This window comes from Oceanobacillus sp. FSL K6-0118 (assembly GCF_038006665.1).
Lineage (GTDB): Bacteria > Bacillota > Bacilli > Bacillales > Amphibacillaceae > Oceanobacillus > Oceanobacillus caeni.
Genome location: NZ_JBBOVR010000001.1, coordinates 2,158,256 through 2,273,598, shown reverse-complemented (window position 1 = coordinate 2,273,598; position 115,343 = coordinate 2,158,256). Strand labels below are relative to the sequence as shown.

128 protein-coding genes and 1 other RNA gene (2 of these 129 running past the window's edge) are annotated in these 115,343 nt (G+C 34.3%); 102 read left to right on the top strand and 27 right to left on the bottom strand.

Translation table 11 applies throughout. The annotated features are described in order from the left end of the window. From xerD to MHI02_RS11625, 13 genes are all read left to right on the top strand, one after another. A protein-coding gene (gene xerD, locus MHI02_RS11685) for a site-specific tyrosine recombinase XerD (protein ID WP_047183893.1) crosses the window boundary here: on the top strand, window positions 1-645 show its 3' portion. Its footprint begins 246 nt before the window's first position; the window shows 645 of its 891 coding nt (coding positions 247-891); its start codon lies off the left edge, out of view; the stop codon is at window positions 643-645. Window positions 646-740: 95 nt separating this feature from the next. After that, window positions 741-1,922, top strand: a complete 1,182-nt coding sequence (deoB, locus tag MHI02_RS11680) for a phosphopentomutase (protein ID WP_216883507.1) — start codon at window positions 741-743, stop codon at window positions 1,920-1,922. 98 nt (window positions 1,923-2,020) lie between these two features. After that, window positions 2,021-3,199: a D-alanyl-D-alanine carboxypeptidase family protein gene (locus MHI02_RS11675; RefSeq protein ID WP_047183895.1), complete on the top strand. Its 1,179-nt coding sequence runs from the start codon at window positions 2,021-2,023 to the stop codon at window positions 3,197-3,199. Window positions 3,200-3,310: 111 nt separating this feature from the next. Next, window positions 3,311-3,664, top strand: coding sequence for an anti-sigma F factor antagonist (spoIIAA, locus tag MHI02_RS11670; protein WP_047183896.1), 354 nt, complete (start codon window positions 3,311-3,313; stop codon window positions 3,662-3,664). Further along, a complete protein-coding gene (gene spoIIAB / locus MHI02_RS11665) occupies window positions 3,661-4,101 on the top strand; it encodes an anti-sigma F factor (RefSeq protein ID WP_047183897.1) in 441 nt (146 codons plus the stop codon). The genes spoIIAA and spoIIAB overlap by 4 nt, the downstream gene beginning before the upstream one ends. 11 nt (window positions 4,102-4,112) lie before the next feature. Then, window positions 4,113-4,868, top strand: a complete 756-nt coding sequence (sigF, locus tag MHI02_RS11660; RefSeq protein WP_047183898.1) for an RNA polymerase sporulation sigma factor SigF — start codon at window positions 4,113-4,115, stop codon at window positions 4,866-4,868. A 121-nt stretch (window positions 4,869-4,989) separates the two neighbouring features. Continuing rightward, window positions 4,990-5,610, top strand: coding sequence for a stage V sporulation protein AA (locus MHI02_RS11655; RefSeq protein WP_165589205.1), 621 nt, complete (start codon window positions 4,990-4,992; stop codon window positions 5,608-5,610). Beyond that, window positions 5,588-6,019 (top strand): stage V sporulation protein AB, encoded by a 432-nt coding sequence (locus MHI02_RS11650; RefSeq protein WP_047183900.1) that lies wholly within the window; start codon window positions 5,588-5,590, stop codon window positions 6,017-6,019. Before MHI02_RS11655 ends, MHI02_RS11650 begins: the two co-directional genes overlap by 23 nt. Before the next feature lie 21 nt (window positions 6,020-6,040). Continuing rightward, window positions 6,041-7,522 (top strand): spore germination protein, encoded by a 1,482-nt coding sequence (locus MHI02_RS11645; protein ID WP_204798097.1) that lies wholly within the window; start codon window positions 6,041-6,043, stop codon window positions 7,520-7,522. Between the two features lie 83 nt (window positions 7,523-7,605). Then, window positions 7,606-8,913: a diaminopimelate decarboxylase gene (gene lysA / locus MHI02_RS11640; protein WP_204798098.1), complete on the top strand. Its 1,308-nt coding sequence runs from the start codon at window positions 7,606-7,608 to the stop codon at window positions 8,911-8,913. Window positions 8,914-8,980: 67 nt separating this feature from the next. Then, window positions 8,981-9,418, top strand: a complete 438-nt coding sequence (locus MHI02_RS11635; RefSeq protein WP_047184979.1) for a peptidylprolyl isomerase — start codon at window positions 8,981-8,983, stop codon at window positions 9,416-9,418. A gap of 9 nt (window positions 9,419-9,427) precedes the next feature. Continuing rightward, window positions 9,428-9,886, top strand: a complete 459-nt coding sequence (locus MHI02_RS11630) for a M50 family metallopeptidase (protein WP_047184980.1) — start codon at window positions 9,428-9,430, stop codon at window positions 9,884-9,886. 325 nt (window positions 9,887-10,211) lie between these two features. Then, window positions 10,212-10,586, top strand: coding sequence for a GNAT family N-acetyltransferase (locus MHI02_RS11625; RefSeq protein WP_047184981.1), 375 nt, complete (start codon window positions 10,212-10,214; stop codon window positions 10,584-10,586). A 152-nt stretch (window positions 10,587-10,738) separates the two neighbouring features. Here MHI02_RS11625 and MHI02_RS11620 read toward each other — a convergent pair whose 3' ends face one another. Beyond that, a complete protein-coding gene (locus MHI02_RS11620; RefSeq protein WP_060668722.1) occupies window positions 10,739-10,822 on the bottom strand; it encodes a YjcZ family sporulation protein in 84 nt (27 codons plus the stop codon). A 144-nt stretch (window positions 10,823-10,966) separates the two neighbouring features. Between MHI02_RS11620 and MHI02_RS11615 the strand changes: the two genes are divergently transcribed. The 12 genes from MHI02_RS11615 (at window position 10,967) to MHI02_RS11560 (ending at window position 22,365) form a co-directional block, all read left to right on the top strand. Continuing rightward, window positions 10,967-11,704 (top strand): segregation/condensation protein A, encoded by a 738-nt coding sequence (locus MHI02_RS11615; protein WP_047185118.1) that lies wholly within the window; start codon window positions 10,967-10,969, stop codon window positions 11,702-11,704. 2 nt (window positions 11,705-11,706) lie between these two features. Continuing rightward, on the top strand, window positions 11,707-12,300 hold the full coding sequence (gene scpB, locus MHI02_RS11610; protein ID WP_047184982.1) for an SMC-Scp complex subunit ScpB: 594 nt from the start codon (window positions 11,707-11,709) through the stop codon (window positions 12,298-12,300). A 143-nt stretch (window positions 12,301-12,443) separates the two neighbouring features. Continuing rightward, complete coding sequence (locus tag MHI02_RS11605; protein ID WP_047184983.1) at window positions 12,444-13,571, top strand: D-alanyl-D-alanine carboxypeptidase family protein; 1,128 nt, start codon at window positions 12,444-12,446, stop codon at window positions 13,569-13,571. 6 nt (window positions 13,572-13,577) lie between these two features. Then, window positions 13,578-14,165, top strand: a complete 588-nt coding sequence (locus MHI02_RS11600; RefSeq protein WP_047184984.1) for a nucleoside recognition domain-containing protein — start codon at window positions 13,578-13,580, stop codon at window positions 14,163-14,165. After that, complete coding sequence (locus tag MHI02_RS11595; protein ID WP_047184985.1) at window positions 14,165-14,695, top strand: spore maturation protein; 531 nt, start codon at window positions 14,165-14,167, stop codon at window positions 14,693-14,695. The genes MHI02_RS11600 and MHI02_RS11595 overlap by 1 nt, the downstream gene beginning before the upstream one ends. Before the next feature lie 73 nt (window positions 14,696-14,768). Continuing rightward, window positions 14,769-15,506, top strand: a complete 738-nt coding sequence (locus MHI02_RS11590) for a pseudouridine synthase (protein ID WP_047184986.1) — start codon at window positions 14,769-14,771, stop codon at window positions 15,504-15,506. Between the two features lie 67 nt (window positions 15,507-15,573). After that, window positions 15,574-16,146 carry a thiol-disulfide oxidoreductase ResA gene (gene resA / locus MHI02_RS11585; protein ID WP_047184987.1) on the top strand — a complete coding sequence of 191 codons (573 nt, stop codon included), beginning with the start codon at window positions 15,574-15,576 and terminating at the stop codon, window positions 16,144-16,146. Between the two features lie 164 nt (window positions 16,147-16,310). Beyond that, the gene (gene resB / locus MHI02_RS11580; protein ID WP_341165927.1) at window positions 16,311-17,960 is read left to right on the top strand and encodes a cytochrome c biogenesis protein ResB; all 1,650 of its coding nucleotides are present in this window, start codon (window positions 16,311-16,313) and stop codon (window positions 17,958-17,960) included. Window positions 17,961-17,992: 32 nt separating this feature from the next. After that, complete coding sequence (gene ccsB, locus MHI02_RS11575; RefSeq protein WP_047184989.1) at window positions 17,993-19,183, top strand: c-type cytochrome biogenesis protein CcsB; 1,191 nt, start codon at window positions 17,993-17,995, stop codon at window positions 19,181-19,183. 149 nt (window positions 19,184-19,332) lie between these two features. Further along, window positions 19,333-20,049, top strand: coding sequence for a response regulator transcription factor (locus tag MHI02_RS11570; RefSeq protein WP_047184990.1), 717 nt, complete (start codon window positions 19,333-19,335; stop codon window positions 20,047-20,049). Next, window positions 20,049-21,821 (top strand): ATP-binding protein, encoded by a 1,773-nt coding sequence (locus MHI02_RS11565; protein WP_047184991.1) that lies wholly within the window; start codon window positions 20,049-20,051, stop codon window positions 21,819-21,821. Before MHI02_RS11570 ends, MHI02_RS11565 begins: the two co-directional genes overlap by 1 nt. 130 nt (window positions 21,822-21,951) lie before the next feature. Further along, the gene (locus tag MHI02_RS11560; protein WP_052771695.1) at window positions 21,952-22,365 is read left to right on the top strand and encodes a DUF4430 domain-containing protein; all 414 of its coding nucleotides are present in this window, start codon (window positions 21,952-21,954) and stop codon (window positions 22,363-22,365) included. 143 nt (window positions 22,366-22,508) lie between these two features. Here MHI02_RS11560 and MHI02_RS11555 read toward each other — a convergent pair whose 3' ends face one another. Then, complete coding sequence (locus MHI02_RS11555; RefSeq protein ID WP_047184992.1) at window positions 22,509-22,760, bottom strand: ferredoxin; 252 nt, start codon at window positions 22,758-22,760, stop codon at window positions 22,509-22,511. 226 nt (window positions 22,761-22,986) lie between these two features. Here MHI02_RS11555 and MHI02_RS11550 point away from each other — a divergent pair, with 226 nt between their 5' ends. The 43 genes from MHI02_RS11550 to MHI02_RS11340 all read left to right on the top strand — a co-directional run bounded on the left by MHI02_RS11550 (window position 22,987) and on the right by MHI02_RS11340 (window position 61,162). Continuing rightward, window positions 22,987-24,048 carry a helix-turn-helix domain-containing protein gene (locus MHI02_RS11550; RefSeq protein WP_341165926.1) on the top strand — a complete coding sequence of 354 codons (1,062 nt, stop codon included), beginning with the start codon at window positions 22,987-22,989 and terminating at the stop codon, window positions 24,046-24,048. Then, a complete protein-coding gene (locus tag MHI02_RS11545; protein ID WP_047184994.1) occupies window positions 24,049-25,578 on the top strand; it encodes a RecQ family ATP-dependent DNA helicase in 1,530 nt (509 codons plus the stop codon). It begins immediately after the preceding gene. Window positions 25,579-25,635: 57 nt separating this feature from the next. Then, window positions 25,636-25,890, top strand: a complete 255-nt coding sequence (locus MHI02_RS11540) for a hypothetical protein (RefSeq protein WP_047184995.1) — start codon at window positions 25,636-25,638, stop codon at window positions 25,888-25,890. A 288-nt stretch (window positions 25,891-26,178) separates the two neighbouring features. Then, window positions 26,179-26,757 carry a genetic competence negative regulator gene (locus tag MHI02_RS11535; RefSeq protein ID WP_047184996.1) on the top strand — a complete coding sequence of 193 codons (579 nt, stop codon included), beginning with the start codon at window positions 26,179-26,181 and terminating at the stop codon, window positions 26,755-26,757. Between the two features lie 38 nt (window positions 26,758-26,795). Further along, complete coding sequence (locus tag MHI02_RS11530) at window positions 26,796-27,719, top strand: D-alanine--D-alanine ligase (protein WP_047184997.1); 924 nt, start codon at window positions 26,796-26,798, stop codon at window positions 27,717-27,719. A gap of 273 nt (window positions 27,720-27,992) precedes the next feature. Next, window positions 27,993-29,270, top strand: a complete 1,278-nt coding sequence (locus MHI02_RS11525; RefSeq protein ID WP_047184998.1) for a Glu/Leu/Phe/Val family dehydrogenase — start codon at window positions 27,993-27,995, stop codon at window positions 29,268-29,270. A gap of 80 nt (window positions 29,271-29,350) precedes the next feature. Further along, window positions 29,351-30,331: a YpdA family putative bacillithiol disulfide reductase gene (locus MHI02_RS11520; protein ID WP_084824059.1), complete on the top strand. Its 981-nt coding sequence runs from the start codon at window positions 29,351-29,353 to the stop codon at window positions 30,329-30,331. A 137-nt stretch (window positions 30,332-30,468) separates the two neighbouring features. Continuing rightward, window positions 30,469-31,116, top strand: coding sequence for a glutamic-type intramembrane protease PrsW (gene prsW, locus MHI02_RS11515; RefSeq protein ID WP_047185000.1), 648 nt, complete (start codon window positions 30,469-30,471; stop codon window positions 31,114-31,116). A 150-nt stretch (window positions 31,117-31,266) separates the two neighbouring features. Next, the gene (gene sleB, locus MHI02_RS11510) at window positions 31,267-32,133 is read left to right on the top strand and encodes a spore cortex-lytic enzyme (RefSeq protein WP_047185001.1); all 867 of its coding nucleotides are present in this window, start codon (window positions 31,267-31,269) and stop codon (window positions 32,131-32,133) included. A gap of 14 nt (window positions 32,134-32,147) precedes the next feature. Continuing rightward, the gene (ypeB, locus tag MHI02_RS11505) at window positions 32,148-33,491 is read left to right on the top strand and encodes a germination protein YpeB (RefSeq protein WP_047185002.1); all 1,344 of its coding nucleotides are present in this window, start codon (window positions 32,148-32,150) and stop codon (window positions 33,489-33,491) included. A gap of 355 nt (window positions 33,492-33,846) precedes the next feature. Then, window positions 33,847-34,527: a (d)CMP kinase gene (gene cmk, locus MHI02_RS11500; protein WP_047185120.1), complete on the top strand. Its 681-nt coding sequence runs from the start codon at window positions 33,847-33,849 to the stop codon at window positions 34,525-34,527. A 21-nt stretch (window positions 34,528-34,548) separates the two neighbouring features. Beyond that, window positions 34,549-35,151: a lysophospholipid acyltransferase family protein gene (locus MHI02_RS11495; protein ID WP_047185003.1), complete on the top strand. Its 603-nt coding sequence runs from the start codon at window positions 34,549-34,551 to the stop codon at window positions 35,149-35,151. 144 nt (window positions 35,152-35,295) lie between these two features. Next, entirely contained in the window at window positions 35,296-36,429 is a 1,134-nt protein-coding gene (gene rpsA / locus MHI02_RS11490) for a 30S ribosomal protein S1 (RefSeq protein WP_047185004.1), read from the top strand. A gap of 139 nt (window positions 36,430-36,568) precedes the next feature. Beyond that, window positions 36,569-37,171 (top strand): YphA family membrane protein, encoded by a 603-nt coding sequence (locus MHI02_RS11485; protein WP_047185005.1) that lies wholly within the window; start codon window positions 36,569-36,571, stop codon window positions 37,169-37,171. Continuing rightward, entirely contained in the window at window positions 37,168-38,070 is a 903-nt protein-coding gene (locus MHI02_RS11480) for a YIEGIA family protein (protein WP_341165925.1), read from the top strand. Before MHI02_RS11485 ends, MHI02_RS11480 begins: the two co-directional genes overlap by 4 nt. Further along, window positions 38,060-38,245, top strand: a complete 186-nt coding sequence (locus tag MHI02_RS11475; protein ID WP_047185007.1) for a capping complex subunit for YIEGIA — start codon at window positions 38,060-38,062, stop codon at window positions 38,243-38,245. The genes MHI02_RS11480 and MHI02_RS11475 overlap by 11 nt, the downstream gene beginning before the upstream one ends. A gap of 120 nt (window positions 38,246-38,365) precedes the next feature. Beyond that, complete coding sequence (gene der, locus MHI02_RS11470; protein ID WP_047185008.1) at window positions 38,366-39,676, top strand: ribosome biogenesis GTPase Der; 1,311 nt, start codon at window positions 38,366-38,368, stop codon at window positions 39,674-39,676. A gap of 11 nt (window positions 39,677-39,687) precedes the next feature. Then, a complete protein-coding gene (locus MHI02_RS11465; protein WP_047185009.1) occupies window positions 39,688-40,725 on the top strand; it encodes an NAD(P)H-dependent glycerol-3-phosphate dehydrogenase in 1,038 nt (345 codons plus the stop codon). 60 nt (window positions 40,726-40,785) lie between these two features. Further along, a complete protein-coding gene (locus tag MHI02_RS11460) occupies window positions 40,786-41,046 on the top strand; it encodes a stage VI sporulation protein F (RefSeq protein WP_047185010.1) in 261 nt (86 codons plus the stop codon). Between the two features lie 294 nt (window positions 41,047-41,340). Continuing rightward, a complete protein-coding gene (locus MHI02_RS11455) occupies window positions 41,341-41,538 on the top strand; it encodes a DUF2768 domain-containing protein (RefSeq protein ID WP_047185011.1) in 198 nt (65 codons plus the stop codon). 23 nt (window positions 41,539-41,561) lie between these two features. After that, window positions 41,562-42,284, top strand: a complete 723-nt coding sequence (locus tag MHI02_RS11450; RefSeq protein WP_244986889.1) for a hypothetical protein — start codon at window positions 41,562-41,564, stop codon at window positions 42,282-42,284. A 184-nt stretch (window positions 42,285-42,468) separates the two neighbouring features. Beyond that, a complete protein-coding gene (gene spoIVA / locus MHI02_RS11445) occupies window positions 42,469-43,947 on the top strand; it encodes a stage IV sporulation protein A (protein WP_047185012.1) in 1,479 nt (492 codons plus the stop codon). A gap of 362 nt (window positions 43,948-44,309) precedes the next feature. Further along, window positions 44,310-44,582: an HU family DNA-binding protein gene (locus MHI02_RS11440; RefSeq protein WP_047185013.1), complete on the top strand. Its 273-nt coding sequence runs from the start codon at window positions 44,310-44,312 to the stop codon at window positions 44,580-44,582. Between the two features lie 202 nt (window positions 44,583-44,784). Continuing rightward, window positions 44,785-45,012, top strand: a complete 228-nt coding sequence (mtrB, locus tag MHI02_RS11435) for a trp RNA-binding attenuation protein MtrB (protein ID WP_047185014.1) — start codon at window positions 44,785-44,787, stop codon at window positions 45,010-45,012. 107 nt (window positions 45,013-45,119) lie between these two features. Next, on the top strand, window positions 45,120-45,917 hold the full coding sequence (locus MHI02_RS11430) for a heptaprenyl diphosphate synthase component 1 (protein ID WP_052771696.1): 798 nt from the start codon (window positions 45,120-45,122) through the stop codon (window positions 45,915-45,917). Window positions 45,918-45,919: 2 nt separating this feature from the next. Next, window positions 45,920-46,627 (top strand): demethylmenaquinone methyltransferase, encoded by a 708-nt coding sequence (gene menG, locus MHI02_RS11425; protein WP_047185015.1) that lies wholly within the window; start codon window positions 45,920-45,922, stop codon window positions 46,625-46,627. A 45-nt stretch (window positions 46,628-46,672) separates the two neighbouring features. Then, window positions 46,673-47,644 carry a heptaprenyl diphosphate synthase component II gene (hepT, locus tag MHI02_RS11420; protein ID WP_047185016.1) on the top strand — a complete coding sequence of 324 codons (972 nt, stop codon included), beginning with the start codon at window positions 46,673-46,675 and terminating at the stop codon, window positions 47,642-47,644. A gap of 310 nt (window positions 47,645-47,954) precedes the next feature. Further along, on the top strand, window positions 47,955-48,401 hold the full coding sequence (ndk, locus tag MHI02_RS11415) for a nucleoside-diphosphate kinase (protein WP_047185017.1): 447 nt from the start codon (window positions 47,955-47,957) through the stop codon (window positions 48,399-48,401). Window positions 48,402-48,467: 66 nt separating this feature from the next. Further along, window positions 48,468-49,244 carry a CheR family methyltransferase gene (locus tag MHI02_RS11410; RefSeq protein WP_047185018.1) on the top strand — a complete coding sequence of 259 codons (777 nt, stop codon included), beginning with the start codon at window positions 48,468-48,470 and terminating at the stop codon, window positions 49,242-49,244. Between the two features lie 137 nt (window positions 49,245-49,381). After that, entirely contained in the window at window positions 49,382-50,551 is a 1,170-nt protein-coding gene (aroC, locus tag MHI02_RS11405) for a chorismate synthase (RefSeq protein ID WP_047185019.1), read from the top strand. After that, window positions 50,551-51,621, top strand: a complete 1,071-nt coding sequence (gene aroB, locus MHI02_RS11400) for a 3-dehydroquinate synthase (protein ID WP_047185020.1) — start codon at window positions 50,551-50,553, stop codon at window positions 51,619-51,621. The genes aroC and aroB overlap by 1 nt, the downstream gene beginning before the upstream one ends. Further along, a complete protein-coding gene (gene aroH / locus MHI02_RS11395; RefSeq protein ID WP_047185021.1) occupies window positions 51,618-51,986 on the top strand; it encodes a chorismate mutase in 369 nt (122 codons plus the stop codon). The genes aroB and aroH overlap by 4 nt, the downstream gene beginning before the upstream one ends. A gap of 2 nt (window positions 51,987-51,988) precedes the next feature. After that, the gene (locus MHI02_RS11390; protein ID WP_047185022.1) at window positions 51,989-53,089 is read left to right on the top strand and encodes a prephenate dehydrogenase; all 1,101 of its coding nucleotides are present in this window, start codon (window positions 51,989-51,991) and stop codon (window positions 53,087-53,089) included. Window positions 53,090-53,110: 21 nt separating this feature from the next. Continuing rightward, entirely contained in the window at window positions 53,111-54,397 is a 1,287-nt protein-coding gene (gene aroA, locus MHI02_RS11385; protein ID WP_341165924.1) for a 3-phosphoshikimate 1-carboxyvinyltransferase, read from the top strand. A 165-nt stretch (window positions 54,398-54,562) separates the two neighbouring features. Then, on the top strand, window positions 54,563-55,825 hold the full coding sequence (locus MHI02_RS11380) for a tetratricopeptide repeat protein (RefSeq protein ID WP_145523804.1): 1,263 nt from the start codon (window positions 54,563-54,565) through the stop codon (window positions 55,823-55,825). 21 nt (window positions 55,826-55,846) lie between these two features. Then, window positions 55,847-56,419 carry a ReoY family proteolytic degradation factor gene (locus tag MHI02_RS11375; protein ID WP_047185025.1) on the top strand — a complete coding sequence of 191 codons (573 nt, stop codon included), beginning with the start codon at window positions 55,847-55,849 and terminating at the stop codon, window positions 56,417-56,419. A 78-nt stretch (window positions 56,420-56,497) separates the two neighbouring features. Next, complete coding sequence (locus MHI02_RS11370; RefSeq protein WP_145523805.1) at window positions 56,498-56,956, top strand: DUF2487 family protein; 459 nt, start codon at window positions 56,498-56,500, stop codon at window positions 56,954-56,956. 323 nt (window positions 56,957-57,279) lie between these two features. Continuing rightward, on the top strand, window positions 57,280-57,792 hold the full coding sequence (locus MHI02_RS11365) for a QcrA and Rieske domain-containing protein (protein WP_047185027.1): 513 nt from the start codon (window positions 57,280-57,282) through the stop codon (window positions 57,790-57,792). Window positions 57,793-57,798: 6 nt separating this feature from the next. After that, on the top strand, window positions 57,799-58,473 hold the full coding sequence (gene qcrB / locus MHI02_RS11360) for a menaquinol-cytochrome c reductase cytochrome b subunit (RefSeq protein ID WP_047185028.1): 675 nt from the start codon (window positions 57,799-57,801) through the stop codon (window positions 58,471-58,473). 16 nt (window positions 58,474-58,489) lie between these two features. After that, window positions 58,490-59,266, top strand: coding sequence for a menaquinol-cytochrome c reductase cytochrome b/c subunit (locus MHI02_RS11355; protein WP_047185029.1), 777 nt, complete (start codon window positions 58,490-58,492; stop codon window positions 59,264-59,266). 172 nt (window positions 59,267-59,438) lie between these two features. Then, window positions 59,439-60,005 carry a DUF1405 domain-containing protein gene (locus tag MHI02_RS11350; protein ID WP_047185030.1) on the top strand — a complete coding sequence of 189 codons (567 nt, stop codon included), beginning with the start codon at window positions 59,439-59,441 and terminating at the stop codon, window positions 60,003-60,005. A 155-nt stretch (window positions 60,006-60,160) separates the two neighbouring features. Continuing rightward, complete coding sequence (locus MHI02_RS11345; RefSeq protein WP_341165923.1) at window positions 60,161-60,418, top strand: sporulation protein YpjB; 258 nt, start codon at window positions 60,161-60,163, stop codon at window positions 60,416-60,418. A gap of 66 nt (window positions 60,419-60,484) precedes the next feature. After that, on the top strand, window positions 60,485-61,162 hold the full coding sequence (locus tag MHI02_RS11340; RefSeq protein ID WP_379566110.1) for a zinc metallopeptidase: 678 nt from the start codon (window positions 60,485-60,487) through the stop codon (window positions 61,160-61,162). Between the two features lie 32 nt (window positions 61,163-61,194). On the opposite strand, the gene MHI02_RS11335 is transcribed toward MHI02_RS11340, so the two are convergent. Continuing rightward, entirely contained in the window at window positions 61,195-62,070 is an 876-nt protein-coding gene (locus MHI02_RS11335; RefSeq protein ID WP_341165922.1) for a YitT family protein, read from the bottom strand. A 451-nt stretch (window positions 62,071-62,521) separates the two neighbouring features. On the opposite strand from MHI02_RS11335, the gene dapB reads away from it, so the two are divergent. The 10 genes from dapB to nth all read left to right on the top strand — a co-directional run bounded on the left by dapB (window position 62,522) and on the right by nth (window position 73,127). Then, window positions 62,522-63,313 carry a 4-hydroxy-tetrahydrodipicolinate reductase gene (gene dapB, locus MHI02_RS11330; protein ID WP_047185033.1) on the top strand — a complete coding sequence of 264 codons (792 nt, stop codon included), beginning with the start codon at window positions 62,522-62,524 and terminating at the stop codon, window positions 63,311-63,313. Next, window positions 63,291-64,466 (top strand): N-acetyl-alpha-D-glucosaminyl L-malate synthase BshA, encoded by a 1,176-nt coding sequence (gene bshA / locus MHI02_RS11325; RefSeq protein WP_341165921.1) that lies wholly within the window; start codon window positions 63,291-63,293, stop codon window positions 64,464-64,466. The genes dapB and bshA overlap by 23 nt, the downstream gene beginning before the upstream one ends. Window positions 64,467-64,481: 15 nt before the next feature. Further along, window positions 64,482-65,681 (top strand): CCA tRNA nucleotidyltransferase, encoded by a 1,200-nt coding sequence (locus MHI02_RS11320; RefSeq protein WP_341165920.1) that lies wholly within the window; start codon window positions 64,482-64,484, stop codon window positions 65,679-65,681. Next, window positions 65,657-66,640: a biotin--[acetyl-CoA-carboxylase] ligase gene (locus MHI02_RS11315; RefSeq protein ID WP_047185036.1), complete on the top strand. Its 984-nt coding sequence runs from the start codon at window positions 65,657-65,659 to the stop codon at window positions 66,638-66,640. The genes MHI02_RS11320 and MHI02_RS11315 overlap by 25 nt, the downstream gene beginning before the upstream one ends. A 60-nt stretch (window positions 66,641-66,700) precedes the next feature. Then, on the top strand, window positions 66,701-69,502 hold the full coding sequence (gene dinG, locus MHI02_RS11310; protein ID WP_216883499.1) for an ATP-dependent DNA helicase DinG: 2,802 nt from the start codon (window positions 66,701-66,703) through the stop codon (window positions 69,500-69,502). A gap of 291 nt (window positions 69,503-69,793) precedes the next feature. After that, window positions 69,794-69,967, top strand: coding sequence for a YpmA family protein (locus tag MHI02_RS11305; protein ID WP_083452534.1), 174 nt, complete (start codon window positions 69,794-69,796; stop codon window positions 69,965-69,967). Further along, window positions 69,930-70,463 (top strand): cell wall elongation regulator TseB-like domain-containing protein, encoded by a 534-nt coding sequence (locus tag MHI02_RS11300; protein WP_145542865.1) that lies wholly within the window; start codon window positions 69,930-69,932, stop codon window positions 70,461-70,463. Before MHI02_RS11305 ends, MHI02_RS11300 begins: the two co-directional genes overlap by 38 nt. 17 nt (window positions 70,464-70,480) lie before the next feature. Further along, window positions 70,481-71,668, top strand: coding sequence for a pyridoxal phosphate-dependent aminotransferase (locus MHI02_RS11295; RefSeq protein ID WP_216883498.1), 1,188 nt, complete (start codon window positions 70,481-70,483; stop codon window positions 71,666-71,668). 121 nt (window positions 71,669-71,789) lie between these two features. Beyond that, on the top strand, window positions 71,790-72,470 hold the full coding sequence (locus MHI02_RS11290) for a DnaD domain-containing protein (protein WP_341165919.1): 681 nt from the start codon (window positions 71,790-71,792) through the stop codon (window positions 72,468-72,470). A gap of 6 nt (window positions 72,471-72,476) precedes the next feature. Further along, window positions 72,477-73,127, top strand: coding sequence for an endonuclease III (gene nth / locus MHI02_RS11285; RefSeq protein WP_216883497.1), 651 nt, complete (start codon window positions 72,477-72,479; stop codon window positions 73,125-73,127). Window positions 73,128-73,153: 26 nt separating this feature from the next. Here the strand turns inward: nth and MHI02_RS11280 are convergent, their stop codons facing one another. The 3 genes from MHI02_RS11280 to MHI02_RS11270 all read right to left on the bottom strand — a co-directional run bounded on the left by MHI02_RS11280 (window position 73,154) and on the right by MHI02_RS11270 (window position 77,342). Beyond that, a complete protein-coding gene (locus MHI02_RS11280; protein ID WP_047185042.1) occupies window positions 73,154-75,991 on the bottom strand; it encodes a PBP1A family penicillin-binding protein in 2,838 nt (945 codons plus the stop codon). 128 nt (window positions 75,992-76,119) lie between these two features. Then, window positions 76,120-76,710, bottom strand: a complete 591-nt coding sequence (gene recU / locus MHI02_RS11275; RefSeq protein ID WP_047185043.1) for a Holliday junction resolvase RecU — start codon at window positions 76,708-76,710, stop codon at window positions 76,120-76,122. Window positions 76,711-77,234: 524 nt separating this feature from the next. Further along, entirely contained in the window at window positions 77,235-77,342 is a 108-nt protein-coding gene (locus MHI02_RS11270) for a spore protein (RefSeq protein WP_191963090.1), read from the bottom strand. A gap of 162 nt (window positions 77,343-77,504) precedes the next feature. Here MHI02_RS11270 and MHI02_RS11265 point away from each other — a divergent pair, with 162 nt between their 5' ends. From MHI02_RS11265 to MHI02_RS11225, 9 genes are all read left to right on the top strand, one after another. Beyond that, entirely contained in the window at window positions 77,505-77,711 is a 207-nt protein-coding gene (locus MHI02_RS11265) for a hypothetical protein (protein ID WP_047185044.1), read from the top strand. A gap of 62 nt (window positions 77,712-77,773) precedes the next feature. Then, window positions 77,774-78,124, top strand: coding sequence for a DUF1798 family protein (locus MHI02_RS11260; RefSeq protein ID WP_047185045.1), 351 nt, complete (start codon window positions 77,774-77,776; stop codon window positions 78,122-78,124). 15 nt (window positions 78,125-78,139) lie between these two features. Further along, a complete protein-coding gene (locus tag MHI02_RS11255; RefSeq protein ID WP_047185046.1) occupies window positions 78,140-78,538 on the top strand; it encodes a cytidine deaminase in 399 nt (132 codons plus the stop codon). A 182-nt stretch (window positions 78,539-78,720) separates the two neighbouring features. Next, on the top strand, window positions 78,721-79,038 hold the full coding sequence (gene gpsB / locus MHI02_RS11250) for a cell division regulator GpsB (protein WP_204798110.1): 318 nt from the start codon (window positions 78,721-78,723) through the stop codon (window positions 79,036-79,038). A gap of 70 nt (window positions 79,039-79,108) precedes the next feature. After that, window positions 79,109-79,491, top strand: an RNA gene (gene rnpB / locus MHI02_RS11245) — RNase P RNA component class B. A gap of 122 nt (window positions 79,492-79,613) precedes the next feature. After that, window positions 79,614-80,744 carry a THUMP domain-containing protein gene (locus MHI02_RS11240; RefSeq protein WP_204798111.1) on the top strand — a complete coding sequence of 377 codons (1,131 nt, stop codon included), beginning with the start codon at window positions 79,614-79,616 and terminating at the stop codon, window positions 80,742-80,744. Window positions 80,745-81,320: 576 nt separating this feature from the next. Continuing rightward, window positions 81,321-82,409 (top strand): type III polyketide synthase, encoded by a 1,089-nt coding sequence (locus MHI02_RS11235; RefSeq protein WP_047185049.1) that lies wholly within the window; start codon window positions 81,321-81,323, stop codon window positions 82,407-82,409. Further along, window positions 82,406-82,930: an isoprenylcysteine carboxyl methyltransferase family protein gene (locus MHI02_RS11230; RefSeq protein WP_338113654.1), complete on the top strand. Its 525-nt coding sequence runs from the start codon at window positions 82,406-82,408 to the stop codon at window positions 82,928-82,930. Before MHI02_RS11235 ends, MHI02_RS11230 begins: the two co-directional genes overlap by 4 nt. Window positions 82,931-83,127: 197 nt before the next feature. After that, window positions 83,128-83,535 (top strand): hypothetical protein, encoded by a 408-nt coding sequence (locus MHI02_RS11225; RefSeq protein WP_204798125.1) that lies wholly within the window; start codon window positions 83,128-83,130, stop codon window positions 83,533-83,535. 174 nt (window positions 83,536-83,709) lie between these two features. Here the strand turns inward: MHI02_RS11225 and MHI02_RS11220 are convergent, their stop codons facing one another. The 4 genes from MHI02_RS11220 to MHI02_RS11205 all read right to left on the bottom strand — a co-directional run bounded on the left by MHI02_RS11220 (window position 83,710) and on the right by MHI02_RS11205 (window position 86,584). After that, window positions 83,710-85,401: a b(o/a)3-type cytochrome-c oxidase subunit 1 gene (locus tag MHI02_RS11220; RefSeq protein ID WP_047185053.1), complete on the bottom strand. Its 1,692-nt coding sequence runs from the start codon at window positions 85,399-85,401 to the stop codon at window positions 83,710-83,712. Continuing rightward, window positions 85,401-85,904, bottom strand: a complete 504-nt coding sequence (locus MHI02_RS11215; protein WP_047185054.1) for a cytochrome b5 — start codon at window positions 85,902-85,904, stop codon at window positions 85,401-85,403. The genes MHI02_RS11220 and MHI02_RS11215 overlap by 1 nt, the downstream gene beginning before the upstream one ends. Window positions 85,905-85,931: 27 nt before the next feature. Beyond that, the gene (locus tag MHI02_RS11210) at window positions 85,932-86,066 is read right to left on the bottom strand and encodes a hypothetical protein (protein WP_060668263.1); all 135 of its coding nucleotides are present in this window, start codon (window positions 86,064-86,066) and stop codon (window positions 85,932-85,934) included. A gap of 317 nt (window positions 86,067-86,383) precedes the next feature. Beyond that, the gene (locus MHI02_RS11205) at window positions 86,384-86,584 is read right to left on the bottom strand and encodes a cold-shock protein (protein ID WP_047185055.1); all 201 of its coding nucleotides are present in this window, start codon (window positions 86,582-86,584) and stop codon (window positions 86,384-86,386) included. A 576-nt stretch (window positions 86,585-87,160) separates the two neighbouring features. Between MHI02_RS11205 and MHI02_RS11200 the strand changes: the two genes are divergently transcribed. From MHI02_RS11200 to MHI02_RS11150, 11 genes are all read left to right on the top strand, one after another. After that, entirely contained in the window at window positions 87,161-87,748 is a 588-nt protein-coding gene (locus MHI02_RS11200) for an HD domain-containing protein (RefSeq protein WP_047185056.1), read from the top strand. Window positions 87,749-87,812: 64 nt separating this feature from the next. After that, complete coding sequence (locus MHI02_RS11195; protein WP_047185057.1) at window positions 87,813-88,769, top strand: thymidylate synthase; 957 nt, start codon at window positions 87,813-87,815, stop codon at window positions 88,767-88,769. Window positions 88,770-88,795: 26 nt separating this feature from the next. Beyond that, window positions 88,796-89,287 carry a dihydrofolate reductase gene (locus MHI02_RS11190; RefSeq protein WP_047185058.1) on the top strand — a complete coding sequence of 164 codons (492 nt, stop codon included), beginning with the start codon at window positions 88,796-88,798 and terminating at the stop codon, window positions 89,285-89,287. Window positions 89,288-89,379: 92 nt separating this feature from the next. Then, complete coding sequence (gene tatA, locus MHI02_RS11185; protein WP_047185059.1) at window positions 89,380-89,589, top strand: twin-arginine translocase TatA/TatE family subunit; 210 nt, start codon at window positions 89,380-89,382, stop codon at window positions 89,587-89,589. Window positions 89,590-89,607: 18 nt separating this feature from the next. Next, a complete protein-coding gene (locus tag MHI02_RS11180; RefSeq protein ID WP_060668510.1) occupies window positions 89,608-89,763 on the top strand; it encodes a twin-arginine translocase TatA/TatE family subunit in 156 nt (51 codons plus the stop codon). 75 nt (window positions 89,764-89,838) lie between these two features. Beyond that, complete coding sequence (tatC, locus tag MHI02_RS11175) at window positions 89,839-90,603, top strand: twin-arginine translocase subunit TatC (RefSeq protein ID WP_047185060.1); 765 nt, start codon at window positions 89,839-89,841, stop codon at window positions 90,601-90,603. Between the two features lie 14 nt (window positions 90,604-90,617). Beyond that, window positions 90,618-90,830, top strand: a complete 213-nt coding sequence (locus MHI02_RS11170; protein ID WP_047185061.1) for a YozE family protein — start codon at window positions 90,618-90,620, stop codon at window positions 90,828-90,830. A 306-nt stretch (window positions 90,831-91,136) separates the two neighbouring features. Further along, window positions 91,137-91,676 carry a YqfQ family protein gene (locus tag MHI02_RS11165; RefSeq protein ID WP_216883492.1) on the top strand — a complete coding sequence of 180 codons (540 nt, stop codon included), beginning with the start codon at window positions 91,137-91,139 and terminating at the stop codon, window positions 91,674-91,676. Between the two features lie 71 nt (window positions 91,677-91,747). Beyond that, window positions 91,748-92,707, top strand: a complete 960-nt coding sequence (gene msrA / locus MHI02_RS11160; RefSeq protein WP_047185063.1) for a peptide-methionine (S)-S-oxide reductase MsrA — start codon at window positions 91,748-91,750, stop codon at window positions 92,705-92,707. Between the two features lie 54 nt (window positions 92,708-92,761). Beyond that, window positions 92,762-92,968, top strand: a complete 207-nt coding sequence (locus tag MHI02_RS11155; RefSeq protein WP_341165918.1) for a DUF6501 family protein — start codon at window positions 92,762-92,764, stop codon at window positions 92,966-92,968. A gap of 173 nt (window positions 92,969-93,141) precedes the next feature. Beyond that, the gene (locus MHI02_RS11150; RefSeq protein WP_047185065.1) at window positions 93,142-93,381 is read left to right on the top strand and encodes an indolepyruvate ferredoxin oxidoreductase subunit alpha; all 240 of its coding nucleotides are present in this window, start codon (window positions 93,142-93,144) and stop codon (window positions 93,379-93,381) included. 871 nt (window positions 93,382-94,252) lie between these two features. Here the strand turns inward: MHI02_RS11150 and MHI02_RS11145 are convergent. The 5 genes from MHI02_RS11145 to MHI02_RS11125 all read right to left on the bottom strand — a co-directional run bounded on the left by MHI02_RS11145 (window position 94,253) and on the right by MHI02_RS11125 (window position 100,091). Then, window positions 94,253-95,089 (bottom strand): MFS transporter, encoded by an 837-nt coding sequence (locus tag MHI02_RS11145; protein ID WP_341165917.1) that lies wholly within the window; start codon window positions 95,087-95,089, stop codon window positions 94,253-94,255. Beyond that, window positions 95,064-95,480: an MFS transporter gene (locus tag MHI02_RS11140; protein WP_204798119.1), complete on the bottom strand. Its 417-nt coding sequence runs from the start codon at window positions 95,478-95,480 to the stop codon at window positions 95,064-95,066. The genes MHI02_RS11145 and MHI02_RS11140 overlap by 26 nt, the downstream gene beginning before the upstream one ends. A gap of 59 nt (window positions 95,481-95,539) precedes the next feature. Further along, window positions 95,540-96,112 carry a DUF2087 domain-containing protein gene (locus MHI02_RS11135; RefSeq protein ID WP_204798120.1) on the bottom strand — a complete coding sequence of 191 codons (573 nt, stop codon included), beginning with the start codon at window positions 96,110-96,112 and terminating at the stop codon, window positions 95,540-95,542. A 349-nt stretch (window positions 96,113-96,461) separates the two neighbouring features. Beyond that, window positions 96,462-99,059: a flavin-containing monooxygenase gene (locus MHI02_RS11130; RefSeq protein WP_341165916.1), complete on the bottom strand. Its 2,598-nt coding sequence runs from the start codon at window positions 99,057-99,059 to the stop codon at window positions 96,462-96,464. A 264-nt stretch (window positions 99,060-99,323) separates the two neighbouring features. Beyond that, a complete protein-coding gene (locus MHI02_RS11125) occupies window positions 99,324-100,091 on the bottom strand; it encodes a class I SAM-dependent methyltransferase (RefSeq protein WP_047185066.1) in 768 nt (255 codons plus the stop codon). A 389-nt stretch (window positions 100,092-100,480) separates the two neighbouring features. Between MHI02_RS11125 and MHI02_RS11120 the strand changes: the two genes are divergently transcribed. Together MHI02_RS11120 and MHI02_RS11115 are read left to right on the top strand one after the other, a co-directional pair. After that, on the top strand, window positions 100,481-101,257 hold the full coding sequence (locus MHI02_RS11120) for a hypothetical protein (protein ID WP_047185067.1): 777 nt from the start codon (window positions 100,481-100,483) through the stop codon (window positions 101,255-101,257). Further along, window positions 101,254-102,126: a DUF3307 domain-containing protein gene (locus tag MHI02_RS11115; protein ID WP_047185068.1), complete on the top strand. Its 873-nt coding sequence runs from the start codon at window positions 101,254-101,256 to the stop codon at window positions 102,124-102,126. Before MHI02_RS11120 ends, MHI02_RS11115 begins: the two co-directional genes overlap by 4 nt. Window positions 102,127-102,195: 69 nt before the next feature. On the opposite strand, the gene MHI02_RS11110 is transcribed toward MHI02_RS11115, so the two are convergent. From MHI02_RS11110 to MHI02_RS11085, 6 genes are all read right to left on the bottom strand, one after another. Then, window positions 102,196-102,828: a histidine phosphatase family protein gene (locus MHI02_RS11110; RefSeq protein WP_052771698.1), complete on the bottom strand. Its 633-nt coding sequence runs from the start codon at window positions 102,826-102,828 to the stop codon at window positions 102,196-102,198. Between the two features lie 213 nt (window positions 102,829-103,041). Then, on the bottom strand, window positions 103,042-104,976 hold the full coding sequence (locus tag MHI02_RS11105) for a fructose-bisphosphatase class III (RefSeq protein WP_047185069.1): 1,935 nt from the start codon (window positions 104,974-104,976) through the stop codon (window positions 103,042-103,044). A 495-nt stretch (window positions 104,977-105,471) separates the two neighbouring features. Then, the gene (locus MHI02_RS11100; RefSeq protein ID WP_052771699.1) at window positions 105,472-105,753 is read right to left on the bottom strand and encodes a hypothetical protein; all 282 of its coding nucleotides are present in this window, start codon (window positions 105,751-105,753) and stop codon (window positions 105,472-105,474) included. A 61-nt stretch (window positions 105,754-105,814) separates the two neighbouring features. Continuing rightward, the gene (locus MHI02_RS11095; protein WP_052771700.1) at window positions 105,815-106,144 is read right to left on the bottom strand and encodes a hypothetical protein; all 330 of its coding nucleotides are present in this window, start codon (window positions 106,142-106,144) and stop codon (window positions 105,815-105,817) included. Between the two features lie 283 nt (window positions 106,145-106,427). Beyond that, entirely contained in the window at window positions 106,428-107,687 is a 1,260-nt protein-coding gene (locus MHI02_RS11090) for a cytochrome P450 (protein WP_047185070.1), read from the bottom strand. Window positions 107,688-107,852: 165 nt separating this feature from the next. Next, the gene (locus tag MHI02_RS11085) at window positions 107,853-108,620 is read right to left on the bottom strand and encodes a FixH family protein (protein ID WP_047185071.1); all 768 of its coding nucleotides are present in this window, start codon (window positions 108,618-108,620) and stop codon (window positions 107,853-107,855) included. Between the two features lie 234 nt (window positions 108,621-108,854). On the opposite strand from MHI02_RS11085, the gene MHI02_RS11080 reads away from it, so the two are divergent. After that, window positions 108,855-109,019 carry a hypothetical protein gene (locus MHI02_RS11080; RefSeq protein ID WP_157851576.1) on the top strand — a complete coding sequence of 55 codons (165 nt, stop codon included), beginning with the start codon at window positions 108,855-108,857 and terminating at the stop codon, window positions 109,017-109,019. A 211-nt stretch (window positions 109,020-109,230) separates the two neighbouring features. Here MHI02_RS11080 and MHI02_RS11075 read toward each other — a convergent pair whose 3' ends face one another. Continuing rightward, the gene (locus MHI02_RS11075; RefSeq protein ID WP_047185072.1) at window positions 109,231-110,508 is read right to left on the bottom strand and encodes an MFS transporter; all 1,278 of its coding nucleotides are present in this window, start codon (window positions 110,506-110,508) and stop codon (window positions 109,231-109,233) included. A gap of 553 nt (window positions 110,509-111,061) precedes the next feature. Further along, window positions 111,062-111,631, bottom strand: a complete 570-nt coding sequence (locus MHI02_RS11070; RefSeq protein ID WP_047185073.1) for a DUF4256 domain-containing protein — start codon at window positions 111,629-111,631, stop codon at window positions 111,062-111,064. Between the two features lie 309 nt (window positions 111,632-111,940). Between MHI02_RS11070 and MHI02_RS11065 the strand changes: the two genes are divergently transcribed. Further along, complete coding sequence (locus tag MHI02_RS11065) at window positions 111,941-112,585, top strand: FMN-dependent NADH-azoreductase (protein WP_047185074.1); 645 nt, start codon at window positions 111,941-111,943, stop codon at window positions 112,583-112,585. A gap of 407 nt (window positions 112,586-112,992) precedes the next feature. Here MHI02_RS11065 and MHI02_RS11060 read toward each other — a convergent pair whose 3' ends face one another. From MHI02_RS11060 to MHI02_RS11045, 4 genes are all read right to left on the bottom strand, one after another. Then, the gene (locus tag MHI02_RS11060; RefSeq protein ID WP_341165915.1) at window positions 112,993-113,946 is read right to left on the bottom strand and encodes a glycine betaine ABC transporter substrate-binding protein; all 954 of its coding nucleotides are present in this window, start codon (window positions 113,944-113,946) and stop codon (window positions 112,993-112,995) included. A 257-nt stretch (window positions 113,947-114,203) separates the two neighbouring features. Further along, window positions 114,204-114,608: a nucleotidyltransferase substrate binding protein gene (locus tag MHI02_RS11055; protein ID WP_047185076.1), complete on the bottom strand. Its 405-nt coding sequence runs from the start codon at window positions 114,606-114,608 to the stop codon at window positions 114,204-114,206. Next, on the bottom strand, window positions 114,577-114,915 hold the full coding sequence (locus tag MHI02_RS11050) for a nucleotidyltransferase domain-containing protein (RefSeq protein WP_047185077.1): 339 nt from the start codon (window positions 114,913-114,915) through the stop codon (window positions 114,577-114,579). The genes MHI02_RS11055 and MHI02_RS11050 overlap by 32 nt, the downstream gene beginning before the upstream one ends. A 385-nt stretch (window positions 114,916-115,300) precedes the next feature. Then, window positions 115,301-115,343: the end of an LrgB family protein gene (locus MHI02_RS11045; protein ID WP_047185078.1), read on the bottom strand. Its footprint extends 629 nt past the window's final position; 43 of the gene's 672 nt are visible here — the last part of the coding sequence; its start codon lies off the right edge, out of view — the gene reads right to left on this strand; the stop codon is at window positions 115,301-115,303.

The window sequence follows — 115,343 nt, the reverse complement described above, 5'->3', positions numbered from 1 at the left end:
CATCAATTTTTAGTAAGAGAAAAGGTAGTTAACCAGGATGTGAGCTTACATATTGAAACACCGAAAAAAGAAAGAAAACTTCCAGACGTTCTATCCCAAACAGAGGTAGAACAACTTCTTTCCATTGAAACGAAATCTCCTTTGGCATATCGTAATAAAGCAATGTTGGAACTAATGTATGCAACCGGACTTAGGGTAACTGAATTGGTTACTTTAAAAGTAAGTGATTTACACTTAACAATGGGTTTTGTTCAATGCTTTGGAAAAGGCTCAAAAGAAAGAATTGTACCTATCGGAGAGGTTGCCATACATGCAATAGAGCAATATTTACAACATGGAAGAGGGAAATTGCTAAAACATAATACTAATCCAACACTGTTTTTAAACCAGCATGGGAGGCCGTTAACGAGACAGGGATTCTGGAAAATTTTAAAAAAGATTGCTTTAGAAGTTGGTATAAATAAAGAAATAACTCCACATACATTAAGACATTCCTTTGCTACTCATTTATTAGAAAATGGGGCGGACTTACGTATCGTTCAAGAGATGTTGGGGCATGAAGATATTTCAACAACACAAATCTATACACATGTATCAAAAACTAGATTAAAAGATATGTATAAAACCTACCATCCAAGAGCGTAATTAACATGTAACGGAAGTATAAGGTAAAGAAAATTTACGCATGCATTTACATATATATGTTAGAAATCGGGAATATAGTATTGGGAGGTTTTTTAATGACTAATTTCAAACGAATTTTTCTTATTGTTTTGGATTCAGTAGGTATTGGTGAAGCCCCTGATGCGGAAAAATATAATGACAAAGGTGCGGATACTTTAGGTCATATTGCAGATGAAATGAATGGACTTCATATGCCGAACATGGGTGAATTGGGATTAAGTAATATTTGTGAGATAAAAGGAATAGAAAAAGCAGTAAAACCTAAAGCTCACTATACAAAAATGCAAGAAGCTTCAAATGGTAAAGATACAATGACAGGCCATTGGGAAATTATGGGATTAAATATTAAACAACCTTTTAAAACATTTCCTGAAGGATTTCCAACCGAACTTGTTCAATTATTAGAAGGTAAAACAGGAAGAAAAGTTATTGGAAATAAGCCGGCTTCTGGTACAAAAATTATAGAAGAACTTGGCGAGGAGCATATGAAAACGGGTTCCTTAATTGTTTATACTTCTGCAGATTCTGTATTGCAAATTGCTGCACATGAGGAAATTATTCCAGTTGATGAATTGTACCGAATTTGTGAAATTGCACGAGAACTGACTCTAGATGAAAAATATATGGTTGGACGAGTTATTGCCCGTCCTTTTATTGGGAAACCTGGAGCATTTGAACGTACGGCCAACCGTCATGATTATGCTCTTAAACCGTTTGGTAGAACTGTAATGAATGAATTACAAGATAATGGCCTTGATGTTATTGCTCTTGGGAAAATTTCTGATATTTACGATGGAGAAGGAGTTACAGAGGCTATTCGAACTACAGATAATGACGATGGAATGACAAAACTCATAGATTCCATGAAAAAGGATTTCAATGGACTAAGTTTTCTTAATTTAGTTGATTTCGATGCTAAATATGGCCATAGGCGTGACCCAATAGGGTATGGCAAGGCTTTAGAGGAGTATGATAAACGCTTACCCGAAGTCTTAGCTTTATTGAATGAAGATGATTTACTTATTATTACAGCTGACCATGGGAATGATCCTGTTCATCATGGCACAGACCATACGAGAGAATTTGTTCCATTACTTATTCACCATAAAAATATGAAGCAAGGTAAAGCGTTGCCTATTCGGAAAACATTTGCAGATGTAGGCGCAACGGTGGCAGATAACTTTCAAGTGAAATTGCCAGAACACGGAAATAGTTTTTTGCATGAGATTATCGAATAAGAAACGGAAAGAGCACTAGAGGTAGTGCTCTTTTTTATTTGTATATTTCGATATAAAGATGGAAAAAATAAAGTTATATTGAGTTTGGAGGTAAAACTATGAAAAAGTGTATTCTCATTATCAGCATGATTTTTTCATTATTTGTATTAGGATTGCCAGTCTTTGCGGAAGAAAAGCCGGAAGATGAAAAAAGCGAATCCTTAAATCTAGCTCCTGATGCAAAATCGGCTATCTTGATAGAAAGAGATACCGGAACTATTTTATTCGACAAAAATGCCCATGAAGTACTTCCGCCAGCTAGTATGACAAAATTAATGACACTACTACTTATTATGGAGGCAATAGATCACGGGGACTTAAAGAAAAATGAAATGATTCGAGTAAGTGAGCGGGCCGCATCAATGGGAGGTTCCCAAATATTCCTTGAAGCGGGGGAAGAAATGTCCGTAGATGATTTATTAAAAGGAATAGCTGTTGCTTCTGGAAATGATGCTAGCGTTGCAATAGCTGAACGACTTGCAGGAAGTGAAGAAGCCTTTGTGAAAAGAATGAATGAAAAAGTGAAAGAACTTGGTTTGAAAAATACGAAGTTCCAAAATACGACTGGTTTACCAAGTGATGATCATTACAGCACTTCATATGATATGGCAATGATTGCAAAAGAATTATTAAAATATGAGGATATTACAAATTATACATCGATTTATGAGGATTATTTAAGAAAAGGAAAAGAAAATGAATTTTGGCTCGTGAATACGAATAAATTAGTGAAATTCTATCCAGGAGTAGACGGATTAAAAACAGGTTACACAAATGAAGCAAAATATTGCTTAACTGCTACGGCAGAAAAGAATGATATGCGTGTCATCGCCGTTGTAATGGGTGCAAATACTACAAAGGAAAGAAATGCAACCATTTCTAGTATGCTTGACTTTGCGTTTAATCAATTTGAAACACAACAATTATTTGAAAAGGATCAGGTTGTTTCAAACTTAAAATTAATTAAAGCGGAAGAAGACAATATTGAAATAATTGTTCCTGAATCTGTTAGTACATTACATAAAAAAGGAGAGTCTACTGAAGAGGTAACAACAGAAATGAAATTGAAAGAAAAGTTTACTTTACCTATAAATAGAGGAGATGAAGTAGGTACATTAACCGTTAAAAATGGAAATGAAATTATTTCGGAAATTCCACTAACGGTAAATAATGATGTCACCCAAGCATCCTATTTCACTTTGTTAAAACGAACACTGCAAGAAATGGCGAAAAATTAATAATATCTTCTAATTTAGACGAATAAGGACTTCTTTTGTCATAAAGCAGGAATTAGCCCTTGTCATCAAGAAGAAGAAATACAGAAGAATGTAAGGAGGAGATTTTTTAGGATGGGGCTGCATTCAGTTTTTGATGTAAAAGAAGATGTATTAATCGTTAGACTGTCAGGTGAATTAGACCACCATGAAGCAGAAAGCTTACGGGATAAGTGGAAGGACATGATGTATAAAAATCCAATTAAGCATGTCATTTTAAATTTAGAAAATGTTTCTTTTATGGATAGTTCGGGTCTAGGAGTTATTCTTGGCCGATATAAAGAGGTTTTACAATTAGGTGGAGAGATGGTCGTATGTTCCATTTCTCCAACGGTCAAACGTTTGTTTGAAATGTCTGGATTATTTAAGATTATTCGCTTAGAAGAAAATGAAGCATTTGCGTTAGAAACTTTGGGGGTGGCTTCATGAGAAATGAAATGGTTGTAGAATTTTCTAGTAAAAGTGAAAATGAGGCATTTGCAAGGGTTACGGTTGGCGCGTTTATTTCCCAGTTAGATCCTACGATGGACGAGTTAACAGAAATTAAAACAGTGGTCTCAGAAGCGGTAACGAATGCCATCATACACGGATATAACAACGAACCTGATCATAAAGTGATGATTAAGTGTGTCATTGAAAATGATGAAATTGAAATAACGGTGAAAGATTTTGGAATCGGAATTGGTGATATTGATCAAGCGAGACAACCTTTATATACTTCAAAACCTGAACTAGAAAGGTCTGGAATGGGCTTTACTATTATCGAGAACTTTATGGACTCTGTTAAGGTCACTTCTTCAAAATCCGATGGAACTACGCTCTACATGAGAAAGCAACTAGTAAAATCAAAGACGGTTTATAATTAGGATATGTGCCTATGAATGTAAATGTAAAAAAGACAAAGGGTGAAGAAACCTTAACGGATGAACAAGTAAAAGATTATATTTTACAGAGCCAACAAGGGAATAAAGAAGCAAGAGATATATTAGTAGAAAAGAATATCCGGCTTGTTTGGTCAGTTGTTCAGCGTTTTATTAATAGGGGTTATGATCCAGATGATCTATTTCAAATAGGGAGTATCGGACTAATAAAGTCGATTGATAAATTTGACCTTTCCTTTGACGTTAAATTTTCTACTTATGCGGTACCGATGATTATTGGAGAAATTCAACGTTTTATTAGGGATGATGGAAGTATAAAGGTTAGTCGCTCTTTAAAGGAAATTGGAAATAAAATAAGAAGAAAAAAAGATGAATTAACGAAACAATTAGGACGATCACCAACAGTTAATGAAATTGCGGAGGCTTTAGAAATAACACCAGAAGATGTCGTTCATGCACAAGAAGCATCTAAATCTCCGCATTCCATTCATGAAACTGTATTTGAAAATGATGGGGATCCTATTACATTATTAGACCAAATAGCAGACACCGATACAAAATGGTTTGATAAATTAACATTGCAAGAAGCAATTAAGAATTTAAATGAAAGGGAACGACTTATTATTTACTTACGATATTATAAAGATCAAACCCAAACCGAAGTTGCGGATAGATTAGGTATTTCTCAAGTACAAGTATCTAGACTTGAGAAGAAAATATTAAAAGAAATGAAAGGTAATATGGATTTGTAGAGGAGTTCGAAAAAGCCATCACATTAATGTGGTGGTTTTTTCTGTTTGAAATTGTACTGATAAAAAGTCTTTACTTGGTAATACTAAACGTACAGTTCATTTATTTAAGGATGGGATGACCTTGACGAACATTGTATATTTACGAATGAAAAAAAATGCCAACTTCCCTAACTTATGTGAAATTTTTTTAAAAGACATTGCTTATGTTTCAACAGCTGACACTTCATTAAAGAAGAAATTAGAAAATACACCAATTTATCGCCTAACGAAAAAGGATAAAAATTTAGTAGTAATCGATAGTTTTTTATTAATAGAACATTTAACTAAAAGTTATGAAGATGTAGAGATTCAACTTGTAGGACCAAATCAGAGCATTGTTAGAGTAATTTCGAGTAAAAAAACCAATTCCGTCTTCCTTGTAGCATGCGTGTGGCTTGTATTGTTTATTGGTACTGCGATGACAATTATGAACTTTCATTATGATGTTAGTATGCAGGAAGTGCAACAAAAGCTTCATCTATTATTAACTGGTGAAGAAAACGAATTTCCATTATGGATTCAAATACCTTATTCCATAGGATTAGGCTTAGGAACAATCCTTTTTTTTAATCACTGGTTTAATAAACGCTTTAATGAAGAACCAAGTCCACTAGAAGTTGAAATTTTTAACTATCAACAAGACCTTGATAATTATTTGAGTCATAAAGAAAATAGTTTAAATGTTAGAGAACCTTCTAATTAATTTTATTCAAGTCCTTATTGGTTTTAGTGGAGGTCTTGCTGTAGGTGGTGGATTTGTTGCTTTTATAACGGTATTAAAAATTATCCCAAGGTTATTACAACTAACAAAATCTTATAAGCTAATCAAATTTTACACCGCTTGTGTGGTTCTTGGTTTAATTATGGGATCATACTTATCTTTTGCCAATGTTAATCTAAATCAACCCGTACTCATTTTAGTGGTTTGGGGATTATTTCATGGGATCTTCAATGGAATGCTTGCCGCTGCACTGACAGAGGTATTAAATGTTTTTCCAGTTATAACAAGAAGAATACGCCTAGAAAATAGTCTGCTTATTCTACTCATGGCTATTATGTTTGGTAAGATAGTTGGTTCGTTATTTCAATGGACTATTTTGGTTAGGTTGTAATGAGAGTGGAGTGTTTAAACGATGAAGAAGAAAAATGATAAAATGCCCGTGTCGGCTAATATAATTCGCAACCAAGAATACATGGAAAAAAGAATAGGTATAAATGTCTCTTTCGACGTAGGTTTTCGAGAATTTATTATATTAAAAAAGAAAGTTCAACTTTATTATGTAAATGGATTGTGTGATACATCAACAATACAAGAACTTTTGGAAATTATGATTGGAATTAATGATGTTGAAAGTAATAAGAAAAAGTTACCTGAAATCATCGAGAATCGTTTAATCCATCAGCAAGTAGAAGCGGTAAATACGATGGATGAGGTAGTTGACCAAGTTTTATCGGGATTGGTTGCTTTTTTTGTAGATGGTGAAAAGCAAGCTTTTATCGTTGATGTTAGAACGTATCCGGGAAGGACACCAGAAGAACCAGACACTGAGAAAGTGATTCGCGGATCGAGGGACGGTTATACCGAAAATATTATCGAAAATACTGCTTTAACACGTAGAAGAATACGGGATGAACGATTACGTAATGAAATGCTAAAGGTTGGAGAACGTTCAAAAACTGATGTATGTATTAGCTATGTCCAAGATATAGCGGATGACGATTTAGTTGATTTAATTAAAGAAAAAGTGGAGTCTATTGAAGTTGATGGAATTGCAATGGCAGATAAGGCAGTTGATGAATTTTTTAGTGATAAAAAATGGAACCCTTATCCATTAGTAAGATATACAGAAAGACCTGATGTAGCTGTAAGCCATTTGCTGGAAGGACATGTTATTGTTATGGTAGACACATCCCCAAGTGTCATTATCATACCAACAACTTTTTTCCATCATATGCAGCATGCCGAAGAATATAGGCAGACCCCCTCTGTTGGTACGTTTATACGTCTTATACGTTATTTAGCTGTGTTTATGTCATTGTATCTTTTACCATTATGGTTGCTGTTTGTTTTAGACCCTACTTTATTGCCTAAAGAGCTGTCGTATATTGGACCAAATGAAGAAGGTAATATTCCAATATTAGTACAAATCATTTTAGCAGAATTAGGAATCGAATTTTTAAGAATGGCTGCGATTCATACGCCAACACCATTAGCAACTTCTATGGGGTTAATTGCGGCAGTATTAATTGGTCAAATCGCAATAGATGTAGGAATGCTCAGCGCAGAAGTTATTCTTTACGTGTCAATAAGTGCGATAGGTACTTATGTTACATCTAGCTATGAGCTTAGTATTGCGAATAAGCTGGCAGGTTTATTTTTAATTTTAGGAGCAGGTTTCTTTGGTGTGAAAGGTTTTGTTATTGCATTCTTGATTCATATAATGTATTTGATAAACTTGCAATCACTAAAAACACCTTACCTATGGCCTTTCCTTCCTTTCAATGCAAAGGCAATGTTTAATATTATCTTTAGGATTCCGGTTCCTTATTCTAATAAGAGACCAAGAATTGTACATCCGAAGAATACTTATAGACAACCAATGAAAAAGGGCTAACCATGTCGTTAGCTCTTTCGTTTTTTGTCTATGTGTGTTAAAGTATTTTTATATTTTTACGTATAATCGGGGGAATAAAAATTATGATTACGGAGTACCATCCTTTTCCTATAAATAAAAATGGTCACCTTGAAATAGGTGGTATGGATACAGTCGAATTAGCAGAAAAATATGGAACACCCCTTTATGTTTACGATGTCTCCATGATAAGAAAAAATGCAAGATCATTTGTGGAAACCTTCGAAAGACTAGGAGTACAAGCGAAAGTTGCATATGCAAGTAAGGCATTTTCTTCTATAGCAATGCTGCAAGTAGCAAAGCAAGAAAACCTATGTCTTGATGTAGTTTCAGAGGGAGAACTTTACACAGCTTTACTAGCTGATTTTCCAGTAGAGAAAATACATTTGCACGGAAATAATAAAAGCTTAGACGAAATTACGATGGCGATCAAACATGATATCGGCTGTATTGTAATCGATAATTTCTATGATATAGAATTAATTGAACAAGTAACAAAAGTATACGGTAAAAAAGTTAATGTATTAATCCGAGTTACACCAGGGGTTGAATCTCATACGCATGAATACATCATGACAGGTAATGAAGATTCAAAGTTTGGATTTGACTTACAAAATGGTCAAGCAGAAGAAGCTTTCCAAAAATTATTAAATCACGAAACCATTCATTTTAGAGGGCTTCATTGTCATATAGGTTCTCAAATATTCGAAACAGATGGATTTAAGGTTGCAGTAGATCTATTATTTGAAGAACTAGGTAAGTGGAAAGAGCGTTATAACTATACACCTGAAGTTTTAAATTTAGGTGGGGGGTTTGGGATTAGATACACGAAGGAAGATCAGCCTTTACCCTATAATATTTATGTTGAAGAGTTAATCAAGTCAGTTAGAAACCAAGTAAATTTATTGAATATATCAATGCCAGAGATTTGGATTGAACCTGGTAGAGCAATCGTTGGGAATACTGGTATTACATTATATACAATTGGTTCTATGAAAAATATTCCTGATATTCGTAAATATGTATCAGTTAACGGTGGGATGACAGATAATATTAGACCCGCATTATACCAAGCAAAATATGATGCAGTAATTGCTAATAAAGCAAATCAACCGGTAACAGAAGAAGTGTCTATCGCCGGTAAAGCTTGTGAATCGGGGGATATGTTAATTTGGGACCTATCTGTACCTAATGTAGAACATGGTGATATATTAGCTGTTTTTTCAACAGGTGCATATAACTACTCGATGGCAAGTCATTATAATAGAATTCCTAATGCAGCAGTCGTCTTCGTAGAGAATGGCGTAGATAAATTGGTAGTAAAACGCGAAACGATGGAAGATGTTGTGAGAAATGATTTATCCTACCTATAACGTGGGATGACTATCAATTATATTAGTGATAGAATAGACATGATTAACAGAAAAAGGAGATTGTAAAATGGCTAAAAAAGGATATATTTTAATGGAAAACGGAAATAAAATTGAATTCGATTTATTTCCAGAAGAGGCACCTGGAACAGTAGCGAACTTTGAAAAACTTGCTAACGAAAACTTTTATGATGGTTTAACTTTCCACCGTGTCATTCCTGGTTTCGTAAGTCAAGGTGGTTGTCCAATTGGTAATGGAACTGGAAATGCTGGCTATACAATTAAATGTGAGACAGATAATAACCCCCATAAACACGAAGAAGGTTCACTATCGATGGCGCATGCGGGAAGAGACACTGGAAGTTGCCAATTCTTTATAGTACACGAACCCCAACCACATTTAGATGGCGTTCATACTGTATTTGGAAAAGTTACTTCTGGAATCGAACACGCTAAAGCAATGAAAAATGGAGATGTCATGAAAGAAGTTAAAGTTTATTCTGAGTAAGTTATTGTGATGAATTTAATCCAGATAATATTCATTTTAGTATTAATTATTGCACCTTTAAGTACGTTTTTTCATGAATTTGGCCATGCTATTGCGGCAAGAACGCTCAAAGCTAATGAGATTACGTTAAAAATGGGTAAAGGGAAAAGATTAGTAGCAATAACACTACTGGATTTAAACATCGAAATCCATTCTCTCTTTTTTATAGGTGGGCACACAATAAGTAAACGATATCCATACTATAAAAAGAGGGAATTAATTTACATTTCATTATTGGGTCCACTTTCAAATGGGATTATTGCATTATTATTATATTTTTATTTGAGTTATGAAGTAAATTTATACATAGAGTTAAGCTTTTGGTTTAATATTTGGTTGTTTACTATGAATATAATCCCGATACACATGAATAATAAGTACACAGATGGGTATATTGTGTATAAATTAATATCTGAAGGGCAAAAATAGATAGATACTAATTCTTTTTTACTTCTTAGGTTCATTTGACAAAATGCATATTTAATGCAATAAATATATATATACTTTTCAATAGTCAATTATGGCTTTAAGAAAAATAACTCTATTAGAGGATGTTCAAAACGCTCTATTAGTGCGTGTTCAACAGGAGGATGGAAAGGACCGAGGTCAGCTAAATGCGCAACGTCCTATTACTACGCTTCTCCTACATAGGGGGGATACCGACGTTAGCTGCAAAGGTTGTCTGTACGTCGCAGTATCTTTCTCACTGGTCTTTTTGAACAACCTTTATTAGTCTTTATTAAGAGGGGTCTTTATGTTAATTCGTTTTAAAAAGAATATGGAAAAAATTGCCATGGGATTATTGTCATTTATGCCAGATGTAAAAAATGATGTGAAAAAATTACAGAATACAATTAAAGAATATGAGTCCAATCCTAATTGGAATCTTTATTTATGGAAAGAGGACGATGATGTCTTAGGTGCAGCTGGTGTTCGGTTAGAAAATAATTGCATTATTATCCAACATGTTTCCGTTAATCCGTCCCATCGGAATCTAGGGATAGGGAAGAAAATGATAAATGAACTAATTAAACTTTATGACGGAGAACATAAAGTTTTACCTAGTGATGACGTCCAAGAGTTCTATCTTAAATGTAAAGATAATCATATTCAAAATGAAGAACAATAAAAGCCAGCCCATCACTGAGGGCTGGCTTAAAACTTGGCGGATAGAATAATATAAATATTTCTGCTTAATGTCTAGCTCCAGCACCCAGCGACTAGCGAGACTTCCTTCACCGTACGTTGCTAAACGGGCGCTTACGCTTTTCTTAATATATTTTAGAACCAAGCGGCACCAACAATGATTAGAAGAATAAACAATACAACGATTAACGCGAATCCTCCGCTATATCCATGACTCATAAACAAATTCCTCCTTTTTTCTTCTTCAACAAATGTTTTATAAACATTTGTCTTACATTAATAACTTATGTTGGTATTTACCATGTTGTATGGGCGAATAGCACGAAAACTTAAAATTGCAACTAAAGAGAGGTAAGAAATATGGTGAACCAAGCCTACGAAGTAAAGTTAGATGTCTTTGAAGGACCACTAGATTTATTGCTACATTTAATAAATAAATATGAGATAGATATCTATGACATCCCGATGGCTGAAATCACAAAACAATATTTGGATTATATACATACGATGAAATATTTAGAGTTAAATATTGCAAGTGAGTATTTAGTGATGGCCTCGACTCTTGTTGCTATTAAAAGTCAAATGTTATTACCAAAACAGGAAATAGTTGATGAAACGGATGAATACGTAGAAGACCCGAGAGAAGAATTAATGAATCGGTTAATTGAATATCGGAAATATAAACAAGCAGCGGAAAAATTAAAAGAAAGAGAAGAAGAAGCCATTCATACGTATACAAGGCCACCTGTTGTATTTGACGAACTAATACAGGATAAAACAACAGTTTCTAAAGGGAATGTATCGGTATATGACATGATCAATGCGTTAGGTAAAATGTTTCAAAGAAAGAAATGGGATCAACCACTTGATACGAAGGTTAGTAGAGCGGAGATTCCAATTGAACAGCGAATGAAGGATGTATTAAAAATGGTGAAAAAATCTCATCATGGTGTTGCTTTTGATCAATTATTTCCATATCCTTCTAAAACGCACATTGTTATTACTTTCATTGCTATATTAGAATTAATGAAAGTTCATGAGGTTTATTGTAAACAAAAACAACATTTTGATACGTTATATGTATTTTCTATGGAGGAATAATTTTGGAAGTTACAGAATGGAAGGCTGTTGTTGAAGGTTTAATTTTTGCAAGTGGTGATGACGGAATAACAGTCAAACAATTGAAGAATATTTTAAATATCACGGATGAAATGATTGCCCACTTAATTGAAGAATTGAAATACGATTATGAACGAATAGATCGAGGTATCATGATGATGGAATCAAAGGGTGTACTTCATCTTACCACGAAACCTGAGCATAGTGAATTTTATAAAAAGTTGTTGGAAACACCAAATTCCAATCGAATGTCTCAAGCAGCACTTGAAACTTTAGCAATCATTGCCTATAGACAACCAATTACAAAAGCTGAAATTGAAGAATTACGTGGAGTTAAGAGTGATCGTCCGCTTCAATCCCTTGTAGCGAAATCGTTAATTGAAGAAATCGGAAGAAAAGATAGTGTTGGTAGACCTATCTTGTATGGAACAAGTAAAGATTTCCTTACTTATTTCGGTTTAACTTCACTAGAGGAGTTACCCTCTCTTCCGGATGAAGTTTCCGATTCGAGTGAAGTGAATCAAGAAGCGGATTTATTTTTTGAACATTTTAATGAAGAACTGAATAAGAATGAATGATGAATCCATACATTAAATTTTAATGTATGGATTTTTTGGTAGGTAGGATTTATCACATTAACATTAAATAAGAAAATTGCTCATATCACTTCATTTGATGCATAAAATGTATGGATACCATACACGTGGGAGGACAACCAAAAATGAAAATAAAGATTTTATTACTAACCGTAATATTCTTTGCTGCTAATTTGCTAATCTCTACAAATGGACAAGCAGCTTCTGCCGCACCGGGTGTATCAGCAAATAATGCTGTATTAATAGAACAATCAACTGGACGAGTATTATTCGAAAAAGATGCACATTCCCAAGAATCCATCGCCAGTATTACTAAAATTATGACGGCAATTATTGCAATTGAATCGGGAAAAATGAAAGAAAAAGTGACTGTAAGTAGAGAAGCAATTTATACAGAGGGGTCCTCTATTTATTTAGAACAAGGTGAAAAAATGACGCTAGAGGATTTAGTTTATGGGTTAATGCTTCGGTCTGGTAATGATGCCGCGGTGGCAATTGCCGAGCATGTTGGAGGTAGTTTAGATGGATTTGTCTACCTCATGAATGAAAAGGCAAAATGGTTAGGAATGGAAAATACTCATTTCGATAACCCACATGGTCTTGATTCAGATAATCATTATTCTAGTGCATATGATATGGCGATATTAACGCAATATGCGATGAATAATGAGAAGTATAGAGAAATATCAGGCACTACTTCTTATAAATCAGATGGAAGAACATACAGTTGGATAAACAAAAATAAATTGTTAACTCAGTATTATGAATATTGTACAGGTGGAAAAACCGGTTTTACAAAGAAAACGGGAAGGACGCTTGTTTCAACAGCTAGTAAAGACGGTATGGATTTAATTGCCGTCACGTTAAATGCACCTGATGACTGGAAAGATCATATGTCCTTATATGAATGGGGTTTTGAAAACTTTGATATGAAAACATTAACAGACAAAGGAGAAGTAAAATTTAATTTAATAGACTTAAATAAAAGTCAAATAGGATTTTTACGAGATAAAATTCATTATCCGTTATCCGACGATGAAGAGGATATCGTAACATTTAAGAATTATATTTTAAAAGATGTTGATACATCATCAGGAGATAACATAATCGGAAAAAAAGTATTCTACTTAAATGATAAAGAAATTACAGAAACACCAATATATGCGGTTGAAGACTCTGTTTCATCAGATGCAAATAAGAAATCATTCATGTCAGAAATCCTCTCATTTTATAAAAAAGTTACAGGGATGTAGATATATATGGTTAATCTAATATGGGCATTTATGGCAATTGTTGGTATTATTTATGCGATGTTTAATGGAACGATGGAAGAAGTCAACAAAGCTCTATTTGAAAGCGCGGATGAAGCTGTAAAACTATCTATTGGGTTAATTAGTATTCTAGTGTTTTGGTTAGGGATTATGAAAATAGCAGAGGAAGCAGGTATATTAAGAGTGCTTGCAAAACTGTTACGTCCGATTGTAGTAAAAATATTTCCAGAGATTCCGAAAGATCATCCAGCAATGGGGTACATTTTATCCAATTTTACAGCGAATATATTTGGTCTAGGAAATGCAGCCACACCACTTGGAATAAAAGCAATGGAAGAGATGAAAAAATTAAGCGGAACAGAAACTGCAACACGTTCCATGATCACATTTTTAGCTATAAACACTGCAGGCTTAACCTTAATTCCATCAACAGTAATCGCCATTCGGATGCAATACAACTCCAGTTCACCTACTGAAATTGTCGGTACTACTATTATTGCTTCTGCTGCTGCATTAACTAGTGCATTATTATTGGACCGTTTCTTTTATTACAGAAGCCTTAGGAGGAAGGAATAATGGGAATTGTCACTACTATAAGCACTTGGCTTATTCCTTGCTTTTTATTATTAGTCCTAGGAGTTGCACAGTGGAAAAGACTCCCATCATACGAATTATTCGTTGAAGGAGGAAAGGAAGGTGTTAAATTAGCATTTTCTTTACTTCCTTTTTTAGTTGGAATGTTGGTCGCCATCTCTATTTTAAGGAGTTCCGGGGCCTTGGATGCGTCTATTGGTTTAATAGCTCCCATACTAACAGCAATAGGAATTCCCCCGGATATTGTCCCATTAGCACTAGTTAGACCCATTTCTGGAAATGCAGCCTTGGGGGTTACTTCCGAATTAATTGCAACACATGGACCTGATTCTTTTATCGGCAGACTTGCGTCAACCATGCAAGGAAGTACCGACACCACTTTGTACATATTAACTGTATATTTTGGTGCGGTAGGGATCAAAAAGATGAGATATGCTGTAAAAGTTGGACTCTTAGCAGATTTAGTTGGTATAATTGCATCAATCATAATTGTTACCCTTATATTTGGGTAATGCTAAAAAGTAGCGTTAACATCGTGTTAACGCTATTATTATTTATGAAAATAATAATAAGAATGGTGATATAATGACAAACAACTTGGAAAGACTTCAAAAAGTTATAGCTCAAAGTGGAGTAACTTCTAGAAGAAAAGCAGAACAATTAATTTTAGACGGTAAGGTAAAAGTAAACGGAGAAGTGGTAACCGTTTTAGGTACAAAAGTATCTAACCATGACAAGGTAGAAGTGGAAGGGATTCCGCTCGAAAAAGAGTTGCCAGTTTATTTTCTTATGTATAAACCACGTGGAGTTATCTCTAGTGTTAAAGATGATAAAGGAAGAAAGGTAATTACAGATTTACTTAGTGAAGAAGTAGAGGAACGTGTATTTCCAATAGGAAGGCTAGATTATGATACTTCGGGAATTATCTTACTGACAAACGATGGTGATTTTGCTAACTTACTTATGCATCCAAGACATCAAATTGATAAGGTATATGTAGCTAAAGTAAAAGGAATACTTAAAAAAGCTGATTTAATGCAACTTAAAAAAGGGGTAAAATCCGAAAAAGATTTACTTAAGGCTGTAGATTATAGAATTGTATCAACAGATAAAAAGGCAGAAACTACGGTTATTGAACTAACGCTTCATGAAGGAAAAAATAGGCATGTAAGAAGAATGATGGAAGGGTTAGGTTTCCCTGTAGTTAAATTAAAGAGAGAAAGATATGGTTTTTTAAATTTAGATGGTTTAAAACGTGGTGAATACCGTCCATTAACTCCTAAAGAGGTTAAACAAATGTATAACTTGGCAAATCAAAATTAAAATGTTGAATTATTGACAAATTTCATCTTCTTAAAAAATGTTATACTCGCATAAGGAGTGATTGAAATTGAGTTTAGAAAATAAAAAAGAGTCAAAGAAAACTAAAAAAAGAAATCGATTAATTTTTCGATCTATCATTTTAGTAGTCTTAATTGGAGCCACTATTTTTGCTATTGTTTCTAATTCTAAAGCAGATAATTCTATTTATCGTGCTGGGGATACCGCTCCAGACTTCCAATTGAAACAGGTAAGTCATAATAATAATTTAGAAAGCGTTCAATTAAGTGATTTAAAGGGAAAAGGGGTAATGCTGAACTTTTGGGGAACTTGGTGTAAGCCATGTGAAGCTGAAATGCCTTATATGGAAACTTTATACCCGAAGTATCATGATAAAGGAATCGAGATTCTCGCGGTTAGTTTAGATAATACGGAATTGGTAATTAACCGCTTTATTGATAAACATGATTTAACGTTCCCAGTATTACACGATACAACTGGTGAAATTAGAGATCTATACAAAGTTGGACCGATTCCAAGTACATTTTTTATTGGTCCAGATGGCAAAATTAAAGAAGTTGTAAATGGAGCACTAACATTAGAAAAGTTAGAGCGATCATTGCAAAATATTTTACCAGAATAAATTACCACGTCTTAACTGGTCGTAACCACCTATTTAAAACTAGAATTATAAGTGGCGGTGGATAGCCAGAAGAGCCCTGATTAGTTCAATTCATATTAAGATGGAAGAAAACTCTACTGAATATGTTGAACTTTACATTATCGATAAAACGTGAGGGATCAATAATGAAACGAATTAAATGTGATTGTGGTCATGTTAATCCATTAGGTACCGTACTTTGTGAATCCTGTGGAAAGCCTATAGAGGAAAACCAACATATTGATGGTAATGAAGGAAAAAAACTATTAAATATGCGTTATGATGGAACAGCAAGGCGATCCAAAACGTATACTAAATCCGTTGTGGATCGAATTTGGAGTTTCTTTTCTTCTGTTAAAGTAGGGGTATGGTTAATTGTCTTAGCTTTAATTGCTTCTATGATTGGTACCATTTTCCCGCAAGAAATGTACATACCTGCAAATGCACCAAATCGTGATCCAGCTGTATTCTACGAAAGTCAATACGGTGTGTTGGGTCTTATATACTATCAACTAGGCTTACATAATTTATACTCATCGTGGTGGTATTTGTTACTTATTGCTTTAATTGGGGTATCATTAGTTATTTGTAGTTTAGATAGATTTGTACCACTTTTTAGAGCATTAAGACATCAAAATCCAAAAAAACATCAATCTTTTTTAAGTAGACAACGGTTATATAGCGAAACTGAATCAGCCACTGATGAAGAATTGGAAACGGTAAAAAAACAATTAAAGAAACGTCGTTATAATATTAAAGAGAAAGATGGTTATCTTTTAGCAGAAAAAGGGCGATTCTCTAGGTGGGGGCCATATGTCAACCATATTGGCTTAATCATTATCCTTATAGCAGCTATTTTACGTTCGACCCCATTATTTTTTATGAATGAATATGTTTGGGTACGTGAAGGGGAAACAGAGGTTTTACCTGGTACAAATGGAGAGTATTATGTTGAAAATAAAGACTTTATTTTTGAGACACATGATGAAAATGATGAAAGATTTAAGGACGCTTTAAGTAAAGAAGGAATGGTTGCTAGCAATTATCAAACAGATGTAGTCGTGTATAAAGCAAATCGATCTATTCCCGGTGAAGAACCAGAACTAGAGCCAGTCGTAGAGGATTCCATTCAAATGAATAAACCTTTGAGTTTCGACGGATATGATTTAATTCAATCAGGGTATCAACTAAATGAATTTTCTTCGATGACATTTAAAATACATGAAACATCGGATGCAGACGAGAAATCATTAGGGTCTTTTACAGTTGATTTAAGAAATCCTCAACCTGAATTTGATCTTGGTAATGGCTTTAAAGTTGTTTTGGATCAATTTTATCCAGACTATTATTTAGATGATAATGGGATACCAGCTTCTGAAACCAATTTTCCACGAAATCCTGCTTTTGTATTTTCCGTTTACAGTGAGGATAGTGAAAAACCTGAGGTAAGTTTTGTTGGAATTGGAAGAAATATAGATGGAACAGGGGAAAATAAATATAAGCTAGGTATCGAGGATTTTGAGATGCACGATGTTAGTGGTCTAACATTCAAGTACGATCGATCCTTACCGTTTTTTGGTATTGGTGCAGTTATTTTTATGATTGGTGTCATTCAAGGTATGTATTGGCAACATAGAAGAATATGGATCCATAAGAGAAAAGATGGTTCATTGGTAATGGCAGCCCATACAAATAAAAATTGGTTTGGCTTAAAGAAAGATATAGAAACTGTAACCGAAAATACAAATATTAAAATGGTTGAAGATCAGCAAGAACTTGGCGAAAAAGATAATTAATCTTTCTCGCAGTGATCAAGGAGGAATTTTTTATGGATCTATTAAGTATTAGTAGTACGGCATTATATACAGCTTTCATCTTGTATTTAATTGCCACATTTTTCTTTGGTGCTACTATTAAAGATAAACAAACAGATAATAAGAAAAAAGGATTTTCAGGAAAGATTGCCATCACACTTACGATTATTGGATTCCTAGCACAGCTTGTTTACTTTATAACAAGATGGATTTCAAGTGGACATGCTCCAGTAAGTAATATGTTTGAGTTTCTAACATTTCTAGGAATGGCTTTAGTACTTGGCTTTATTATTCTATATGCATATTATAAACTCAGTTTCTTAGGCTTATTCGCTCTTCCTATTGCCATGATCATTATCGCTTATGCAAGTATGTTTCCAACTGAAATATCACCATTAGTGCCTTCGTTGCAAAGTCACTGGTTATATATACACGTGACAACGGTCGCATTAGGTCAGGGTATTCTTGGGATAAGCTTTGTAGTTGGTTTAATGTACTTGATTAAAGAGGTTGATCAAACTGTAAGAAGTAAAGAAACAACATGGTTGGAAATAGTCATGTATATTTTATTTGTATTCATTGGTTTCATTGTTATTACAACTTCATTTAATTTTATGAACTATAATGCTACTTTTGAGTATGGCCAAGGAAGTAGCGCTGCCACCACCGATTATCATTTACCTGCTATTGCGGCTCCTAACGGTGGTACATTAGTAACGGAAGATGTCATGAAACCATGGTTTGAAACACCTGCTTGGTTCCAAGGTGAAGATGCGGGACGTAAATTTAATACATTAATTTGGTCTGTTATCACAGGAACTGTCATTTATTTGATTACTAGATTGATCTTAAGAAAACGCGTTGGTGCAACTATTCAACCTTTATTAAAAAATATGAAAGCAGATTTATTAGATGAGATAGAGTATCGTTCTGTTGCAATAGGATTTCCAGTTTTTACCTTGGGCGGTTTAATATTTGCTTCGATTTGGGCTGAAATTGCTTGGGGAAGATTTTGGGGCTGGGACCCTAAAGAGGTATGGGCGTTAGTTACATGGTTATTTTTCGCAGCATATTTGCATTTGCGACTATCAAGAGGTTGGCATGGTAAAAAATCCGCTTGGCTTGCTTTGGTAGGTTTCGGAATTATTATGTTTAACTTAATTGTTGTTAACTTAGTGTTAGCTGGATTACATTCTTATGCTTAAAAGTGTACAAGACGAGGTACTTCTAACCTCGTCTGTTTCTTTATAGTGTGTTTTCAAAAAGAGGATGAAAAGGACTTTTTGAACAACCTCTTATACATTTTACTTGCTTTCGTTTATAATTAGTATAATAGAGCTTTAGGGGGATATTTATGTCACAAGAAACAAAAATTTTAATTGCTGATGATGAAGATAGAATTAGAAGATTAATTAGAATGTATTTGGAGCGGGAGGATTATATAATCGAAGAAGCTGATAATGGTAAAGATGCTCTCGAAATGGCATTAGAAAATAACTACCATGTTATTATTTTAGATATCATGATGCCAGAAATGGATGGAATAGAGGTTTGTCAAAAATTAAGAAAAGAAAAATCTACACCGGTAATCATGTTAACTGCTAAAGGGGAAGAGGCGAACCGAGTTCAAGGTTTTGAAGTAGGTGCAGATGATTATATTGTAAAACCATTTAGTCCACGTGAAGCAGTCCTACGTGTTAAAGCATTATTACGAAGAGTAAACGTATCTTCTTTTAATGAACAAGATGTCGTTTCGAAGGATTTATTAGTATTTCCTCATATTACAATTGACTACGATGCACACCGTGTAACTGCAGAAGGGCAGGAAGTTAGTTTAACACCGAAGGAATATGAATTACTATGCTTTTTAGCTAAATCTCCTGATAAAGTTTTCAATCGTGAAGTTTTGCTTAAAGAAGTTTGGCAGTATGAATTTTTTGGAGATTTGAGAACTGTGGATACTCATGTGAAGCGTTTAAGGGAAAAATTGAGTAAGGTTTCTAAAGAAGCAGCAAAAATGATTGTAACGGTATGGGGTGTCGGTTACAAGTTTGAGGTTGATGATAAATAATGTTTTGGCGTAGTGTAGTAGGCAAACTAGCAATAACCATTTTACTGTTAGTTTGCTTTGTGTTATTTATATTATCAATTTTTTTATTACAGTTTTTTGAGAACTTCCACTTGGATGAAGCTGAAACAAGTATGATGAAAACAGCAACTAAAATTTCTTATTTGGTAGATGAACAAGAAGATCATAGTGTAATTCAAGAGACTGTCGATTTAATAAAAGACCCTACTAATCGGGTTGCTATTATTTTTCCGGACGGTGATTTTTGGGTTTCGGAAAGTAATGATAATCATCTTTTTAAATTAGAGGAAGATTGGATTAAGAATGATCCTGAATTAGTGGAAGTGATGACGGAATCAAAGGAATTAAAGAAACAAATTACATTACCAAATAGTGATATGGATGCCATTATTGTCGGAAAACCTGTCTTAAATAATGGTGGTGTTTTTGTTTATCAATCTTTACAGGCAGTAGAGCAAACAAAATTAGAAACTAGAAAAATTATTTATTTAGCCGCCGGTATCGCACTTGTCTTAACTACATTTTTCGCTGTCTTTCTTTCTACGCGTATCACGTCACCGTTAATTAAGATGCGAGAAGCAGCACATGAACTAACCCGAGGTGAGTTTAATACGAAAGTACCGATTTTGACACATGATGAAATTGGTGACCTAGCCATTGAATTCAATCGTATGGGTAGACAACTTAAGTTTCATATAAATGCGCTCAGGCAAGAAAAAGAACAGTTTTCAAGTATTGTAACATCTATGGCCGATGGTGTCGTAACTTTAAATCGAAATGGAGACATGATTGTTATTAATCCTCCAGCAGAGAAATTTTTAGAGAACTGGTACTTTGAACATAATGTAAGTACAAATCTTTCTAATAAACCGCTTCCTGTTGAATTAAAAGAAGTTTTGGAAGAGGTTATTGGTGGGGAGGATAAGGTACTACGTGAAATTGTTATTCAAGGTAGAAACTATGTGATGCTTATGACACCTCTATATGATGGATCACAGGTACGTGGAGCTGTGGCAGTTATTCGTGATATGACCGAAGAAAGACGTTTGGACAAGTTACGAAAAGACTTTATTGCGAATGTATCTCATGAATTAAGAACACCTATATCTATGCTTCAAGGATATAGTGAAGCGATTGTAGATGATATCGCGGAAAGTAAAGAAGAGAAAAATGAACTCGCTAAGATTATTCAAGATGAATCGTTAAGAATGGGTAGATTAGTAAACGAATTACTTGATTTAGCACGTATGGAAGCTGGACATATCCAATTAAATAAAGAAGAAGTAGAAATTCAAGCATTCGTTGAACGAATCTTAAAGAAATTCCAAGGAATTGCAGCGGATAACCAAGTAGAGTTACTATTTGAAAATCATATTAAGAGTAATACTGCCATATTAGATCCCGACCGCGTAGAACAGATTTTCACGAATCTAATTGATAATGCGATTCGCCATACAGATGAAAATGGTTTTGTGAAGGTATCCGTAAAAAATAATGAAAATGAACTGGTTGTATCGATTGAAGACAATGGTAGTGGAATACCTGAAGAAGATTTACCATTTGTTTTCGAAAGGTTCTACAAAGCTGATAAATCAAGAACTAGAAACAAACAGAAAAAAGGAACGGGGCTTGGATTGGCAATTGCTAAGAACATTGTTAATGCGCATAATGGGTCCATAAGTGTTAAAAGTAAACTACATCAAGGTACAACATTTACATTTAATATTCCAAGGGATAAGCAATTCTTCATTTAAAAGGGTTGTTCAAAAAGTCCCGTGAAAATGACCCTTTGATGTTACAAGTCGGCAAGACTCCTTGCTCCTTGAAAAGAAATACATTATTGAACATGCACTTAAATCAATAATCTTGAAGGAAGTGACAAAAGTGGGGAAACATACTCTCGTACTAGCTACCTTTTTTATTTTAATTATCTTTGCAGGATGTTCAGAGAATAATGAAAATAATGTGACAACCAAAACTTCAAATAGTACACATTCTGAAGAAGTCGCTGATGATTTAGTACGAATTACAATTTCTAAAAATAATGGGAAAGAACACATAACCGAAGAAGAAATTCCTATTAAAGGTGGCGAAAATTTACTTGAGTTGATGCAAAATAATTTTTTCACAGAGCAAGTAAACGGTCAAGTCACTTCCATCGAAAGACAAAAAGCAAATGAGGAAGAAAATTTGCTATGGGTTATTATGGTAAATAATGAACCACTTACTGTTCAGCCAGCAGAATATAACGTACAATCTGGCGATAAAATTATTTTTGATCTACATGAAGTGAAATAAATGTTTTAGAAAACTTGGCATTCGCTAGGCTTTAGCGAATGCCTTAGTTGCACTTATGCAAATCTTTATTACCTGAAAAAAATACCAACTTGATTTCAAGCTGGTATTTTCATTGGATTATCATATAATAAAGATGTATTTATTCATTCTCCATATTTTAATGGATTACCATCAAATGTTTTTTTAGATATTTTAATAGAATCTGTTGGACAACCTTCATATGCGTCTAACACATCGTCCACATATTGATTGGGAACACATTTTGTACCTTTATTGTCATCGATTATAACGTACGAAATACCCTCATCATCATAATCAAATACTTCTGGTGCTGCCGCTCCACATGCTCCGCAAGCGATACAAGTTTCTTGATGTACTATAGTAAATATCGACATTATAATCCTCCTAAAAAGCCAAACCAACTAATTTTATTGTAAAATTAAATAACATATTATTCAATCATACTTTTTATCCCACCTTAAGCCACTGGAGAAACAAAGAAGATAGGTGGGAGATTAACTGCCCATAAAGGTGCGATAAGTGCGACTAACTATCAGCGGGGGAAGGCCCCCTGATAGAAGTCTTCTTTATGAACATATTAAGGGAAAGGAGTTTCTCAGGTTGATATTTGAGCAGATAATACTACATTGTTTTCAAAACATCAAAGCCGAACGTAGCTCTTCTAGTATATATCACTTATTAAAAGGAAAAAGATCGATTCAAACAGTACAGGATGCGCATTTATATTCATTAGGTTCATATTATGGCGTCTATAAAAGTATTTCAAAAGGGTATTATGATAAGAAAATTCATGAATTAGTGAAAGATGATTTATTAGAAATGGTAGACGAACAGGAAGCATTATATCATATTTCTCATAAAGGTTTAGAATGGAAAAACAATCAAGCCTTTCCCTTGTCTTTTAAAGGATTATTATATTTTGATAAAGCAGATATTTTTATGGGACGACTATTGTTGCTCATCCAAACCTTAACGAATAGTAAGATGAATTTCTACTCCTTTATTCCGGTCGTGAATAATCCGGAAATAGAATTATGGGTAAAACATGCATACAGACGGGTGAAAGGTTCTGAATCAGTGATATTATACAAGATATACAGTGAATTAAAACTTTGTTTATCCCAACTTTTGGAAAAGGAAGCGAATATTTTTGTTGATCGACTGACAGGTTATCAGTCTTATGGGATGAGTTTATTTCAATTGTCAAAGGAATATAACATGACGGTGGATGATATACACCTAATCCTTATTAGTATTATTCATCGTATATTAGGTGATTTGGAAGTCGATTCTACGAAATTCCCAATTCTCTCAACTATGGTTGATAAGAAATCATCTTTATCCCAAATTACGAATTCGGCTAGTGAAACATATAAATATTTTTTAAAAGGTTTAACCATCGAGCAAATTGCAAATGTAAGACATTTAAAACTAAATACAATCCAAGATCATTTAGTAGAGATTGCTTTGTATGATCATCAGTTTTCAATTGATCGATATGTAAATAAAAATGAACAAAATGAAATCCTCTCTGCATTAAAAAAAGCGAATTCTCATCGCTTAAAAGATATTAAAAAATTAGTTGATGATCAAATTAACTATTTTCAAATCCGGTTAGTTTTGGCTATACAGAACAAACATAATAGACAAGGAGGAAATTAATTGGAACTAGAATTGGAACGAGAATTACAAAAACATTTCCGCTTTTCTACTTTTCGAACTGGACAAAAGGAAATTATCCAAGATGTTCTTAACGGGAATGATGTGCTAGGAATTTTACCTACTGGTTCAGGAAAATCGATATGTTATCAGCTTCCAGCCATCATGATGGACGGATTAACGATTGTTGTTTCTCCTTTAATTTCTTTAATGATGGATCAGGTAAAAGAAATGAAAGCAAATCATTTCAAAAAAGTAATTGCAATCAATAGTTTCATGAATTTTGAAGAAAGAAGAGAAATTTATAGAAATATCCATACCTATAAACTTCTTTTTATTTCACCAGAACTTCTAAGTCAAGATTTTATAATCCATTTATTACAACGTGTAAAAGTTTCTCTCTTTGTGATTGATGAAGCCCATTGCATTTCACAGTGGGGGTATGAATTTAGACCTGATTATTTAAAGTTAAATTCCATTATTGAAAAATTAGGAAACCCACCCACGTTAGCATTAAGTGGTACAGCCACACCTGAGGTTCAAGCGGATATTATGACTTCTTTGAATAAGCCGGAAATGATAAAACATATATATCCTATGGACAAGCCCAATATTGCTTTTTGTATAGAAGAAGTGGAAAATGATCAAGAAAAAAATGACATGATTATCCAACTATTAAAAAAGTATAATATACCTACGTTAATATATTTTTCAAGTAGATTAACAGCAGAAAGTTTTACAAGATTCCTTTCTGAGAAGTTACAAGGCAGGCGGGTTGGCTTTTACCATGCCGGGATGGAACCAATGGATCGAGTTATGATCCAGCAACAATTTATGAATAATCAATTAGATATCGTTTGTTGTACAAGTGCTTTTGGCATGGGAATAAATAAAGGTAATATTAGACTAATCATTCATTACCATATACCGTTGCAACTCGAATCATTTATTCAGGAAGTTGGAAGAGCCGGGCGGGATGGAAAATCAAGTGTTAGCTTATTACTTTTTTCTAAAAGTGATATGTTACTACCTAATCATTTGATAAAAAGTGAATTACCCGATGCAAAAGATTTATCCAATGTATTCGGATATTTGCGTGATCTAACTTTACAAGATATGGATTTACCAAAAGATGATGTACAAATCCAAAACCTTTTCAACCTTAACGAAACTCAATGGAGATTTTTGCGATATCAGTTAGAGAAGCATCATTTGATCCATGACAACAAAATTATGGATTATAATAAAACTTGGGAAGACATTTATCAATCTATATTCCATGTTATAAACAGCCGTGTTAAACTAAAGATAAGTAAACTTACTGAAATCATAAAATGGATTCACGAAGATAGGTGTTTAAGAGATACTTTATATCAAGGTTTTCAACCGACACATAGTGGAGCCGAGTTTCAATGTTGCAGTAACTGCGGATTTACATGGTCAGAATGGACCCCAGAACAACAGGAAATCGAAAGTAATTTGGGGTTAAACTGGGAGAATAAACTAAAAAAACTTCTGTTACTAGATATATAGCGGAAAAAGTTAACCAATTTTCATTATGAATCGCTTTAATGGTGAGGTGTAGTGTACATGAGTGTGAAAATAAAAGAAGATCAAGCATCAGAGCTTAGAAATTTACTAGATGGTATAGAAAATGAAAAAGAATCAAAAGAAGAAGACCCTCAAAAAGCGAAAATAGATGTATTAAATTTACCGCCTAGAAAGGAAATACATACGAATAAAGGTAGAACCCATTTTAAATTTGATAAGCCATTTATTAGGTTTATTACTGTCATTATATTTGCGACCATTATAGTTGCTGTGTATTATTTTATCATAGGTTAACTAGCTGGCAGATTAGTCCATCTAAGATTTGGTGAAAGGGTAGTAAATCCCCACTGATGGAAGTCTTCTTTATTGCCTGGAATCGGAAGGAGCTCTAAAATGAGAAAGAAATCTTACTTGGAAAAAGTTCAATTATAAATCAATATGCATATAATAATGTAAATAATGGATTTATTAGAAAACTTGGTATTGCTATTAGGCTGGTGAATGGCCTTAGTTGCACCTATGCAGAATGGAAAGATTGGATTTTTATACTTTCTTATCTGCCTAAAAAAGGAGGATACTGGTATGCGGGTGGAACGTTTGTCTGATGATCAATTTTCTATATTCCTACATTTCGATGATCTAGTGGAACGAGGTTTTACGACAAAAGATTTATGGAAAGATGCATCAAGTGTCCGAAGTTTATTCAGTGATGTAATGTACGAGGCTAGTTCAGAGATTGGATTTGAATTAGAAGGAATGCTGCTTGTACAAGTTCATTTAATGCAAGCTCAAGGTATGCATGTTATCGTAACACAGGAAATAGAAGAGATGGATTGGGATGATGATTATATTGAAATGAAGGTTACTTTAGATGAAAGTAATGAAATTATATTTTCCTTTTCCGAATTTGAAGATATAATACGATCAGCTTCTTATTTATCCTTTAAATCTATTACTGGTGGCCAGGTTTATTATATGAACGATCGTTATTATATGCTCTTTACGGAAGATGATGTATCATTGGAGACAAGGGAAGATATCATTGCAATATTATCTGAGTATGCAGCTCCAAGTATTGTAACTTCCTATAGATTAAATGAATACGGTAAAAAAATATATAAAAATAATGCTGTTCAACAAATTTTAGATGTATTTTATTAATAATAGTTTGAAAGCGTGTAGTTAGAGGAGTGCGTAGTATGAAAATTGCTGTTCTTTACGGCGGGATTTCTGGGGAAAGGGAAGTTTCTCTCTCATCCGGGAAAGGGATTATCAATGCATTAAAAGCAAAAGGTCATGAAGTAATTGGAATTGATTTTGACCCGGAACATCTGGAGGAAATCATTCAATTAAAAGTTGACTTAGTCTTTATAGGTTTACATGGGAAACTTGGAGAAGACGGTAGAATTCAAAGTTTATTAGAAATGTTAAAAATTCCATACGTTGGTTCAGGAGTCTTAGCTTCGGCTCTAGCGATGGATAAAGCAAAAGCTAAACAGATTTTCGATATGAACCAAATTCCAGTTGCAAAAAGTGAAACATATACGTTATTAGATAAACAAGGTACGGATAGTATAGTTACTAATATCAAGGAGACCTTTCAGATACCATTTGTAATAAAACCAAATCAAGAAGGTTCAACCTTAGGATTATCCATCATCAATGATGAAAAGGAAATTTATGATGCTGTTAATAAGGCATTTAATAGTGATAATACCATTTTAGTAGAAGATTTCATTAAAGGAAAAGAATTAACAGTTCCCGTGATGGGTTCCCCAGGTAATGAAAAAGCACTTCCTATTATTGAAATTATTCCTAAAAATTCTTATTATGATTATGAATCGAAGTATGCACATGGTGGCAGTGAACATATTGTACCTGCAAAAATAGATGAACAATTAACGAAGCAAATTCAAGCATTTGCTGTCAGGGCTCATCAAGCACTAGGTTGTGAAACATATTCAAGAGTTGACTTTATTTTATCCGAAAAGAATGTACCAGTTATTTTAGAGGTAAATACATTACCTGGAATGACTCCAACAAGTCTTTTCCCTGATTCGGCAAAAGCGGTCGGTATATCGTATGAAGATATGGTTGAGCAATTTGTTAAGTTATCCATATAATTTTACTTTAATTGTATGTTCAAAAAGGAGGATGAAAAGGACTTCTACGTTGCCCATAGACGTGGGCGTCCCTTAGTAGAAGTCCCGCCATCGCTAACGAACTTCTTTAAAGGAAGGCAGACTAAAAGCACGCTTCCTCCTTTTAGTGGCATGTTATTTTTACCGGACTTTTTGAACAACTTCTTTAATTGCATATTTATGGTGAACGTGTATACTAGTCATTAAATAGAATGTTTGCAAATTACTATGGTGCATAATGTAGGAGGTAAATGCATGGTAGCCGAACAACCAGCAGACTCTAATTCAAATCAAGAAAACATGGATGTTTTATCGTCTACACGTACGGTGATCAAAACTGCATTAGAAAAATTAGGTTACCCGGAGGAAGTTTATTCGCTACTCAAAGAGCCATTAAGGATGATGACTGTTCGAATACCAGTTAGGATGGATGATGGAAATGTCAAAGTTTTTACTGGTTATCGGGCTCAACATAATGATGCTGTAGGACCAACAAAAGGTGGAATAAGGTTTCATCCAAAAGTAACGGAAAATGAAATTAAGGCACTTGCTATATGGATGAGTTTAAAAGCTGGAATTGTTGATCTTCCATATGGTGGGGCTAAAGGTGGAATTGTTTGTGATCCAAGAGAAATGTCTTTCCGCGAATTAGAAGGACTTAGTCGTGGATATGTACGAGCGGTTAGTCAAATTGTCGGACCTACGAAGGATATTCCTGCTCCGGATGTATTTACGAACTCACAAATTATGGCGTGGATGATGGATGAATATAGTCGTATTGATGAGTTTAATAGCCCTGGATTCATAACTGGAAAACCTATTGTTTTGGGTGGATCTCACGGAAGAGAGACGGCAACTGCAAAAGGAGTCACAATCGTTCTTAAGGAAGCAGCTAATAAAAAAGGGTTAAATGTTAAAGACGCTAGAGTAATTGTTCAGGGTTTTGGTAATGCAGGTAGTTATCTTTCTAAGTTTCTACATGACTCCGGGGCAAAAGTTGTTGGTATATCAGATGCCTATGGGGCGCTTTATGATCCAAAAGGTCTAGATATCGATTATTTGCTTGATAGACGAGATAGTTTTGGTACAGTTACAAAGTTATTTAATAATACGATTACAAACAAAGAATTATTAGAGCAAGAATGTGATATTCTAGTACCTGCAGCAGTTGAAAATCAAATTACAAAAGAAAATGCTAATAATATTAAAGCAAGTATTGTTGTAGAAGCAGCAAATGGACCAACAACAATGGAAGCGACAAAGATTTTAACGGACAGAGGAATTTTACTCGTGCCTGATGTGCTAGCATCGGCCGGCGGTGTCACCGTATCTTATTTTGAATGGGTTCAAAATAACCAAGGCTATTATTGGTCCGAACAAGAAATTGATCAAAAACTTAATGAAATTATGATAAAATCATTCAATACGATTTATAATACAGCTAAAACAAGAAGAGTAGATATGCGTTTATCAGCGTATATGGTCGGTGTTAGAAAAATGGCTGAAGCATCTAGATTTAGAGGCTGGGTATAATCCAAGAATAAAGACGAAAAAACTCTTATCATATATAATAGGGTAAGAGTTTTTTAATTTTTACAAAGGAAGTGAAGTAATTGCATCACGAGGAGGTCATTATAGTAGGTGGAGGACCCTGTGGTATGTCATGTGCGATTGAATTACAAAATGCGGGTATGAATCCACTTATTATCGAAAAAGAAAATATTGTAAATACAATTTATCAATTTCCAACTCACCAAACTTTCTTTAGTTCAAGTGAAAAGTTAGAAATTGGTGGCGTCCCATTTATTACAGAGAATAAAAAACCAGTTAGAAATCAAGCTCTAGCATACTATAGAGAAGTTGCGCTAAGAAAAAACTTGAGAATTCATTCATTTGAAAATGTCCAGAAAATCACACGAAATGGAAATCATTCGTTTGTAGTTGAAACGGAGACAATGGATGGAGAAGAAAGAATTTATAAAGCCAATCATGTAGTGGTTGCTACTGGGTATTATGATCAACCTAATTATATGCATGTTCCTGGGGAGAATCTCCCTAAAGTAATGCATTATTTTAAAGAAGCACATCCTTATTTTGATAAAGATATAGTTGTAATTGGTGGCAAAAACTCTGCCGTTGATGCCACGTTAGAGTTACATAAAGCTGGTGCAAGGGTAACGGTGATCTATCGAGGAAGTGAATATTCAACAAGTGTAAAACCATGGATTTTACCTGAATTTGACTCATTGGTACGTAATGGACATGTTAAGATGGTATTTAACTCTCAAGTAACGGAAATAACAAATGATGCAGTTTCCTATTCTGTGAATGGTCAAGAGCATACCATTAAAAATGATTTTGTTTTCGCTATGACAGGTTACCAACCTAATGTTTCTTTTCTAGAAAATATAGGAGTGCATGTAGACAAGAATACTGGAAAACCAGATTATAATGAAATAACCTATGAAACAAATGTGCCAGGGGTATATATTGCGGGAGTTGTAGCAAGTGGTTTTAACAACAATGAAATATTTATTGAAAATGGACGCTTTCATGGACAAGGTATTGCTGAATCCATCATTAATAAAAAATAGCAGGAATTTTTTCCTGCTATTTTTTATTGGTGCTGGGATCACAAATGATTACTTCGAACGATTTTTATATTTAGTATTTCCTTAAAAGAAGCCTCATGGTAGGATAATAGTAGTGAATCGAAAAGAGGTTTAGATAAATGGTTGGGTTATTATCGGCTGGTCTAGCTCCAGCCTTTGCGATAATGTCATTTATATATTTAAAAGATCGGTTTACTGAACCAATTTCACTAATTATTAAAATGTTTATTTCTGGGGCATTATTAGTTTTTCCGATTATGTTTATTCAATATGCATTAAATGCGGAAAATTTGACAAATAGTCACTTTATACAGTCTTTTTTCTTTGTTGCATTATTAGAGGAATTTTCCAAATGGTTCTTATTTATATATATGATTTATCATCATGAAGAATTCGACGACCATTATGATGGGATTGTATATGCAGTGGCTATCAGTTTGGGTTTTGCTTCATTAGAGAATATTCTTTATTTGCTAACGAATGGGATAGAATATGCCTTTTTGAGAGCCTTCTTCCCTGTGTCATCACATGCTCTTTTTGGCGTGATAATGGGTTACTATTTTGGTAAGGCAAAAGTAATAGATTGTCATACTAATTGGAACCGTATTTTTGCATTTCTATTTCCTTTTTTACTGCACGGTGTATACAATTACATCTTAATTGGTATATCAAGCCATTGGACTTATTATCTTATTCCGTTTATGATTATTCTTTGGTTAATTGCTTTACACCGCATCAAAGTAGCAAATCAAGTAACATTTCTATAAAAAACAACAAAAGGAGCCTGATGTTTTTATACATCAGGTTCTTTTTGTTGTTTAGGAAGTCATCATAATTAGAGAATTTACTATTGGTGTATAAAATAGAGGGTTTATCAAAAAATAGTTGTACAAAACTTCGTATCAGGAGGCAAAGCAATGATTTATAAGCGAACAAGTCTATTATTTATAGTTATATGCACCTTGTTTGTAGTAGTTGAAGCATCGAATGAATCAAAAACAGTACACGCGTTTAGTTCACAGGTTATACAACAAGGGGCTGTCGGTGATGATGTTATTGAATTACAAGCAAGATTACAATATATAGGGTTTTACAATGGCAAAATTGATGGGGTCTTTGGTTGGAGAACATACTGGGCATTAAGAAATTTCCAATATGAATTTGGTATGAAAATAGATGGCCTAGCCGGACAAACAACAAAAAATAAACTGGCGCAGGTTACGGAATATGATAAGGCATATGTCAAACAACAAATAGAGAGCGGAAATAAATTTACTCATTATGGTGGTACAGGCAAAAATAAACAATCAAGTCCACCAAAATCCAATAATCAGGGTGGGGCAAAGCAACAAGCACCGAGTAATAATCAACAAGGACAAACTACAGGTGGGGGGGCAAATGTGACTGCTGTAAATGTGCCCCAAGGATTTTCACAAAATGATATTCAATTAATGGCGAATGCGGTGTATGGAGAAGCGAGGGGAGAACCGTATGAAGGACAAGTGGCGGTGGCTTCCGTTATTTTAAATCGCTTGGATAGTCCAACTTTCCCTAATACAATAGCTGGCGTTATTTTTGAACCAAGAGCATTTACTGCAGTCGCAGATGGTCAAATATGGCTTACACCTAATGAAACAGCAAGGAAGGCAGTTTTGGATGCTATTAATGGATGGGATCCAACTGGTAATGCTATTTATTATTTTAATCCTGACACAGCTACATCAGCTTGGATTTGGTCTAGACCGCAAATTAAACAAATTGGAAAACATATATTCTGTAAATAGGATGGTGAATATTAATGAAAAGATGGATATTGATAGCCTTATTGGCCGTAGTTGTTTTAGGTACAGCTTTTTGGGGTTATCAGGAACACCAAGAGAAGAATGCTATTCTGATCCAAGCGGAAAATAACTATCAGAGGGCCTTCCATAATCTCGCTTACCATATTGATTTATTACATGATCAGATTGGTACAGCACTTGCGATGAATTCAGATAAGCGATTATCCCCACAAATGGTAGACATTTGGAGAATAACATCTGAAGCTTCCTCGGATGTGGGTCAACTCCCTTTAGCGCTATTACCTTTTAATAAAACAGAGGAATTCCTATCACAAGTAGGTGACTTTACTTATCAAACAGCAGTAAGAAACTTAGATGATTCTCCCTTAACAGATGAGGAAACAGAAAAGTTAAAACAGTTATATAACCAATCTGCAGAAATAGAACAGGAATTAAGAAAAGTTCAGCACATAGCATTAGAGGAAAACTTACGTTGGATGGACGTCCAAGTAGCGTTAGCAACCGAGGGAGACAAAGGGGATAATACCGTAATAGACGGCTTAAAAACGGTAGAAAAAAAAGTTGAAGGATTTTCAGAGGCAAATGCGGAGCCGTCTATTATGGGAACTTCAACAAAGGATCATGAGTATAAATATTTAGAAGGAAGTAAGAAAATAAGCGAGAATGAAGCGTTAAAAATTAGTAAGGATATTCTAAAAGTTAAAGATCCATCGAAAATTAACCTATCTGAAACTGGAAAAGGAGCAGATGTACCGGTATATACGGCTACTTATGTTAACGGAGACCAACGTGGTTTTGTAGACATTACTAAACAAGGCGGTAATCCAATCACCTTATTAAAAAATAGACCAGTTGATAAAAAGAAAATAAGTTTAAATGAGGGTATGGAAAATGCTACAAAGTATATGAAGCAATTAGGCTTTGAAGATATGGTTTTATTTCAAAGTAGTCAATATGATAATATAGGATCATTTACTTACTTATATAGTCAGGACGGTGTAAGAGTTTATTCTGATACTATTGAAGTTAAAGTAGCATTAGATAATGGTGAAATATTAGGATTAACTTCACAAAATTATATGAAAAACCATAGAGAGAGAAAAATACCTAAGCCGAAAATATCAAATACAGAAGCAAAAGAAATGGTGAATCCAAATGTAAATATACAAGAGGAATTTTTGGCTATTATCGACAATGATTTGGGAGAAGAAGTTTTAGCTTATGAATTTTTAGGTGTAAACGGTGATGATACGTATCGAATATTTATCAATGCTTTAGATGGAAAAGAAGAAAAAGTTGAAAAACTTGGTGGAAGTGAAATGAATTATGCTATAAATTGAAATCCACTCAGTGGGCTTACAGTCAGTTAAGACGTGATTAACTAAGGGATAGGTTTAAAACCTTTCCCTTTTTAATATCTACATAAAGATAGGCTCTTACATACTCCCTGAAGTAAAAGAAGCCAAAATACCAGCTTTAGTTGTACCATTTCCAGATAAAAAAGAAATGCAATAATATCTTTTAATAAATAGACCATTTTTTTCAATGTATGTTATTATTCTAGTTAGGAATGTTAATCATAAACTGCAAGTTCAACTTGCAATCAGTGGAAGGTGGAAGTCAATTCAACTACCACTGAATAAGTTTCAAATATTTACCAGGATGGAATGAGAGGAATGAATAAAAAATAACATGATTGAAAAAAGAATTGCTGTCGCAATAGATGGCCCCGCAGCTGCTGGGAAAAGTACAGTGGCAAAAATAGTTGCTGAAAAGCTATCCTATATCTATATTGATACTGGTGCCATGTATCGTGCATTAACTTTAAAAGCTTTAAAACAACAATTAGATTTAAAAAATGAATCAAAAATAGAAGAACTTTTATTACATACGATTATTGAATTAAACCAAAAAGAAAATAGACAAATCGTTCTACTTGATGGGGAGGATGTAACAGAAGAAATTCGCAACCAAGAAGTAACAAATTATGTTTCTTATATTGCTAAAATCCCCACGGTTCGCGAGCAAATGGTTCTTAGACAACAGAAACTTGCTGAAAATCGTGGTGTAGTGATGGATGGAAGAGATATAGGTACTCACGTCTTACCAGATGCAGAAGTAAAAATATTTTTAATTGCAAGCGTAGAAGAAAGAGCAATGCGCAGGTATGAAGAAAATAAACGTCGTGGAATTTTTACTGATTTGGAAGAACTTAAAGAAGATATTAAAAAACGCGATGAAATGGATATGAATCGTGAAGTATCTCCTTTAATTAAGGCAGATGATGCAGTGGAAGTTGATACGACTTCTTTAACAATCGATGAAGTTGTACAAGAAATATTAAATGTAGTTTCTAGCTATTTGAAAGAAGTTTAGTTTAGTAAAGGGAGAGAATATATGCTTTATACAATTGCTAAAAAAATAGTGGCAATGATCTTATTTCCTTTATACCGTATTAAAATTATTGGTAAAGAAAATATTCCATCAACAGGCCCCGTAATTATTTGCTCAAACCATATATCGAATTTAGATCCCCCAGTTGTCGGAATCACGTCTCCAAGAAAAATTCATTTTATGGCAAAAGGAGAATTATTTGAGAATTTCTTGTTTGGGAAATTGTTAACTGGTATTAATGCATTTCCTGTAAAACGTGGTTTAGCTGATAGAAATGCGTTAAGAAAAGGTCTAGAATTATTAAAAGATGGCAATTCAGTTGGATTATTTCCTGAGGGTACACGTAGTAAGACTGGAGAAATTGGCAAACCATTAGCCGGTGTAGGTTTCTTTGCTTTAAGATCTGACGCACAAGTTATACCATGTGCAATTATCGGCCCTTATAAGAAGTTTCAAAAATTAACAGTAATATACGGAGAACCTATGGATATGGAATATTATCGAACAAATAAAAAATCTGCAAAAGAAGTAGCAGAAGCGATTATGGATGAAATAAGAAAGTTAAAAGAAAATCATGAAAATCAAGTATCTTCACTTGACAAATAATTACAATTATTAGAAGTTATATAGAAAGAAAAGGTTTTAATTAGATTTATTAATAGGTGGGAGAGTATAAAAATCTTTTCCCGCCTGCATTAATGCAACTTAGGCAATTGCCAAGTTTTCTAATTGCAATAGGAGGTTATGGATATGGGTGAAGAAAATAAAGAATTACTAGAATTGCATGTAGATGACACCATTACAGGTAAGGTAGTTAGATTAGAAGAGAAACAAGTTCTTGTAGATATTGGTTACAAGACTGAAGGCATCCTTCCAATAAGTGAGTTATCTAATCTTCATGTAGAGTCAACTAATGATGTTGTTAAAGAAGGAGATGAGCTAACACTTAAAGTTAAAAAAGTGGAAGATGATGAGGTAATCCTATCTAAAAGAGCTGTAGACTCAGAGCTTGCTTGGAATGATTTAGTTGAGAAATACGAAAAAGGTGAAGTATTCGAAACAGAAGTAAAAGAGGTTGTAAAAGGCGGCCTAGTAGCAGATGTAGGAGTTCGTGGATTTATTCCCGCTTCACTTGTAGAAACTTTCTATGTTGACGATTTCACGGATTATAAAGGTAAAAAATTAACAGTAAAAATTGTAGATTTAGATAAAGAAAAGAGTCGTATTATTTTATCTCACCGAGCTGTTGTGGAAGCTGAAGAAAATGAGAAAAAGGTTGTATTACTTCAATCCCTTGAACCTGGACAAGTAGTAGAAGGAACGGTTCAAAGAATCACTAACTTTGGTGTTTTTGTTGATCTTGGCGGTATTGATGGATTAGTACACATTTCTCAGCTTGCTCATGAGCATGTTGAAAAAGCTTCTGACATTGTTTCGGAAGGAGATAAAATTAAAGTTGAAATTTTATCTATTGACCGTGATAACGAACGTATTTCACTTTCCCATAAAAATACATTACCTGGACCATGGACGAATATTGAAGAACGTATTTCAAGTGGAGACACTTTAGAAGGAACAGTAAAAAGGCTTGTAAACTTCGGAGCTTTTGTAGAAGTTTTACCAGGTGTAGAAGGTCTGGTTCATATTTCTCAAATTGCTAATCGTCACATTGGTACTCCCCAAGAGGTTCTAGAAGTTGGCCAAAAAGTTAACGTAAAAGTTCTTGACATTAATGAAAGTGAAAAACGTATTTCATTAAGTATTAAAGAACTTGAACAGGAGCAAGCAGAACAAGAGTACAAACAATATGAAAAAGAAGAAGAAGAATTCGGTATTCATCTCGGTGATTTAATTGGCGATAAACTGAATAAGTATAAGAAGTAAATGAAAAAGGCTTTTTCCACTAGGAAAAAGCCTTTTTCATTATTTTTATTTAGGGGGGACAGAAAAACAATTTTTGAAATTGTATAAATTTAACGTAATCCAGTAATAATGCGTAATAATAGGAGGTGAAAGGTAAAAAGTGGAAGAAGGTATTTTATTTTTTTGGGCTAGTTGGTTACTTTGGATCATTGTTACATTTCTTATGAAAAAATCATCCAGACGTACCATTTTAGCTTATTGGATTTTATTGACGATTATAAGTTCTTCTTTATATTTCTATATTGGTCCTTTTATGTTTTCGTTAGCTATTTTTACACTTTTTATTGGAAGTATTATATTAATGTCCAAACAAACAAAAACATTCTACCATTTACTTTCAGCATTTACAATAACCATCTGTTATTCCGCATTACTGCTTTGGGAAAAGATTTCACCAATTTGGGTTATTTTACCTAGAGAAATTCTAATTTCTATTATCATTAGTTGTTTTGTATATGTACTTTGTCATAACTTTGTAGGTCGGATAAGTATTTGCCTATTCGGAATGCTTACTGGAGAAATGATTTATAGTTTTATTTTATCCAGTTACGGGTTTCAGGAAGTAGTAGGAGAAAAGGCATTTTTAGATACTTTAATATGTACCCTTTTAATATTGTCTGTTTTAGACATACTACATAAAGGGAAAGTTAAAGTTACAACACTCATTACAAAATTATTAACAAAGTTAGAGGTGGCAAAATGAGCGAATTTACTTATCCTATACTATTTGGGATTTTAATAGGTACTTTACTAAGAATAATAATGCTAAGGACAGATTATAGACAATATCCAACCTATCTTCATGGTAAAACGATTCATATATCTTTAGGATTTATCGCAGCGGCATTGGGATCATTAATTATACCAGCTCTTCTATCAAAAGACTATACTGCGGTTACCATTTTAACTGTTGCGGCAACACAATTTAGAGAAGTACGTAACATGGAAAGAAATACATTAAATGAGGTAGACGAATTTGAATTAGTATCAAGAGGAAAGACGTATATTGAAGGAATTGCTATATCTTTTGAAAGTAGAAATTATCTTGTTATGATTACCTCATTTATAGCGACTTTTGTATATATATTGACAAATCTAATCATTGCTATAATAGCCGCTATCATATGCTACATTCTAGCCAAAATTTTAATGAGTGGAAGTGTCTTAAAAGAAGTTGTAGATATTGAATATAAGGATCTGCATTTTGATGGGGCCGGCTTATATGTAGATAATATTTATGTTATGAATATTGGTTTACCGGAAAGACAAGAACAAATAATGAAATATGGCATGGGATTTGTGTTAACCCCTAAAAACATGAACACCATTACTACGATATCCAATTTAGGACAAAGACAAGCTATTTTACATGATGTGTCCATTGCTTTAGGTGTATTTCGTGATTCAGGAACGCCAGCACTTACACCAATCATTAAACGGGATTTAGATGATGGTAGATTGGGTGTCTTTCTACTACCTCAAGTTAGAGATGTTGATAAGGCCATCGAAATTATCGGAAAGGTCCCTGTTTTAGAAAATGCTATAAGAATGCCTTCTAATTCAAAAGCTCATAATAAGGAGGTTCCTGCAAATGATGATTGAAAAAGCAATATTAGCTATCATTACATTAGATCCATCTAAGGTATCTGGTGGGGCACCCATTTTTATATGTAAAACGAAAGATGAGTTAGAAAATGTTGCGGCCAATATTGAAGCAATTACAGATGGTATCGTTCACGGATTAAGTGATGAATTATATATTGTTGTTAAACATTAATTAACGATATTACCATATTATAATTGTTAATAAATTCTATTTTTGCTAGAATATATTAAGGCTTCGCAACAAGCGAGAGCCTTTTGTTTTAAGAATGTAAAAGAGAAAGGAACTCTTTTTATGAGGAAATCTGTAGTAGCAATAGTAGGAAGACCAAACGTTGGGAAATCAACTATTTTTAATAGACTGGTTGGAGAAAGAATTTCTATCGTAGAGGATACGCCCGGAGTTACAAGGGATCGAATATACTCTGAAGCAGAATGGCTAAACCAAAAATTCAATTTAATTGATACTGGTGGTATCGAAATTGGAGATGAACCATTACTGATACAGATGCGACAGCAGGCTGAAATAGCAATCGATGAAGCGGATGTTATTATTTTTATAGTGAATGGAAAAGAGGGGATAACTGCTGCTGATGAAGAAGTAGCAAAAATGCTGTTTAAATCTAATAAACCTATTGTGTTAGGTGTTAATAAAATGGATAATCCGGAAATGCGAGCAACGGTGTATGAATATTATTCACTTGGTTTTGGAGAACCATATCCGATTTCAGGTGCTCACGGGTTAGGTTTAGGAGATTTATTAGATGAAGTTGTTAGTCATTTTCCTAAAACGGAAGAGGATGAAAAAGAAGAAGATACGATTTACTTCAGTTTAATTGGAAGACCAAATGTTGGTAAATCTTCTCTTGTTAATGCCATTTTAAATGAAAATCGAGTGATCGTTAGTGATATAGAAGGTACGACCAGGGATGCAATAGATACACATCTACAAAGAGATGGTCAAAACTATGTTATAACGGATACAGCTGGGATGAGAAAACGTGGTAAAGTATATGAATCCACTGAAAAATATAGCGTATTAAGAGCTTTGAAAGCGATAGATCGCTCAGATGTCGTTTTAGTATTAATTGACGCGGAGACAGGAATAAGGGAGCAAGATAAAAAGATTGCTGGTTATGCCCATGAAGCTGGCAGAGCAATTGTAATTGTCGTAAACAAATGGGATACGATTGAATCTAATGAAAAGGCAATGAAAGAATTTGAAATAAAAATAAGGGCACATTTTCAATTCTTGGATTATGCCCCAATCGTCTTTTTATCTGCAAAAACAAAAAAACGATTGCACACGTTAATGCCAATGATTCAATTAGTAAGTGAAAACCATTCCAAACGTATTCCAACAAACGTATTAAATGATGTTATTATGGATGCATTAGCTATGAATCCTACTCCGACAGTTAAAGGAAGAAGGTTAAAAGTTTTATATGCTACTCAAGTAGCTGTTAAACCGCCAAGTTTTGTTATATTTGTAAACGATCCTGAATTAATGCACTTTTCATATAAAAGATTTTTGGAAAATAAAATTAGGGATGCATTTGGATTTGAAGGCACTCCTATAAAGATTTTTGCGCGTAGACGTGGTTAGGGGGAAGACAATTGGATAAAATTGCAGTTCTAGGTGCTGGAAGTTGGGGTACAGCTTTAAGCATTGTACTATCAGATAATAATTATCATGTAAATTTATGGACTTATAAAAAAGAACAAATGGAAGAAATTAATAAGCATCATAAAAATGAACGTTATCTTCATGTACCCCTTCCAGAAAATATTGTTGCGTTTTCAAGTATAGAAAAGGCTGTCGAGGATGTAAAGGCAATAGTAATGGTTGTTCCAACAAAAGCGATAAGAGAAGTTTCGAAAGAGCTTAATAAAATTCTCAATCGACCAGTGCCAATTATTCATGCTTCTAAAGGGATTGAACCAGGTAGTCTAAAAAGAGTATCACAGATGATTGATGAAGAGTTAGAACATTATAACTACGACGATATCGTGGTATTATCCGGTCCGAGCCATGCGGAAGACGTGGCTTTAAGACATCCTACAACTGTAACCGTAGCATCCTTGAACGAAGAATATGCAAAAATTGCGCAAGATATTTTTACCAATGATGCTTTCAGAGTTTACACAAGTACAGATGTTTTAGGTGTTGAACTAGGGGGATCATTGAAAAATATTATTGCATTAGGTGCAGGAATTTCAGATGGGTTAGGTTATGGTGACAATGCTAAAGCTGCCTTAATTACAAGAGGTTTAGCTGAAATAGCAAGACTGGGAACAAAACTAGGTGCAAATCCATTAAGTTTTCTAGGACTTTCTGGTGTAGGAGATTTAATTGTAACGTGTACAAGCGTACATAGTAGGAATTGGCGTGCAGGTAATTTATTAGGGAAGGGACAACCTTTAAATGACGTCCTCGAGCAAATGGGTATGGTTGTAGAAGGTGTTAGAACAGTAAAGGCTGCGTATCGATTTGCTAAGGAAGAGAATGTTGAAATGCCGATTACAACAGGAATATATGATGTTCTCTATAATCATAAAGAACCTAAAGAAATAGTGGAGCAATTAATGACTCGTTCTAAACGAGAAGAAATGGATGATATTGCTCATTTATTATACGAACGTTATTCAAAATAACACGTAATGAAACTCCTTGCATATACTATTTTGAACTAAAAATGCAAGGAGGAAGGAATTGTGAATAATTTCCAAAAAGGAATGTTTGACAAAATACAGCAAAACTCAAATATAAATCCACAAGATATTTTAAAGGTAGCAGACTCTGTAAAAAATGCAAATTTTCAAGACGAGAAAACGGTACGTAATCTGGTACGTCATCTAGCGAAAATGGCTAATAAACCATTATCAAAGGAGAAAGAAGACCATATTGTTCAAGCTATCACTAACAATAAAATACCCAAAGACGCACAATCTTTAAATAATTTATTTAAAAAGTAACAATACTGGGCAAGTGAGGATACATTAATTCGTTTACATGCATAAAATAAACCGCACAAGCATTCAAAGATAGAGCTTGCATGGAATTTATTTAGTCAACACCGAGGTGAAGAAAGCCCCCTTCATCTCGGTTTTTATTGTTTTTTTCATAAAGAATGAACATTCTATAGGAGAAAGTGGAAGTAAATGCCCACTGAATAAGTTTCGCTTCGTTAAAATTGCTTTTTTAATACTTAGAAATTGAACACGTATGGTATAATACGATTTGCATATAAATTTTTGGGAGTGAAAAAATTGTCGATTTCGATGCTTAAAATGTATATATCCTTTGTTGGGATGCTTTTATTATTTTTGGCTATGGGACTTATTTTTCTTAGCCGATACAAATTAAAAGGTTGGATAGCTAGAATCGTATCATTATTTGCTTATATCAGTTTAATTTTAGGCGCCTTTATTATCATTTATATTGTTTTAAGTGGTCCGACCGCATAGTCGTGGAGAAGGAGGAGGTATAATTGAAATACACCTTTAAACTAATGTTTGTTTTGTTAATTTCTATTTCTATTTTAAGTGGCTGTCTCTATCCGGAAAGTGAAAAGTCTAAAAATCAGGAAGCCTATGAGGATCAATTGGAACGTATCCAACAAGCAGTAGATGATTACCGTGAAGCAACGGATGGTTTAGTACCAATACGAACAAAAGAAAGCGATACCCCGATTTTCCAAAAATACTTGATTGATTTTAATCTATTAAAAGAAAGAGGTTTTATTTCAGAAATTCCTGGTAATGCATTTGAAAATGGCGGGAAATATCAATATGCCCTGATTACACCGGATGATCAACCAAGGGTGAAATTAATTGATCTAACAATGACAGAAACAATCCGTTCCATCAATATCCGAATCAATACATATCGTGATGAACATCTTTATCCTCCATTTGGGGAAGTAATAGCTGGTGATGTTTATTCTATAGATTATAAAAAAATTGGCCTAGAATCCACACCAACTGTGGAAAGTCCATATTCAAAGGAACAACTACCAATTGTAATGGATGTAAATGGAAAGTTATATGTGGATTATCGTATAGATTTAAATCATGCATTACAAAAGTACGAGCATAATTATAAAGAAGGGGACGATATCCGTTATATATTAGCGGAAAATACACCATTTCTCCCAGCGTATTCATTACCGTATACTATTAAAAATGATGAACCCGTATTTTTAATTAATTAATATTTAACATATTTTTTCCCTTGTAACATATATTGTTGCAAGGGTTTATTTGTTTTTAATATATTATTTTTTCTCCTTTATTAATAAGTTAAGTCATATTTTGATAGGACAACATCATAGACTTTTAATGTCATTATTCGTAGTTTATCTGAAATTCAAGGATACAAGATCGGGAGGGGATCTTTTGGAAAAGATTGATATTTTTAAAGATATTTCAAAACGGACAAATGGGGATATTTATTTAGGTATAGTTGGGGCAGTTCGAACTGGTAAATCAACTTTTATAAAGCGATTTATGGAATTAGTTGTTTTACCGAATATTGAGGATGAAGGAGAGAGAGAAAGAGCACACGACGAATTACCACAAAGTGCTGCAGGGAAAACTATTATGACGACAGAGCCAAAATTCATTCCAAATCAGGCGGTTTCAGTCAATGTGGATGAAGGATTGGACGTAAATATTCGTTTGGTAGACTGTGTTGGATATGCGGTGGAAAGTGCCAAAGGATTTGAGGATGAAGATGGTCCTAGAATGATCAACACACCATGGTATGAAGAGCCAATTCCTTTTCATGATGCTGCAGAAATTGGAACACGTAAAGTAATTCAAGAACATTCTACGATTGGTGTAGTTGTAACGACAGATGGAACGATTGGTGAAATTCCACGTGCTGATTATATAGATGCCGAAGCTAGAATCGTAGAAGAATTGAAAGAAGTGGGTAAACCATTTATTTTAGTTATTAACTCTGCAAGACCATCTAGCCAAGAAACGGAACTTCTTCGTAATCAACTAACAGAGGAATATGATATCCCTGTTTTAGCTATAAACGTGGAATCCATGTCCGAACATGATGTAAATAGTATATTGCGTGAAGCATTGTTTGAGTTTCCTGTATTAGAGGTAAACGTAAACTTACCTAGTTGGGTAATGGTTCTTAAAGAAAATCATTGGCTAAGAGAAAATTATCAAGAAGCAATTCAAAATACAGTAAAAGATATTAAGAGATTAAGAGATGTGGATTTCATCGTTGGAAACTTTGATGAGTATGATTATATTGAAAAAGCTAGTTTAGCTGGTATGGAAATGGGAGAAGGGGTAGCTGAAATTGATCTTCATGCTCCAGATCACTTATATGATGAAGTGCTGAAAGAAATTGTAGGGGAAGAGATTAGAGGAAAAGATCATTTATTAGAATTAATGCAGGATTTTGCACATGCGAAAAGGGAATATGATCAAGTAGCAGGTGCTTTACAAATGGTAAAACAAACAGGCTATGGAATTGCTGCACCAAGTTTGGAAGATATGATATTAGATGAACCTGAAATCATAAGGCAAGGGTCAAGATTTGGTGTTAGATTAAAGGCAGTAGCACCATCTATCCATATGATTAAAGTGGAAGTGGAATCAGAATTTGCCCCAATTATTGGAACAGAGAAACAGAGCGAGGAACTGGTTAGGTATTTAATGCAAGACTTTGAAGAAGATCCATTATCGATCTGGGAGTCTGATATTTTTGGAAGATCACTAAGTTCCATAGTAAGGGAAGGAATACAAGGAAAGATCTCATTAATGCCAGAAAATGCAAGGTATAAATTAAAAGATACATTGGAAAGAATTATTAACGAAGGAACAGGTAGTTTAATAGCGATTATTTTATAGCAGCTTTATTAAAAGCTGCTTTTTACTTTTTAAAAATTTTTCAAAAATTTAAAAGGAATTCCTATATAGATGTCGTATTTGTATCATTAGTAAGATTTGCCTATAATAATACTTGAGATGATCAATCGGTTTAAATTCAAAATGGTTAGTTCTTTCATTGAAAAAAGGATTCCTGATAAAAAATATTTAAGGAAATAGGCACTAATTGTTGAATTTTATGGTAATCTCAGTTATTATAAGCCTTGTCATCAATTCTCTTTGATGATCAGACGTATAAAAATGGACAAAATAGTGAACAAATGATTTTAAATAGTTATTTTGTTCTGATTTTATTTGTAAGTTTTTGGGAGGAGGTGAATGTCATGAATAAAACAGACTTAATTAATGCAGTTGCTGAAAAAAGCGAGCTTTCTAAAAAAGATGCAACTAAAGCTGTAGATGCGGTTTTTGAAGCGGTCATGGATTCACTTAAAAATGGTGAAAAAGTTCAATTAATTGGATTTGGAAATTTTGAAGTACGTGAACGTTCTGCACGTAAAGGTCGTAATCCACAAACTGGTGAAGAAATCGAAATCCCTGCAAGCAAGGTTCCGGCATTTAAACCAGGTAAAGCCCTAAAAGATGTAGTTAAATAAATACATACGGGCAAGATAAAAAGGATACGTTATTTAACGTATCCTTTTTCTTTGAGTAAGAAAGTATAAAAGTATAAAACCTTCTTACTGTACCTATGGAATCTTGCAAGTTTGGTAACCTATTACATAATAAGTTTTTGTTATAATTAAGGATGGTTTCAATATAAAATGGTAGAATAAATAAAGATTTAGGAGGATTCCTATGGATAATAATACGAAATATAATTCCGACTTTTTTGTCATAAAAGCATTGGAAGATGGCGTGAATGTAATTGGATTAACTAGAGGAACAGATACTCGCTTTCACCATTCCGAAAAACTAGATAAAGGTGAAGTGATGATTGCTCAGTTTACGGAACATACATCAGCTGTAAAAGTTAGAGGTAAAGCGCTAATCCAAACTAGTAATGGTGAAATGGAATCTGAATAAGTTTGTCAATTTACATTATAGAAAAACAACCATTTGGTTCATATAAGAATTATGCTATAATGACTAGAGCAGTTAAAGAGTGGCTAGAAAGGCTTTAGGTGATTTTTTTGACTACATCTGGCATAGATATTGAATTTATAAAGAAACAATTAAAAGATAAATTAAATCATTCATACATAAAACAGATAATAGGGAACCCCACTATTGATGAAGATAAATTGATGTTTATCTCAACACTTATCAATAGGCAATCAACCCTATCCTTTATCGAAAAGACACAATTCATTATAACTACTATGTTAGTTCAGATTGCGTTAGATACCCATGAACATGTTCCAGTAGCTTTTTATCATGATATGAACCAAGAAGAAAAAGAGGCTAATCAATTACGTGTCCTAGCTGGTGATTTTTATAGTGGTCAGTATTATTATTTACTTGCACAAATAGACCAGTTTGATTTTATTCAGACCTTATCTATTGCCATTAAAGAAATCAATGAGAACAAGATGAACCTATATTATCTAGATGATAACCTTTTAGAAAAAAGTGTTTCGATTATAAAAAAAATAGATACTCTACTGCTTTCTTACGTTGCTAAGTATTTTAATGACTCATCTTTAAATGATTTAGCTAATGAATGGTTACTAATTAAAAGATTAATTCATGAAAGAAATATGTTTAATAATAATGAACATTCTGTCTTTATCAGCAAATTTGTAGATAGTAATCCTTCATTCCTCCATCAACTGAAATTATTGATTGAGGAAAAAATCTTAACTCTTAAGCAGCAGTTATCAGTGGACTTCAGAGATAATCTTCATGATAAGGAAATAGTGACTTATATAGATAAACAAATAAACTCAAAGTTGTTAAACTATAAAACCTCCATTGTGGAAGAGGGATAAATATGGAAGAACAATCTAAAGAAGAACGTGTTCATCACGTATTTGAAAAAATTTATAAAAATTATGACTCGATGAACTCGATTATTTCTTTTCAACGTCATAAAGCATGGAGAAAAGATGTTATGAAAAGAATGAAGGTTAAAAATAAATCCAGTGCTTTAGATGTTTGTTGCGGTACTGGAGATTGGTCTATTTCTTTAGCTAAGGCAGTTGGCAAGAATGGATCTGTTGTTGGTTTGGATTTCAGTAAAAATATGTTATCTATTGCGGAAAAGAAAAAAGAAGAGAAAAATTTGAAACATCTTAAGCTAATACATGGGAACGCGATGGAATTGCCTTTTGAAGATAATTCATTTGATTATGTAACAATTGGGTTTGGTCTTAGAAACGTTCCTGATTATATGACGGTTTTAAAAGAAATGTATCGTGTAGTTAAACCCGGTGGAAAAGTGGTATGCTTAGAGACGTCACAACCTACCACAATCGGTATTAAACAATTATACTTTTTCTATTTTCGTTTTATTATGCCTTTGTTTGGTAGACTTTTTGCCAAAAGCTACGATGAATACGCTTGGTTAAATGAATCAACAAGGTCTTTTCCAAATAAAGAAAAATTAAAACAAATGTTTAAAGAAGCTGGATTCTCCAAAGTAAAGGTAAAAAGTTATACGTTTGGAGTCGCCGCGATGCATATGGGGTTTAAAAAATAGAAACAATCTGTACACATTAGATGTGTAATTATAAAGGTGAAGCACATGAAACTTCCAAAAACATATGGATATTTAAAAAAAGATTTAGATTTTATTGAAACATCTTTACACCAAACAATTCAAGCTAATCATCCAATTTTACGTAATGCTTCAACGGAATTATTAAATGCTGGAGGAAAAAGGATTCGTCCAGTGTTTGTACTTTTATCGGGGCAATTAGGTGAATTTGATATTGAAAAAATAAAAAAAGTTGCGGTTTCATTAGAATTAATACATATGGCAACCCTAGTTCATGATGATGTGATTGATGAAGCGGAATTAAGACGTGGGAAACCAACCATAAAAAAAAGATTTGGAAATCGAGTTGCTATGTATACTGGGGATTATATATTAGCAAGGGCATTAGAGGAAATTACTTCCCTTAAAAATCCTAATGTTCATCGTATTTTATCTAAGACAATTGTTGAAGTATGCATTGGTGAAATTGAACAAATGAAAGATCGATTCAACTGGAACCAAGATTTGAAAAATTATCTAAGAAGAATCAAAAGAAAAACTGCTTTATTAATAGCAACTAGTTGTCAACTAGGTGGAGTTGTTTCGGGACTATCAGACAAAGAATCCAGGAAAATGTTTCAATATGGATATTACATTGGAATGTCGTATCAAATTATTGATGATATATTAGATTTCACCTCTACCTCGAAGGTTCTCGGGAAACCTGCAGGTAATGATTTATTGCAAGGAAACATTACACTGCCAATTCTATATGGTATGCAAAATGAAGATTTTAATAGGTTATTGAAACGTACTTTCCATAATCCGGAAAATGTCTCCAAAAAAGAAATGAATGAAATCATTAATAAATTACAATCCGTTGGCGCCATTGAAAAATCCTATGAATTAAGTGAACTTTACTTAAAAAAGGCACTTCATACATTGAAAAGTCTACCAGATAAAAAGGCTAGAAAAACTTTAGAAGATATAGCAAAATATATCGGTAAGAGACGCTCATAAAGAAGACTTCCATCAGTGGGGGTTTTCCTTCATTTCTATTGATGGTTAGTCGCACTTATCGGACCTTTACGGACAGTTGATCTCCCACCTACCTTCTTTGTCACCCCAAAAGTTTGAGGTGGGAGTCTTACTGCCCGTTTAGGTGGGATAAAATATGTTGTTATTTTCTAATAAATTTGATAAGATTTACTAGGCAGGTAGGAAAGTGAAAAATCTTTCCCGTCTGTATAAGTGCAACTAAGGCATTCGCCTTAGCGAATGCCAAGTTTTTTTATCAAGTCTAGTATAATACATATAGGGGTGTAGATTTATGGAGAAAACTTTTTTAATGGTTAAGCCAGATGGGGTACAGAGAAACTTAATTGGAGAGATTGTAAGCCGTTTCGAATCAAAGGGTTATAAACTTGCGGGTGCTAAATTGATGTCTATTTCTCAAGAACTAGCTGAACAGCATTATGGAGAGCATAAAGAAAAGCCCTTCTTTGGAGAGTTGGTAGAATTCATCATTTCCGGACCGGTGTTCGCAATGGTTTGGGAAGGTGAAAATGTAATAAGTACGGCTCGAAATATGATGGGGAAAACAAATCCTTCTGAAGCTTCTCCTGGAACAGTAAGAGGAGATTATGGATTAACTGTTGGGAAAAATGTGATACACGGTTCTGACTCACCAGAAAGTGCAGAACGTGAAATCAACCTATTTTTCAACCAAGATGAAATACTATCTTATGAGAAACAAGATAGTTCTTGGATATATTAGTTTAGTATACCTCCGTTTGATGTGACGGAGGTTTTTTAGTAGGAAAGTATAGGGAGTGGTTCATTGATGATAGAGGAAGACTATTATCAATTTATAAATCAAATACATAGCAAATTAGGGATTAACCTTCATTTATACAAAGAAGCGCAAATGAGAAGGCGTATCACAACACTAAGAAATAAACGTGGTTTTACTAGTTTTAAAAGTTATTATAATGAATTAATAACAAATGGCGAATTACTAAATGAATTTATTGATCGATTAACAATAAACGTTTCAGAATTCTATCGTAATCCAAAAAGATGGGAAGTATTAAAAAATATAATATTTCCCCTATTATTAAAAAATAATCAGTCGTTATCTATTTGGAGTGCAGCTTGTTCCACAGGCGAAGAAGCCTATAGTTTGGCTATTTTATTACGCGAGTATTTTCCTAATATAAGAGTTAGAATTCTAGCAACGGATATCGATGAGAATGTATTACAACGTGCAAAGGATGGTATTTATCCAAAACAGGCTTTAAAAGACCTTCCTCAACCACTAGTAAAAAAATATTTTACAGAAAAAAATCAACTGTTTTATATTGATCCGTCATTAAAAAAAGATATTACATATAAAAAACATAATCTATTAGCAGATCCCTATCCTAAAAATATGGATTTCATTGTCTGCCGAAACGTTGTGATATATTTTACGGATGAAGCTAAGGATATGATTTATAAAGGTTTTGGAAAAAGCCTTAAACCAAACGGAGTTCTATTTGTCGGAAGTACAGAACAAATTTTTAATCCTGACCAATATAACTTTAAATTAATAGATACGTTCTTTTATCAGAAAATTTAATTTTTGTTAGTTTAACATTTCAGCTATTAAAAGTTAATTTATTTCTAAAATTTTTATCACAAATAATAGAATATATGCTATAGTAGTTAGAAAATATTTAGCATTCTAATAATATGCGTGGAAAAGGAGAATGTAAGTTGCGTTATTTAACAGCAGGAGAGTCTCATGGAAAACAATTAACAACTATAATAGAAGGTTTACCGGCACAAATGCCCATTACAAAAGAGGTTATTAATGAATCATTACTACGTAGACAAGGTGGTCATGGAAGAGGGAAAAGACAACAAATCGAAAAAGATTTAGTTAATATTACTGGCGGGGTTCGTCATGGATACACTTTAGGTTCCCCTATATCACTTGTTATTAGTAATGATGATTTTAAACATTGGACGAATATTATGGGGGAAGATCCTATTTCTGATGATGTAGAAGTAAGAAGGATTGTATCTAAACCAAGACCTGGTCATGCTGATTTAAACGGTGCATTAAAATATGGGCATCGTGACATGCGAAACGTATTAGAACGTTCTTCTGCCAGAGAAACGGCTGCTCGTGTTGCTGCTGGAGCTGTTGCTAAAACATTGCTTAAACAACTTGGAATTGAAGTTGTTGGCTATGTCAAAGAAATAGCTGGAATTCGTGCTAAAGATATGGATTCCTTATCGATTGAAGAGAGGAAATCTATTTCTTCGGAGTCCCCAGTAATGGTACTTGATAAAGATGTCGAAAAAGAAATGATGGATAAAATCGATGAAACTAAAAAAATTGGAGATTCGATTGGTGGCATCTGTGAAGTTTATGTCGAAGGAATGCCTGCAGGAATAGGCTCCTATGTACACTACGATCGCAAACTAGATGCAAGGATAGCTGGTTCTGTGATGAGTATCAATGCTTTTAAAGGCGTTGAATTTGGAATTGGGTTTGAAGCAGCAAGAAAAAATGGTAGTGAAGTTCATGATGAAATTGCTTGGAGTGAAGACAAAGGTTACTACCGTACAACGAATCGATTAGGTGGTTTTGAGGGTGGCATGACTTCTGGAATGCCGATTGTAGTTCGGGGAGTGATGAAACCTATCCCAACTCTCATGTTAAAACCTCTACAAAGTGTTGATATTGAAACGAAAGAACCATTTAAAGCAACTGTTGAAAGATCGGACGCTTGTGCAGTACCGGCAGCTTCAGTAGTTATGGAACATATTGTGGCATTTGAACTTGCTAAAGCGATAACGGAGCAATTTCCTAATGATCAATTCTCAAAACTTAAAAAGGCTATAGATGAATATCGTGAAGAAATAAGGTGCTTTTAATGGAAAAGCTTGAAGTTAAGTCCAGTACACATGAATATAAAATAATGATTGGTGAGGGTATTAGATATACCCTTCATCAATATTTAACAAAAAAATATTCATCTATCTTAATTATCACAGATGATAAGGTAGCTAAATTACACCTTGATGCGGTTAAAGAAAGTCTAGCGAATGAGAAGGTTTATGTATCCATCATTCCGGCTGGTGAACAATCAAAGAACATAGATGTCTTTTATCAGTTACATACGGATGCTATTCAATATGGATTAGATCGTCAATCCCTTGTAATTGCTTTAGGTGGGGGAGTTGTAGGAGACTTAGCTGGATTTGTGGCTGCTACATATATGCGTGGTATAGATTTTATCCAAGTTCCTACTACCATTCTAGCACATGATAGTAGTGTGGGCGGAAAAGTAGCTATTAATCATGAACTCGGCAAGAACATGATTGGTAACTTTAATTCCCCAGTAGCTGTTATTTACGATGTGGAAACATTATCAACACTAAGTGATATAGAAATACGTTCCGGATATGCTGAATTAGTTAAAGAAGCTCTAATTTCTAACGAGTCTACTTTTAATCAATTAATGAATATACGATTAAACGAAATTTCAAAAGATGAATTAAAGAAACATTTATCATTTGGTATTAAAGTAAAGGCGAAAATTGTGGAAGAAGATGAAAATGAGTCGGGTGTGAGAAAATATTTAAACTTAGGTCATACATTAGGTCATGCAATTGAAGCAGAATTGAGTTATGGAAAATTAACTCATGGAGAAGCAGTTGCAATAGGCTTGTTGTTTGCACTATATGTAAGCAATAAAGAGTTTGAGGTTGATTTACCTCTTGAATCCTTACTTACTTGGTTTAAAAACAATGATTATCCACTTGATATAAGGGAATGTACCAGTAAAAAATTAGTCGAACGAATGAAATCGGATAAAAAAGCTACGAATAAAAAAATACAAATGGTCTTATTGGAGAAAGTCGGTAAACCAACTGTGAAAGATTTTGATGATGAAGTAATCGATTCATACTTACAATCGTTTATGGAAAAGGTGATAAGATGACGCGGGGGATACGTGGGGCAACTACAGCGCTTGCTAATGATGAAAAGGAAATTTTAGATGTCACAAAAAACTTACTAGAAGAAATGATAGAGGAAAATAGGGTACAAGCACATGATGTATCCCATGTGTTTATTTCTGTCACTAAAGATTTAACGGCTACTTTCCCCGCAAAAGTATTAAGGACTATTGAAGGGTGGAAATATGTTCCGGTCATGTGTATGGCAGAAATCGATGTACCTAACAGTCTTGAAAGATGCATTCGGATCATGATGGTAACCAATACAACGACACCGCAGGAAGAAATCCATCATATTTATCATAATGAAGCAGTAAAACTAAGACCAGATTTAATTAAGGGTGAATAAGTTTGAATCAAACAATTTTAATTGCGGGATTAGGTCTAATTGGAGGCTCTCTTGCAATCAATATATCAAAAACAAACGAAAATCATGTTATAGGATTTGATGTAAAAGAGGATAGCTTAGAATTTGCATTACATAATGGAATGATTCATGAGGCTAGTACAAATTTCAGTGAAGCAGCCCAACATGCAGATATTATTATCCTTGCCGCTCCTATATCAGAAACTATTAGATTACTAAAGGAACTAGATACAATTTCTTTAACGAAAGAAGTAATTGTGACTGATACATCATCCGTTAAGGGATCTATCATAGAGTCTGCGAAACAAATACAAAATGAGAAGGTTGTATTTATAGGTGGGCATCCTATGGCCGGTTCTCATAAAAAAGGGGTGGAAGCAGCGAAGGAACATTTGTTTGAAAACGCAATTTATGTTCTTACTCCATCTATACGCAGTAAAGAAGCACATGTAAAGACTCTGAAAGAAATTTTAAAACAAACAAAATGTCAATTTGTTGTACTTAATTCAGACGAACATGACGAAATGACTGGGGTTGTCTCTCATTTTCCACATTTAATTGCTTCATCACTCGTTCATCAAGCAAGAAAATGGCAAGAAACTCACTCTTTTTTACCGAATCTTGCAGCGGGGGGATTCCGTGATATTACTAGGATTGCTTCCAGTAATCCAGAGTTATGGCAGGATATTTTTTATCATAATCGCAAGAAGCTTTTAAAATTATTAGAAGGCTGGATACAAGAGATGACAGATATAAAATCTCTTGTTGAAAATAATGAAAAACAAGAAATGATTACATATTTAACGAATGCCAAAAATTATCGAGATGGATTGCCTGTTAAGGATAAGGGAGCGATTCCAGGTTTTTATGATATTTATGTTGATATTGCCGATAAACCAGGTGCTATTGCATCCATCGTATTACTGTTAGCAAATATGAAGATAAGTATTAAAAACATTGAAATTTTAGAGATTAGGGAAGGTATAACTGGAGCATTACGTTTAAGCTTCTATACAAAAGAAACACAACAAAATAGCCTAAATATTTTAGCGAATCATGGATACGAAGCAACGATTCAAGAATAAGTAAGGGAAGTGAAAAGAAACATGGCAGAAGTAACACTAGCACCTTGTAATCATTCTTTATCTGGAGAGATAAAAGTACCTGGTGACAAGTCCATTTCACATCGTGCGATTATTTTAGGTTCCTTAGCCAATGGTGTAACTAAAATCACTAACTTTTTAGATGGCGAAGATTGTTTGCGTACGATTCATGCTTTTCAATCTATGGGTGTTCCGATTACGCAAGAGGGATCCACTGTTACGATTCATGGTAAAGGCTTTTCTGCGTTAGAGGAACCAAAAGAGCCTTTATATTTTGGTAATTCAGGGACAACAACAAGATTAATGCTTGGAATACTATCAGGATTAAACCTATTTACTACCATTTATGGAGACGAGTCTCTTACAAAGCGCCCAATGGATCGGGTTGTAAACCCACTTCGCGAAATGGATGCAACGATTGATGGAAGAAATGATGGTAAGCTTTTACCACTTTCTATTCGGGGAAAAAAGCTTAGAGGAATCGAATATACATTACCTGTAAAAAGCGCACAAGTAAAATCCGCTGTATTACTAGCAGGTTTATTCGCAGAGGGTAAAACGACAGTAATTGAAAAAATTGGAACGAGAGATCATACAGAAAATATGCTCGAAGCATTTGGAGCAGATATTATTAGAAATGGTTTATCTACAACGGTGACCGGTAATAACGAACTAATTGCTTCTGATGTACAAGTGCCAGGCGATATTTCTTCTGCAGCTTTTTTCCTTGTAGCAGGTGCCATTGTTCCAGGCAGTGAAATTACCTTAAAAAATGTAGGATTGAATGAAACTAGAACAGGGATTATTGATGTTTTATTAAAAATGGGCGCAGACCTTGAAATTAAAAATAAACGATTCGTTAGTGGGGAATGGATTGGGGATATTACAATCCGCCATTCAGAACTTAATGGAATAACGATTGACGGGGAGATTATTCCTAGATTAATTGATGAGATTCCAATTATTGCCTTATTAGCTTCACAAGCTAATGGGGAGACAGTCATTAAAGATGCGGAAGAATTAAGGGTAAAGGAAACAGACAGAATTGCGGCAGTAGTTGATGTTTTATCTACTTTAGGCGCAAACATTCAAGGAACAGAAGACGGTATAATTATCAAAGGAAAAACCCCATTAAAAGGTGGAAAAGTATTATCATATCACGACCATAGAATAGCTATGATGAGCGCAATCGCTTCACTAGTTGCAAACGATCATGTTACAATAGATGATGCATCATCCATATCTATCTCATACCCAAGTTTCTTTGATCATTTGAATTCCTTAATATAGAATTAAAAAAGAGCTTACCTTTTTGTAGGCTCTTTTTCCTTTTAGAATAAAATTTTCATATTATGTTAGAATCTAGCTGAGACAAAGCGTGTTAATTAAAATATAATATACCTATAGATTGGTCTTTTAAGTTTTACTTAATCAAATGAAAGGATGAGTGTACAAATGGACACCATACTTGAAGCATATCAATTATTGGAGAATAATCAAGCCGAAAAAGCAATACAATTATTAAAACAGTATGAGTCAAAAGCAAGTGATGACGAAAAATTTACGATTGCACAAATGTATATGCAAATAGGTTTTTTACAAGAAGCGAGCACTATTTTACATAAATTACTGCAAAAATATCCTACCGAAAGTGAAATATTAATTACACTTGCAGAGATTTATATTGAAATAGAAGAAGACGAACAAGCTATGGAGTTATTGAATCAAGTCAACGAAGGGGATACTGCTTATACCCAAGCTCTAATCCAGTTAGCAGATTTATATCAAGCACAAGGGTTATTTGAGGTAGCTGAGCAGAAGTTATTAAAAGCAAAACAATTAGAACCTAACGAGGAAATTATTGATTTTGCATTAGGAGAATTATACTTTTCAATCGGAGAGTATAAAAAGGCGATTTTATACTACGAAAAAGTAAAAGTGGAGGAAGTGGGAAACATTTCTCTTTTAAGCCGATTGGGAGAAGCAAATGCGGCGATTGGCGAATACGAAAAAGCTTTAACCTACTATCAGGACAATGATCAAAAAGATCCTGATTATCTTTATCGTTATGGAATTATTGCATATCAAGCAGACAGAGTGGATATTGCTATAAAGGCTTGGGAAAAAGTCGTTGAGCTTGATCCGTATTATCACACAGTATACCAACATTTAGCACAGGCGTATGAAGATGAGGGGAGATTAGAGGAAGCATTTCATACGGCCCAAAAAGGTCTGCAATTTGATGAATTTAATAAAGAATTATTTTTTATAACGGCAATGGTTGCCAATAAACTCAATAATACAAAAGAAGTGGAAACATATTTAAGAGAGGCGATTGCGTTAGATCCAGATTATAAACAGGCCGTATTATCCTTGGTGGATCATTACAAAAACTTGGATGAACATGAGAAAATTATTGATTTGCTTAATGAAATAAAAAGAACTGGAGCGGAGGATTCCTTGTATGACTGGGAATTAGCCCGAGCAAATAATGAAATAGAATCATTTGATAATGCATTAAAACACTATAATGAAGCATATAATGGTTTAAATCAAGATAGTGACTTCTTGAAAGAATATGGCTATTTTCTAACGGAAGAAGGGAGGATAGAACAAGCAATACCAGTATTAAAATCATACCTTTCCATCGTACCTTTAGATGCTGAAACGGAAGAATTTCTTCATCGTTTGAAGCAAACAAGTGAAGACGATATATAATGGATTAAAGGAGGGAACTAAATGAATACTCCTATCTCTCGCCAAGACAAAAAAAGTTTTATTCAATGGTTTTTAAAAAATTATCAATTAAAGAAAAGAGAGAGCGTTTGGATATTGAATTATATTCTTAACCATCAACAAGTCTTAAACAAAGTGCATTTTGTAAGAGATGTAAAGTTTTGTCCTAGAGGTATAGTGATAACGAGTCAATGTTCTTCTGAGGTTCCTTTTCGATTTTATAAAGATCACATAGTTACGACAGATGCTGAAAAGTCGTTTCATGATATTCGTATGAATCAAGATGAGGATTTATATATTCAACTAAACTTTAGTAAGTCCCATCAGCATGCTTACTATGCTTCTGTCATAGAAGAGAATCCATTCGTACCAGATGATTATTTTGTTACAAAAAAAGATAGATTATTGGCTAAAAAATTATTAGATAAAACCGTTTTTAATTATAAAAAGAAAATACTTCAACAAGAAATTGATAATGCTCTAGATGAATTGGATCAAGAGAAGTTTATTAAACTATCGAAAGAATTAAATGAATTGGAGAAAATGTTTAATCAACCCAGATTGCAAAAGCAATAAGGTTGATTTTTTTTTGTTTTAAGATAAGATGTATATTGAAATTTCAAATAGATGCGTGTTCAGAAAGGAGGATGTATAGTGAAATGGAGAAAGAATGACATGGAACAATATGTTGAAGCGAAAGAATACATAGATACGGTAATCATCCCATTAATTCCATTTCAAATGGCTAAGGATCAAGAGCTATCAAAAGATTCATTTCAAAATGAGGCTCTTGCTCTTTTTCTAACAGAAATGGAAAAGGAACTCTCAGGTAGGCTTTTATTAACTCCTAATTATCACTATATAAAAGCAAGTGATTTAGAACAGGAAAAAGACCGCTTGAATTTATGGGTGGCGAACGTCCAGGAACAGCCCTTTAAACATATATTTTTCATTACATTTGATTCGCAATGGAAAAAAGTTGAAAAAGATTTAGCGGGTACTTTAATATGGTTACCAGGGTTTCCGACTTCAGACTTAATATCTAAGGAAGTACAACAAATGGTTCGTGGGCAGGTTTCAGAAATAAGTGAACTAATTCGTTCGTATTGGTAAATGAATAGTGTGTGTTCAAAAAGGATTGAGTCGGTAAAAACACAACGTCTTTGGACTCCAATTATTCGTCATTGCAACGCTGCCCTACATAGGAGTATGAGAGTTTTTGTAAGAAATTCGAAGTATCATTTTTACCGCCTTTCTTGAACTATCTCTAATAAAAAAATTGCAAATTCCTGAAAATAGGTTCTTTTCAATACAAATTAAGTAATAACTTTAGGTTATTTATTGACCGAATAATTAGATTGCGCTATCATTGGTATTGTCCTAGTAATCTGTTTATTAAATTTAGTCTGTGATAATGGAAAAGAGGGGGGAAATTCGTGAGTGACAAAAAACAACAAGTATCCCGAAGACAGTTTCTAAATTATACGCTTACAGGTGTAGGGGGGTTTATGGCAGCAGGTTTATTGGTATCTCCGCTTCGAATGGCAATCGATCCTGTGCTGAAGGAATCTACTTCTGGTGACTTAGTCAATGTCGGCATATCTGTTGACGACATTACAAGCGAACCACAACGTGTGGATTGGACAATTACACAGGTAGATGGTTGGTATGAATCTGAGCCTAGTCGTTCTGCGTGGGTATATAAAGACGATAATGGAGATATAGTGGCTTTATCCCCGATTTGTACTCATCTCGGTTGTGTTGTTTCTTGGGAAGGTAGTGAACAATATCCAAACCAATTCTATTGCCCATGTCATGATGGTCGATATGAAAAAGATGGGACAAACATACCTGGTACACCACCAACTGCACCATTAGCTATTTATGAGCAAGAAATAAGAGATGGGATTTTATTTTTAGGTAACACAATATCAAGAAAGGGGGCGTAATGGTTTATGCTTCAAAAAATGTATGATTGGATCGATGAACGTATAGATATTACGCCTATTTGGCGTGATATTGCTGACCACGAAGTACCTGAACATGTTAATCCAGCGCATCATTTTTCAGCATTTGTTTATTGTTTTGGCGGATTGACATTTTTTGTAGTCGTTATTCAAATCCTATCTGGAATGTTTTTAACGATGTATTATGTTCCGGATATTGAAAACGCTTGGAAATCTGTATACTACTTACAGACAGAGGTAGCACATGGGCAAATTGTTCGTGGAATGCACCATTGGGGCGCAAGTGTTGTTATTGTAATGTTACTATTACATACGTTGCGAGTGTTTTTCCAAGGTGCGTATAAGAAACCTCGTGAATTAAACTGGATTGTTGGGGTTTTAATATTCTTTGTTATGTTAGGCCTAGGATTTACTGGATACCTATTACCATGGGATAACAAAGCATATTTTGCAACTCAAGTAGGTTTAGAAATTGCTGAACAAGTTCCATTAATCGGGACACAATTAAAAACATTGTTAGCAGGGGATGCATCTATTGTTGGGGCACAGACATTAACTCGATTCTTTGCTATCCATGTATTTTTCTTGCCAGCAGCATTATTCGGACTTCTGGCTGCACACTTTATCTTAATCCGTAGACAAGGTATTTCTGGACCACTATAAAAAGGAGGGGAAAAGCATGCATAGGGGTAAAGGTATGAAATTTGTTGGAGACTCTCGTATCTCCTCGGAAAAAACATCGCAGATACCAAAAGATTATTCTGAATATCCTGGTAGAACCGAAGCATTTTGGCCCAACTTTTTATTAAAAGAATGGTTAGTAGGTGCAGTATTCTTAGTAGGATTTCTTTGTTTAACATTAGCACATCCATCACCATTAGAAGGAATGGCAGATCCAACTGACGCTGCATACATACCGCTACCAGACTGGTATTTCTTATTCTTATATGAACTTTTAAAATATGAATTTGCTAGTGGAGATTGGGTATTATTAGGTATTCTTGGAATTCCTGGTATTGTTTTTGGGTCATTATTACTTGCTCCATTTTTGGACAATGGGCCGGGACGCAGGCCGCATCAACGTCCTATTGCAGTGGGAATGATGATACTAGCATTGATAGGAACTATTTGGTTAACATACACATCTGCTTCTCATGTAGATTGGGAAGCAAGAGCTGAAGCAAATAAACCAGTTCCTCAATCTTCTGTCACAATTGACACGGATCATCCTGGGTATGCTGTTTATGAAAACAGCTGTATGACTTGTCATGGTGGCGAATTAGAAGGTGGACCAGCAGCACCGACTCTAGTTGGTACTGAACATTCTGCAGAGGAAATTGCCGATATCGCAGTTAATGGTACTGGATCAATGCCTGCAGGAATATTTACTGGTTCAGATGAAGAGTTAGAACAATTAGCCGATTTCATTGTTACAGTTAACGAATCAGCTGAATAATTAAACGATAAATAAGAAGCACCTTCACTGAGTAGGAAGGTGCTTCTTATTTAGTAAATAGGAACGTGCAACTAATGCAATCACTAAACTGTAATAGCGAATGCCACGTTTTCTAAACATAACGATAGGTCTTAGTAAAGTAACACTTTATCAATAAAGGAATGATGAGAAAATGTTAAAAATGATATTACTTGACAAACGTTTTCTAATTGGATTATTTTTCGTAAACTTATTAGGGACTATTTATGGGTACTATTGGTACAAAGATCAATTAGCAATCACCCCACCAATTTTCTTACCATTTGTTCCAGATAGTCCAACAGCTAGTTTATTTTTCACCATTTTTTTAATTGCTTTTATCTTCCATAAACATTTACCCTATATTGAGGCTTTAGCAATTACAACTTTATTCAAATATGGCATTTGGGCAGTAGTGATGAATATTTTCACCCTAGTAATAGAGGGTTATTTACATTGGACAGGTTATATGTTAATTATCTCCCATTTAGGTATGGCCATTCAGGGATTGCTATATGCGCCATTTTATACAATAAAGTTAAAGCATATCGCAGTAGCAGCAATATTTGTTTTACATAATGATATCATCGACTATGTATTCGGAATGATGCCAAACTATTCATCTTTACATAATTATATGGATGGTATAGGTTATTTTACTTTTTGGTTAAGTATTATTTCCATTTTGATTGCTTATGGATTAACTGTTAAAAATAATTAGAAAACGTGGGATTCGCTAATAGGTTCGACAAATGGCTTAATGGCAATTATGTAGGATAAGAACGTTTATTCTTTGTTGCATATCTAGAAGATAGTTAGTTATATAATAGAACTCCATAACATACATTGAATTAAGACGTATGTGGGGTGATCTCTATGGATAATAAAAAAGTGCATCGTGTGTTAACGTTTACATTGATCATAGGGATAATCGTATTTCAACTAGGAAATCATACAGTAGAAGCAAGTTCCATTCGTGCAAGTTTCTTCTCGATTAATATATTTGAGTGGAGTCCGACTATATGGGCGGTAGTTATTGTTGCTGGAAGTATTGGGATTACATTATCTTATGTAAGTTGGAGAAAATATAAGGGTGAAAAAAAGCATAATAAAAAAGATCGTCATAATAATTGACTAAATTTATTAATTTGACTAAAATTGACCTTAAGAAAGATAGAAATTTTTAATGGAGGAATGAAGATGGCAGGGTATATCATTTACATCGCTCTTTTACTCATAATTCCCTTATGGGCACAGTCAAAAGTTAAGAATGCCTACAAAATATACTCCAAAAAACCGACGTCTTCGCATATGTCCGGAGCAGAAGTAGCAAGGAAGATATTAGACGATAACGGTTTGTATCATGTAAGCATTGAAGAAACAAAAGGAGTTTTATCGGATCATTATGACCCACGTAAAAAAGTTGTAAGACTTTCTACTGACAATTATCATGGTCATTCAATGGCTTCATCAGCAGTCGCTGCGCATGAAGTTGGTCATGCCATCCAAGATGAACAAGAATATGCTTTCTTGAGGTTTAGAAGTGCCTTAGTACCTGTGGCAAATATTGGATCAAATTTATCATTTTTCTTTATATTTGCTGGTTTAATTTTTGGTGCAATGAATTGGCTTCTTTTAGGTATTATCTTTATGTCAGCCGCTGTACTGTTTCAACTGGTTACTTTACCTGTTGAATTCGATGCTTCAAACAGAGCGATGTCCCAACTTGTTTCCTCGGGTATTATCCGGAATAATGAGGAAAGGGAAACGAAAAAAGTTCTCAATGCTGCTGCTATGACATATGTTGCTGCTGCTTTAACAGCTGTAGCAGAGTTAGTAAGGTTTATTTTAATATTTGTAGCTGCAAATGACGATTAAAAAAGGATGGTGCTTACCATCCTTTTTTCGTATCATTCTGTTAGAGGATTTTTATTTTCATCTAACGTAAATCCTTCTCCTAATACATCGTGTACGGTTGTTACTGCAACAAATGCGTGAGGGTCTACGTTTCGAATAATACTTTTTAGACGAACAATTTCGTTTCTTCCTACAATACAGTATAGAACATCGCGTTTTATACCAGAATAGCTTCCGCGTCCATCCAAAACAGTGACTCCTCGGTCCATTTTCTTTTTTATTAATTCTGCGATTTCATCACTGTGATCGGAGATGATTGTCGCCCCTTTTGCAGAATAAGCACCTTCTTGTAAAAAGTCAATTACTCTTGCAGCGACATATACTGCTACTAAAGTATACATTCCTTCACTTAATTCCAGAATGACAAAAATAGAGGTTGTAATAACTACTAGATCAAAGAGAAACATCGTTCGTCCCATTGACCATCCAACATTTTTATTGACGATACGAGCGATAATGTCTACACCACCGGTTGTTCCTCCATATCTAAATATAATTCCTAATCCAATTCCAATAAATACTCCGGCAAATAAAGCAACTAGGAACATGTCATGCTCTAAATGAATGTCAAATGGTTTAATTTGAAATAAACGTAAAAACAAGGAAACTGCAAAGGTACCTATAATCGTATAAATAAATGTATTCCTACCTAAAAATTTCCAACCAATAAAAAATACAGGTATATTCAAAACGATATTTGTTATGGCTGGATCGATTCCCCATAAAAAATAAAGCAACAATGTAATACCTGTAAATCCACCTTCCCCTAAATTATGTTGCATATTAAAATGAACAATACCAAATGAAAAAATAGCAGCACCCAAAAGAATAAATACAATATTTTTAATCCTTAAACCAAATATATTCATTTAAAATTCCTCCTGTTAATCTTTAAGCCGTTTATCGTGTCTCCATAGGATGTAGAATAAATTAGAGCGTAAATAATGATGGGCAACCATCAAGGCCTTAGGTTCAACTAAATATTTAAAGAGGAAGATAATTCCTCCTTAAATATTTCGCTTTATTATTAGTATAGACAAATTTAGTTTCTATGTAACATTTTTACAGAAGTATATGATTTGTCAAATCGCCCTCAATTCGCTAACATTAAAGAGATATCTTAAATAAAGGGTAAGTGAAATAAAGAAACCAATTTACATTACAAAAAGAAATTGTAGGTAAATGCCTTCGTTACACATATGCAGACGGGAAAGATAATAATGACCTATCTAAAGTATTTGATTTAGCAAATACGAAGTTTAAAACAAAAGATATGATCGATGGATACCTATAGACTAATATGATTTGGAGGAATTAACGATGATTAACATTATAATTGCAGGACCACGTGGGAAAATGGGATCTGAGGCAGTAAGAATGGTTACAAATGAAGAAAATTTCCGTCTTGTTGCATGCTTAGACAATAAGAATAATGGAAAAAAATTAATGGACCTAACGCAATTCCCTAATCTGGATGTACCAATTTTTGAAGATATTGATGAGTGTTTTGATTCAGTAGAAGCAGATGTTCTAGTTGATTTAACTATACCAGAGGTAGGATACGTACATACTAAAAAAGCAATTGAACACAATATTAGACCGGTTATTGGGACTACAGGATTTTCTCAAGAGCAAATTACGGAACTCAAAGAATTAACTAAAAATAAAAACCTAGGTGGAATTATTGCGCCAAACTTCGCCATCGGTGCTGTACTAATGATGAAATTTTCGCAAATGGCAGCAAAATATATGCCAGATGTAGAAATTATCGAAAAGCATCACGATAATAAATTAGATGCTCCATCTGGAACAGCTGTGAAAACGGCTGAGATGATTAGAGAAACGAGAGAGTTAAAATCTCAAGGTCATCCGGATGAAAAAGAAACATTGAATGGTGCACGTGGGGCAGAAATGGATGGCATGAGGATTCACAGTGTTAGATTACCTGGGCTTGTTGCACATCAAGAAGTTATTTTTGGTGGGGATGGACAATTACTTTCCATTAAACATGACTCATTTAATCGTGCTTCTTTTATGGATGGAGTTAAATTTTCTGTGGAAAAAGTTTTTGAACTGAATGAGCTAGTTTATGGATTGGAAAATGTTATTTAATTTGAATTTAAACAAAGGAAGAGAGAAAAATATGAAAATAGGAATTACATGCTACCCCACAGTCGGTGGTTCAGGAGTGATCGCTACCGAACTTGGAAAAATGCTTGCGGAAAAAGGCAATGAAATTCACTTTATCACATCAAGTCTTCCTTTTCGTTTAGATAAAGTTTACCCTAATATCTTTTATCATGAAGTGGAAATGGGACATTATCCTGTTTTTCAATATCCACCGTATGACTTAGCTTTGGCGACTAAAATGGCAGATGTGATTGATCAGGAAAAGTTAGATGTCTTACACGTACACTATGCTGTCCCACATGCTATTTGTGCCATTTTAGCAAAAGAGATGGCAGAGCACGATGTGAAAATTGTAACAACACTTCATGGAACGGACATTACGGTATTAGGAGTAGATAATACCTTTAAGAAAATGATTAAATATGGGATTGAACAATCGGATGCTGTAACAGCCGTTTCCAATAATCTAGTAGAACAAACAAAAGACATGCTTAAAACGACTAAAGATATTTCCGTTATTTATAATTTTATAAATGAACAAGAATATTACCGTAAGGACAATAAAATGCTGAAGAGGGAATTTGGAATATCACCAAATGAGAAAGTGGTTATCCATATATCTAACTTCCGAAAAGTAAAAAGAGTGGATTTAATTGTTAAGACATTTAATCGTATTAGAAGTAAGGTTAATAGTAAGTTACTTTTAGTCGGTGACGGTCCGGAATATTCGGATATCGTTCAATTAGTACATAAATTGGGACTGAATGACGACGTATTGTTTTTAGGAAAACAAAATAACATAAGTGATTTATTATCCATATCTGATTTAATGCTCTTACTGTCTGAGAAAGAGAGCTTCGGCTTAGTATTGCTAGAAGCAATGGCATGTAAAGTTCCTTGTATTGGAACAAATGTTGGAGGCATTCCTGAAGTTATTAAACATGAAGAAACAGGTTTTATCGTTAAATCAGGAAATATTGAACAGGCATCGAATTATGCGATTAAATTGTTTGAAGACGATAAAAAGTTAGAACAGTTTTCCCAAAATGCCTATAATCATGCCAAAACAACTTTTAAATCTGAAGAAATTGTTAATCAGTATACAAAATTATATTTCGATGTAATAAAAAAATAAGAAATGGTGATTGGAATGATTAGTGAGCCATTTATAAAAGCAAGGCCGGTCATAGAAAATATTGAAAATCATCACCATCAGGCTTATTACGTTGGTGGTTGTGTTCGTGATTTTTTATTAAAGCGACCAATTGGGGATGTGGATATTACAACTTCTGCAACTCCAACTACCATTCAACAAATTTTCCCAAAAGTTATTCCAGTTGGGATTGAACACGGCACTGTTATTGTTGTCTATGATGATGTACCTTATGAAGTAACTACTTTCCGAGTGGAAGGAAGATATTCAGACCAACGTCACCCTGATTCCGTTACTTTTATAAATCAACTAGATAAGGATCTAGAACGGCGAGATTTTACGATAAATGCATTAGCAATGGATCTTACAGGAAATATTATTGATCTCTTTGGCGGAAAAGAAGATATTCAAAAAAAGGTTATCAGAACAGTTGGAAACGGCTATGAACGTTTTAAGGAAGATTCTCTACGAATTATTAGAGCGTTAAGGTTTGCAAGTCAACTCGGATTTAAGATCGATCCGCAGACGCTAAAAGAGATGAAAGAAGTAAGTGAAGATATATCTAATTTAGCAATTGAAAGAATCACAAAGGAATTTGGTAAATTGTTCGCAGGTCATTATCTGAAAAATGGAATTCATTATATGAAGGAATCTGAAAGTTATAAGTATCTGCCTATTTTTGCAGATATTCCAGATTTAATCTATAAAGTTCCAGATTCGATACAACCTTTACATTCATTTGGAGAAATTATAGCGTTTTTTCATTTATTAGATACAAGAGTTAGTGTGATAGAATGGGTGAAGAAATGGAAATGTTCCAATCAAGTTAAACAGGAAGCTGTTGCTATTGTACAAGCCTATTCCTTATTTGAAAAATACGGAATTGATAAATGGCTCGTATATACGCTTGATCGAAGGTATTATAAGGGTTTTACCAATATCATGAATATTTTTCACCCTGCATTACTGGATGAAAATGATTTGGACAAGGTATACAACTCGTTACCGATACAGTCTCGTCAAGAACTATGTGTTAACGGTAATGATTTAATATCCTGGTACCCGAATATAAAAAAAGGACCGTGGATTCAAAAATTATTAACGATGGTTGAAAAGGAAATTGTTTTTGGTAATCTGAAAAATAGAAAAAACGATATAAAGGATTGGATAAAATGGAATCCACTCGAAATAAATTAATTAATCTCTTGTCAAAAAATAATGATCAATATATTTCCGGTCAAATGTTATCGGATGAATTAAATATTTCAAGAAGTGCGGTTTGGAAACATATAAACGAATTAAAAAAAGATGGTTATGAGATAGAAGGTAAGTCTAACAAAGGTTATCGAATTATTAAATTCCCAGATAAAATGAGTGAAAATACGATTAAATGGGGATTAAAAACAAAATGGTTAGGTAAAAATATTAAGCATTTTGATACAGTAACATCCACCCAAACGGTAGCCCATGAAGAGGCACAAAATAATGCAATAAATGGAACTGTGATAGTTGCGGATGAACAAACTAAGGGGAGAGGTAGAATCACTCGTAATTGGCAATCTACGAGTGGGAAAGGGGTTTGGCTTAGTATGATTTTAAGGCCAGAAATCCCCCCTCAAGAAGCACCAAAATTGACATTATTAACTGCAACAGTATTGGCTGATGTTCTTCGTAACTATGTTCACGTTGAACCACAAATTAAATGGCCGAATGATATCTTAATTAACGGTAAGAAGACAGCAGGTATATTAACTGAAATGCAAGCTGAACAGGATCGTATATGGTATGTTATTGTTGGCTTTGGGCTAAATGTAAATCATACAATTGAAGAACTACCGGAAAATATAAACTACAAAGCAACATCACTAAGGGTGGAAACAGATACTGAATGGAAACTAAATGATTTAATTCAAGAAATATTAGTTACATTTGAAAAAACATATGATTATTATTTAGAACATGGTTTTGCAGACATTAAAGAGAAATGGGAAAGTTATGGTTTTAAAATGGGGAAAGAGATTTCAATAAAAACAATGAAAAGTCATTGGAAAGCTCCATTTCTTGGAATAACGAATGACGGGGCACTTATTACCAAAGATATGGATGGAAATAGAACAACACTGTATTCAGCTGAAATTGATTGGTTTAAAGATTAACAAAGAGGTTGCAATAGAATCCGGTTCATTCAGGATTTAGAAAGGTAGGTGGACTAACTAATGGAAAATAGATATGTAGTCATTGATTTAGAAACAACTGGTCATTCCCCAGTAAATGACGATAAGATTATTGAAGCGGGTATTGTAGTCATTGAAAACGACCAGATAATAGAAACGAAGTCAAGTTTTTTTAATCCTAATAAATCTATTCCACCTTTCATAACTAATCTTACCGGAATAAATAATGAAGACGTGAAAGATGCGCCTTTTTTTCATGATAAAGCTGATGAAATTATTTCTTTATTTAAGGATAGTTACCTTGTTGCACATAATGTACCTTTCGATTTAGGTTTTTTAAATGCGGAATTGAGGAATAGTGGAAAAAACGCCCTAAATAATCCAATAATTGATACAGTAGAATTATCTCGTATTTTGTTCCCACAATCACCGAGTTATAAGTTGAGCCAGTTAGCTGAATTTTTGGATATTTATCATGACGATCCACATCGGGCATTATCAGATGCTTATGTTACAGCGAAAATACTTTTGAAGTTAAAAGAAAAGTTATTTTCGCTTCCATATGAGACATTGGATACATTACTTAAACTAGAAAACATGTTTAAGTCTGATTTAACTAGTTTATTATCCAATAGACTAAAGGAATTGGCGTTTTCAACAGAAGAGGATGCAAATGTGGAAGTTTTTCAAGGTTTGGCGTTTAAAAAGACAGAAAGTATTGCCCAACCCAGCAGTACGGATATCCAGTCGTTTGGAGATTTTCTGGACGTTATATACGAAGAAAACGGGACATTACAGCAAAATATGAATCATTATGAAAAAAGAATGGGACAAAGGGAAATGTCTGAAGCCGTCTTTGATTCTTTTCAAGGAAAAAAACATGCCCTAATCGAAGCAGAAACGGGTACAGGAAAGTCATTAGCCTATTTAATACCGGCTATCCATGACTCTGTTAAATCAAAACAGAGGATTATTATTAGTACTTACACGACTCAGCTTCAATCCCAATTACTCGATGAAGACATTCCATTACTTGAAAAAATCGTACCTTTTCCATTTCAGGTTGCCTTATTAAAGGGAAAAAGTCATTATATTAGCTTAGAAAAATTTGCTCATGAATTGCAACATGGTAATAAAGATAATTACGATATTATTTTAACAAAAGCAATGATATTAGTATGGCTTACCGAAACGGAGACAGGGGACATAGATGAGATAAACTTACCTGCTAGTGGTTATTTATTTTATAAAAATGTTTCAACAGAGTCAGAAGGTGTTTTAGATCCTTATTCCCCGTGGTTTTCTAAATCGTATTATCAAAAAGCGAAAAGAAGAGCTCAGCAAGCTAATATTATTATTACGAATCACGCTCTATTATGCACGGATATATTTAATGATAACCAATTTTTACCACCCTATAAAAAGGTAATAATTGATGAAGCCCATCATTTTGAAGAAACGGCAGCACATCATTATGGGTTAAAGTTAGACTATATAACGATTCAGTATACACTAAATCAAATTGGACATTCTCATGAAAATAATAAATTACTTGGAAAAGTTATAGCCCCTTATGCGTTACAAGTAGAAAATCTTATGAAGCAATGGGATGATATTCTCGATTCCACTAAATATGAAGTAGAAGAATTATTCCGAACTCTGTATCATTATGTTCTCGGTATGAGAAGAGATATGGCTTTAAGTGATATAGGAAGAGTTCAATATCGATATGAAAAGGAAAAAGAGGACTATAAAACTTGGAATGTTATTACGGAGATGGCAACAAGATTAACGTTTTATTTTAGAGATTTAATTCACGTTATCTCATCTTTAGAACAAAAATTTGATCAGGAAGAATGGCTAGACAAATATGATAAAGAAGATTTAAATGGATTAAAAGTTCTATTACAAAACTTCATTGATAGTCTTGAAATTTTAATTATCTCAGATATAGACATTCCACAGGCGAAGTGGATTGAAATCGATACAAAAGGAAAGAACAATGCTGTTTACTTATATTGTGAACCGACAGATATTTCATCACTTCTTGCTGAGCAATTTTTTGATGAAAAGGAAAGTGTTATTTTAACTAGTGCTACGTTAACAATGGCTAATTCCTTCTCTTTTATGGTGGAAAGGTTAGGTTTATCAAATAAACCTTACATTACTCAAAAAATAACCTCACCATTTTCGTATCGAGATCAAGTACAATTATTGATACCAAATGATTTTCCAGAAATTAATTACAGGAACATGGATGATTTTATATTGGCTACAAGTGAAACCATTTTAGATTTGGCTAATATTACTGACGGAAGAATGTTAGTACTTTTTACATCTTATGATATGTTAAAAAAGTCGTATAAAATACTTAAAGAGAAAATGGATATTGGTCAATATATGCTTATTGCACAGGGGATAACAAGTGGAAGTAGATCAAGATTAAAGAAAAACTTCCAATCCTTTAACCAATCTATACTTTTAGGAACCAGCTCTTTTTGGGAAGGAGTCGATATACCGGGTGATGACCTATCTTGTTTAATGATTGTTAGGCTACCATTTCAACCACCTAACCATCCGGTTTATGAAGCAAAAGCTAATTATTTAAAAACAAAACGGAAAAATCCTTTCATGGAATATTCGCTACCAAATGCTGTTATTCGTTTTAAACAAGGGTTTGGTCGATTAATACGATCTTCCAATGACCGTGGAATTGTTTTTGTTTGTGATGCTAGGGTAATAAAAGCGCGATATGGAAAATATTTTATAAATTCTATTCCAGAAGTACCTATTACGTTTGATTCCACGAATGAGCTTATGGAAAAAGCTAAAAAGTGGTTTTGAACAAAAGCAAAAGCCTTTCGTAGGAGATTAAATGAACTTGATTTTCGAATGTAAACTTATTTTAAAAAAAATACTGATGCAGGAGCATCAGTATAAATGTTTTTTGTAATGGTAGGGGTGTAGAAATTTTTTGTTGAAATTTTATAAAATAAAGCAAATCATTTTTAAAATTGGTATACTAAAGATGCTTCATCTTCATAATATCAACTAATATTATTGTTCACTGTTTTATTAGATCTATAATTAGCAAATTTTGATAATGAATGAAGCACTTTTAATCGGAGGTATATGATGGATCAACATAAAACTAAAACACTTGCCACAGTCAAATTAGAGCATTCATCAGAAATTTATAAAATCGTCGACATTTTAAATCGAACTCTAAAGGGTGATGATTTAATGTTCGGATTAGCATTGGATGAGGAAAATGAAAAACAAGCAGTTTTCACAATCTACAGGACTTAATTGGATACAAAAGTCTTTCATAATTTTTATTGCAATCATTGTAGTTGCTGTCATTTTTGGTGTATATTTATATCTAGGTACAATGAAAAATAAAACAGCGAATTTTGAGCAAACCAAAGAAGTGATTTTGGAGCAAACACCTATTACCAAGGTAGATAAGATCGAGTTATACCATGGAGATGAAGCATACCATTTAGTTTATGGAAGTGATAAAAAAGGGGAAGAACAAATTATCTTTTATCCATTAAAAGGGAAGGAAAAGGACATTACAACAATTAGCATGTCAGAAATCATTCCTAAAGAACAAATCTTACAAAGTTGGCAAAAAAATTGTGCTAATTGTGAACTAAATAAAATTTCTCCTGCCCTGATAAATGATCAATTACTATGGGAGATTACATATTATGACGAGAATGATCGCTATGTTTTAGATTACTTTTCCATTCACGATGGTTCGTCATATGAGCAATATCGATTTAATCGGATGTTTGACTAAAGAGGGGAGACATAGACATGGAATTATCCAAAAGAGTAGAAACGTTAACACCATCATCGACATTAGCTATAACAGCTAAAGCCAAAGAATTGAAAAAACAAGGACATGATGTGATCGGATTAGGTGCTGGGGAACCAGACTTTAATACACCAGATTATATTTTAGAAGCTGCTAAGGAAGCAATGGATAGCGGAATGACTAAATATACTCCTGCAGGGGGAATAATGGAATTAAAAGAAGCGATTGTCCGTAAGTTTAAACAAGATAATCAGCTTTCCTATTCCACAAATGAAATTATCGTAACCTCAGGTGCTAAACATGCATTATACACATTATTTCAAGTGTTATTAAACGACGGAGATGAAGTAATTATACCTGCTCCTTTCTGGGTTAGTTACCCTGAACAAGTTAAATTAGCTGGAGGTACTCCTGTATTTGTTTCTGCGTTAGAGGAAAATGAATTTAAATTAACTCCAGGTGAATTGAAGAAGGCAGTTACAGACAGAACAAAAGCCGTCGTTATTAACTCACCAAGTAATCCAACTGGTATGATGTATAGTAAAGAAGAATTAGAAGCTCTAGGAAAAGTTTGTTTAGACCATAATATTTTGATTATTTCTGATGAGATTTATGAAAAACTAATTTATACTTCTGACGAGCACGTGTCTATTGCTTCTATTTCATCTGAATTGAAGGAAAATACAGTAGTTATTAATGGTGTTTCTAAGTCGCATTCAATGACTGGATGGAGAATTGGATATGCTGCAGGACCAGAAGAAATTATTAAAGCAATGACGAATTTAGCATCTCATTCCACTTCTAATCCAACTTCGATTGCACAATTTGCGGCCCTTGCTGCATATCAAGCCGATGAAAGTGCAATAAATGAAATGAAAAAAGCATTTGCCGAAAGATTAGATACCATCTATCGTTTAATTACGGAAATCCCTGGAATTACATGTAAAAAACCTAAAGGTGCTTTCTATGTTTTTCCTAACGTCAAAGAAGCGGTGAAAATGAATGGCTTTTCTAATACAGATGAGTGGGTTAAAGCAATTTTAGAAGAGGAAAAAGTGGCACTTGTTCCTGGTTCTGGATTCGGCTTTGATGACAATGTACGTTTGTCCTATGCGTTAGCAATGGATGAGTTAGTTGAAGCAGCAAAACGAATCAAACGATTTGTTTTAAATCATCAAAATAAGTAATAATATTTTAATTATAAAACCTGTGATTCAGTTAAAATCGACTTCATCATACATTATAAATCCCTTGCCTAAGCAAGGGATTTATTCGTTTTTGTGATATACTAGTAATGAGGTGCTTTACATGTCAAAGTCTTATTCAATTCAACAAATTTTGTTTGATCAAATTCCTATTCCTGTTGAATTACTCAAGCATTACAGATTCTTAGGTTTAACAGAAGTAGAAACCATGGTCATCCTTCAATTATTCAATTTCTTGAAACAAAATAATGATTTTCCCACGCCTAATGAAATTGCAAATCATATGTCCATTGACGAGAAACAATGTGCACAGATTCTTCGGAAATTGATTCAAAAAAATCTACTTACGATTGAACAAAAAGAGAATGAACAGCATATTTTAAGTGAGTCTTATTCCTTACAACCATTATTTGATCAATTATATAGTAAGGAATTAGAAGAGAAGGAAAGTTCGGATGGAACCATTTTTATATTATTTGAACAGGAATTTGGTAGACCTTTGTCACCTTTCGAAATAGAAATGATTAATGGGTGGCTAGACGAGGATCAAATTGAACCAGCTTTAATTAAAGCCGGATTACGCGAATCTGTACTTATGGGTAAATTAAATTTTAAATATATTGATCGTATTCTTAGGGAGTGGAAGAAGAAGGGAATTCATACAGTTGACCAAGCCAGAAAACAAAGTAGAAATTATCATGGTCAACAAACAATAAAACAAGAAAATGCTCCTAAAAAAAGCGATACATCTATTTATTATAATTGGTTAGAAGGGGAAGATTAGTAAGATATGCTAAATAAAAAGCAAATAAGATTTTGTTTGGACAAAATGGCAGAAATGTTTCCTGAAGCAAAAGGGGAGCTAAATCACTCTAATCCTTTTGAACTAGTCATTGCCGTATTACTCTCAGCACAATGTACAGATAAATTAGTAAACAAAGTTACGGAAAATTTATTTAAAAAATATAAAACACCTGAAGATTATTTAGCTGTATCATTGGAAGAATTACAAGACGATATTAAATCTATAGGGTTATATCGAAATAAGGCGAAAAATATTCGAAAGCTTTGCCAAGTCTTGGTAGATAAATACCAAGGAGAGGTACCAAGAACAAAAGAAGAACTAATGACACTTGCAGGTGTTGGAAGAAAGACTGCTAATGTTGTTGCTTCCATAGCTTTTAATGAACCGGCAATTGCTGTTGATACACATGTGGAACGAGTTTCAAAGAGACTAGGGATTTGTAGGTGGAAAGATTCTGTTATTGAAGTAGAAGAAACATTAATGAAAAAAATCCCAAGAGAAGAATGGAGTATTACTCATCACCGCATGATATTTTTCGGTAGATATCATTGCAAAGCAAGAAATCCGAATTGCCCGGAATGTCCACTATTGGAAATATGTAGAGAAGGACAAAAGAGAATGAAAACAAGAGGATAACCCCTTTATGGAGTTATCCTCTTGTTTTATTCTTCGTTATTTTCTTGTTTCTCATCTTCATTTTGATTTTGATTTTGATCTGCTTCAACAGGTTCCTCTTCGTTTTCGTTTTCTTCTGGTTCGTTTTCATCCACTTCAGATTCCTCAGGATTTTCCTGTTGTGGTTGTTCTTCTTCTACCGGTGGTTCCTCTTCAGGTTGCTCAGGTTCCTCTGGCTGTTCGGGTTGTTCCGGCTGTCCTTCAGCTTGTCCCGGAACTTTAAATGAAATGGATCTAGATTCACCTCGAACTCCGCTATTTTCTCCATTTTGACCAATAGGGGTTACTTGGATATTATACGTTTCCCCAGGTGTAGAATTACCAATATCAATTCCATTTGCTTCTACATTATTGGAATGTACTTGGCCATTAACAGATACTTCAAATAGTGCTGGTGGACCATTATAATCCCATGAAGCTCTAATGATGCCACTATCTTCTATATAATCGGCTGAAAGATTTTCAACTGGTTTCATATTTCCTTCATCATCTTCTTCACCAGTGTCAATTGTAACTTTTGCTGTTACAGGATCACTTGTACTTCCGTCCGATTTATTAACTGCAACAACTTGTATTTGATAATCACCTGGTTCTACCTTGTTAATGACTAACGAGGTATCTTCTGTAGTTGACAATTCTTTCATTTCTTTCCCATTTTCACTAACACTAACAGTGAAGTTTACATCATCATCATGTTTATAATCCCAAGATACGTCGATAGATTTTGCTTCTTCATTGTATTTAGCATTTAAGTTTGAAACAGGCTTCAATTTATCATATGTCTTCGATACACTAGTTGGTTCAGTGCCTTTAACAAACAGTTCGGTAACAATTCTTGATGATGGTGTATTTGCACTTGGCTTTCTAGCAGGGTTAGATCCTTTTTCTACTTTTGCCTCCACCACAGAATCTGGTTTCTTAAAGTCTGGTGTATCAAGTCCTTCTGAGATTTTAGTCATTGCATGTTTGAAAAGTTGTTGCGATATTTTAGTATCAGGAAGCGCAGCACGCTTAGGTTTGTTTTCATCATCTAATACATATCCACCCGTCCAGGCAGCAATTGTATAGTATGGAGTGTATCCAGCAAACCATGAATCAGGTGAGCCACCACCTTCTAAGTTTGTTGTCCCTGTTTTACCTGCGACAGGAAGTCCCGGAATATTAGCCTGTTTACCTGTACCATTTGTTAATACGCCTTTTAACATATCTGTTACCATGTAAGCTGTATAATCGGCCATTACCGCTTTAGGTTTAGGTGCTAAATCAACTGTTTCACCATCTGGAAATTCTACTTTACTTACTGCATATGGCTCATTGTAAACTCCTTCATTACCGAAAGCACGATAGGCTCCTGCTAATTGAAGTGGAGTAACATTTGTAGATGTACCACCAATTGCATCACGGACATTAATTTGATTGTCAGCAAATTTAATTCCTAGACTTTCAGCAAACTTTTGTGCATTACCTGCCCCAACTTCATCAAATAGTTTTGCAGTAGGGACGTTTAATGATTGTTCCAATGCATATCTTGCACTTATCCAGCCAGCATAACTACGATTCCAGTTTCTAATCGGATTAGATCCGTTTGGTTCATATGGTTTGTCGTCATTAATTTGATGGTAAGTAGAAATCTTGTTATATTCAATTGCTGGACCATAAGCCATAATAGGTTTCGCTGTTGATCCAATTTGACTTCCACCTTGGGTTGCGTAATTTAATTCACCGTATTGCTTAGGGTTTAATCTACCGCCGATTGCTTGTATTCCACCGGTTTTGGTATCTAATACAACCATAGCTCCTTGCATATTTGGCATTTGTTCGAGTGGATAATTTATTGGATTTTCATCGCTATCTTCAAGTAAAAATTCTACATATTCTTGTGCTCCAGTGTCTAGGGTAGTATGGATTACTAAACCGTCTGTGTTTATATCTGCACCATTTAGTTTTTCTTTTATTTCAGCTTCTACTTGTTGAACAAACGCTGCATATTTAAATGTATCTGGCTCTTTATCGGTTAGAAGTGATGCTACATCTACTTGTCTAGCTTCGTTTGCTTCAGCTTCTGTAATCTTATTATGACGAACCATTAGCTTTAATACAGTATTCATTCTTTCCTTCGTTAATTCAGGATTTTGAAATGGATTATAAGCAGTTGGACGCTGTGGTAAGCCTGCTAAAATAGCAGCTTCCGGTAAAGTTAAATCATGTAAATCTTTTTTACCGAAGTAATTTTCGGCAGCTTGTGCGACCCCGTAAGCATTGGCGCCGTAAAAGATTTTATTTAAATACATTTCCAAAATTTCCTCTTTAGAGTACTTTCTCTCAAGCTTTAATGCTAACCATTGTTCCTGTACTTTAAGTTTAATCTTTTTCTCAGGTGATAAAAATGATTTCTCTACAACTTGCTGTGTAATGGTACTTGCTCCTTGTGAACCAAATCCATTTACAACGTTGCCTAATATAGCTCCGCCAATTCTTCTAAGGTCAATACCATGGTGCTCAAAAAATCTAGCATCTTCTGTAGCAGTAACCGCATCGATTAAAATTTGTGGAAGGTCTTCATATTCCACTTTTTTACGATTTGCACCTAATTCTGCAAATTGTTCTCCGTCTTTATCTAATAGGACGGAAGCATATGGATCCTTTAACATTGCCTCATCAATATCAGGAGCGGTAGCAATCCAGTAAGCCCCAACTGCACCTGTTCCGATTCCTATTACCAATATAAAAATAACGATTCCTAATAATATTTTTTTCCATATAGGTTTTTTGGTTGATTTTTTTTGTTTTCTTCTAGCTGAACGAGTTTGGCCCTTTTCTGCCATAGCTCTAACCTCCACTCTTTAAAATAACAATTATATAATGCGAAAAATTATAGAAAATTTGACATTCGCTTTTAAGTTTTAGCGAATGCCTTAGTTGCACTTATGCAGGAAGAACTGTTTCCTTTCTGCTAAAAATATAATTGATCTATAATTGCTAAATAGTCCACACGTTCTTGGTATTTAAAAGGTATCTCAAAAGCATTTTCTTTAAAATGTAAATAGGGAATCGATTTCTTGCCACCATTCATTTTGTCTTTCCAGTATTCCAAAAGTTTTGTTCCTTGAAGCAGATATGTTTCATCAAAAGTAGAAAATCGAATAATAGTAAAACAGATACCACCATGATTAAGAATAGAATTCATGTGTTTTATTTGATGGTCATGAATATTTGCCAGTGGAAAATAGGTTTTATTTTTTGTTTCTTTTGCTTCAAAGTCTACATATTTTCCACGATATAAGCCATTATAATCTGTAGTAGAAGCTTGCTTAAAGTACGCTTCAGTAATGACAGCTGCACTTCGATTAGGATAATTCACTTTAACAATCTGTACCGGTGTAGGTTTTTTATGAATAACTGCTCGATTGGTCTCCAAATAGTACTGATTCGTTACATTAATATCGTCCTCTAGTGACATACCTCTATTACTGAAACTGTGATTCGGTTTTAATCTACTTTTTTTACTAATCATGTTCTTTTTTTTACCATTTGGATAATTCATTCATATCCTCCTAATCTACAGTATCATACCAAAAAAATAGACAAATGATAACTATAAACTACATCCCTAAAGGAAATGATTTACCTTTATTATATATCATTGGCGAAAAATGCACAGACTTTAAACACTTTGGCTGTCTTGTTGATACCTTCGAAAGATATAATACGAAATCCTTTATTTAATTATAGGGGTTAAGGGGCCACTATAAAGATCCAGCGATAACAAAATATATCCTTATTATGTACTTTTGTATAAACGGTTAGTATAGCAACACAAAACCAATGGTCATTCAAAGAAGAGGACCATTGGTTTTCATTTAGCAAGATTAGAAAGTATAAAAATTTAGCCTATAAATCTTGTCATAGAGAAGGCCACGTCCAGCTCCAGCGCCCAGCGACTAGCGAGACTTCCTTCACCTCCGTGCGATAAGTCAACATCGACTCACTCCGTTCGTCGTGTTTCCTTTATCTCCTACGGCTCAGTCCAGTCCGTACGTCGCTAAACGGGCGCTTCCGCTTTTGTTCTTAAGTTGAAGGTCGGTTTGGACCATTTAATTTCTTATCACCTTTAATTTCTGATTTAGATTTACGTTGTTGTTTTTCCTGATTTAATATTTGTTTGCTTTTACTCATTTTTAAACCCCTCCTTCATTTATATTGTGTCTAATTTCATAAAAAAGATTTAGGATTTCCACTTCTTTTGTACGTTTTTTTCTAGTTTTGTCGAAGGGGAAGGAGTTTAAACGCATTTACAGAATATGTTGTTACTAAGCTAAATGGGAATGGGGTGATGGTATGTCAGTTGCAGCACGAAAATTAGACCAATACGCGAATGGTATTAGTATTGATCAATTTGAATCCTCCTTACAACAGATTTCAGATCAGATCCGTATAATGGATGAAAAATTAAACATGAAAACGGAAAATGAAATTTCCTATCGTTACGAAAATCAACAGTATGAAATTTCCAAACTAGAAAATTCTATTAAGAAGTTTATATAATATCCGCTTTAAGGAAAATATGTTAAAGTAAAAAAAGGAATACTAATTAAAGGCGGAAGTTTATGGATTTATTTAAAAATACAGAGTTACTTTTGAATCATTTGATGCATCTTAAGGAATTTTTTGAAGAAGGGAAACCTCCGGATAATATTCGAGATAAAGCTTTCTTCCTCCAGGTAAAGGAAGAAGTAACTCCAATTTATGAATTGTTAGAAGAGTGGGAGGAACAAGCTTTAAAGTCGGTTAAAAACCGAGAGGTGAACATACACCCCGGACAAGTTAATTCTACAAAGGAAAATATGGATCTACTTATCATGCATAGTTATTACAAAGATATACGAAAAAGAAGGTATATGGAGTATCACAAATCGATTCGATATATATTTGAACAAATCATACATGAACTTAAATAAAGGTGAGTGTTGCTAATGTCTACATCAAATTTAATTCAAGAAGCAATTAACATACGAAAAAATGCATATGTTCCTTATTCAAAATTTCCCGTAGGTGCTGCTTTAAAAACAAAATCTGGTAAAATTTATACTGGGTGTAATATTGAAAATGCCGCTTATTCTGTAGGGTGTTGTGCAGAAAGAGTAACCATATTTAAAGCGTTGTCAGATGGTGAAAGTGAATTTATTGAAATGGCGGTTGCTGCGGATACCGATAGGCCTGTTCCACCATGTGGTGCCTGTCGACAAGTAATGAGTGAATTTTTTAACAAAGATATGAAAATATATCTAACCAACCTAAAACAAGAAACAAAAGAGGTTAAAATGGAGGAATTATTACCATTTTCGTTTGGACAACATGATTTATTTAGTTAATATAAACAGGAAGCTGAACCTTACATTCAGTTTCCTGTTTTACACATAAAATAGAATTATTTCACTTTTTCAGCAGGATTTGGAGAAAATAAGAAATGAAGTATGATATAATGTATTTACATAGACACGAATAGTAATAAAAGAGATATATGTAATTAGTGAAGAATTATGAGGTGATACGGATGAGTGTTAAAGGTGTTCGTTTGAGTGGTAAAGATATTCTTGAAAAGGATTTTAAAACTGGAATGCGAGGATACAATCAAGAAGAGGTAGATGAATTTCTTGATATCATTATTCAAGATTATGATTTACTTCAACAGGAGATAAACAGATTACAGCAAGAGTTAGATAAACTGAAGAAAAATAATGATCATGAACAACCTACAAGGGTAAGAGCACCACAGCAACCTACACAAGTAAATTATGATATTTTGAAACGATTATCTAATTTAGAAAAAGCTGTTTTTGGGAAAAAGTTTGTTGATTCAGCAGAAAACTAAACCATCATACCACAATCTACCATTGAATAGTTCGTCTATGCATGTTATGATATAAACATAATTTAATTAGATACTCACGTAATCGCTGTATGATTAATCATGCAGAGGAAAGTCCATGCTCACACAGACTGAGATGTCTGTAGTGTTCGTGCTTGACGAATTCATAAGTCAAGGTAGCTTTTAGGGCTAACGGCAGGATGTATTCCTAAGTCATTTTAGATATGGAATCTAATCCTTGAAAGTGCCACAGTGACGTAGCTGGAATGGAAACATTTCAGGTGGAACGAGGTAAACCCCACGAGTGAGCAACCCAAATAATGGTAGGGGCATCCTTTACTAGGGAATTCAACCGAACGAGGGACAAGTATTTTACTTGTAGATAGATGATTACGCCCGGAGTACGAGGTTAGACCACCGTTTGCAGTACAAAGGGACAGAACATGGCTTATCGAGTATTTAATTGGTCTTAAGTACGTTTTCCTAAACCTTTTTTATAGCGAATGCTATAGAAAAGGTTTTTTTGCCTTTAAGTGTGGTAAACTATAGTAATAAATTTTTTATTTGAAAGGAATTATATGATGCGAACTGTAACATTAATAGCAACTGCGGCAATGGGTTTAGAATCCGTTGTGGCAAACGAAGTGCGAAATCTAGGTTATGAGGTAGAAGTAGACAATGGTAAAGTGATTTTTGATGCGCCTATCTCAGCGATACCGAGATGTAACTTATGGCTTAGAACTGCTGATAGGGTTAAAATCCTAGTAGGAGAGTTTCAAGCTACTTCCTTTGATGAATTATTTGAAGGTACCAAGCATTTACCTTGGGAGGAATACATTCCAGAAGATGGACAATTTCCTGTTTCAGGTAAGTCTGTCAAATCCGAATTACATAGTGTACCTGACTGTCAGAAGATAGTAAAAAAGTCGATAGCTGAAAAATTGAAATTAAAGCATGGTGTTGTCTATAAAATGCCGGAAACAGGTGCAATGTATAAAATTGAAGTATCCATTCTTAAAGATATTGCAACCTTAACCATTGATACTTCTGGAACTGGCCTTCATAAAAGGGGATATCGCGTTGGTCAAGGGGAAGCACCACTAAAAGAAACAATGGCTGCAGCACTCATTTTATTAACCAACTGGAAACCCGATGACCCATTTATTGATCCGTTTTGTGGTTCAGGTACGATTCCTATTGAAGCGGCATTAATAGGACAAAATATCGCTCCAGGATTTAATCGAGATTTTGTTTCTGAGGAATGGCCATTAATAAAGAAAAAACACTGGGAAAAAGCATTTGAAGAAGCAGAAGATCAGGCCAACTATGATCAAAAACTATTCATTACAGGTTCCGACATAGACCATAAAATGATAAACATTGCTGAAAATAATGCAATTGAGGCTGGATTGGGTGATTTAGTTACTTGGAAGCAAATGCAGGTAAATGACTTATCGATAAAGGCTAATAATGGATATATTGTGGGGAACCCTCCTTATGGACAAAGACTAAGTGATAAAGAATCCGTAGAAGAAATATATCGTGGTCTTGGTAAGGTTATGGAACAACATCCATCTTGGAGTGTTTATATATTGACGGCTTATGAAGAATTTGAGAAAGCCTATGGTAAAAATGCAACCAAGAAGCGCAAATTATTTAATGGATTTATTCAAACGAATTATTATCAGTATTTTGGGGAGCGTTCTTAATTTTTTCCATATTAAGGTATGGGGGCTGAAAATGCTTATTCAGCCCCGATATTAGCCCCAATTGTAATTTACCGCTGAAATTTCACTCATCGTTTAGGCACTCCTTGACTTTCCACATCTCACACATTTATCAGTAAAGTAGTTATATTTATGTTTCTTAAATAATAATTTGCAAAAAATAGCTTTTATGTTCATTTCGTAACTCCCTTTAATGTTTCTAAACCACACTCAAGGTTATCACTTGGTGGTTACAACCACGTTACCAATCATTTAATTTATCATGTTTATTTTATTACGGAGTTAGAATTTTAGTACAACTTTAATTTCTATCATCACATTACTTACTTTCCTTTGGATGCGGTAGAATGGAAGCGATGCAAGTACTTATTGTTTTGTACCTCGCGATTACAAGAATATGACAAACCTTTTAATACGCTAATAAATGGTTGAAATTAGACATCTTACCATGATGTCTTTTTTTATATTAATTCTGAGCACCACTACCCCTATGAATGATAACCCTTATTTTGGGAGAACATAAAAATGGGAAAATAAGATAAAAGGGTGATAGAATCCATGCCTTATATTTGTTCCATAGGTACCGCCACACCACGATATAATATGAATCAAGAAGAAATCAAACGATTAGTAAAAGATATATTTAGTTATACAAGTAGACAAGTGGAAAGATTGCTACCGGTTTTTGATAATGCTTATGTTCATGATCGACAGTTTGTAGTTGAAAAATCATGGTTTACAAAAGAGCATAGTTTTGAAGAAAAGAATCATTTATTTCAAAAACTAGCAAAAGAATATTCGGTTCAAGCAATTGATCAATGCTTACAAAACCACGATTTTCTTACTGATGCTATTCCATATGAGGCAATCGATATGATTATATTTGTTTCTAGTTCAGGAATATCAGCTCCTTCGATGGACGTTCATATTATTAATGAGCGTGCCTTTCGTAAAGATGTTAGACGTTTACCTCTATGGGGATTAGGTTGTGCAGGAGGGGCGATGGGGTTGTCCACTGCTTATGATTGGATTTCTGCCAACCCTGATAAAACAGCCCTAGTAGTATGTTGTGAATTATGTAGTCTAACTTTCCAAAAGGGGGATGTGAAAAAGAGTAACATTGTTGGAACTGCCATATTTGGCGATGGAATAAGTTCGGCTTTGGTTGTTGGGGAAAAATCTCGCTATTTAACCTATAGAAAAGTAGCATCCCCAAAGATTGTTTCAACCAGTTCTTCATTGAAACCGAAAAGTATCGATGTGATGGGATGGGATGTAACAAATAGTGGCTTAGAAGTCATCTTTTCCAAAAGCATTCCATCGCTTGTACAATCCTTTTGGAAAGAACATATCGAATCCTTTTTACAAGATCAGCATTTATTTGAAAGTGATATTTTCTCCTATATTGCTCATCCAGGTGGTAAAAAGGTACTCGAAGCTATGGAACATGTCTTACAAACCACTAATAATAAACTAAAACATTCTTATAAAGTGTTATCGGAGCATGGAAATATGTCTTCTTCTACTGTTTTGTATGTTTTAGAAGAATGGATGAAGGAGAAAGTGGGCAATAATAATAGAAGTATCCTATCTGCATTAGGACCTGGTTTCAGCTCAGAATTACTATTATTGGAGTGGGATGAATGATGCACAGTTTGTTCTTATGGCTTCTCTTTATTTTTATTATTGTCCAAAGATTAGTGGAGCTAATAATAGCGAAAAGAAATGAACAATGGATGAAGGCAAACGGAGGGATTGAAAAGGGTAAAGAACATTATAAATGGTTTATCGTTATACATAGTTTATTTTTTATATCTATTCTCGCTGAAGTTGCAATACGAGGTACGGATGGGTATGTGTTAAACAACTTTTTATTTGCGCTCTTTTTGCTTATACAATTAGCAAGGGTATGGTGTATTCAATCATTAGGAAGATTTTGGAATACAAAAATTATCGTTTTGCCGAATGTCGCATTAGTGAAACGGGGGCCGTACAAATATATTAAACATCCTAATTATGTTATCGTTGGATTAGAGCTAATAGTCATACCGCTTCTTTTCGGCGCCTATTACACTGCTTTAATGTTTCCCCTCTTTCATTTGATGTTGATGAAAGTTAGAATTCCTTTAGAGGAAAAGGCTTTGGGAAGGGTAAAGATTAATAAATAGATAGTAAGAAGCTGTTTTACAGGCGGTATCTTCTGGCGCTTTTCTGAAACATGGAAAGCGTCTTTTTAATGGAATAAAACTTGTTCCGTAAAAAAGTGCAGCCTTGGAATAGGGCAAATCAATCATTTTTGGGATGATTGTACCCATGAAAAGTAAAAGGCGCATAAACTGGATATACGATGAAAGGAGGTTAACAGATGTCTTCTCACAATCCATATCAGCTTAGTTGGTACCCTTATAGTCAAAGCCCGGGACCTATTGACAAACAAGGTGGACACCAAGGGCATGATAGTACTGACGTGCAGGAAATGGGAACAAAAGCTCAAAGTGATATGTATGGATCAGGTATTTTACCAGCGCATACACTTCCTTTCCAGGATACAGCCAGCCAAGGTTATACTTCATCAAATCCAGCTAGTACCAATCCTAGGTCATTATCAGACATACAGGACATGAGGCAAATGATGATCAATCTTGAGAATCAACTATATCGGCTTAATCAATTGATAGAACTGAACAATCAACTATTGCAATCGATGTGTAATCAAGAAGATACCAAATACGTCCAGGGAAGCGGTGGCGGTGCAATTATTGTACGGATGTAAAGAAGTTATAAAAGGTGAGGGAATTTAAATTGGAGCTAAATGTTAGTTAGTGAAAAAAACTCATTTGCCATTATAAATCGCAAATGAGTTTTTATGCTAATCAGAGCAAAAGTCTTTAGAATACTTACAAATGGTCAATCTAATTGAAGGAATAATAAAAATATACCTCATTGATTAATTATTACCAATTGGCCAAGCGAATGGTGCCGAACCTGGTGGTGCATGTTGAATGATATCCATTATTGGAATCGTATAAGCAAATAGAATTAAGGCAATGGTAATCGCCACCCATAACCTCCATTTTTCTAACCACATTGGCGTTGGCTCTGCATCTTTTTCTTCTTCAGCAATTGGAAATTCTTCATTACCCTTTGGTGAAAAGAAAGCTAATTTTATGAAAATATAGATCATCAAGACAATACCAATAAATAATATGGTTCCACCAATGGCTTGAGCTACCTGATAGGCTCCCCACTCGGCAACTTGCTCAGAACCATTGTATTCTGAAAAAGCAGATCTTCTTGGGCCCCCGAGTAAACCTTGTATATGCATTGCTGCAGACATAATTGTCATTCCGACTGTCCAACATATCGTTTGAATGATTCCAAGTCGATTAACTGACGGTGTTAATTTACGACCAGTAAGGTGTGGGACTAGCCAATAGGTTATTCCGAAAAATGTAAGAATAACAGTTGTTGCAACAGTTAAATGAAAATGTCCCGTAACCCAAATTGTATTATGAATAATGGAATTTAACTGATAAGATGCATTAATTAATCCACCAGCACCACCTGGGATAAAGGCAAGCATCCCTACAAATGGAGCTAAAAATCGTACATCTTTCCATGGTAAGTGAACGAACCATCCAAATAGTCCGCCGAATCCTTTTCTTCTACCCGTAATTTCAAATGTAGCAAACATGGAGAATGCTGTCATTAAACTTGGAACAACAACCATAAATGTCAGTATGATTTGTACAAATTTCCATGTTGTTTGGACTCCTGGTTCTGTTAATTGATGGTGCAGCCCGACTGGTATGGAGAAGAATAAAAATAACACAAATGATAATCTTGCAAGCGAATCACTAAAGATTTTTCCACCAATTATTTTAGGAATAATCGCATACCATGCCATGTATGCAGGTAATAACCAAAAATAGACAAGTGGATGTCCGAAGTACCAAAATAGAGTTCTACTTAATAGAACGTCAATAGTAGCGGCATATCCTAATGACCAAGGAATGAATTGTAAAAGAACGGATGCTGCCACACCTAAAGTTGCGATAAACCACATAATCATATTGATTACTACCATGAAAGCAAGTAATGGAGATTTTTCACCTGGATGTTTTTTCTTCCATACATAAAGTTGACGCCAATTCACAAAACAAGCAATCCAACTACCAATAATAACAAGAGCTAAACCAATATAAAATGCTGGGTGTGCTTGTAGTGGGGCGTAAAATGTATAAAGTACACTTGCTTTTCCGTATAATATCGTTATTGCTGCCATTACGGTTCCGAGTGTCATTACCCAGAAACCAAGCCAAGCTACACGATACTGAGTATCAGATATTCCTACTGTCTTTCCCATTAAAGCATATTGGAAACCGATAATAAAATATGTGGTTAAAACCAGCCCTAATACAACTCCATGTACTGTTAATACTTGATAATAATCAATTCCTGCTGGTAACGTGTAGTAACCAGATCGAACGAGAACTTGTAATAACCCCATAAGCCCACCAACAAAAAGTGCGATAAATGCAAAGCTAATAAATGACATATAAAGGCGGGATTCTGATTTAGATAAAGTTAATGGAAACCTACTATCTTGTTCATATTTTAGTAATTTTTCGATAGCCATTATTCAGTCACCTCCACAGTAGCAAACATCATATGATGTCCGGATCCACAGTATTCGTTACATAATAACGTATATTCTCCTGGTTTGTTTAACGTAACTTCCATACTGCTAATAAATCCAGGTTCAACCATCATGTTTGCGTTTGTACCAGCAATGTTAAAACCGTGAATAACGTCAGGAGTAACTGCCTGAACAAGTACTGTTGATCCTTTTGGAATTTGAATATGTTTGACAGGTTTACCTTCTTCATCTGTTCCTAAATCATAATTAAAAGCGGAAGCAACTACATTCAATACATATTGTCCTTCATCCACTTTTGTTAATCCTAAATTCTCGGGCTTAAAAGATTCTTCAGCTTCAATTTCTTGTGGATCGATTGTAATTCCATGACTTTGTGGATGTGTTCCTAAATAGAAGGCGCCATAACCGAGAATCAATAAAAAAGTAATTAATGTACCAACACCAAAAATCAACCACCATTTTTCATATTTGTGTAAATGCATCTTTTTTCCTCCCCTTTAAAGAAATAACTAACGAGACAAAAATAAACCAAACACTGCAAACCATGAAGCCACAATAATGAAGCCAACAATAGAGACAGAGATAATGGTTCCTTTTAGATTTGGCTCTTGTGAAGAAGAATTGGGTAGTGTTTTCTTTTTCATCATTTCACCCCTTTTATCTTTCTAAGTTATCTATCTGTTTTTATCATACACAATATGAAAATAGAATTTATCAAGGTTTCGTACAATTCACACTTTGTTCAAGAACCCTTATTGGCCGTGAGTTATCGATTTTTCTAACTTTTTGGTTGAAAAAGTTTGTGAACATAATGTGATAGAAATAGAATGTGAGTTCTTATTCTGTCATCTGAATGAGAAAAGGAGAGGAGGGATAAGTGGGGAAAGGAAAGATTTAAAAGTGCAAAAAAGCGGAACCCCTAATGGAGTCCCGCTGTATTATATAAGTTTTTTATTATATTCTATTTTTTTACAACATTAGCAGCTTGAGGGCCACGTTCGCCTTCTACAATTTCAAAAGATACTTCTTGGCCTTCTTCTAAAGATTTGAATCCTTCTTCTTGAATTGCAGAATAATGTACGAATACATCATTTCCATCCTCTAATTGAATGAAACCATAGCCTTTTTCAGCATTAAACCATTTTACTACACCGTTTTGCATGTTAATCCTCCTAAAAACTTTCACGTCGTAAAGGTTGTTCAAAAAATCCGGTGAAAATGACACTTCAACGTTTCTAGTTGGCAAGACTCACCGGTACTCACGTATTAATTGCATACGTTCCGTTCCTCAAAGCTACGCCACCTCGAACTGCGACGCACAGGACGTGCTAGTGTCGGCGTTGCAACAAATCTTTACGGTGGGGCGAGTAATCGGAGCCCCAGGACGTTGCGACTTTAGCCGACCTCAGTCCTTTTCATCTTCCTTTTTGAACGTTCATTAAAACGTGTTAATACAAAGTAGAGAGACAAAAACATTAAATAAAAAAGGCAACTTTCCACTAGAAGTGTAGGATCATTATTACATCCGCTTCTATTAGGAAGTTGCCTGTTTATTAATGAATCCGTACATCTTCTTTGCTTATGTTTAATATAGCTTATTTGAAAGCGTTAGTCAAGAAATTGCTGCCATATTTTACTAAATCACTTAAGACTTTTTGTCTCTACATTTATAACGTTTACAAAATCCGAAGTTTTATACATAATAATATAATTAGAATGAATATGGAGTGTGTGTAGGATGAAAAGAGAGGAACAATTGAATGCAATGCAACAATATGTTAAAGAACTTTTTAAGTTGGATGTTACTGGCCATGATTTTTATCATATGAAAAGGGTTGCGAAAATGGCTAAATTTATAGCCGAATATGAAAATGCAGATGAATTTCTTTGTGAGGCTGCTGCTTGGTTACACGATATTGGGGACTATAAGCTTTTCCAACAACCGAAACAAGTGTTGGAGGAGATGAATCAATTTCTAAAAAACATTTCGTTGAGTGATAATGAAATCGAGATGATTAATGATATTATTCAAAATATATCTTTTAGTAAAGGGAACATCCCTGAATCGTTAGAAGGTAGAATCGTTCAGGATGCTGATCGATTAGACGCAATAGGAGCGGTTGGTATTGCACGGACTTTTGCATATGGGGGAGCAAAGGGCCAATTCATTTACAATGAAATTCCTCAAGATACATCTATACAACATTTTTATGATAAATTACTAAGACTGAAAGATCAGATGAATACAGAAAAAGCAAAACAAATTGCTGCAGATCGCCATCAATTTATGGAACAATTTTTAGAACAATTTCATAGAGAATGGTAGTAGAAAAATGTCGGAATATGTTAATATAGTGTATTGAATAGTTATTAAAGATGGAGGTTATTCCGTGATAAAAGGCGAACAAGCTTACTTAGACTTATGTCAACATATACTTGAAAATGGTAATAAACGTGATGACCGAACAAATACTGGAACTTATTCTATCTTTGGACATCAAATGAGATTTGATTTACAAGAAGGATTTCCATTATTAACGACGAAAAGAATCCCATTTAAATTAATTGTCTCTGAACTTCTTTGGTTTATGAAAGGAGACACAAATATTCGTTATTTATTACAACATAATAATAACATTTGGAATGAATGGGCATTTGAAAAATGGGTGAAAAGTGAGGAATACACCGGCCCTGACATGACTAACTTCGGAATTAGATGTCAAAAGGATCCAGAATTTAATGAGCTATTTCAGGAACAAATGGCTCTATTTAAGGAAAAAATATTAACAGATGAAACATTTGCTGAAAAATATGGTCATCTTGGTGCTGTTTATGGAAAACAGTGGAGAAATTGGAAAACATCTCAAAATGAAACGATTGATCAATTAAAAGATCTAATCGAAGGAATTAAACATAATCCAAATTCAAGAAGACATATTGTTTCTGCATGGAATCCAGAGGATATTCCAAATATGGCACTTCCGCCATGTCATACATTATTCCAATTCTATGTAGCGGATGGAAAAATATCCTGTCAGCTATATCAAAGAAGTGGAGATGTATTTTTAGGTGTTCCATTTAATATTGCTAGTTATGCACTACTAACCCATCTAATTGCTAAAGAGTGTAATCTAGAGGTGGGAGAGTTTGTTCATACGTTAGGAGACGCTCATATTTATTCCAATCATGTCGAACAAGTCCGAACTCAACTTGAGCGTGAACCAAAATCTTTTCCAACTTTAAAACTTAATCAGGAAAAACAATCTATTTTTGATTATGAAGTCGACGATATCGAAGTAGTCGATTATAATCCATATCCAACGATAAAAGCGCCAATTGCTGTATAAAATATAGACTAGCAGGAGTGATCTTGATGATTTCACTATTAGTAGCTATGGATAAAAATCGCGTTATCGGCGCCAATAATGATTTACCATGGCATCTTCCTAAGGATTTAAAATTCTTTAAAGAAAAAACCACCGGCAATACAATCATTATGGGGAGAAAGACATTTGATTCCATTGGTAAAGCTTTACCAAATCGTAGGAATGTAGTTATAACAAAGAAGGGTTCTCGCTTTCCGGAGAATATTGAAGTTGTAACGGACATTGATACCGTAGTAAAATGGAATAAAGAAAACCCAGATGAAGAGTTTTTTGTTATTGGTGGGGGAAATATATTCAATCAAGTACTGCCCTTAGCAGATCGTATGTATATTACATGGATTGAAGAAGAATTTGCTGGTGATACGTATTTTCCAGCGTTTTCTGATTCAGACTGGGTTTTAACTACTAAAGTTAAAGGGGATAAGGATGAAAAAAACCCTTATGACTATTATTTCTTACAATATGATAGAAGAAAATGAGTTATGCTTGTCTATTCGAAGGCTAACATGGTAATATTAAATAAAAGTAGTAAAAGGTTTACATAAGTATACTAACAAAAGAAGGTGTCAATATGGGCTTAGGAGCTATTGGAGTTCCAGGTTTGATTTTAATCTTAATTATTGCTTTAGTTGTTTTCGGGCCAAAAAAGTTGCCTGAGATTGGAAAGGCTGCCGGGGAAACACTAAAAGAATTTAAGAAATCCGCAAATGACTTGACTAGTGATGCCAAAGAAGAAATCGACGAAGTGAAAGCTATTGTTACAGATAAAGATGATAAATAATCTCTTGGAGTGTTTATAATGGGTATTGGGTTTCCAGGATTAATTCTAATTTTAATTGTTGCTTTAGTTGTTTTTGGTCCTTCCAAATTGCCTGAGATTGGAAAGGCTTTTGGCTCAACTTTAAAAGAGTTTAAAAAAGCAGTTCAAGACATGAGCGATGATGCGAAAAAGTAGCATATAGGTATATATGTGGAAGGTGTAAGGCCCTGACCTTACATCTTCTTTTGTTCTTATAGAAGGAGTGTTAATATGGGAAAAAACCATAAAAATAAAAAAGAAAGAGACATGGACGTTGTTGGTCATCTATCTGAACTAAGAAATAGGATCATGTTCACGGGAATATTTTTTATTGTCATTTTTATTGCTGGTTTTATCTATATTGAAGATATTTATTGGTTTTTTGCTAAAGAACTTGATTTTAAATTAACAGCCATAAGCCCTGGAGAAATTATCTGGATCTATTTTTCACTTGCTGGTGTAATCGCTCTTGCAGGAACATTGCCAATTATTGCTTATCAAATTTGGGCGTTTGTAAAACCTGGATTGACACCACGTGAGAGGAAGGTTACACTCCCTTACATACCTGCTGTTTTTGTTTTGTTTGTAGCGGGAATGGTTTTCGGTTATTTTCTTTTCACACATTTTATTATTCCGTTTCTTTTGAATTTAAACAATGGAATGTTTGATATCATGTTTACGGTTGATGGGTACTTTAAATTTTTAATACGAGTTACATTGCCGTTAGCAGCGTTATTTGAATTACCAATTGTTGTTATGTTCTTAACTAACTTGGGAATTTTAACTCCAGATTTCATGAAAAAAACAAGAAGATATGCTTATTTTCTATTGATTGTAATTAGTACGATGATTACACCACCAGATTTCTTTTTACCACTATTGGTTTCCGTGCCACTCATCTTAATTTATGAAATAAGCATTACTTTATGTAGTCGAGTATTTCGTAACAAGCAGAAAAAGCATGAAGAATATATGAAATCTGGAAACGTTTATTAGGAAGGGGGAAATATATGCGTTCATTTTACCAGTTTTTAATGACTTATAGAGGTAAGAAAACTCCTGATGACCAGAGTAATTTAGCTGACTGGGCTTTTCGTGACCATAATTTCCCTAAGCATTCTTCTGATTACCATGAAATAAGCAACTATCTTGAATGGAATAGCCCTTTCCCAAACGCACTTATCGTATTTGATGAGCTTTGGGATGCTTATACCGAAAGATAATGATAAAACATTCAGTAGCGATATTAAGCCTACTGAATGTTTTTTTAATAAGATCTCTAATCGACCTAATATGTCAAAAAACAGCAATATATCACAAAACAATTAAAGAAATTTAAATTTCTTGTAGCTTATTGCGCTTACCCAGGAAATAATAGAATATTTCATCATTTTATAAGTGATTTATGTTTTCTTTAGCCTACACACTTTATAGTCATTTATCGTAAAATAGGTTAGATATAAGAATAAAATTTTTCAGGTTTAACATCTAAAAAAGTTAGATATCAAGCAATGGGGAAGGGGATCAATATGTTATTTCCAACTCAAAGACAACAATATAGGTACCCGATGCCACCACCCCGGAATCAATTAGGCTTCGGCAGACCACAACCTCCAAATAGAGGATTCGGACTTCGATCAAGATCAGTTCCTACTAACAATGCAAAACCAAATTTATTGGGACGTCTATTAGGTTCGCAGCAACAGTTCGGAACTGGAGGTATATCAGCGGGAGGGGGGCTTTCAAAAACCTTAGGAAATATTCAACAAGTATTAAATGTCGTTCAGTCCACGGCCCCAATCGTTCAGGAATATGGACCAATGATTAAAAATCTCCCAGCGATGTACCGTATGATGAAAGCATTTAAAGATATAGATCAAATAGAAGATGCATCTGAAAATGATGACGATAAAGAAGAAAATAAGAAAGGAAATATAGAATTAAATTCTGATGAATTAGCAGATGATTCTTTTAGTACAGAAAAAGAAAAATCGGAAAGTAATGAAGAGGTTATATCACAAAGTTCTAAAGAGGAAAAAGGCCTTTCGACACCAAAATTATTTATTTAAGCAGAGCGCTTGCATTTTTCTATAAAAAAAGGAAGAATAGAAATAAACATCCTAAAAATGGAGGTACGAAGATGGCTTCAAATATAGAAAAGGCGACTTTTGCTGGTGGTTGCTTCTGGTGTATGGTTGAACCATTTGATACTAGACCCGGTGTAGAAAGTGTAATTTCTGGATATACAGGTGGAAATATAGAAAATCCTACGTATGAACAAGTCTGTTCAAATACAACAGGACATGTAGAAGCTGTTCAAATCACATTTGATCCAGCCATCATGCCATATGAACGACTTGTTGATACGTTTTGGCAGCAAATTGATCCAACAGATCCAGGTGGACAATTCAATGATCGTGGAGAATCATATCAAACTGCAATTTTCTATCACAATGATGAACAAAAGGCAATTGCTGAGAGTTCTAAGCAGGCACTTGAAGAAAGTGGGAAATTTTCTAAACCAATTGTAACAAAAATTTTACCTGCAAAACCATTCTATCCTGCAGAAGAGAATCACCAAGATTATTATAAAAAGCAATCCTTCCATTATCGATTATACAAAAAAGGATCTGGAAGAGAAGATTACATTAAGTCAACATGGGGCATGAGCGTAGATAAATCTAAATTGAAAGAACAGCTCACCCCAATTCAATATCATGTAACGCAAGAAAACGGAACGGAAAGACCTTTTCAAAACGAATATTGGAATAACACAAAAGAAGGTATATACGTTGATGTCATCTCAGGTGAAGTGCTATTTTCTTCTAAGGATCAATATGATGCGGGATGTGGTTGGCCAAGCTTCACCAAACCAGTTGATTCTTATCAAGTAACAGAACATCTCGATCAATCACATGGTATGATACGTACGGAGGTCCGCAGTCGAAAAGCTGATTCACATCTAGGACATGTATTTGAAGATGGGCCAAGGGAGACTGGAGGATTACGGTATTGCATGAATTCTGCAGCGATGAAATTTATCCCTAAAGAAGAAATGAAAGAAAAAGGATATGCAAATTATCTGTATTTATTTGAATAAAAATATAAGTTTACCATAACTTTATTATGTTAACTAGTAACGGAGTGATAAAAAATGATGCATTTAAAATGGGAAAATAACGAGACAATAAAACAAATAGAATGTGTACACGCGAATGCAAAGAAATTTATGGTTGATAATAAATTGACACCTGGAAAAATCTACGATGTGAAAAATGAGACAGATGAATTTTACTTTATAAAAGATAATAGCAATCGAATTGGCGGTTATTTAAGAGAGTATTTCAAAGAAGTAAAATAGTATGGGAACTCCCAACAGTTAGATTCACTTCTAACTGTTGGGGGTATTTATTTGCGTTATTTATGGATAATTAAATAATTGATTGAAAGATGAATCTTTTATTTTATTGTAGAAATAAGTTATACTATCTAATGGAGAATCGTATTTTGCAATGAAGGTAGGAGGAGATTGTATTGGCTTTTATTATAACATCACCATGTAAAACCGAAAAAGCTGGAGAATGTGTAGAAGTTTGTCCTGTAGACTGTATTGAAGAAGGAGAAGATATGTTCTATATCGATCCTGATATATGTATAGATTGCGGCGCATGTGAAGCTGTTTGTCCTGTCGAGGCAATTTTCATGGAAGATGAGGTCCCAGAAGCTGAAACGGAATATATCGAATTAAACCGTAAATTTTTTGAGAATAGATAATTTGAGGAAAGTCACTACTAAAAAGTATGTGGCTTTTTTTATTTTTATAAATATGGAATTCAACTGTGTAAGACGTTATGATTTGAATAAAATAGTGAAATATATTTACTTTTGTGTCGATTGGGAAGGAAAAATTTTCTTAAACGTCAGGATTGATCTAAATTGTTAAATAAATTTCTTCTAGAAACAGAATTATATATTCATAAAAAAATTAAATTTTATCTCACTATCTTAAGTATACTTTTATTTTGAGATTGATTTTTGGCTTTTAACATGACTTCCTATAATAAAGATTATGTAAACCCGATAAAAATGAAAGCGTACCGAACAAATATCTCACTCCTCTGAGTTACTAGTTACTATAATAAAAATTATTAGGAACTAACTAATACAGCGTCCTTCTAACTTTTGATACTGTACTAATTAGTTCCTGTTGTCAGTAAAGTAATTTGTTTTCATTTTCTGTGAGTGCTTGTTTTTGCGGTACATGTTTCATTAATTCTTTTTCATATGATTGATCTCAAATCTTAAAATACCTAACAGACGATTTTGTTTTCTAGCATAATACTTGAGATTATCTTGTTTACTATACCCTTATAAAAATTTAATTGCTGTCATTTCTACGCCTTTTTCCGCCAAAATGGTGGAAAACGTTACCCATGAATCTATGGTGGTGTGATTTTCTCTCCTCCCTCTCATTCCAACTCTTTACAAAGACGGTTGGTAAGGAGATTTAACGCTTTTGCTCTCGATGGAAGACCTTTCAATCTAAATAAAAGTGTATCTTCTGGTTGAATCTGATACGTATACATATGTTCCTTTAATTTGGGATAGAAGCTAGGAATGCTTATGACAGTTAAAAACTTAATGGCTATCTGATATCTGATCTTTTTAGTTTTCGTATTGATGCACGGAAATTAAAAATTCTAAATACCAACATAAAGACTAATGCAAATATAATATACGTAACACCAACAAGAAAAGAGCTTTGCAAAGGAGGAAGCCATTCCGTTAAAAACCCTGCTCCAATCATTGCAATTCCCATTGAACTATTCTGAAACATAGTTAAAGCACCAAATAGAAATCCCCGTTTGGAAGCAGGTAGTATTTTCATCAAAACAGTATCAAAGCATATATTGCTTATTCCACCTACAAAAGTTATTGAAATGGCAAGCACTATAGCTTGCACAAAAAAGAATGATTGACTAAGTAATAAATGACCTACGCCCTCCAGTAAAATCATTAAAACCCCTATCGCAATATATTTTCCACGAATCCACTTAACCATTGTTGAACTTAAGACAAACCCCATTCCTAAGGCTGCATAAATTAAACCAACTCCTAAATCTCCTTTATCAAAAACCTCTAATACAATTAAGTTAAATATTACATTATCAACACCATTTGCAAGGGGCATGAGTAGCATGACCATCAAAAATACGCGTAATAAAGCAACTCTTATTATAAGAAACCCACTTTCTTTCAATGAAGATTCTACAACTTCAATTTTCGAACTCCTATTAATGTCACATCTTGTTAAACGCCACATTAAAATTGCTGCTAAAAAAAGAAATGCCGCATGGAAGAAAAATAAAACATTCACATTAGATAAAAAAGCGATTATACCTCCAAGAAGTGAGCCAAAAACAAGTGTTACCCCTACAATATTCTGCTCTAAACCATTAATCGAAACTAAATTTTTTTTCAACGATATCGGGAATAATCGAAAATCGAACTGGGTTATAAACTGCCTGCCCACTAGCGATAATAAATGTACTAAGATACAACAAGCCCAACTGTTCTGTAATTGCTGCCCAGATTGGGAGTAATGCGAATGGTGTTCTTAAAAGGTCTGTCCAAAATAACAGCTTCGCCTTATGAAAACAATCGGCCAGGTATCCACTAATAGGAGCGAATATAATTGTTGGTAAGACAAGGAGAGCCATAAGTATCCCTAAAGCGACCCCAGATTCAGTTAATAGATAAAGCAGCGCAAAAGAACCAACTTGAGCGAATCGTCCCCCAATACCATTCAACACGGAACTCCAAAATATAATTTGATATTTTGGCTCCTTTTTCAATATTTGAAAACCATGCAAAATATCCCCTCCAACAAAATAGACATCCATCTAATTAGATGTTCAAAAAAATGACCTGATTATACAGGCCACATTTCAACTGGATTTAGTTCATAAATACTATCTTGGCGATACATAAAATGAGCCATTACAAATTCACGCCTAATCGTTGCGAAATCTTGATGATATTGCTGAATATATTCATTGATTTCTGTTTCTTTATACGCTTTTCCATGTTCTAGACCACGCAACATATATTCTAAAAGAATCAGCTTCTTTTTTCTTTGGGCAGGCAACGCCTTTAATTTTCCATTACCATCTATGAAGTTCTTAATGACCTTTGATTTTTCTTCATCTGTTATATCGAATCTTTCACACATTTCTTCATCCCCGATTCGGATGATCTCAAGCGCCATTCGTTCAAGTTTATCTTTGTTTAAATAAAAATAAATTGTATTCTTATCTCGCCGTTGATAAACAATATCAATCTCTTTTAATTTTGATAAATGATGAGAAATTGTCGGCGGCTTTAACCCTAACTTGCCTGCAATTGCTTGACCATGTAGTGGCCCTGCTTTCAATAGGCTAATAATGCGGATTCGAGTTTTGTCTCCAATTGTTTTATGAAAATTAACGATTCGATCTAATTGCATAATAATCCCTCCTACACTAATTAGATTATAATCTAATTAGATGAATATGAAAACCCTTTATTTATAATATATTGCTCTTACACTAAACTGCCACATTAGTTTAAATATTTCCCTTTATATACTCACTTATATCATATCACTTAAGTTATTCAGCTATATTACATCAAGAAACACATAAATCTATTGGTGCAAATATGGATCTATGTTGATTATCGTGATAATTGTACTACAATATGAGTAACATAAAACAAAGACGTAGATGCCGCTAACACCTACGTCTAAGTATTTAATATTTAGATATTCACATGTGTATTTAACCTCCTAAAAACTCGGAATCTATCTAGATCATTTACACCACATGAAAAGCACGGCTTAAAGCATTCGCCGCCTGGTTGATCCCGTAATGCGCCTCGGCAAGCACTCCTGGCATCCAAAAGAAACCGTGGATCATTCCGTCATAGCGCGTCAGTTCAACTGGTACACCTGCTGTTTTTAGGCGTTCCGCATAAGCTTCTCCTTCATCACGCAATGGATCATATCCTGCCGTAATTACCAGAGCTGGCGGCAGTCCCCTTACGTCATCGGCCAATAATGGTGAAGCGTATGGATTTTTGCCGTCCTGCTCATCACGTAAATAGTGATTCCAAAACCAAACCATTGTATTCTTTGTTAAAAAGTACCCTTCTGCATTTTCGTTATAAGATTCTGTGTCATAGGAATGATTGGTTACCGGATAGATTAGCATTTGATATACAAGCGAAGGACCTTTCCGATCTCGGGCCATCAAGGCTACAACTGCCGCGAGATTTCCACCTGCACTGTCACCACCAACGGCAATACGGTCAGGATCTACCCGAATTGATTCAGCATTTTCTGCCACCCACTTTACGGCCGCATATGCATCTTCAGTAGCCGTCGGAAATTTGTACTCTGGTGCCAAACGGTAATCAACCGACACTACAACACAACGGGCTCTGTTTGCTAACATTCGGCAAGGCACATCGACGGTGTCTAAATTGCCGATAACCCAGCCGCCGCCATGGTAGTACACCAATGCTGGCAATGGGCCTTCACTGGCTGGTGTGTAAATCCGAACAGTAATTTCTCCGTCAGCCAGTGGAATCGTCCTGTTTATTATTGTTTCTACCTCTTCTGGAGCTCCTGCCAACAATTGAAAATCAGCGGACTTTCTCGCTTGATCTGGTGTAAGTGACTCCATTGGCGGTGCTCCTGTAGCCTCCAATTGTTTTAAAACAAACCAAGCTTGCGGGTCAATATCGGCCTTAAAAAATCCCTCTTTAACTAAACTTTCATCAGTTCCATTGGAAGATAATAGGGATGTAAAACCTTCGTAGCCCCTAGCTGCTACATCATCACAAATTAAACGATAAAGCCCTACCCCTCCGGAAAAGGCGAGAAATCTCCGCGGTTTTCCTTCGATATTGGCTCCCATATACCATGAATCTGTTTTGGTTAGCAGAGACATGTCGGCAATTGCCTGACATTGCTGGCTCCAAAATTCTTCTGCCTCTATTGTAGCCTCAAATGCTTCTAAATGATGTTCACGAAGGTAATCAATGCAATCCGCAACCCATTCTACGTGCTGCTCAATGGAAACCATCATGTTGCTTAGGACTGATGGACTCTGAGGACCAGTCAACATAAACATGTTCGGGAAACCGGAAGTGGACAGGCCAAGATAAGTCTTTAAATCAGCACCATCTTTCCATTTCTCCTTAAGCGACACATCATTCTTCCCACGAATATCAATTTTAAACAAAGGACCTGTCATAGCGTCAAAGCCAGTTGCAAACACAAGGACGTCTAATTCATATTCCCTATCTGTCGTTTTGATCCCATTTGGGGTAATTTCCGTAATAGGCTCTGCCTTTATATCAATAAGGGAGACATTTTCTCGGTTATAGGTTTCAAAATAGTTAGTGTCAATAATGGGGCGTTTTGTAGCGTAGTAATAGGTTGGCATTTGTTTTTGTGCTACTTCTGGGTCTTGGACAATTTTCTTAATTTTAGAGCGGATAAAGGTTGCGGCGGTTTCATTTGCTTCAGGTAGTATTCCAATGTCATTATAGTTATAGGTTAGGGTAAATAATCCACCCTCCTGCCATGCCTTTTCGTATAGACGCTCTCTTTCTTCTGGGGAATCCTCCAGGGCTGATTTCATCCGAGGTGCGGATGGAACTCCGTGCATCGAGTAACGCATAAGTTGTTTAATTTCTGCGTAATTTTTCCTTGTTTCGTTGATTACTTCGGAATCATACGGATGATTTTGCGCTGGACAGCTATACTGCGGAGTCCTCTGAAACACGGTGAGGTGACCAGCTTCTTTGGCAATAACCGGAATTGCTTGAATTCCACTTGATCCGGTTCCAATCACACCAACTTGCTTACCACTGAAGTCTACTTTTTCTTGCGGCCATCTTCCTGTGTGATATACCTCTTTTTTGAAGCTGTCTAACCCTTTAAATTTTGGTATGTTAGAGGCAGAAAGGCACCCTAATGCCGTAATAAAGTACTCAGCAGTGACTTGCGTGCCGTCTTCCATTCCAATCTCCCAGTTACGGTCTTGTTCATTGTAGCGGGCAGCTGTGATCCGTGTATTGAACTGAATGTCCCGACGCAAATCCAATTTATCCGCTACAAAATTTATATAGTTTAGTATTTCCGGTTGCTCAGCATATCTGGAAGACCAAGTCCATTCGTTCAAAATCTCTTCTGAAAAAGTATAATTATAGTAGATACTCTCGATGTCACAACGCGCACCGGGGTAGCGGTTCCAATACCAGGTTCCCCCAATATCTTCACCGGCTTCATAAACGCGAACCGAATAACCTGCCTCCCGTAATCGATGAAGCATATACAATCCAGAAAAACCCGCTCCAACTACCACAGCATCAAACACATTAGTATTATGTTGATTCAATACCATTGTCAATCGCCTCCTTAAAATTAAAATTTGTCAAAATGAAGTCAAGGGTTGTATGCGTTTTCATATACTTTCTGGCTAGATGTATAAAACTCTGCTTAAACTTCCCTCGTTAAAATTTTTCTTTCTTCTATAAACCCCTCCTGTAAATTTTACGGGTTAAGATATACATTTATTACTTTTTTAGAATAATTAAGTTACATAAAATACCATTAAGTCCCTGAATAGTTTTTATCTTTTGCATCCTCTAAACTGCTCTAAAAGTATTCAAACATCGGGGCGTTCACAAACTAAACAAAAGACTCTATGGGGAATTATTAAATTCCCTTGAAATTCATTATTAAGTAACTTCTTAAGATCCCTGTCAAACTTTTTCACACCTTCATCACTTAGGCTTGCACCTACACCTGCGCTAGCTCTAATCCTACCCCTCCACGCATCATGGCTAAAATTTACATCTAAATCAAATGTAAAGGTCTCAATATTTCTATAACCTGCTTCTGATACCTGCGTTAACCAATCTGGATACATTCCGTTACCGCCATTACCTGCCCAATTAGGGTTATATTGAAGTATCAATTCCTCAGTTTTTGAGACCACATTATCTTTAATAGGTAACCAATCTAAGTGTAAAATGATTAACTTTCCGTTTTTTTTAAGTACCCTATTGATTTCATGTAAAACTTCTACACTATTAAACCAATGCCAACATTGTGCCGCAGTAACAATATCAAAACTATTTTCATCAAAAGGCAAACTTTCTGCTTTTGAACTGACATATGTGATATTTAAACCCTGCTCTTTATCTAACTTTTTTGCCACATTTAAAAGCTCATTGGCAATATCAACACCTGTAACTTCTAAACCTTTTTCAGCAAATTTTCTACCAAGAAAACCTGTTCCCGTACCAATATCTAGTAGTGATTGTTCTTTTTCTCCTAACCCAAACTCTTGAAGTTTAATAAACAACTTCTCTGGATACTGCACTCTATAATTACTGTAATCATCTGCAGTTAAACCAAAATTAATGTTCATTTATAGACCACCTCTTAAGTTCTATTAATTAAACTTTAACTCCTATTTCGAATTGAATTATTCTATCGGTTACCTTCTTCACCCTAATGCATAAACCAATAATGTCTACTTACGCATAGAGAATTATGGTTGCTATTTTTGGCTTGGAATGGGGTATCGGAACTGTTGCCATGGCAATTAGAAAAGAGAATGGTGATAAGCTCCATATTGTTGTTGCTGCTTTTAACCAATTTTTCACTCCAAAACTTGAGTTAATTACTTTACCATAGTATGTTTTAGTCTAAATCATCTAACTTATATTAAGTTTGACTATTTCATCTAACTTTTGTTATATTCGATTATATAATCAAACTCCTCTGTACGTTGGATAAGAAAGGAACTGTTTATACATGTTAAATGGAGTCTCCGTCTTTATCATGGATGTAAGTAATTCATCTAAAGAAAATATCGGTAATGAATTAAGTGAATATCTGCAGCAATTAAAAATGAGCATTGCAGATTGGACAAAAGATACTGTTGTGACCAAGATCAGTCATCGTGCTGGTGATGAATTGGCCGTGGTATGTAGTGGCTATGCATCGGCATATACACTTGCCTTCTATATAAGCCGTATTTGGAAGTATGCAAATCATAAACCTTATTTTGGTCTATCGTTTGGCAATATCCAAGAGAATGTAAATGCTATAAACATAGAAACTTGGATTCATCCATTAATGAAACATGCAAGAAATGCCAATGATTATCTAAAAAAACAACAGAACAGATTGCTATTTCGCTTTGAATTACCTGGTTTATCAGATGAACAAGGATTCACTGTTTTTAGCAAACAGTTCGAAACATTAATAAATACGAGTTTAACCCTAAAGCAAGAACAAATTAACGAACAAACTCAAATACAATCTCTCGTCTGTTCTTTGTATTTAATCCTCGGTCAACAAAATAAAATAAGTCAATATCTTGATAGAACAACAGCTACTATATCAAATCATATGAAAAAAGGTAAAACGCAAGTCATCTTAAACACTTTTTATGACATTGTTAATGTACTGGATTCATTAGAAGCACATGATAAATATCATCTAACTGATAAGCTGCAAACAACCATTCGACAGCATGTATTAAACCATTTACAGGATTATTTTCCTAAAGAAGGGAGATTATCATGACTGTACTATTACTACTACTTGCACATTTAATAGCTGACTTTTGGTTGCAAACGGATCAAATGGTAAAAAATAAAATAAAACATTTAAAGAAACATATATTTCACCATTTACTAACAACTGGAATGGTACTTGCTATTATATGGGGTTATCAATATGAGTTTCAAAATATAATAATGTATTTTATTCTACCTTTAATTTTTATTATTATCACACATCTCCTGATTGATATGTTAAAAATAAAGCTAGTAGACTCCATTAAAAGAAGCCCAACGGATCATATTATAAGACTGAGATACTTTCTATTAGATCAAGTATTACATGCAATGATGATCATCATTGCATGCCTCCTTTTCTTTCGTATGAAAGTCGCAGAAATGACGACTAGTTTGCTAGACTTATATGGGACAAACGGTTTAAGCCCGTTTAATACATTTTTATTTATTTCTATTATTTATATTTTAGCAACAAGTGTCAGCGGTCATATCGTTAAATTTATAGTTGGTTCATTGCCCTCAGAACTTGTAAATTTTGAAGGTGAACTAACATTAAGACATCAAATGAATGATACAACAGAAAAAAGTCAACCTAAGATGGAAAATAGCTTTACGGAGGAATATCATTATTTTACATACTCTTCCCCACTTCGATCGCGTGGGAAACTTATCGGCTACATAGAAAGATTGCTTGTTATTATATTAACCGTGATAGGCTCCTATTCGTCTATTGCCTTTATTATTGCTGCCAAGTCAATTGCACGATTCAAACAGTTAGAAGATAGAAGCTGGGCGGAATATTTCTTATTAGGTACACTATCTTCTATCTTTCTAGGATTAGTACTTGGTCTTGCTGTACAAGGAATCATTAAGTAGAGCCTTCTTGATAATAATGAAAAGACTGAAATTTTAAGTTAAGAATTTCAGTCTTTTCTATAACTAATTTTAATTAGTCACACTAATCTTAGGTGCAAAAATTTGTTTATATTGGTAATCTCCATCCACCTCATCTATGGCAATAACGCATGCATTATCAAACGGTTTAGGTTTTGCTTTATTATCGATTGGCCACTGCATCATAAACGTCAAAAATGCATGCATGAAAGCAGAATGACTTACCATGATCACATCTTCATAACGATTTTGTTGCTTGACTCGCTGAAGAAACGTATTATAAAACATAGTGGCACGAAGGTAGACATCTGCCATTGATTCTCCATTTGGATAGCGATAGAAAAACGAACCAGAAGCTTTAAATTCCTTCTTTAGCTGTGGTGTACGATTATTAATGTTAAGCAAGTTTCCTAATTCCCACTCGCGTATTAATGGATTTTGGAGAAAAGGAACTTCACCCGGTAGTTCCGCATGTATGGCTTTGGCGGTTTGCATCGTTCGTGCATAAGGTGAACTATATAAAATAGTTTTTTCACTTACTACGTTTTTCAAAAAATCAGCTGTAGCTTTTGCCTGCTTCTGCCCAAGTTCTGTTAAATTGTGCTCCGAATCATGAATGTGTTCCATTATCGTATAATCTACATTATGTTCGGATTCCCCGTGCCTTATTAAATAAATCGTCAAACCCTTCACCCCTTGTTCTTTCCGAATTTATTTAAATTTCCCTTAATTAACATTCTCTTCTCTACTTTATCAAATTTTATTAATGTTGGTAAAGTGAAATGTTAAAATTATTGGAATATTAATAAAAAGGACTTCCGTTAGCGAGATTTCCTTGATACCCTACTGATGCGAAAAAAGACAATCCACCATCGGCAGATTGTCTTCACTCTTATTTTATTTCATATATCGATACTCCAACAAACTCTTCAGTGCGGCTACTTCTTCTAACAATTCCTGTCCGACATTCGTTTCTCGAACCATCTTCCGTTCCACTTCTTCATCCACTACCCGTTTCACGGATAAAACATCTGTTCCATTTTCTAATAAATTTTCTTTAGAATTAAAATGTTTATGAGCAACGAGTTTCATACCGTATGAATTATAAAGTAACGTGTATCCAGCGATTCCTGTTGTAGATTGATAAGCCTTAGAGAAGCCCCCATCAATGACAATCATCTTCCCATTTGCTTTAATTGGGTTTTCCCCTTCAATTTCTTTTACAGGTGTGTGGCCATTTATGATATGACTATGATCTGGATCAAGCCCAAAGTCTGTTAAAATTTTACGGCAAATATCTTCATTTTCACGTAGATAGTAATATGGATTCTTCGTTTCTTTATGGGTTTCTTTGTCCTTTATAAAATATCGTTCAAAGGTTGTCATGGCTCTTTTTCCAAATAGTGATGAATATTCTCCAGTCCATAAATACCAGACCATATCTGTTGAGAGATCATCTGTTTCTTCTGGATGAGCAAATGCATATCGTAAATGATACTCAAAAATATCAAGTAAATCACGACCGCCATATGTAGTATCTTCAATTACCATTTCTTCCATATTTCCCTTTTCATCTAAAGGAATGCAGCCATGAATTAATAAGTTACCGTTATATTTTAAATAGAGGCTACCTTTTTTCATAAGAAAATGGATGTGTCTTGCTAGTTTCTCTGAATGCTGAACAGAGAATAATAGTTTGTCAATCACTTCTTGTTCTTCTTCTATAAGTTGTTCTGGATTATCGGGGTTAACGGTTGCGAAACAGGTGTTTTCAAGTTTGTACGTCTTCCCTTGAATCTTTATTTCATTTTTATCATAATCAATATTCTCAAGCAAAAGTCTTTCTGACATGTTAAAGAATGGACGTCTTTTAATAATAGGCATTTCCAGTTTGAACTGAATCATCGCAATGGCTTGATGCATTTTCGTGATTTGTAAACGTTCTTGATCGGTTATTTTTTTACCTGTCTGTACCTTAGGTCTAAAAGCTGGATTGTCTGTGTAATACTTTTCCGCAAGATTAAGAAGAGGTCTTAAATTGATTCCATACACATCTTCAATAATATCCAAATTATCGTACCTAGCGCTAATGCGGAGAATATTAGCGAGACAAACTTTTGAACCTGAGAAGGCACCTATCCATAATACATCATGATTTCCCCATTGAATATCAACTGAATGATAATCAATCAATGTATCCATAATTTTATCAGGTTGCGGCCCACGATCATAAATATCCCCAACTACATGAAGATGGTCCACTACTAATCGCTGCATACAATAAGCAAGCCCAATAATCAATTTATCAGCCTGGCCAAGAGAAATTACTCGTTCGACAATGATATTGTAATAAGGTTCCTTATTTAATAGTTCATCTTCCGTTTTATATAGTAACTCTTCAATGATATATACAAATTGCTTCGGTAAGGCTCTTCGTAATTTCGAACGTGTATATTTTGAAGAAGCGAAAGATATAAGCTTGACTAAATGTTTAATGGTTTCTGCATACCAGTCGTGTAACTCCTCATTATTGCCGAAGTTATGTTTTATTAATTGTAGCTTATCTTCAGGATAATAAACCAATGTTGTCAATTCATTAATTTTTTCCTCTGATAGAACGCTAAAGAATAGCTCTACAATTTTCTCCCTTACTCTACCAGAACCATTTCTTAAAACATGTTGGAAGGATTGAAACTCCCCATGTAAGTCACTTACAAAGTGCTCTGTCCCTTTTGGTAAATTAAGAATGGCTTCCAGATTAATTAGTTCATTAATCACTTTCTCCTCACTATCATATTTCTCTGCAAGTAAATCCAAATATTTCTTATTCATTATGATTCATCCCCCCTATAGGCTCCTAATTGGTTAATAGAATATCATTAGTACTAGGAAATTAAATATTTTTATAGAGTATGTTCTTATATTTTAACATATTGGGTAATTTTTTATTATATTAAGGGGCTATCGTATTCATTAATTACATGATATACCTGCCAAGCTTGTATTTTTTCAGGGTTTTATACGTCACAGGTCTTGAGGGAATCTCCTGCTCCTTAAGTGATGAAAAAAGTGCCTAGCCCCACTGCTTTATTATAGTTCAGCAGTGGGGCTAGGCACCTTAACGTGGATTTACGATCTTTAAAATATGAATCAGATAAAAACACTTCATTGATAACTATTATACTTATTTGTCCTTTCTCCAATATTCCCTGTGGTAAGTACAAACGAGACGTTAGCTACTTACTCTATTTTTCACTGTACCGAATAAGTATTCTATATAGGTACATCTAGTGTCTAAATAACTAATTCTAAATATAGAAGAAAATTTTATATCCATTTTCTTCTTGAAATTCGCTGTTGAAAATCTCTATTTTTAAATTCAAGTGCATGGTCTCTTTCCCTTTGTTTTCTTTGATCTCTTTCAATTAAAGAATCTAGTTTTTTTACTGCCCTTTCCAATTCCATTTCATTTATTTCACCTTTAGCATAAATACTGCATAAAATACTATATGCAATAGCTTTTGTTTCTATATTTATAACTAGATCTACATCTGAATTTCCGCTTTTATCTATCAGTGTATTTAACCTATTTTCAAGTCGTTTTTCCACTTTTCTTAACACCTCATATCGATAGAGGGATACTTTTTCTAAGTACCCCTCTGAAATTTAGTTAGATATCAAATCTTTGATTTTGATCTTGATCTTGCTCCTGATCGGAATCTGATTCGGATCTAGCGCGTACTCTTGCACGAGAATCACTGTCTACGTGAATATCCACATCTACTCTTGAGTTACCACTCTTTACTACTTTAGCAATGTTAGTATTCTTATCTTTAACTTGGACTTCATTTTCATTGTCTGAATCAATGTCACTTCTAAAATCAAGTTCGTTATCTACATCGCTTCTTGAACTACTTCTGGAATTACTTCTTGACTCTGAATTACCAGATCGCCTTCCATCGTCCCCGAAGAAATCTGGGTTTCTCCATACTTTGCTCATAGCTTTCCCTCCTTTTTCTTTTGTCGATATATTATATTCGTGTTATGGAGACATGCTTAGATGATAACCCTATTAAAGTATGGTTAAAGACATATTTTTCAAGAAGTTTTAAGGAACACTATTATGTAAACCCATTTTTAATAACATCACACTATCGTCATTACAGGCAAAAAAACACAGGATATTTTATCAATGCTAATAAGCCAAAAACGTGTATTCGGATTTTCCGAATACACGTTTTTTGGCTAATGGTTGTTTTCTCTTGTAGTAGCCATACCTTGAATTAAATTTTCTTCACTTGATTCATGATAAATCTGCTTTTCGGTAAACTCGGCATTCGCCTCATACTATAACTTAGGTTTTGGTCTGGTACATTGTAATCCATATGATTCACCAGCAAGTTTAAGCTTGTTTTCATTATTTCAATAGTCAATACTTCCCCAGGACAACGATGACCTTTAGCATACTTTCCGCCACCTTGAGGAATAAAATCATAGGGATTCTCTGTTCTATCTTTGAACCGTTCAGGATTAAATTGCTCTGGATTATTCCATATATCAGGATGGTGATTTGTCCCATAAATATCTAACAGAACAAGGTTTCCCTTTTTAAAATCATGTCCTTTCCATAGAAAATCTTCACGTACTCTAGCTACTGCACATGGGAAAAATGGATAATAGCGGCGTACTTCCTGTACAAACATTTCATAAACATCTTCCCTGGCGTGGGATAGCCTTTCTTTTTCTTTCGGATTTTCAACTAAGGATAATGCAACAAAAACAATATAGATAGTAATAGCAACAATTGGACGTATAATATTAAGGATCTCTACAGCTACTACCTCGGGATTTAAAAGTTCTCCATGTGTGTCCCGATACCAAGTCATACGATGTAGGGCTGTTTCTTCAGGTGCATCAAGGTTCCCTTTACGAACATCTTTAACTATGTTTTGCAACCACATCTCTAAAGTATTCCGAGCTTGTCTCCCTTTCCAATGTCGTGGACCAACAGATCCAGCGGAATCAAATAACGCCTCCAATTGTCTTGCTCTGATGGCGATATCATTTTGGGGTAATGGAACCCCTGCCCATTTACAAGCTGTCGTAGCTAATATGTTTGTTACTTCTTCATATAAAACAATCTTTTCCTTATGAATCCACACATCAAGCGTTGATGTCCATTCCTCTCTAAATATCCTTACAACATCTTGTAGTCGTTTCTCCGTCATTAGTGACAAAAATAATTGTTTTCGATGTTTGTGACTGGAATCATCTATTGTTTGTATCGATTTTTCACCGAATAAAGTTTGCCGTAATCTTTTGGGAGCGGCTCCATTTCTTTTCAACTTTAATTCGTCATAGAAAATTTTAACGGCCTCTTCCCCAGCAATGCAAACAGTCTTCTGTCCACCTAGCAACCTAGTTTCAAACATATCTCTTCCAAAACGTTTTCTTCGATTTGATATGTATAAATAGCCATCTTTCAACATAGCTAATGTATTATCAAAACCTTTATCAATTGGAATCTGCTCTCGATATGGCATTATCACTCACTCCATTTAATTATTGGTTAGAAATCGGACTCCTATCATTAGTATGTCTTGTATATCCTTATTATATGAGAAGCCAAAAAGAAAACAGATGACGGCTATGTGTGTTTCAAATGCTTGACAAAATAAAAAGGAAGAGTAGCTCCCTTCCCTCTTTTTCTATTTATTCACTTCGATCTGATGCTCTGTATGTTCATGAAGACCTTCGTCATTTTCAACATGAATGACTATTTTGTACATTCCTTCTTTAGCAAACGAATAGGAATTAGTGTATTCACCTGAAACAGTTTCGTCCGCGTCAACCCAATCATGTATATCCGAGTTGTCATTAACAATTTCATATCGGACACGAGCGCCCTCAAACGGTTCATCCTTCATCTGTAAATTTACAGTAAGCTTTACTTCTTCATTTACCTTCGTATTTTCTGGTTTTATAAAGTGCATATCAAGACCTTCCCCATGACCAGAATGTTCATGGGTTTCTCCATCATGTTGATGTTCATCCTCGTGATTGGAACTTGCTCCGTCTCCAATGGTAATTGATTTTTTCGGCATCGTGTGCAAATCTCTTGCCGTCGTATGGGCATACATTTCATAAACTCCATCTGAATCAAAAGATACTTGTGCTGTGTATGTACCATCCTCATTATTGTTAGCTTCAATCTTAGTACTATCCTCTTCATTTCCTTGTTTCCAATATTCAAAAGTGACTTCATCCGCATCCTTCACTTTTTCATCCCCATATGTAACGATTGCCTTCAATTCTACTGTTTCACCTACATCAGCCTTATCAACTACTTCGAAATCAACTTCAAGCATTTTTAGCTCTTCTGATTCCTGCGACTGATCCGTATCATTATCATTATTACATGCAGCTAAAACAGCCATTGTTAATGCCACAATCAATATTAAAATTCTTCTCCCCACTTTTCATAACCTCCACTACTTTGTCTAATGATGTTTTCTAGAACACGGGTCATTTCCATTCAACTTAAGGATACGGACTTGCACCCTAACAACAATGTAACAGTAGCATGACAGCTAATCAATAGATTATATGTGAAAGATATGTGAAAACGCCTTGTTACACATCAGTAGTGATTTTAAAACATAGGATACGTGTTTCTTGGACAAATTAATGGTAAGGAGGGATACTTTCAAATGAAGAAAAAACAAAACCAACCAGAACAAGGAATTCTTGAATTAAACAAAGGTTTCTATGGAGAAAATCTTAATGAGACCTTTGTGGACCTTTTAGGAAAAAATAATATTGAGCTAGATATTAATAATCCTAAGAATAATGATAAAGATAATGAAGATATGTAACTTTAATGGAACAACTTCAATTGCTTAATCCAGGTTAATTTGCAATGTGAGTGTCTTTTTATTCTGTTTTGTGCATTAAAATAGATAGGGGGAATCCCCTATCTAAATATTCATCAAAAATTCAAAATAGTTATAGCTAAAATCTTAGAACGTTCAAATAACGATTCAATACTGATATGCTAATTAGTGTAATTTTACAGTTATATCTCTGTTAATGCGAATGTCTAGAACGCGTAGGAAAGGACTGTTCCTGTTCGGCCAAGTATTCGAATTTATACCATGTAACAAGCATGAGCACTCCGCTTACAATAAGAAGTAAACTCGTTACAACAAATACTGTAGAGAACCCATTGATTGCAGCCAAAAATCCACCAAGTGCAGGTCCAATGATATTCCCTAAAAATCGTAAACTAGTATTGTATCCTATTACTTCTCCTTGCATGGAAAGTGGTGCTGCAGTTCGTATGTAAGCCATTCGAACTGGAACAATACCACCTATGGATACACCTAATAAGAATCGTAAAATGACAAGTTGCCATATATTCGTTACAAATGCACCTGGTAAGTAAACCATTCCTGCAACAAAAAGTAAAATGATTAGAATCTTAGTATGTCCATGCTTATCTCCATATTTCCCCCAACGTCTTGACATTAGTAAATTTCCCAGGCCCGCGGCTGAAAAGGCTAAGCCTGCAAAGAATGCCAAACTTTCAGGGCCATGAATTTCGGCAACAAATAAGGAAAGAATGGGCTGAATACTAAAGTGTGCGATTTGAACAAGTGTAGATAAGAGCAAAACAACGAGTAGTACAGGACTACGTAATATATATAGGATTACTTCTTTACTAGAGTAAGATTTATAATCTTTTGCATCATTTGAGAGTTTAACGTTGATTTCTTTTATTCCAAAAGCTACGAGAATGGCTGAAATAAAGATTGTTAATGAAATCCACTTAAATGTCCCAGCAAAACCAAACGTATCAGCAAGTATTCCCCCTAGCATTGGTCCCATTAATGAGCCCGTAATATTTCCAGTTTGCAATGTTCCAAGTACTTTACCAGCGACTTCTTTAGGTGTTTGTGTTGAAATGAAAGCTTGAGACATTGGGATAAAGCCGGTTACAATTCCCATAAAAAGCCGTAATAAAAAAAGTTGCCAAACCGTTGTAGCAAACCCCATTAGAAAAACAGAAACGCCAATTCCTATAGCAGATATAATGAGAATCGGTTTTCTTCCGTGTTTATCACCAAATCTTCCCCAAATCGGTGAAAAAATAAATGCTGTGACAAAGGTAACCGCGAAAGTTAATCCTGACCATGTTTGAACATATGAATCAGAGAAGTTTCCCATTGATTCAATGTATAAGGAAAGGAATGGAATAACCATTGTCATACTTCCGGCAATAAAAAAATTAGCAAACCACATGATTGCTAAGTTACGCTTGACCGTTAATTCTGAATCAACGATTGTATTACCTTCCTTCAACATATAATTATATTGGTACTTTAAGCATACCCTATTAAAGAAAAAATTTAAAGAATACAGCTCTAACTGTATAATTTGTACAATATCGTAAAGGTCCATAATGCCTTTACTACATTATCTATACTCACCGACTGTCAGTGAAACTCCTTCAATGAATAATTACTTTCATTCCGGTAAATGTAATAATGGTTGTATTCGGTTAAATATTAATGTGTTTGAAGAAATATGCAGTATCTAACCCAACTTTCCATGCATATTTCATGAACCGAAAAACCGTACCATATCATATATTGGAGGAATGAACATGGTTAAAGACGGAAAAACAGATAAGGTGAAAACAAATAAAGCCAAGCTACCAGATGAGCAACGACGAGCAAAAGGCAGATCGAATGCAAGGAATACTCGTAGCTAATTCTCACCTAGTGTGAAGCACCCAATAAAGCAAATAGGCCAGATTCAAACTCTGGCCTATTTTGTATATAAATTAGTCGATTTATTACATCACTATTGGATTTCATTTATTAAGTGCCTGATAGCGGAAAAATGGATTCAAAATTTAGACCCTTAAAGATCCACGGAACCCTCTAGCACCATAGTAAGATTCCGCACCGTTATGATACACGAAGACATGGCCATAGCGATAATCACAAAAAAGAGCACCACCTCGTTCTCTGATATCGGACGGTGTTTGTATCCAACTCGATGTTTTCATATCGAAATTATCAAGCCGTTGCAACGCTCGATATTGTTCTTCCGTTAGAAGTTCAATTCCCATAGCAGTTGCCATATCCATAGCGTTGTTTTCCGGTTTATGTTTTTTCCTTGATTCCAGCGCTTCCCGGTCATAACAAACACTTCTACGACCTTTAGGACTTTCTTTTGAACAATCATAAAAAATGTATTCGCCTCTTGCTTCATCGTAACCAACAACGTCCGGTTCACCGCCAGTCCTTTCCATTTCATGGAGTGACCACAGTTTCTCCGTATTTGCATCTAGCTTTGCTTGGATATCAGACCATTCAAGGCCTTCATGGCGGTTCATATTTTTCTCAAAACGAGCTTTCAACACTTGGAGTAATTCTTCACGTTGTTCTAGTGACAACTCTTTTTTATTTTCCTTTGTCATATAAGTTTCTCCCTTACTTTTATTAATTGTAATGATTTAAGTATATATAATTTTTGGATTGAAACAAATTTAAACTAGTTGAAAAACGCCCACCTATCTTCTTTGTTTTCCCCAGAAGCTTGAGATAAGAGTATTACTTCTCGATTAGGTGGGATAAATATTACAAAATATTAAAAACTTATTGAGTAAATCAGTTGTACTAATAACTTTTCTTTGTTATTATAACCCTTTAGTTCATATAACGACGGATAAATAACTATTAGATACACTGTCGTATAATTATATTTTTTAACAAAGGAGAGGCTCTTAATGAACGTATTAGTTATAAAAGCAAATAATCGCCCAGCTTCACAGGGAATTTCTAGTAAAATGTACGAAACTTTCTTAGCTGAATTGGAAGGTAAAGACGTAAACGTAACCATTTATGATGTTTTTGAAGAAGATATGCCTTATTTCGGCCAAGAATTATTCGATGCTTTCGGTAAAGTACAAAACAATAAGGAATTAACAGATTATGAATCACGTCTTTTGGCGGCTAAACAAAAAGCAATGGATGTTCTATCCGCTGCAGACGTTGTAGTATTTGCATTCCCGTTATGGAATTTAACAATCCCTGCTAAGTTACACACTTTCATAGATTATGTTTATTCTTCAGGATTTGCATTTAAATATGATGCGGAAGGTAATATGATTCAACTTATGACAGATAAAAAGGCAATCTTCCTAAACGCCCGTGGAGGTGTTTATTCAACACCAGAAACTGCTACAATGGACATGTCTGTTAACTATATGCGTAATGTATTCAGCGGTATTTTTGGTATGGATATCATCGATGAAGTAATTATTGAAGGCCATAATGCGATGCCGGATAAAGCGCAAGAAATCATTACTACAGGTATGGAAGAAGTAAAAGCTTGCGCACAGCGTTTAGTAGGGTTAACTCAGAAAGTGTAAATAAAATATAAATTTCCTCTGAAAGTTTATATGGAATGATATATTAACGTGCTATAGGTGAATCGCCTGTAGCCTTTTTTATTTTCTTCATTTTTGTGGTTAAAATGTATTAACTCTCGAATAATCTACAGAATGTCATGGTGGCTATTCTGCTGTCATTTACTCAAAAAAATAACCACCCAATGAGCCTGTTAGTAGTTATTTCTCTAATTATCGTGAGTCGCCCCCTTGAAGGGCTTTTGCACTATTTAGACTGGATGGTGTTACAGCACCATTCAGTCCTTATTATTTTATTGCTTTGCTCTTTTTTAAATCCTTATGTGTTTTGTTTTCCTTTTCGATTAATTCTACCCTATCACTTACTCCTAATGCTTAAAAACCGCATCTTGGATTGGTATAATCGTATATTATTCATTTGGCTGAAGGTCTTCAATGGAATTAATATCCATATAGGCTGGAACAACAAGCCCAATCTTTGCACCGTTTAAATTTTCACCTAAGTCATCGATTTCATCCTTATATTTTTCGTAAAAATCATTATGTGTTAATGGTAACCAGGCTGCAAGTGTTGCATCACCATCTCCATTGGCAATCGATTCGAACATGATAGCAACATCAACTGGTGTTACGGTTACATCATAGCCAAGTTGCTCCAATACAGCTTTTACCACTCCGGATGATGCGCGTTCGGAATCCCACGGTGTTGATATCAATTCGATTGATTTACCGTCTACTTCTTTTACACCTTCTTTCCACTTATCCACTTTGTCTTGGTTTTCTTTCACCCATTTTTCGGCAATCGTTTCTATTTCTTCTCCGCTTTCTTGTGCTTCATTCATAATGCTTTCCATATCTTCTACTTCCCAATGAAATTGATCCAGTAGTTTGTAGGCATTCGGCATATCATCTTTAAGACCCTTTCTTGCAAGCGTCTTAATCTTTTCTGTTTCACCATATACACCTTTAGGATCTTCTAAATATTTCAAATCTGGATATTTCGCAAACATCCAATGCGGATTCCACCCGGTAATGATAATTGGTTCTTCATTTTGTATTGCTGTGTCCAGTTCTGAAATTAATCCCGCTGTCGATGAAAACATCACATTCCAGCCTTTTAATGAATCATATTCTTCTAACGCCTTTTCCGTTGATACACTAATTCCAGCACCTGGTTCAATACCTGTGATGGTGTAATCAACTGCTTCACTATAATTCATATCTTCCGTTGCATTTGATTCATTCTTGCTAGTATCTGATCCATCATCACTACTTGTTTCATTTTCTGAACCGCAACCTGCAACTATTAGTAGTGTTAATAATCCGAAAACTAAAAATATCATTTTTCCTTTTATTTTATTCATTTTTTCTCTCCCTTTTGTTTTTTCTTAACTTATATTGATTAGCAAACCTTTTTGCTACGTAATTATAATAAACCTTTAACAAAGACAAACCAAACCGTATAATTACTTAATTCCGTTTAAATTAAGTATACAGTTTATACTGTATAGGGAATGCGCTCTTATACATAGAATTCCTTAAGATTATTTAAAATTACTTCATTTCCTTCCTTTTTCGAAAACAAAAAACGGGAGAGCTATTCCTCGCTATCCCGCTATGATTATATTTCTTTTATTTTTTCATCCATTAATCTAGAAAAGTCTAACAGCAATTTATTATACGTTTTTGTAATTTTTTCATATATTAATCTTGCTTCTTCTTCGTCGTGAATATGTGAGGTTTTATTTCGATCTATCAACATATCAATCCAACTTTCCCCATCCTTTATTAATCCATAGGAGAAAGCTTCACGAATTGCTCCCCTTGGGCTTCTTATATCGCTTATTCCAGTATATTCAAGGAATATCTTCATTAATTTCCAGCTTAATTCAAAGGTGAATTCAAAACGTTGAATAACGCCATCTACAATAATATCATTTTCAGCATCCAAATTCACCGCCTCGTTTAGTCGAGAACTTGCCTTTTCAAAATCCTTAAGCTTTTCGTACAGCCTTTCCTTGCTCATATAAAATCACCCCATCTCGTTTTATATTCTTAATCAATTCTTCTTTTAATAATCGATCCATAAATACAATATCTATTTTTAAAGGAGTAGGTATTTCTTGAATCATATACTCTATCATGTTTTGATCACTGTGTGTGATATCAGTAGTATAAAGGGCTAAATCGATGTCTGAATTAAATTGGAAATCTCCACGGGCCCTTGAGCCAAACAAAAGGACTTTTTCAATTTTGTTATTGTTGGAACAGTAATTTGTTAATTCCGTTAAGAATCGTTCAGGTACATTGATTTGTTCTATGGAGTCCGACATGGTAACACCCCCGCGATTGATTTTAATTGTTATTTCAAAAGGTTATTTGTTCTTTTAATCATCACTTTATCTCAACAGTATTATAACATATCATAATTGAACTACCCATTTTTGCAAAAATAGGATTAAGAAGACTGATTAATTATTAATTGAAAACTTACTTCTCTTCTTCTTTTCTTGCTACTATATAAATTAGTGAAGAGATATCGCGATGGTCTAGATGAGGTTGAGCAAACGTTATTACGATGATAGTTATAAAAAAGGATCAGCTCCCGCCATGCTAAGATTTTAGTATGGTAGGAAATTGATCCCAAATATAGATAGTTGACTATCTTGTTTACAATCGATGTTAGTAGTTATTTTAAAGTTATAAATATCTTACTTCCTAGATAAAGAGAATGAACAATGTCCCCCAGCCTAGGGTAATA

Coding starts and splice junctions, on each gene's coding strand:
- MHI02_RS11235 (WP_047185049.1), top strand. CDS start 81,321: ATGCCTTATATTTGTTCCATAGGTACCGCCACACCACGATATAATATG.
- tatA (WP_047185059.1), top strand. CDS start 89,380: ATGGGCTTAGGAGCTATTGGAGTTCCAGGTTTGATTTTAATCTTAATT.
- MHI02_RS11190 (WP_047185058.1), top strand. CDS start 88,796: ATGATTTCACTATTAGTAGCTATGGATAAAAATCGCGTTATCGGCGCC.
- MHI02_RS11260 (WP_047185045.1), top strand. CDS start 77,774: ATGGATTTATTTAAAAATACAGAGTTACTTTTGAATCATTTGATGCAT.
- MHI02_RS11055 (WP_047185076.1), bottom strand. CDS start 114,608: ATGAGCAAGGAAAGGCTGTACGAAAAGCTTAAGGATTTTGAAAAGGCA.
- der (WP_047185008.1), top strand. CDS start 38,366: ATGAGGAAATCTGTAGTAGCAATAGTAGGAAGACCAAACGTTGGGAAA.
- MHI02_RS11375 (WP_047185025.1), top strand. CDS start 55,847: ATGAATACTCCTATCTCTCGCCAAGACAAAAAAAGTTTTATTCAATGG.
- rpsA (WP_047185004.1), top strand. CDS start 35,296: ATGGGTGAAGAAAATAAAGAATTACTAGAATTGCATGTAGATGACACC.
- MHI02_RS11130 (WP_341165916.1), bottom strand. CDS start 99,059: ATGGTATTGAATCAACATAATACTAATGTGTTTGATGCTGTGGTAGTT.
- MHI02_RS11480 (WP_341165925.1), top strand. CDS start 37,168: ATGAGCGAATTTACTTATCCTATACTATTTGGGATTTTAATAGGTACT.
- MHI02_RS11095 (WP_052771700.1), bottom strand. CDS start 106,144: ATGAGCAAAGTATGGAGAAACCCAGATTTCTTCGGGGACGATGGAAGG.
- aroB (WP_047185020.1), top strand. CDS start 50,551: ATGGAAAAGCTTGAAGTTAAGTCCAGTACACATGAATATAAAATAATG.
- MHI02_RS11355 (WP_047185029.1), top strand. CDS start 58,490: ATGCATAGGGGTAAAGGTATGAAATTTGTTGGAGACTCTCGTATCTCC.
- hepT (WP_047185016.1), top strand. CDS start 46,673: ATGAAACTTCCAAAAACATATGGATATTTAAAAAAAGATTTAGATTTT.
- sleB (WP_047185001.1), top strand. CDS start 31,267: ATGATTTATAAGCGAACAAGTCTATTATTTATAGTTATATGCACCTTG.
- MHI02_RS11280 (WP_047185042.1), bottom strand. CDS start 75,991: ATGGCAGAAAAGGGCCAAACTCGTTCAGCTAGAAGAAAACAAAAAAAA.
- MHI02_RS11230 (WP_338113654.1), top strand. CDS start 82,406: ATGATGCACAGTTTGTTCTTATGGCTTCTCTTTATTTTTATTATTGTC.
- MHI02_RS11060 (WP_341165915.1), bottom strand. CDS start 113,946: ATGAATAAAATAAAAGGAAAAATGATATTTTTAGTTTTCGGATTATTA.
- MHI02_RS11380 (WP_145523804.1), top strand. CDS start 54,563: ATGGACACCATACTTGAAGCATATCAATTATTGGAGAATAATCAAGCC.
- bshA (WP_341165921.1), top strand. CDS start 63,291: ATGGATTGGAAAATGTTATTTAATTTGAATTTAAACAAAGGAAGAGAG.
- MHI02_RS11300 (WP_145542865.1), top strand. CDS start 69,930: ATGAAAAACAAGCAGTTTTCACAATCTACAGGACTTAATTGGATACAA.
- spoIIAB (WP_047183897.1), top strand. CDS start 3,661: ATGAGAAATGAAATGGTTGTAGAATTTTCTAGTAAAAGTGAAAATGAG.
- MHI02_RS11165 (WP_216883492.1), top strand. CDS start 91,137: ATGTTATTTCCAACTCAAAGACAACAATATAGGTACCCGATGCCACCA.
- ccsB (WP_047184989.1), top strand. CDS start 17,993: ATGGATCTATTAAGTATTAGTAGTACGGCATTATATACAGCTTTCATC.
- MHI02_RS11225 (WP_204798125.1), top strand. CDS start 83,128: ATGTCTTCTCACAATCCATATCAGCTTAGTTGGTACCCTTATAGTCAA.
- MHI02_RS11290 (WP_341165919.1), top strand. CDS start 71,790: ATGTCAAAGTCTTATTCAATTCAACAAATTTTGTTTGATCAAATTCCT.
- MHI02_RS11200 (WP_047185056.1), top strand. CDS start 87,161: ATGAAAAGAGAGGAACAATTGAATGCAATGCAACAATATGTTAAAGAA.
- MHI02_RS11675 (WP_047183895.1), top strand. CDS start 2,021: ATGAAAAAGTGTATTCTCATTATCAGCATGATTTTTTCATTATTTGTA.
- MHI02_RS11345 (WP_341165923.1), top strand. CDS start 60,161: ATGGATAATAAAAAAGTGCATCGTGTGTTAACGTTTACATTGATCATA.
- MHI02_RS11220 (WP_047185053.1), bottom strand. CDS start 85,401: ATGGCTATCGAAAAATTACTAAAATATGAACAAGATAGTAGGTTTCCA.
- MHI02_RS11625 (WP_047184981.1), top strand. CDS start 10,212: ATGTTAATTCGTTTTAAAAAGAATATGGAAAAAATTGCCATGGGATTA.
- MHI02_RS11650 (WP_047183900.1), top strand. CDS start 5,588: ATGTTAGAGAACCTTCTAATTAATTTTATTCAAGTCCTTATTGGTTTT.
- MHI02_RS11255 (WP_047185046.1), top strand. CDS start 78,140: ATGTCTACATCAAATTTAATTCAAGAAGCAATTAACATACGAAAAAAT.
- MHI02_RS11210 (WP_060668263.1), bottom strand. CDS start 86,066: ATGAAAAAGAAAACACTACCCAATTCTTCTTCACAAGAGCCAAATCTA.
- MHI02_RS11075 (WP_047185072.1), bottom strand. CDS start 110,508: ATGTTGAAGGAAGGTAATACAATCGTTGATTCAGAATTAACGGTCAAG.
- MHI02_RS11105 (WP_047185069.1), bottom strand. CDS start 104,976: ATGAATAAGAAATATTTGGATTTACTTGCAGAGAAATATGATAGTGAG.
- MHI02_RS11205 (WP_047185055.1), bottom strand. CDS start 86,584: ATGCAAAACGGTGTAGTAAAATGGTTTAATGCTGAAAAAGGCTATGGT.
- MHI02_RS11340 (WP_379566110.1), top strand. CDS start 60,485: ATGGCAGGGTATATCATTTACATCGCTCTTTTACTCATAATTCCCTTA.
- MHI02_RS11410 (WP_047185018.1), top strand. CDS start 48,468: ATGATAGAGGAAGACTATTATCAATTTATAAATCAAATACATAGCAAA.
- MHI02_RS11620 (WP_060668722.1), bottom strand. CDS start 10,822: ATGAGTCATGGATATAGCGGAGGATTCGCGTTAATCGTTGTATTGTTT.
- msrA (WP_047185063.1), top strand. CDS start 91,748: ATGGCTTCAAATATAGAAAAGGCGACTTTTGCTGGTGGTTGCTTCTGG.
- MHI02_RS11265 (WP_047185044.1), top strand. CDS start 77,505: ATGTCAGTTGCAGCACGAAAATTAGACCAATACGCGAATGGTATTAGT.
- spoIIAA (WP_047183896.1), top strand. CDS start 3,311: ATGGGGCTGCATTCAGTTTTTGATGTAAAAGAAGATGTATTAATCGTT.
- qcrB (WP_047185028.1), top strand. CDS start 57,799: ATGCTTCAAAAAATGTATGATTGGATCGATGAACGTATAGATATTACG.
- ypeB (WP_047185002.1), top strand. CDS start 32,148: ATGAAAAGATGGATATTGATAGCCTTATTGGCCGTAGTTGTTTTAGGT.
- MHI02_RS11525 (WP_047184998.1), top strand. CDS start 27,993: ATGGTAGCCGAACAACCAGCAGACTCTAATTCAAATCAAGAAAACATG.
- mtrB (WP_047185014.1), top strand. CDS start 44,785: ATGGATAATAATACGAAATATAATTCCGACTTTTTTGTCATAAAAGCA.
- MHI02_RS11495 (WP_047185003.1), top strand. CDS start 34,549: ATGCTTTATACAATTGCTAAAAAAATAGTGGCAATGATCTTATTTCCT.
- MHI02_RS11305 (WP_083452534.1), top strand. CDS start 69,794: ATGGATCAACATAAAACTAAAACACTTGCCACAGTCAAATTAGAGCAT.
- aroH (WP_047185021.1), top strand. CDS start 51,618: ATGACGCGGGGGATACGTGGGGCAACTACAGCGCTTGCTAATGATGAA.
- MHI02_RS11570 (WP_047184990.1), top strand. CDS start 19,333: ATGTCACAAGAAACAAAAATTTTAATTGCTGATGATGAAGATAGAATT.
- MHI02_RS11090 (WP_047185070.1), bottom strand. CDS start 107,687: ATGCCATATCGAGAGCAGATTCCAATTGATAAAGGTTTTGATAATACA.
- resB (WP_341165927.1), top strand. CDS start 16,311: ATGAAACGAATTAAATGTGATTGTGGTCATGTTAATCCATTAGGTACC.
- MHI02_RS11065 (WP_047185074.1), top strand. CDS start 111,941: ATGAACGTATTAGTTATAAAAGCAAATAATCGCCCAGCTTCACAGGGA.
- deoB (WP_216883507.1), top strand. CDS start 741: ATGACTAATTTCAAACGAATTTTTCTTATTGTTTTGGATTCAGTAGGT.
- MHI02_RS11535 (WP_047184996.1), top strand. CDS start 26,179: ATGCGGGTGGAACGTTTGTCTGATGATCAATTTTCTATATTCCTACAT.
- MHI02_RS11350 (WP_047185030.1), top strand. CDS start 59,439: ATGTTAAAAATGATATTACTTGACAAACGTTTTCTAATTGGATTATTT.
- ndk (WP_047185017.1), top strand. CDS start 47,955: ATGGAGAAAACTTTTTTAATGGTTAAGCCAGATGGGGTACAGAGAAAC.
- prsW (WP_047185000.1), top strand. CDS start 30,469: ATGGTTGGGTTATTATCGGCTGGTCTAGCTCCAGCCTTTGCGATAATG.
- MHI02_RS11600 (WP_047184984.1), top strand. CDS start 13,578: ATGGTTAATCTAATATGGGCATTTATGGCAATTGTTGGTATTATTTAT.
- MHI02_RS11635 (WP_047184979.1), top strand. CDS start 8,981: ATGGCTAAAAAAGGATATATTTTAATGGAAAACGGAAATAAAATTGAA.
- recU (WP_047185043.1), bottom strand. CDS start 76,710: ATGAATTATCCAAATGGTAAAAAAAAGAACATGATTAGTAAAAAAAGT.
- MHI02_RS11070 (WP_047185073.1), bottom strand. CDS start 111,631: ATGACAAAGGAAAATAAAAAAGAGTTGTCACTAGAACAACGTGAAGAA.
- MHI02_RS11240 (WP_204798111.1), top strand. CDS start 79,614: ATGATGCGAACTGTAACATTAATAGCAACTGCGGCAATGGGTTTAGAA.
- MHI02_RS11645 (WP_204798097.1), top strand. CDS start 6,041: ATGAAGAAGAAAAATGATAAAATGCCCGTGTCGGCTAATATAATTCGC.
- MHI02_RS11540 (WP_047184995.1), top strand. CDS start 25,636: ATGAGTGTGAAAATAAAAGAAGATCAAGCATCAGAGCTTAGAAATTTA.
- MHI02_RS11565 (WP_047184991.1), top strand. CDS start 20,049: ATGTTTTGGCGTAGTGTAGTAGGCAAACTAGCAATAACCATTTTACTG.
- gpsB (WP_204798110.1), top strand. CDS start 78,721: ATGAGTGTTAAAGGTGTTCGTTTGAGTGGTAAAGATATTCTTGAAAAG.
- nth (WP_216883497.1), top strand. CDS start 72,477: ATGCTAAATAAAAAGCAAATAAGATTTTGTTTGGACAAAATGGCAGAA.
- MHI02_RS11530 (WP_047184997.1), top strand. CDS start 26,796: ATGAAAATTGCTGTTCTTTACGGCGGGATTTCTGGGGAAAGGGAAGTT.
- MHI02_RS11080 (WP_157851576.1), top strand. CDS start 108,855: ATGAAGAAAAAACAAAACCAACCAGAACAAGGAATTCTTGAATTAAAC.
- tatC (WP_047185060.1), top strand. CDS start 89,839: ATGGGAAAAAACCATAAAAATAAAAAAGAAAGAGACATGGACGTTGTT.
- aroA (WP_341165924.1), top strand. CDS start 53,111: ATGGCAGAAGTAACACTAGCACCTTGTAATCATTCTTTATCTGGAGAG.
- MHI02_RS11125 (WP_047185066.1), bottom strand. CDS start 100,091: ATGAACATTAATTTTGGTTTAACTGCAGATGATTACAGTAATTATAGA.
- MHI02_RS11315 (WP_047185036.1), top strand. CDS start 65,657: ATGGAATCCACTCGAAATAAATTAATTAATCTCTTGTCAAAAAATAAT.
- MHI02_RS11440 (WP_047185013.1), top strand. CDS start 44,310: ATGAATAAAACAGACTTAATTAATGCAGTTGCTGAAAAAAGCGAGCTT.
- MHI02_RS11320 (WP_341165920.1), top strand. CDS start 64,482: ATGATTAGTGAGCCATTTATAAAAGCAAGGCCGGTCATAGAAAATATT.
- MHI02_RS11630 (WP_047184980.1), top strand. CDS start 9,428: ATGAATTTAATCCAGATAATATTCATTTTAGTATTAATTATTGCACCT.
- dinG (WP_216883499.1), top strand. CDS start 66,701: ATGGAAAATAGATATGTAGTCATTGATTTAGAAACAACTGGTCATTCC.
- MHI02_RS11555 (WP_047184992.1), bottom strand. CDS start 22,760: ATGTCGATATTTACTATAGTACATCAAGAAACTTGTATCGCTTGCGGA.
- MHI02_RS11050 (WP_047185077.1), bottom strand. CDS start 114,915: ATGTCGGACTCCATAGAACAAATCAATGTACCTGAACGATTCTTAACG.
- MHI02_RS11270 (WP_191963090.1), bottom strand. CDS start 77,342: ATGAGTAAAAGCAAACAAATATTAAATCAGGAAAAACAACAACGTAAA.
- sigF (WP_047183898.1), top strand. CDS start 4,113: ATGAATGTAAATGTAAAAAAGACAAAGGGTGAAGAAACCTTAACGGAT.
- MHI02_RS11595 (WP_047184985.1), top strand. CDS start 14,165: ATGGGAATTGTCACTACTATAAGCACTTGGCTTATTCCTTGCTTTTTA.
- MHI02_RS11215 (WP_047185054.1), bottom strand. CDS start 85,904: ATGCATTTACACAAATATGAAAAATGGTGGTTGATTTTTGGTGTTGGT.
- MHI02_RS11155 (WP_341165918.1), top strand. CDS start 92,762: ATGATGCATTTAAAATGGGAAAATAACGAGACAATAAAACAAATAGAA.
- lysA (WP_204798098.1), top strand. CDS start 7,606: ATGATTACGGAGTACCATCCTTTTCCTATAAATAAAAATGGTCACCTT.
- MHI02_RS11335 (WP_341165922.1), bottom strand. CDS start 62,070: ATGAATATATTTGGTTTAAGGATTAAAAATATTGTATTTATTCTTTTG.
- MHI02_RS11180 (WP_060668510.1), top strand. CDS start 89,608: ATGGGTATTGGGTTTCCAGGATTAATTCTAATTTTAATTGTTGCTTTA.
- MHI02_RS11295 (WP_216883498.1), top strand. CDS start 70,481: ATGGAATTATCCAAAAGAGTAGAAACGTTAACACCATCATCGACATTA.
- dapB (WP_047185033.1), top strand. CDS start 62,522: ATGATTAACATTATAATTGCAGGACCACGTGGGAAAATGGGATCTGAG.
- MHI02_RS11475 (WP_047185007.1), top strand. CDS start 38,060: ATGATGATTGAAAAAGCAATATTAGCTATCATTACATTAGATCCATCT.
- MHI02_RS11135 (WP_204798120.1), bottom strand. CDS start 96,112: ATGCAATTAGATCGAATCGTTAATTTTCATAAAACAATTGGAGACAAA.
- MHI02_RS11115 (WP_047185068.1), top strand. CDS start 101,254: ATGACTGTACTATTACTACTACTTGCACATTTAATAGCTGACTTTTGG.
- MHI02_RS11605 (WP_047184983.1), top strand. CDS start 12,444: ATGAAAATAAAGATTTTATTACTAACCGTAATATTCTTTGCTGCTAAT.
- MHI02_RS11170 (WP_047185061.1), top strand. CDS start 90,618: ATGCGTTCATTTTACCAGTTTTTAATGACTTATAGAGGTAAGAAAACT.
- MHI02_RS11120 (WP_047185067.1), top strand. CDS start 100,481: ATGTTAAATGGAGTCTCCGTCTTTATCATGGATGTAAGTAATTCATCT.
- menG (WP_047185015.1), top strand. CDS start 45,920: ATGGAAGAACAATCTAAAGAAGAACGTGTTCATCACGTATTTGAAAAA.
- MHI02_RS11590 (WP_047184986.1), top strand. CDS start 14,769: ATGACAAACAACTTGGAAAGACTTCAAAAAGTTATAGCTCAAAGTGGA.